Origin of the sequence: Blautia sp. 1033sp1_1033st1_G9_1033SCRN_220408, from assembly GCF_040929965.1 — a bacterium.
GTDB lineage: Bacteria > Bacillota > Clostridia > Lachnospirales > Lachnospiraceae > Blautia_A > Blautia_A ammoniilytica.
Genome location: NZ_JBFKZO010000011.1, coordinates 1 through 110,201 on the forward strand (window position 1 = coordinate 1; position 110,201 = coordinate 110,201).

General features: G+C 44.4%; 91 protein-coding genes, 2 tRNA genes and 1 riboswitch. Of the genes, 11 read left to right on the top strand and 82 right to left on the bottom strand.

All coding sequences use genetic code 11. The features are described from left to right. The 10 genes from truA to AB5916_RS09645 form a co-directional block, all read right to left on the bottom strand. Nucleotides 1–488, bottom strand: a 488-nt coding sequence (gene truA, locus AB5916_RS09600) for a tRNA pseudouridine(38-40) synthase TruA (RefSeq protein ID WP_368190538.1), incomplete at its 3' end; no start/stop codon positions are given. Between the two features lie 3 nt (nt 489–491). Further along, the gene (locus AB5916_RS09605) at nt 492–1,295 is read right to left on the bottom strand and encodes an energy-coupling factor transporter transmembrane protein EcfT (protein WP_158420895.1); all 804 of its coding nucleotides are present in this window, start codon (nt 1,293–1,295) and stop codon (nt 492–494) included. Next, nucleotides 1,288–2,154: an energy-coupling factor transporter ATPase gene (locus tag AB5916_RS09610; RefSeq protein ID WP_368190540.1), complete on the bottom strand. Its 867-nt coding sequence runs from the start codon at nt 2,152–2,154 to the stop codon at nt 1,288–1,290. Before AB5916_RS09610 ends, AB5916_RS09605 begins: the two co-directional genes overlap by 8 nt. After that, nucleotides 2,145–2,990, bottom strand: a complete 846-nt coding sequence (locus tag AB5916_RS09615) for an energy-coupling factor transporter ATPase (RefSeq protein ID WP_158420897.1) — start codon at nt 2,988–2,990, stop codon at nt 2,145–2,147. Before AB5916_RS09615 ends, AB5916_RS09610 begins: the two co-directional genes overlap by 10 nt. Before the next feature lies 1 nt (nt 2,991). Further along, nucleotides 2,992–3,618 carry a ribosome biogenesis GTP-binding protein YihA/YsxC gene (gene yihA, locus AB5916_RS09620; protein WP_158420898.1) on the bottom strand — a complete coding sequence of 209 codons (627 nt, stop codon included), beginning with the start codon at nt 3,616–3,618 and terminating at the stop codon, nt 2,992–2,994. 48 nt (nt 3,619–3,666) lie between these two features. Further along, on the bottom strand, nt 3,667–5,991 hold the full coding sequence (lon, locus tag AB5916_RS09625) for an endopeptidase La (RefSeq protein WP_368190542.1): 2,325 nt from the start codon (nt 5,989–5,991) through the stop codon (nt 3,667–3,669). Between the two features lie 18 nt (nt 5,992–6,009). After that, nucleotides 6,010–7,311, bottom strand: a complete 1,302-nt coding sequence (gene clpX / locus AB5916_RS09630) for an ATP-dependent Clp protease ATP-binding subunit ClpX (protein ID WP_173728673.1) — start codon at nt 7,309–7,311, stop codon at nt 6,010–6,012. A gap of 168 nt (nt 7,312–7,479) precedes the next feature. Then, complete coding sequence (gene clpP, locus AB5916_RS09635; protein ID WP_158420901.1) at nt 7,480–8,061, bottom strand: ATP-dependent Clp endopeptidase proteolytic subunit ClpP; 582 nt, start codon at nt 8,059–8,061, stop codon at nt 7,480–7,482. 113 nt (nt 8,062–8,174) lie between these two features. Continuing rightward, nucleotides 8,175–9,461, bottom strand: a complete 1,287-nt coding sequence (tig, locus tag AB5916_RS09640; protein WP_368190544.1) for a trigger factor — start codon at nt 9,459–9,461, stop codon at nt 8,175–8,177. A 241-nt stretch (nt 9,462–9,702) separates the two neighbouring features. Next, nucleotides 9,703–10,257, bottom strand: coding sequence for a DJ-1 family glyoxalase III (locus AB5916_RS09645; RefSeq protein ID WP_368190545.1), 555 nt, complete (start codon nt 10,255–10,257; stop codon nt 9,703–9,705). 118 nt (nt 10,258–10,375) lie between these two features. On the opposite strand from AB5916_RS09645, the gene AB5916_RS09650 reads away from it, so the two are divergent. Beyond that, nucleotides 10,376–10,837, top strand: a complete 462-nt coding sequence (locus AB5916_RS09650) for a CYTH domain-containing protein (RefSeq protein ID WP_368190546.1) — start codon at nt 10,376–10,378, stop codon at nt 10,835–10,837. A gap of 80 nt (nt 10,838–10,917) precedes the next feature. Here AB5916_RS09650 and proC read toward each other — a convergent pair whose 3' ends face one another. Together proC and AB5916_RS09660 are read right to left on the bottom strand one after the other, a co-directional pair. Beyond that, nucleotides 10,918–11,712: a pyrroline-5-carboxylate reductase gene (gene proC / locus AB5916_RS09655; protein WP_368190547.1), complete on the bottom strand. Its 795-nt coding sequence runs from the start codon at nt 11,710–11,712 to the stop codon at nt 10,918–10,920. 83 nt (nt 11,713–11,795) lie between these two features. Next, a tRNA-Gly gene (locus AB5916_RS09660) sits at nt 11,796–11,866 on the bottom strand. 169 nt (nt 11,867–12,035) lie between these two features. On the opposite strand from AB5916_RS09660, the gene AB5916_RS09665 reads away from it, so the two are divergent. Then, nucleotides 12,036–13,115, top strand: a complete 1,080-nt coding sequence (locus AB5916_RS09665; protein ID WP_368190548.1) for an acyltransferase family protein — start codon at nt 12,036–12,038, stop codon at nt 13,113–13,115. 59 nt (nt 13,116–13,174) lie between these two features. Here AB5916_RS09665 and malQ read toward each other — a convergent pair whose 3' ends face one another. From malQ to AB5916_RS09685, 4 genes are all read right to left on the bottom strand, one after another. Beyond that, complete coding sequence (malQ, locus tag AB5916_RS09670; protein WP_368190629.1) at nt 13,175–14,776, bottom strand: 4-alpha-glucanotransferase; 1,602 nt, start codon at nt 14,774–14,776, stop codon at nt 13,175–13,177. Between the two features lie 191 nt (nt 14,777–14,967). Next, nucleotides 14,968–16,011 carry a DnaJ C-terminal domain-containing protein gene (locus tag AB5916_RS09675; RefSeq protein WP_368190550.1) on the bottom strand — a complete coding sequence of 348 codons (1,044 nt, stop codon included), beginning with the start codon at nt 16,009–16,011 and terminating at the stop codon, nt 14,968–14,970. A gap of 142 nt (nt 16,012–16,153) precedes the next feature. Next, entirely contained in the window at nt 16,154–17,758 is a 1,605-nt protein-coding gene (locus AB5916_RS09680) for an alpha-amylase family glycosyl hydrolase (protein WP_368190552.1), read from the bottom strand. After that, a complete protein-coding gene (locus AB5916_RS09685; protein WP_368190553.1) occupies nt 17,652–18,650 on the bottom strand; it encodes an AraC family transcriptional regulator in 999 nt (332 codons plus the stop codon). The genes AB5916_RS09680 and AB5916_RS09685 overlap by 107 nt, the downstream gene beginning before the upstream one ends. A 212-nt stretch (nt 18,651–18,862) precedes the next feature. Here AB5916_RS09685 and AB5916_RS09690 point away from each other — a divergent pair, with 212 nt between their 5' ends. Then, the gene (locus AB5916_RS09690; RefSeq protein ID WP_158421449.1) at nt 18,863–20,017 is read left to right on the top strand and encodes a sugar MFS transporter; all 1,155 of its coding nucleotides are present in this window, start codon (nt 18,863–18,865) and stop codon (nt 20,015–20,017) included. On the opposite strand, the gene AB5916_RS09695 is transcribed toward AB5916_RS09690, so the two are convergent. The 5 genes from AB5916_RS09695 to AB5916_RS09715 all read right to left on the bottom strand — a co-directional run bounded on the left by AB5916_RS09695 (nt 20,018) and on the right by AB5916_RS09715 (nt 24,575). Further along, on the bottom strand, nt 20,018–20,827 hold the full coding sequence (locus tag AB5916_RS09695) for a Cof-type HAD-IIB family hydrolase (RefSeq protein ID WP_368190555.1): 810 nt from the start codon (nt 20,825–20,827) through the stop codon (nt 20,018–20,020). It abuts the gene before it with no gap. Nucleotides 20,828–20,932: 105 nt separating this feature from the next. Continuing rightward, complete coding sequence (locus AB5916_RS09700; RefSeq protein WP_368190556.1) at nt 20,933–21,403, bottom strand: cupin domain-containing protein; 471 nt, start codon at nt 21,401–21,403, stop codon at nt 20,933–20,935. Between the two features lie 73 nt (nt 21,404–21,476). Continuing rightward, nucleotides 21,477–22,595, bottom strand: a complete 1,119-nt coding sequence (locus tag AB5916_RS09705) for a Gfo/Idh/MocA family protein (protein WP_368190557.1) — start codon at nt 22,593–22,595, stop codon at nt 21,477–21,479. 119 nt (nt 22,596–22,714) lie between these two features. Beyond that, nucleotides 22,715–23,569: a YitT family protein gene (locus AB5916_RS09710; protein ID WP_158421445.1), complete on the bottom strand. Its 855-nt coding sequence runs from the start codon at nt 23,567–23,569 to the stop codon at nt 22,715–22,717. A 106-nt stretch (nt 23,570–23,675) separates the two neighbouring features. Next, nucleotides 23,676–24,575, bottom strand: coding sequence for a hypothetical protein (locus AB5916_RS09715; RefSeq protein WP_368190559.1), 900 nt, complete (start codon nt 24,573–24,575; stop codon nt 23,676–23,678). A 199-nt stretch (nt 24,576–24,774) separates the two neighbouring features. Here AB5916_RS09715 and AB5916_RS09720 point away from each other — a divergent pair, with 199 nt between their 5' ends. The 3 genes from AB5916_RS09720 to AB5916_RS09730 all read left to right on the top strand — a co-directional run bounded on the left by AB5916_RS09720 (nt 24,775) and on the right by AB5916_RS09730 (nt 28,666). After that, the gene (locus AB5916_RS09720; protein WP_368190561.1) at nt 24,775–25,797 is read left to right on the top strand and encodes an ABC transporter substrate-binding protein; all 1,023 of its coding nucleotides are present in this window, start codon (nt 24,775–24,777) and stop codon (nt 25,795–25,797) included. Between the two features lie 228 nt (nt 25,798–26,025). Continuing rightward, a complete protein-coding gene (locus AB5916_RS09725; protein ID WP_368190562.1) occupies nt 26,026–27,138 on the top strand; it encodes an ABC transporter ATP-binding protein in 1,113 nt (370 codons plus the stop codon). A gap of 442 nt (nt 27,139–27,580) precedes the next feature. Continuing rightward, nucleotides 27,581–28,666: a PucR family transcriptional regulator gene (locus tag AB5916_RS09730; RefSeq protein WP_368190563.1), complete on the top strand. Its 1,086-nt coding sequence runs from the start codon at nt 27,581–27,583 to the stop codon at nt 28,664–28,666. Between the two features lie 36 nt (nt 28,667–28,702). Here the strand turns inward: AB5916_RS09730 and AB5916_RS09735 are convergent, their stop codons facing one another. The 3 genes from AB5916_RS09735 to modA are packed head-to-tail and all read right to left on the bottom strand — an operon-like array spanning nt 28,703 to nt 31,241. After that, nucleotides 28,703–29,758 carry a sulfate/molybdate ABC transporter ATP-binding protein gene (locus AB5916_RS09735; protein WP_173727278.1) on the bottom strand — a complete coding sequence of 352 codons (1,056 nt, stop codon included), beginning with the start codon at nt 29,756–29,758 and terminating at the stop codon, nt 28,703–28,705. Continuing rightward, the gene (gene modB / locus AB5916_RS09740; RefSeq protein ID WP_158421439.1) at nt 29,759–30,460 is read right to left on the bottom strand and encodes a molybdate ABC transporter permease subunit; all 702 of its coding nucleotides are present in this window, start codon (nt 30,458–30,460) and stop codon (nt 29,759–29,761) included. It abuts the gene before it with no gap. Next, nucleotides 30,429–31,241 (bottom strand): molybdate ABC transporter substrate-binding protein, encoded by an 813-nt coding sequence (gene modA, locus AB5916_RS09745; protein ID WP_368190565.1) that lies wholly within the window; start codon nt 31,239–31,241, stop codon nt 30,429–30,431. Before modA ends, modB begins: the two co-directional genes overlap by 32 nt. A gap of 127 nt (nt 31,242–31,368) precedes the next feature. Between modA and AB5916_RS09750 the strand changes: the two genes are divergently transcribed. Continuing rightward, the gene (locus tag AB5916_RS09750; RefSeq protein WP_158421437.1) at nt 31,369–31,581 is read left to right on the top strand and encodes a molybdopterin-binding protein; all 213 of its coding nucleotides are present in this window, start codon (nt 31,369–31,371) and stop codon (nt 31,579–31,581) included. Then, nucleotides 31,574–32,491, top strand: a complete 918-nt coding sequence (locus AB5916_RS09755) for a helix-turn-helix transcriptional regulator (protein WP_158421436.1) — start codon at nt 31,574–31,576, stop codon at nt 32,489–32,491. Before AB5916_RS09750 ends, AB5916_RS09755 begins: the two co-directional genes overlap by 8 nt. Before the next feature lie 127 nt (nt 32,492–32,618). Here the strand turns inward: AB5916_RS09755 and AB5916_RS09760 are convergent, their stop codons facing one another. From AB5916_RS09760 to AB5916_RS09830, 15 genes are all read right to left on the bottom strand, one after another. Further along, nucleotides 32,619–33,545, bottom strand: coding sequence for a hypothetical protein (locus tag AB5916_RS09760; RefSeq protein ID WP_368190566.1), 927 nt, complete (start codon nt 33,543–33,545; stop codon nt 32,619–32,621). A 45-nt stretch (nt 33,546–33,590) separates the two neighbouring features. Continuing rightward, on the bottom strand, nt 33,591–35,084 hold the full coding sequence (gene glpK, locus AB5916_RS09765) for a glycerol kinase GlpK (RefSeq protein WP_368190567.1): 1,494 nt from the start codon (nt 35,082–35,084) through the stop codon (nt 33,591–33,593). A 15-nt stretch (nt 35,085–35,099) separates the two neighbouring features. After that, nucleotides 35,100–36,002 (bottom strand): undecaprenyl-diphosphate phosphatase, encoded by a 903-nt coding sequence (locus tag AB5916_RS09770; RefSeq protein WP_368190569.1) that lies wholly within the window; start codon nt 36,000–36,002, stop codon nt 35,100–35,102. Nucleotides 36,003–36,216: 214 nt separating this feature from the next. Further along, complete coding sequence (gene carB / locus AB5916_RS09775) at nt 36,217–39,432, bottom strand: carbamoyl-phosphate synthase large subunit (RefSeq protein WP_158421432.1); 3,216 nt, start codon at nt 39,430–39,432, stop codon at nt 36,217–36,219. Continuing rightward, entirely contained in the window at nt 39,432–40,508 is a 1,077-nt protein-coding gene (locus AB5916_RS09780) for a carbamoyl phosphate synthase small subunit (RefSeq protein ID WP_158421431.1), read from the bottom strand. The genes carB and AB5916_RS09780 overlap by 1 nt, the downstream gene beginning before the upstream one ends. 349 nt (nt 40,509–40,857) lie before the next feature. Next, nucleotides 40,858–40,941, bottom strand: a tRNA-Leu gene (locus AB5916_RS09785). Between the two features lie 64 nt (nt 40,942–41,005). Continuing rightward, nucleotides 41,006–41,506, bottom strand: a complete 501-nt coding sequence (locus AB5916_RS09790; protein WP_368190572.1) for a signal peptidase II — start codon at nt 41,504–41,506, stop codon at nt 41,006–41,008. A 57-nt stretch (nt 41,507–41,563) separates the two neighbouring features. After that, nucleotides 41,564–42,097, bottom strand: coding sequence for a zinc ribbon domain-containing protein (locus AB5916_RS09795; protein ID WP_368190574.1), 534 nt, complete (start codon nt 42,095–42,097; stop codon nt 41,564–41,566). A gap of 81 nt (nt 42,098–42,178) precedes the next feature. Then, on the bottom strand, nt 42,179–43,672 hold the full coding sequence (gene clpX, locus AB5916_RS09800; RefSeq protein ID WP_158421428.1) for an ATP-dependent Clp protease ATP-binding subunit ClpX: 1,494 nt from the start codon (nt 43,670–43,672) through the stop codon (nt 42,179–42,181). A 210-nt stretch (nt 43,673–43,882) separates the two neighbouring features. Further along, complete coding sequence (locus tag AB5916_RS09805; protein WP_368190576.1) at nt 43,883–45,388, bottom strand: S1C family serine protease; 1,506 nt, start codon at nt 45,386–45,388, stop codon at nt 43,883–43,885. 183 nt (nt 45,389–45,571) lie between these two features. Then, entirely contained in the window at nt 45,572–46,495 is a 924-nt protein-coding gene (locus AB5916_RS09810) for a glycosyltransferase family 2 protein (RefSeq protein WP_368190577.1), read from the bottom strand. Nucleotides 46,496–46,628: 133 nt separating this feature from the next. Next, nucleotides 46,629–48,152, bottom strand: a complete 1,524-nt coding sequence (locus AB5916_RS09815; protein WP_368190579.1) for an LCP family protein — start codon at nt 48,150–48,152, stop codon at nt 46,629–46,631. Between the two features lie 45 nt (nt 48,153–48,197). Continuing rightward, nucleotides 48,198–49,601, bottom strand: a complete 1,404-nt coding sequence (locus AB5916_RS09820) for an undecaprenyl-phosphate glucose phosphotransferase (RefSeq protein ID WP_158421424.1) — start codon at nt 49,599–49,601, stop codon at nt 48,198–48,200. Nucleotides 49,602–49,770: 169 nt separating this feature from the next. Next, entirely contained in the window at nt 49,771–50,733 is a 963-nt protein-coding gene (locus AB5916_RS09825) for a glycosyltransferase family 2 protein (protein WP_368190581.1), read from the bottom strand. 10 nt (nt 50,734–50,743) lie between these two features. Next, complete coding sequence (locus tag AB5916_RS09830; protein WP_368190583.1) at nt 50,744–52,609, bottom strand: glycosyltransferase; 1,866 nt, start codon at nt 52,607–52,609, stop codon at nt 50,744–50,746. 186 nt (nt 52,610–52,795) lie between these two features. Between AB5916_RS09830 and AB5916_RS09835 the strand changes: the two genes are divergently transcribed. Continuing rightward, nucleotides 52,796–54,067 carry a D-alanyl-D-alanine carboxypeptidase family protein gene (locus AB5916_RS09835; RefSeq protein ID WP_368190585.1) on the top strand — a complete coding sequence of 424 codons (1,272 nt, stop codon included), beginning with the start codon at nt 52,796–52,798 and terminating at the stop codon, nt 54,065–54,067. A 142-nt stretch (nt 54,068–54,209) separates the two neighbouring features. On the opposite strand, the gene AB5916_RS09840 is transcribed toward AB5916_RS09835, so the two are convergent. The 31 genes from AB5916_RS09840 to gpr all read right to left on the bottom strand — a co-directional run bounded on the left by AB5916_RS09840 (nt 54,210) and on the right by gpr (nt 95,058). Continuing rightward, nucleotides 54,210–54,785 carry a hypothetical protein gene (locus tag AB5916_RS09840; protein ID WP_368190586.1) on the bottom strand — a complete coding sequence of 192 codons (576 nt, stop codon included), beginning with the start codon at nt 54,783–54,785 and terminating at the stop codon, nt 54,210–54,212. Between the two features lie 50 nt (nt 54,786–54,835). Continuing rightward, entirely contained in the window at nt 54,836–56,122 is a 1,287-nt protein-coding gene (locus AB5916_RS09845; RefSeq protein WP_368190587.1) for a sirohydrochlorin cobaltochelatase, read from the bottom strand. 195 nt (nt 56,123–56,317) lie between these two features. Next, nucleotides 56,318–56,493, bottom strand: a riboswitch (cobalamin riboswitch). A gap of 29 nt (nt 56,494–56,522) precedes the next feature. Further along, complete coding sequence (locus AB5916_RS09850) at nt 56,523–58,985, bottom strand: YfhO family protein (protein ID WP_368190588.1); 2,463 nt, start codon at nt 58,983–58,985, stop codon at nt 56,523–56,525. A gap of 5 nt (nt 58,986–58,990) precedes the next feature. Beyond that, complete coding sequence (locus tag AB5916_RS09855; protein ID WP_368190589.1) at nt 58,991–61,435, bottom strand: glycosyltransferase; 2,445 nt, start codon at nt 61,433–61,435, stop codon at nt 58,991–58,993. Nucleotide 61,436: 1 nt separating this feature from the next. Further along, a complete protein-coding gene (locus AB5916_RS09860) occupies nt 61,437–63,959 on the bottom strand; it encodes a glycosyltransferase (RefSeq protein WP_368190590.1) in 2,523 nt (840 codons plus the stop codon). A gap of 4 nt (nt 63,960–63,963) precedes the next feature. Beyond that, nucleotides 63,964–66,198: a class I SAM-dependent methyltransferase gene (locus tag AB5916_RS09865; protein WP_368190591.1), complete on the bottom strand. Its 2,235-nt coding sequence runs from the start codon at nt 66,196–66,198 to the stop codon at nt 63,964–63,966. Then, on the bottom strand, nt 66,195–67,475 hold the full coding sequence (locus AB5916_RS09870) for an ABC transporter ATP-binding protein (protein WP_368190592.1): 1,281 nt from the start codon (nt 67,473–67,475) through the stop codon (nt 66,195–66,197). Before AB5916_RS09870 ends, AB5916_RS09865 begins: the two co-directional genes overlap by 4 nt. A gap of 17 nt (nt 67,476–67,492) precedes the next feature. After that, complete coding sequence (locus AB5916_RS09875; RefSeq protein ID WP_368190593.1) at nt 67,493–68,308, bottom strand: ABC transporter permease; 816 nt, start codon at nt 68,306–68,308, stop codon at nt 67,493–67,495. 10 nt (nt 68,309–68,318) lie between these two features. Then, nucleotides 68,319–68,873 (bottom strand): dTDP-4-dehydrorhamnose 3,5-epimerase, encoded by a 555-nt coding sequence (rfbC, locus tag AB5916_RS09880; protein WP_368190594.1) that lies wholly within the window; start codon nt 68,871–68,873, stop codon nt 68,319–68,321. Between the two features lie 65 nt (nt 68,874–68,938). Then, complete coding sequence (gene rffA, locus AB5916_RS09885; RefSeq protein ID WP_368190631.1) at nt 68,939–70,069, bottom strand: dTDP-4-amino-4,6-dideoxygalactose transaminase; 1,131 nt, start codon at nt 70,067–70,069, stop codon at nt 68,939–68,941. Further along, complete coding sequence (locus AB5916_RS09890) at nt 70,062–71,078, bottom strand: glycosyltransferase family 2 protein (protein ID WP_368190596.1); 1,017 nt, start codon at nt 71,076–71,078, stop codon at nt 70,062–70,064. The genes rffA and AB5916_RS09890 overlap by 8 nt, the downstream gene beginning before the upstream one ends. 11 nt (nt 71,079–71,089) lie before the next feature. Further along, nucleotides 71,090–71,434 (bottom strand): EamA family transporter, encoded by a 345-nt coding sequence (locus tag AB5916_RS09895; RefSeq protein WP_173727261.1) that lies wholly within the window; start codon nt 71,432–71,434, stop codon nt 71,090–71,092. Continuing rightward, entirely contained in the window at nt 71,427–71,783 is a 357-nt protein-coding gene (locus AB5916_RS09900) for an EamA family transporter (RefSeq protein ID WP_368190597.1), read from the bottom strand. The genes AB5916_RS09895 and AB5916_RS09900 overlap by 8 nt, the downstream gene beginning before the upstream one ends. Before the next feature lie 15 nt (nt 71,784–71,798). Beyond that, nucleotides 71,799–72,986 (bottom strand): ATP-grasp domain-containing protein, encoded by a 1,188-nt coding sequence (locus AB5916_RS09905; RefSeq protein ID WP_368190599.1) that lies wholly within the window; start codon nt 72,984–72,986, stop codon nt 71,799–71,801. 84 nt (nt 72,987–73,070) lie between these two features. Continuing rightward, nucleotides 73,071–74,210 carry an ATP-grasp domain-containing protein gene (locus AB5916_RS09910; protein ID WP_368190600.1) on the bottom strand — a complete coding sequence of 380 codons (1,140 nt, stop codon included), beginning with the start codon at nt 74,208–74,210 and terminating at the stop codon, nt 73,071–73,073. Nucleotides 74,211–74,283: 73 nt separating this feature from the next. Beyond that, complete coding sequence (locus AB5916_RS09915; RefSeq protein WP_368190601.1) at nt 74,284–75,843, bottom strand: GH25 family lysozyme; 1,560 nt, start codon at nt 75,841–75,843, stop codon at nt 74,284–74,286. 294 nt (nt 75,844–76,137) lie between these two features. Further along, the gene (locus tag AB5916_RS09920; protein WP_368190603.1) at nt 76,138–78,246 is read right to left on the bottom strand and encodes a L,D-transpeptidase family protein; all 2,109 of its coding nucleotides are present in this window, start codon (nt 78,244–78,246) and stop codon (nt 76,138–76,140) included. Nucleotides 78,247–78,257: 11 nt separating this feature from the next. After that, on the bottom strand, nt 78,258–78,521 hold the full coding sequence (locus tag AB5916_RS09925; protein ID WP_158421405.1) for an HPr family phosphocarrier protein: 264 nt from the start codon (nt 78,519–78,521) through the stop codon (nt 78,258–78,260). Nucleotides 78,522–78,532: 11 nt separating this feature from the next. Beyond that, the gene (locus tag AB5916_RS09930; RefSeq protein WP_173727256.1) at nt 78,533–79,834 is read right to left on the bottom strand and encodes a YbbR-like domain-containing protein; all 1,302 of its coding nucleotides are present in this window, start codon (nt 79,832–79,834) and stop codon (nt 78,533–78,535) included. Next, a complete protein-coding gene (gene cdaA / locus AB5916_RS09935) occupies nt 79,824–80,699 on the bottom strand; it encodes a diadenylate cyclase CdaA (RefSeq protein ID WP_158421403.1) in 876 nt (291 codons plus the stop codon). Before cdaA ends, AB5916_RS09930 begins: the two co-directional genes overlap by 11 nt. 111 nt (nt 80,700–80,810) lie before the next feature. Next, on the bottom strand, nt 80,811–81,932 hold the full coding sequence (locus tag AB5916_RS09940; protein ID WP_368190604.1) for a hypothetical protein: 1,122 nt from the start codon (nt 81,930–81,932) through the stop codon (nt 80,811–80,813). Beyond that, nucleotides 81,929–82,363: a hypothetical protein gene (locus AB5916_RS09945; protein ID WP_158421401.1), complete on the bottom strand. Its 435-nt coding sequence runs from the start codon at nt 82,361–82,363 to the stop codon at nt 81,929–81,931. The genes AB5916_RS09940 and AB5916_RS09945 overlap by 4 nt, the downstream gene beginning before the upstream one ends. Before the next feature lie 97 nt (nt 82,364–82,460). Continuing rightward, complete coding sequence (locus AB5916_RS09950; RefSeq protein WP_368190605.1) at nt 82,461–83,099, bottom strand: ComF family protein; 639 nt, start codon at nt 83,097–83,099, stop codon at nt 82,461–82,463. After that, on the bottom strand, nt 83,062–85,365 hold the full coding sequence (locus AB5916_RS09955; RefSeq protein WP_368190607.1) for an ATP-dependent RecD-like DNA helicase: 2,304 nt from the start codon (nt 85,363–85,365) through the stop codon (nt 83,062–83,064). The genes AB5916_RS09950 and AB5916_RS09955 overlap by 38 nt, the downstream gene beginning before the upstream one ends. A gap of 5 nt (nt 85,366–85,370) precedes the next feature. Further along, nucleotides 85,371–86,360 carry a rod shape-determining protein gene (locus AB5916_RS09960; protein ID WP_158421398.1) on the bottom strand — a complete coding sequence of 330 codons (990 nt, stop codon included), beginning with the start codon at nt 86,358–86,360 and terminating at the stop codon, nt 85,371–85,373. A 108-nt stretch (nt 86,361–86,468) separates the two neighbouring features. After that, nucleotides 86,469–89,312, bottom strand: a complete 2,844-nt coding sequence (uvrA, locus tag AB5916_RS09965; RefSeq protein ID WP_173727253.1) for an excinuclease ABC subunit UvrA — start codon at nt 89,310–89,312, stop codon at nt 86,469–86,471. 112 nt (nt 89,313–89,424) lie between these two features. Beyond that, on the bottom strand, nt 89,425–90,564 hold the full coding sequence (hemW, locus tag AB5916_RS09970) for a radical SAM family heme chaperone HemW (protein WP_368190609.1): 1,140 nt from the start codon (nt 90,562–90,564) through the stop codon (nt 89,425–89,427). Then, on the bottom strand, nt 90,551–90,976 hold the full coding sequence (locus AB5916_RS09975; RefSeq protein ID WP_368190611.1) for a hypothetical protein: 426 nt from the start codon (nt 90,974–90,976) through the stop codon (nt 90,551–90,553). The genes hemW and AB5916_RS09975 overlap by 14 nt, the downstream gene beginning before the upstream one ends. Nucleotides 90,977–90,994: 18 nt before the next feature. Continuing rightward, nucleotides 90,995–92,803, bottom strand: a complete 1,809-nt coding sequence (lepA, locus tag AB5916_RS09980) for a translation elongation factor 4 (protein ID WP_158421395.1) — start codon at nt 92,801–92,803, stop codon at nt 90,995–90,997. A 55-nt stretch (nt 92,804–92,858) separates the two neighbouring features. Continuing rightward, nucleotides 92,859–94,088, bottom strand: a complete 1,230-nt coding sequence (locus tag AB5916_RS09985; protein WP_368190614.1) for a stage II sporulation protein P — start codon at nt 94,086–94,088, stop codon at nt 92,859–92,861. Between the two features lie 58 nt (nt 94,089–94,146). After that, nucleotides 94,147–95,058 carry a GPR endopeptidase gene (gene gpr, locus AB5916_RS09990; RefSeq protein ID WP_158421394.1) on the bottom strand — a complete coding sequence of 304 codons (912 nt, stop codon included), beginning with the start codon at nt 95,056–95,058 and terminating at the stop codon, nt 94,147–94,149. Between the two features lie 251 nt (nt 95,059–95,309). On the opposite strand from gpr, the gene rpsT reads away from it, so the two are divergent. Together rpsT and holA are read left to right on the top strand one after the other, a co-directional pair. After that, entirely contained in the window at nt 95,310–95,573 is a 264-nt protein-coding gene (gene rpsT, locus AB5916_RS09995) for a 30S ribosomal protein S20 (RefSeq protein ID WP_368190615.1), read from the top strand. A 90-nt stretch (nt 95,574–95,663) separates the two neighbouring features. Then, on the top strand, nt 95,664–96,650 hold the full coding sequence (gene holA / locus AB5916_RS10000; RefSeq protein ID WP_368190617.1) for a DNA polymerase III subunit delta: 987 nt from the start codon (nt 95,664–95,666) through the stop codon (nt 96,648–96,650). 102 nt (nt 96,651–96,752) lie between these two features. On the opposite strand, the gene AB5916_RS10005 is transcribed toward holA, so the two are convergent. The 12 genes from AB5916_RS10005 to AB5916_RS10060 all read right to left on the bottom strand — a co-directional run bounded on the left by AB5916_RS10005 (nt 96,753) and on the right by AB5916_RS10060 (nt 110,108). Next, nucleotides 96,753–98,417 (bottom strand): carboxylesterase/lipase family protein, encoded by a 1,665-nt coding sequence (locus AB5916_RS10005; RefSeq protein ID WP_368190618.1) that lies wholly within the window; start codon nt 98,415–98,417, stop codon nt 96,753–96,755. Nucleotides 98,418–98,615: 198 nt separating this feature from the next. Then, complete coding sequence (locus AB5916_RS10010; RefSeq protein ID WP_158421390.1) at nt 98,616–98,891, bottom strand: hypothetical protein; 276 nt, start codon at nt 98,889–98,891, stop codon at nt 98,616–98,618. Beyond that, the gene (locus tag AB5916_RS10015) at nt 98,878–99,669 is read right to left on the bottom strand and encodes a ParA family protein (protein ID WP_158421389.1); all 792 of its coding nucleotides are present in this window, start codon (nt 99,667–99,669) and stop codon (nt 98,878–98,880) included. Before AB5916_RS10015 ends, AB5916_RS10010 begins: the two co-directional genes overlap by 14 nt. 91 nt (nt 99,670–99,760) lie before the next feature. Further along, entirely contained in the window at nt 99,761–102,226 is a 2,466-nt protein-coding gene (locus tag AB5916_RS10020; protein ID WP_368190620.1) for a DNA internalization-related competence protein ComEC/Rec2, read from the bottom strand. An 11-nt stretch (nt 102,227–102,237) separates the two neighbouring features. Beyond that, on the bottom strand, nt 102,238–103,176 hold the full coding sequence (locus tag AB5916_RS10025) for a GerMN domain-containing protein (RefSeq protein WP_158421387.1): 939 nt from the start codon (nt 103,174–103,176) through the stop codon (nt 102,238–102,240). 10 nt (nt 103,177–103,186) lie between these two features. Further along, entirely contained in the window at nt 103,187–104,614 is a 1,428-nt protein-coding gene (locus AB5916_RS10030; RefSeq protein WP_158421386.1) for a cell wall metabolism sensor histidine kinase WalK, read from the bottom strand. A gap of 3 nt (nt 104,615–104,617) precedes the next feature. Next, entirely contained in the window at nt 104,618–105,307 is a 690-nt protein-coding gene (locus AB5916_RS10035) for a response regulator transcription factor (RefSeq protein ID WP_173727245.1), read from the bottom strand. 54 nt (nt 105,308–105,361) lie between these two features. Next, nucleotides 105,362–106,114, bottom strand: coding sequence for a helix-hairpin-helix domain-containing protein (locus tag AB5916_RS10040; protein WP_368190622.1), 753 nt, complete (start codon nt 106,112–106,114; stop codon nt 105,362–105,364). A gap of 92 nt (nt 106,115–106,206) precedes the next feature. Beyond that, nucleotides 106,207–106,641: a DMT family transporter gene (locus AB5916_RS10045; protein WP_158421383.1), complete on the bottom strand. Its 435-nt coding sequence runs from the start codon at nt 106,639–106,641 to the stop codon at nt 106,207–106,209. A gap of 137 nt (nt 106,642–106,778) precedes the next feature. Next, nucleotides 106,779–108,008, bottom strand: a complete 1,230-nt coding sequence (locus AB5916_RS10050; RefSeq protein WP_368190623.1) for an ABC transporter permease — start codon at nt 108,006–108,008, stop codon at nt 106,779–106,781. Continuing rightward, nucleotides 108,005–108,922 carry an ABC transporter ATP-binding protein gene (locus AB5916_RS10055; RefSeq protein WP_368190625.1) on the bottom strand — a complete coding sequence of 306 codons (918 nt, stop codon included), beginning with the start codon at nt 108,920–108,922 and terminating at the stop codon, nt 108,005–108,007. The genes AB5916_RS10050 and AB5916_RS10055 overlap by 4 nt, the downstream gene beginning before the upstream one ends. 37 nt (nt 108,923–108,959) lie before the next feature. Beyond that, the gene (locus AB5916_RS10060) at nt 108,960–110,108 is read right to left on the bottom strand and encodes a site-2 protease family protein (protein WP_368190627.1); all 1,149 of its coding nucleotides are present in this window, start codon (nt 110,106–110,108) and stop codon (nt 108,960–108,962) included. Nucleotides 110,109–110,201: the final 93 nt, after the last annotated feature.

The window sequence follows — 110,201 nt, forward strand, 5'->3', positions numbered from 1 at the left end:
ACCTGGGCCTTCGCCCCGCAAAAGCTGGCAAAATCATGACGTCCGATGAGAAAAGAAGTGGCTTCTCTCATCTTATCCACATCCAGCTTATAATGGTAAAAATATGAATACAGCCGTTCTGTAGGTACAGGAAATTTGCGATTAAGGATCCGGTACTGATAAGTCTTTTCGCTGTCACAATACCTGGGATGAAAATCCGGATCCACTTCTTCAGAAAGCTGGATGCGGATATCCTCCGGAAGCCTCTGATTCAGAGCATAAGAAATCTTTTCGCCCGGAATCCGTGTCTCAGTATCAAACACAGCCACATTTCCCATTGCATGCACCCCTGCATCTGTACGGCTGGCTCCAATGGTCTCAATCTGTTCTCCCAGCAACTGGGATAAGGTTTCATTCAAAACGCTTTGTACTGTAATTCCATTTGGCTGCACCTGCCATCCACTATAATTGGTTCCATCGTACGCTACTACAAGTCCGATTCTTTTCATATTTTATATCCCCACTACCCGAAACAGGATTGCAATTGCCAAATATCCGGTCAGAATCCCATAGGCTGCATAATCCCTGCCTGCATATTTCAAAGGTTTCATCTGTGTCCTGTCATCTCCGCCATGATAGCACCTTGCTTCCATGGCCATTGCCAGATCATTGGCACGACGAAAAGCTGAAATAAACAACGGAACAAGCAGCGGAACCATATTCTTTGCTTTCTGTATTAGATTTCCATTTTCAAAGTCTGCTCCTCTTGCAATCTGCGCTTTCATGATCTTATCTGTCTCTTCCAGCAAAATAGGAATAAATCGAAGTGCAATGGACATCATCATTGCAATCTCGTGAACCGGAACATGGATCTTATTCAAAGGACGAAGCTGACGTTCTAATCCATCGGTAAGCTGATTGGGTGTTGTGGTAAGAGTCATAATGGAAGATCCGATCACCAGATAGATCAGACGTATCGCCATTCTCCCTGCCAGCACCAAACCTTCTTTTGTCACCTTAATAAATCCCCAACGCCATAACACTTCGCCTGGTGTAAGGATAATATTAAAAACAATAGTAAATAACAAAAGTACAAAAATCGCTTTCAGGCCTTTAAAAATAAATTTAACAGGTACCTTGGAAATCAGGATCACGCTGCCCAGAAATACTGTAGCAACCAAATATCCCCAAAATGTATGAAAAGCAAACACTGAAACAATAAACATCAATGTACCCAAAAGCTTAGTTCTTGGATCCAGCTTATGAATCAGAGAATCGGCAGGATAATACTGGCCAATGGTAATATCTCTAATCATCTGCCTTTCCTCCCTTCTTCAGTGCTTTCAGAATGCTGTCTTTTGCTTCTTCCACAGTGATGGCATTTACATCCACATCCAGCCCTTTTTCCTTCAGGGCATGCATAATATAAGTGATCTGCGGAGCTGCCAGCCCCATTTTTTCCAGTTCCTGATAATGGGAAAATACCTTTCTTGGTGTGTCATCAAATACAGCTTCACCATGATTCATAACCACCAGCCGTTCCACATACTTGGCAATATCTTCCATACTGTGAGATACAAGGATAATGGTGATGCCGCGCATTTTATGAAGGAGCTGGATCTGATCCAGGATATCATCACGGCCTTTAGGATCCAATCCTGCAGTAGGCTCATCAAGAATCAGGATCTTTGGATTCATTGCCAGCACACCTGCAATGGCAACTCTTTTTTTCTGTCCTCCGGAAAGTTCAAAGGGTGATTTACTGAAATTCTCTTCTTTAAATCCAACATGGGCAAGAGCCTTTCTGGCTTCTTTCTCAGCCTCCTCCCGGCTCAGTCCCTGATTCATAGGTCCAAAGCATACATCGGATAAAACATCACTTTCAAAAAGCTGATGCTCTGGATACTGGAATACCAGCCCAACCTCACTTCGCAGCTTTCTGCGGTCATATTTTTCTTCCCATATATCCTCTCCATTATAAAGGATCGTGCCTGAGGTAGGACGGATCAGCGCATTGAAATGCTGGATCAATGTGGATTTTCCACTGCCTGTATGGCCAATGATCCCCATAAACTGTCCATCTGGGATCACAAGGTTAATATTTTTTAATGCATGTATCTCATAAGCCGTTTCCGGGCTGTACGTATAGGTAACATTCTTAAGTTCTATTGACATAATGCACTCACCAATTCCTCTGTTGTCAGTATTCCCTCCGGGATATCCACACCAGCCTCATGAAGTTCATGAGCCAGCAAAGTTACCTGGGGAACATCCAGTCTGTATTCCTTCAGTCTTTCCACCTGTGAAAAGATCTCCCTTGGAGTTCCCTGCATAACAATCTTACCGCTGTCCATTACATAAACCTTGTCCGCATGGATGACTTCTTCCATATAGTGAGTGATCAGAATCACTGTCACATTTTCTTTCTTATTCAGTTCGGAAACTGCTTCCAGAACCTCATGCCTGCCATTCGGGTCCAACATAGCTGTGGGCTCATCCAGAACAATGCACTGAGGTCGCATGGCCATTACACCTGCAATGGCAACTCTCTGCTTCTGTCCTCCGGAAAGCTTGTTAGGTGAATGGTGGCGGTATGCTGTCATCCCTGTTTTTCTCAGACTGTCACCCACACGTTTCCAGATATCCTCTGTAGGCACACCCATATTTTCAGGGCCAAAGCCTACGTCCTCCTCAACAACAGTTCCAATGATCTGATTGTCCGGATTCTGAAAAACCATTCCTGCTTTCTGGCGGATCTTCCACAATTCCTGCTCCTTGGATGTATCCATATCATCCACCCAGATCGTCCCCTCGGAAGGAAGGAGCAGTGCATTTAATTGCTTTGCCAGTGTGGACTTCCCAGAACCGTTATGTCCCAGGATAGCCACAAAGCTCCCGGCTTCAATGTCCAGGTTTATATCATCGACGGCTCTCTGCATTTCCTGCACATTGCCGTCTTCGTCATACTTGAAATAGTCAAATCCCAGCTTGAACGCCTTAATTATTCCCATATTATTTCTCCTGTAAGTTGGTCTGCTCAGTAACTGCCGGAATCTGTCCGGTCAATTCATCGATCAATGCCCAGATTTCATCTCTTCCTTGCTTTGTCTCAGCAGAAAATGGGATCATAATGCTTCCAGGCCGGAGATTCAACCCGGTTTTGATCGCTTTAAGATTTTTCTGTATCTGGCTGCGCTTTAATTTGTCCATTTTGGTTGCAATGATAATAGGATTGTAGCCGTTATGTACCACCCAATCATACATCATCTTATCATTTGCAGAAGGATCATGTCGGATATCCACCAGCAGAAATACTGCTTTCAATACTTTTGAAGTATGAAGATACCTTTCGATCATCTTTCCCCATTTTTCTTTTTCAGATTGGGGAACCTTCGCATATCCGTATCCTGGAAGATCTACAAGATAAATACTTTCGTTTATATTGTAGAAATTAATGGTCTGAGTCTTGCCTGGCTGCGCACTTGTCCTTGCAAGAGCCTTTCGGTTCACCAGACTGTTGATCAGTGATGACTTTCCTACATTGGACTTTCCTGCAAATGCCACTTCCGGTCTTCCAGTATCCGGAAGTTTACTGGTGATCCCGCACACAATATCTAATGAAACATTTTTAATTACCATGTAATAATCTCCTTTGCTGCCATGGAACCGCCTTTTTATGCAAAGCCTTTATTTTTTTCCGGAGGAAAGGGCATGCTCCAGAACCTGTCCCATTGTTTCCACATAACAGATTTTCAGATCTTTCGTGATCTCTTTATCCATTTCCTGGACATCCCTTTTATTTTCCTTTGGAACCAGGACTTCTTTGATCCCTGCGTATTTTGCTGCCAGAAGCTTTTCTTTCAGACCTCCGATAGGAAGGACTCTTCCTCTCAGAGTGATCTCTCCTGTCATAGCTACCTCAGCCCGTACAGGAACCTGGATCACAGCTGACAAAATAGCAGTGGCCATGGTAATGCCGGCTGAAGGTCCATCCTTTGGTACAGCGCCCTCCGGGATATGTACATGAATGTCGTTTTCCCTGAAAAATTCAGGAAGGATCCCATATTTCCCGGCTACAGAACGAATATAGCTGATACCAGCCTGTGCAGATTCTTTCATTACATCTCCCAGCTGACCGGTAAGAAGAAATTCCCCTTTTCCCGGCATTACATTTACTTCGATCTGAAGTGTGTCGCCACCCACCTGAGTCCATGCCAGTCCACGTGCAATACCAATTTCATCTTTTTTATTTGCCATCAGGTAATCATATCTTTCTTTTCCAAGGTACTCTGAAAGATTCTTCCCGGTTACACGTATCTTATCCTTGCCCTGTTCCATAATGGCTCTTGCAGTTTTTCTGCAGATCCTGCCAATACACCGCTCCAGGGAACGTACACCTGCTTCTTTTGTATAATTATTAATCATCTTACGGACAGCGCTGCCCTGTATGGTAAGCATATCCTTACTGATGCCATTGATTTCCATCTGCTTTGGAATAAGATGCTCTTTGGCAATATGCTCTTTTTCATTTTCTGTATAACCGGAAATATCCAAAATCTCCATACGGTCAAGAAGCGGTCTTGGAATGCCTTGCAGATCATTCGCAGTTGCAATAAAAAGAACCTCTGAAAGATCCTGAGGGATCTCTACATAATGGTCATTAAATCTGCTGTTCTGTTCAGGATCAAGAACCTCGAGAAGTGCTGATGATGTATCTCCCTTGTAATCACTGCTGGTCTTGTCAATCTCATCAAGCAGGATCAGCGGATTGCTTACACCAGCCTGTGCAAGAGCTGCAGTCACCCTTCCAGGCATTGCTCCCACGTAGGTTTTCCTGTGTCCCCGGATCTCTGCCTCATCACGTACACCGCCCAAACAGATCCTCACATATTTTTTATCCAATGCCTCTGCTACAGACCTGGCAATAGAGGTTTTTCCGGTACCCGGAGGTCCTACCAGACACAGGATCGGGCTTTTACCCTTATGGGTCAGGCTTCTTACAGAAAGAAATTCCATGATCCTCTCTTTTATTTCCTTCAGTCCGTAATGTCCTTTTTGCAGGATCTTCCATGCCTTTTCAAGGTCTTCTGAATCCTGTGACCGCTTATCCCATGGAAGGGAAAGCAGTGTTTCTATATAGCTGCGCTCTACTGTGCTTTCTGCACTGTTGCCATTAATACTTTTGAAACGGTCAATTTCTTTGTTGATCTTCTCTTTTATTTCTTTTGATGCCTGCAGTTCTTTTAGTCTTTTCCTGTATTCTTCAGCATCATCCAGAATATTATTCTCACCCAGTTCCTCCCGGATCACCTTTAACTGCTCCCGGAGAATGTACTCCCGCTGATTCTTATCTACCCTGGCTTTCAGCTTCTGCTGAAGTTCTTTGGTAATGTCCAAAAGATTGATCTCATTGGTGAGAAGTGCGCCGAGTACTTCGTACTGCTCCTCAAGGCCTGACGCTTCAAGAAATCTCTGCCTGTTCTGATAGGTAAGAGGCAGATTCACAGCAACCTGCTGGATCAGTTCTTCCACATCTGCAATATCCAGAATACGTACTGCCATCTCCTTACTCATCTTACCATTGTCCTGGCAATACTGCTGGAAAAGGTCATGAATGCTGCGATGCATGGCAGCCTTTACCGGTGCCTGCAGCTCTTCTTCCTCCTGCCGGATCATGGAAACCTCAGCCTTAAGATAAGGCTCTTCCTGATCCAGGGCCAATAAGTCCGCTTTTTCTGTTCCTTCTACCAGAACCCTTAAAAGATTCTGGGGAAGCTTTACTACTTGTTTTACATAGGCGATCGTTCCGGTCTGATATAAATCCCGGAGTTCTGGTGTTTCCTGCCTGGAATTTCTCTGTGTCACCAGAAAAATCTTCTGGTCCTGGACCATTGCTGCCTCAATCGCCTTCATGGAACGCTTGCGGCTTATATCAAAATGAACAACCATTCCCGGAAGAATAGTAGTTCCCCTAAGTGCTATGGCAGGCATTATAATGACTGGTTCACTCATCTATTGTCTATCCCTTCATCAGGCTGTTTCCGGGGTTCCGCTTTTCTTGATCCTTGGACTTTTACGGCCTGCCGGTTGTGCCGGAGCTTCTCCCCGGACAATCTCCGGTTTGCCGGTTCCCTCTACAACCTCTTTAGTAATAATACATTTGCGGATAGTATCATCTGAAGGAGCCTGATACATCAGATCCATCAGCGTACTCTCCATAATGGCACGCAGACCTCTGGCACCTGTCCGGCGCTCCATGGATCTTCTTGCCATCATTTCCAGTGCTTCTTCCTTAAAATCAAGTTCCACACCATCTAATTCAAACAATTTGTGATACTGCTTTGTCAATGAATTCTTAGGCTCGCGAAGAATACGGATTAAAGCCTTCTCATCCAAACTGTCCAGAGTAACAACTACCGGCAAACGCCCTACAAACTCCGGAATCAGGCCATATTTGATCAGATCTTCCGGCATAACATCCTTAAGCACGTCACCTACGTTCCTCTCTTCTTTAGAGGTAACTTCTGCGCCAAAACCAATGGCTTTGGTATCCTGTCTGGATTCAATGATCTTTTCAAGACCATCAAAAGCACCACCGCAGATGAACAGGATATTGGTAGTATCGATCTGCAAAAATTCCTGATGAGGATGCTTTCTTCCTCCCTGCGGTGGAACGCTTGCCACTGTGCCCTCCAGGATTTTCAAAAGAGCCTGCTGTACGCCTTCTCCGGAAACATCTCTGGTGATGGAAACATTCTCTGATTTTCTTGTAATCTTATCGATCTCATCAATATAAATAATGCCATACTGAGCTCTCTCAATATCATAATCTGCTGCCTGGATAATCTTTAAAAGGATATTTTCCACATCCTCGCCTACATATCCGGCTTCTGTAAGAGTGGTGGCATCTGCAATGGCAAAAGGTACATTTAAAAGCCGTGCCAATGTCTGTGCCAGAAGTGTCTTACCGGATCCGGTGGGTCCAAGCATAAGAATATTGCTCTTCTGCAGTTCCACATCCAGGTTCCTGGATGCGGTCACTCTTTTATAATGATTATATACTGCTACGGAAAGAACCTTTTTTGCTTCATCCTGTCCGATCACATAATCGTCCAGAATGGCATGGATCTCTTCCGGCTTAAGCAAATTGATCTCAGATCCCAGTTCTTGATCGTATCCTCCAAATTCCTCTTCCATGATCTCTGCACAGATACCTACGCATTCATCACAGATATATGCGCCGTCTGGTCCTGCGATCAGCTTCTTTACCTGATCCTCCGTTTTACGGCAAAAGGAACATCTTATTTTTCCCTCTCTTATCTTCTCTGCCATGGGTCAATACATTTCCTTTCTATTTCTTTGCAGAAGCATTCCCATAAAAAATACAGCTTCTGCGTCTTTCCTTTTTAAGCAAGATAAGACTCCTGATGTTCAGGAGTCTTTTCTTAATCATTACATACAAAAGAAAGCTCCTGTTTGAGTCCTCTTTTGTTTATGTTGTTACTTATGCATGACAACACCATCGATCAGGCCATAAGCTTTAGCTTCTTCTGCTGACATATAATTATCCCTGTCAGTGTCCTTCTCTACAACCTCCAGTGGCTGTCCGGTATTGGCAGCAAGAATCTCATTTAAGGTTCTTTTCGTTTTTGCAATATGATCAGCTACGATCTGGATCTCTGTAGCCTGTCCCTGGGCACCGCCTGAGGGCTGATGAATCATGATCGTTGAGTTTGGAAGGGCAAATCTCTTACCTTTCGTACCTCCGGCCAGAAGAAATGCTCCCATGCTGGCAGCCATTCCAAGACATATTGTAGATACATCACATTTGATATACTGCATTGTATCATAAATAGCCATGCCGGCTGTCACAGAACCTCCCGGGCTGTTAATATAAAGCTGAATATCCTTTCCAGGGTCTTCTGCTTCCAGGAAAAGCAGCTCAGCCACTACAAGGCTTGCGCTTACATCATTCACTTCTTCTCCCAGGAAAATGATCCTGTCCTTTAAAAGTCTTGAATAAATATCGTAACTTCTTTCCCCTCTGCTTGTCTGTTCAATGACATATGGCACTAAACTCATAATTTCCTCTTTTCTACTCTCTGATTAAACGTAACTGTTCAGTACCCTTACAGTTGCGAGGCAGAATATGTTTCAAAACACCTCACAGGATACTTCCTATTGAATAGTTACAATTAAGCTTCTTTTGCAGCATCAGCTAACATAGTAACTGCTTTCTGTACTGCCAGGTCTTCTTTCATCTGTCCAAGCCCCTGCTCGCCAAGAAGCTCTCTGACTTTGTCAGCTTCCATCTTATACATCTCAGCCATCTTGCTGATCTCTTCATTGATCTCATCCTCAGATGCTTCGATATTCTCTGTCTCAACCACTTTCTCAAGAACCAATCTAGTCTGGATTCTCTTAAGAGCCTGTGGCTTCATATCTTCCATCATCTTGTCCATGCTCTGACCTGTGAACTGGAAGTACTGCTCCATGGAAAGGCCCTGGGACTGCATTCTTCTTCCGAAGTCATCCATCATCTGACGGCACTGTGTATCGATCATTGCCTCTGGAATATCCATCTGTGCATTCTCGATCACTTTATCGATCACTGCGTTCTCTTTTGCAGTTTTTGCTTCTGCTTCTTTTTTCTCTGTCAGTTCCTTCTTAACATTCTCTTTGTACTCAGCAAGAGTATCGAACTCAGAAACATCCTTTGCAAAATCATCATCCAGCTCCGGAAGTTCTTTTGCTTCGATCTTCTTAACATCACACTGGAATACAGCTTCTTTGCCTGCAAGCTCTTTTGCCTGATATTCCTCTGGGAATGTAACCTTAACTTCTACATGGTCACCTGTATTTGCACCGATCAGCTGATCCTCAAATCCAGGAATAAATGTGTTGGAGCCAATAGTCAGCGGATAATCGCTGCCCTTGCCGCCTTCAAATGCAACACCGTCTGTGGATCCTTCAAAGTCGATAGTAACAATATCATCCTTCTGTGCTGCACGATCCTCTACAGTGATTGTTCTGGAGTTCTTCTCCTGCTCTTTCTTAACTTCAGCATCAACTTCTTCATCTGTTACACTGATCTCTGTCTTTGGAACTTCCAGTCCCTTATACTCACCAAGAGTAACTTCCGGCTTAACAGCTACTTCTGCTGTAAAGATAAAGTCTTTTCCAGGCTCCATCTGTACAACGTCGATCTTAGGCTGGGAAACGATCTCAAGTTCGCTCTCTGCAGCAGCTTTGCTATAATGCTCCGGTAACAGTGCATTCACAGCATCCTCCAGGAATACTCCCTTTCCGTACATCTTCTCGATCATCTTTCTTGGAGCTTTTCCTTTACGGAATCCAGGAATGGAAATTCTGTTTTTTGCTTTTTTGTAAGCACCTTCCATTGCCTTGTCTAAATCCTCAGCAGAAACTTCAATCGTAAGCTTCGCCATGTTTTTTTCCATTTTCTCAACCTGTAAACTCATTTTCGTGTTCCTCCTTAAAATTCAGGTAAAATAATACATTGCCATCCGGTCTGTCAAATATCCATGCAGGCAGTCACTGTCTCAGACTTCTGGCCTTTAATTTTTATAACGCTCATGAATAACGCTACAATTCTTTATAATTACAGTCATTGTAGTAGTATAGCACAGGAGTTTCAAAAACGCTAGTGTTTTTTCAAAGGAAAGCCCCCATTTTACATGGTTTTTCCGGCAAAAGACCATTTTACCGGGTATATACTACTGATTCTGCAATTTCATCTGCTTTTTCTTTTCCAAGAAGCTGTTCAATCAGGGATAGTGCAAAATCAACGGCTGTACCCAGTCCCCTGCTGGTGGTAATATTGCCATCTGTTACCACTTTTTCCAAGGATTTTTCTGCCCCTTTTAATCCGTCCATGCAGGAAGGATAAGCAGTTGCTTTCTTTCCCTCCAGAAGTCCCAGGGAAGCCAGCACAGTAGGTGCTGCGCAGATAGCTCCGATTTTTCCGCCTTTCTGATCAAATTGTGTCAACAATCTTGCAAGTGGCTCATACTCTCCCAGGTACTTTGTCCCCGGCATCCCGCCAGGAAGCACCAGCATATCCGCATCTGAAAAATCAGTTTCATCAAATAAAGAATCTGCCAGAAGGGCAATATGGTGAGAAGTAACTACTTCTTTTTTGTCCATAATTGAAACGGTAGTGATCCGGATCCCTGCCCTGCGCATCAGATCTACTACAGCAAGTCCTTCAATATCTTCAAATCCCTCTGCCAGAAAAATATAAACATTTTTTGCCATTATTATTTCCTCTTTCTTCCTATTTTATTTCTCCCTTGTTCCATGTATAATGAGATTGGGTTTTCCCACATTATAAATGGTATTGGTTTTCCCCATATTATATAAGGAGGCTTTTATTATGGAAATCGAACGAAAATTCCTGATTTCTCAGGAAAATCTGCCCCAAAACCTGGTATCTTATCCTTCAAAAAAGATCCAACAGGGATATCTGTGTACAGATCCTGTTGTCCGTATCCGCAGATCCAATGATTCTTATTATCTTACCTATAAATCCAAAGGACTGATGTGCCGTGAAGAATACAATCTGCCTCTTACTCAGGAAGCTTATGAGCATCTGAAGCCTAAAACAGATGGTGTTATCATATCAAAAACCCGATATGTGATTCCGGAAAAGGACGGTCTGACCATTGAATTGGACATATTTGACGCTCCATATCAGGGGCTTTTCCTTGCAGAGGTAGAATTCTCTTCTAAAGAAGAAGCTATATCTTATATACCTCCAGAATGGTTCGGTGAAGAAGTAACCAACTCTTCCAAATATCACAACAGCACTTTAAGTAAGGGAAATTGCCAGTTGTAGCAGTTTTAAGTATTTCCGATTATCTGTATCTTGATTACAGTTTGCTCTGTATCCAGATGCATTTTTATCTGATTTTTTATTTACATCTTTTTGCCTTTATCTGCGCAGGCCTGAAGTGCTTCAAAAACAGCGCTTCTAAAGCCTGCCTTTTCCAAAGTACGCACACCCTCAATGGTGGTTCCTGCTGGTGAGCATACCATATCTTTTAATTCTCCAGGATGCATTCCTGTCTCAAGTACCATCCTGGCACTTCCCAGAACAGACTGTGCAGCAAACTGGTATGCCTGTTTTCTTGGCATCCCCTGTGCCACTGCTGCATCTGCCATTGCTTCAATGAATATAAATACGTATGCCGGAGAACACCCACTGACTGCTCCCACTGCATCCATCAATCGCTCCGGCACAACCTGCGTTTTGCCAAAACTGTCAGTGATCTTCAATACCTGTTCCAGATCATCATCTGTTACCAGTTCATTTCTGCAAACACCTGTCATACCTTCACCTACCTGAGCCGGGGTATTTGGCATAAGGCGTACTACTTTCAGGGATGTCTGACATATTTCCTGTATCCAGTCCAGACTTTTCCCTGGTGCAATACCGATCACCATATGCTCTGGAGTAAGATCCGCCCGCACTTCTTCGATCACTTCCTGATAGAACTGTGGCTTAACGGCCAGAATGATCATCTTTGCATTTTTAACTACCTGGCGATTGTCCAGGGTGGTTACAACTCCCAGCTTTTCCCTGCTTCTTTTGCTGCCTTCTTCTGTAAGATTTGATACAATGATCTCATCCTTCTGAAAAATCCCTTTTTTCAGGATCCCGCTGATCATCGCAGATCCCATGTTCCCACATCCGATAAATCCAATTTTCATCTTCTTTGTCTCCTTGTATACATATACAGCTTTAACAAAACACCCCTGAAAGCCTGCTATTACAAGCGTTCAGGGGTTCAGCAAGCAGATAACGGGAATCGAACCCGCCTCCTCAGCTTGGGAAGCTGATGTTCTACCAATGAACTATATCTGCGAACGGATATATTATAGCACCATCTGCATTTTTTGGCAAGTAGTGACCTTTATTTCTTTCTATGCTATAATCCATTTGGCTGTGGCTGCAGCAACATAACTTAGTACACTTATTCGCAGAATAATGTGCTGGTTTCAAATTTATAAACGCTTATTTATTGGAGGTTTTTATGTCTTCTTCAAAAAGTCAATCCAATCCGGAATACCCTGTCTTTTTCAGTAAAAATGTAACATTTGTACTGAAAGGAGCAGGAATCATCCTGATGCTGTTCCATCATCTTTTCAGCTGTTCCGCAGATCTTGTTGAAAAGTATCATGTTTCTTCCAGATTGATCCCTATCGATAAAATAATGACCTTAAGTGCACTAAGCAAAATATGCGTAGCCATCTTTGTCTTTCTGTCAGCATGCGGAATCACCATTTCTCTTCGCCAGAAGCCAAAAGACCAGCAGACTGGTTACGTATGGCATCGCTATAAGAAGCTTGCTTTCGGTTTTCTGATCGTTTACCTTATCAGTATCCTTACCTTTTTCTTAAGAGCGGACCGACTTGGGATTTACTTTAAAGAAGGCGGCTTAAAAGGTATCTTTTATATGATCATCGATGCCTCGGGACTTGCCAGCTTCTTTGGAACACCATCCTATAACGAAACCTGGTGGTACATGTCCGTAGCCATCCTGATGGTCTTTGCCATGCCTTTGCTGCTCTCCCTGTATGACCATTTTGGCATATCTGCTGTAGTTGTGGCTGCCATGTTAACATATTTAGGGATCCCTCTCACTGCATTCACCACTTACCTTTTCACCATGCTCCTTGGGATCATGGCCGCCAGTGAAAATATTTATGGATATCTGTTTTCTCTAAGGAAAAAATTAAAGTCCATTAAATCGGATACTGTGTTTTATAGCCTGGCACTGATTTTTTTTGCATTTTTGTTCCTTGTCATCCTAACTTTCCGTTTTAAATGCGGTCACGAAGATCTTACAGACGGATTGCTGGCGTTGATCCTTTCCGGTATTTTCTTTATTCTTACAGATCTGAAGGGATTCCGTTTTCCGTTTTTATCTTTACTTGGAAAGCATTCCATGAATATGTTTCTTCTGCATACGCTGATTTTTGAATACTATTTCACGGACTTTATTTATTCTTTCCATAACTGGCTGCTGATCACCCTTGTTCTACTCTGTGCATCTCTTGCCATATCTGCAGTCATTGATTTCTTTAAATCAAAATATTCGGTTTATCATTAAAAAACAGCTGTTTTTTTAAAAAAGGGCTGATGCAAAAATACAGCATCAGCCCTTGACCTTTATTTCTTATTCTTTTCTGCTTCCAGTTTTTCTGCTTCCAGTTCTTCTTCTGTCTTTGTCCAGTTTCTTCTTCCGTATCTGGTAGCCAAATCCAGCATTTCCTTCTGCAGCTTTTTCGTAAACTGTCCCTTTTTCAGACGCCATCTCCAGTTTTTGCCCAAAGTAGATGGCTGATTGATCCTGGCACTGTTATCCAGTCCCAGATAATCCTGCATCGGAATAATGCAAAGATTCGCCACACTTCTCATAACCAGTGTGATCAGATCCTCGCAGATACCTTCGTCTGAATCATGGAAGTTTCTCAAATACTGACGAACCAGTCTTCGCTCTTCCGGAGAAATATCGCGGAACCAGCCTCTCAATGTCTCATTATCATGGGTACCTGTATAAACCACACAGTTTCTAGGATAATTATGCGGAAGATAATCGCTGGCATTTCCTGTATCTCTTGCATCAAATGCAAACTCGATCACTTTCATATTGGGTAATCCGCTGTTCTCTACCAGCTGTTTTACAGTATCTGTCATAAAGCCCAGATCCTCTGCAATAATATCTCTGTCACCAAGTCTGTAAGAAATAGTACGGAAAAGATCCATTCCAGGTCCCTTTTCCCACCAGCCATTTTGTGCGGTCGTATCGCCAAATGGAATTGCATAATACTCATCAAAGCCACGGAAATGGTCGATTCGTACAATGTCATACATATTAAAGCAATGAGCAAGACGTTTCACCCACCAGTCGAACCCTGACTGTCTGTGAACATCCCAGTTATACAGCGGATTGCCCCATAACTGTCCGGTAGCAGAAAAGCCATCGGGAGGACATCCGGCCACCTGTGTAGGCTGATTTTCTTCATCCAGTTTAAACAGCCACGGACTTGCCCATGTATCAGCACTATCCAGTGCAACATAAATCGGGATATCTCCAATAATACGAATCCCTCTACTATTTGCATATGCCTTTAATTTGCCCCACTGCTCATAGAACTTAAACTGCATATACTCCTGAAATTCAATCTCATAATAAAGCTCTTGTCTGTAATAATCCAACGCATTCTGCCAGCGCAGGCGGATATCCTGTGCCCACTCACTCCACGGTGCACCCTCAAACCTGTCCTTGACAGCCATAAACAGTGCATAGTCCTTTAACCAATATCCCTGTTCTCTCTGGAATTTCAGAAAATCTTGATTCTTGGTAATATCACTGCGGCCATATGCCTTACGGAGGAGCTTATACCGTCCCTTATACAGCTTTTCATAATCAATATCATCTGCTTTATTTCCAAAGTCTACACTATTGCATTCTTTTTCTGTAAGCACACCCTCCTGGATCAGATCTTCCAAACTGATAAAATAAGGATTACCTGCAAAAGTGGAAAAAGACTGATAGGGAGAATCCCCATAGCTGGTCGGACCAAGGGGCAAAATCTGCCAGCAGCACTGTCCTGCTGCTTTCAGTTCATCTACAAAATCATATGCACTCTTTGAAAAACACCCGATTCCGTACTTTGACGGCAGGCTGCTGATTGGAAGCAGTACACCGCACTCTCGTTTATTTATCATGATTACCTCCCTCGAAAATTCTGTAGGACTGTTTCTTATTTCCAGATAAGATATTCCAAATACCTAATACAGCAAATATTAAGTAACCGCCATATTGACTTGCCTTAATTGTCACTGTACTGGTGTCTCCAAACAAAATAAGTGCAGTCCTTATACACCAATGTTAATATTGGCATAAAAAGCACTGCACCGTCAATAATAAACTTTTTAGAAATATGTTATTTTTTCACTCATGCAGAATATCTGGCATTTTCAAATTGGTTCATGCTGTCTTCATATGCTTGCAATCTTGCTTTTGACTCCCTGCTCAGATTCCTTGGAACCTGGATCCTGACCTCTGCATACTGGTCTCCCCGTACAGAGGGATCTTGCATTGATACAATGCCTTTCCCCTTAAGACGGATTTTCGTTCCGGACTGTGTGCCTTCCTTGATCCGGCACATCACATCACCATACAAAGTATGCACAACTGCTTCTCCACCTAACACAGCGGTAGTGAATGGGATATTCAATATTGTATATACATCCTGTCCTTTTCTCTCAAAACCGGTCTTAGGCATAACATGGATCTTCAAAATCAGATCTCCAGGCTGGCCGCCACCTGCACCTGGCTGCCCCTTTCCACGAAGCCGGATGCTTTTTCCGGTATCAATACCTGCCGGGATCTTCACCTGCAATGTATGTGTTTTCCCTATACCATTGGCATCCGATAATGAAATCCGTTTCTCACAGCCAAAAGCTGCCTCGTCAAAGCTTACTGTCACATCGGCATTCAGATCAGCACCATCACGGCTGCCTCCAAAACCTCCGAAGCCACCTCTGCCTGTGCCAAATCCCTGATGGAAGCCATCTGATGAGCCGCCGAAACTGCTTCCAAAGCCGCCAAATCCATGGGAGCTTCTGTTCCCAAAGCCGCCGAACATATTTTTCAGAATATCATCCATGTCACCACCTTCAAAATGATATTCCTGGTAGCCATCGCCACTCCTGCCGTAATTGCCATGAAATCCGCCAAAACCTTCGGTACCTGCACCGCCTGCACCTTCATCAAAGGCAGCATGGCCATACTGATCATACATTTTTCTTTTTTCAGGATCGCTAAGCACAGAATAAGCCTCTGTGATCTCTTTAAACTTCTGTTCAGCCTGCGGATCCCCTGCATTTGAATCCGGATGATACTTCTTTGCCAGTTTTCTGTATGCTTTCTTAATGGTACTTTCCTGTGCATCTCTGTTGATGCCAAGCACCTGATAATAATCTCTCTTTGTTTCCATAGTCTCACTCCCTGTTCTACTTGTAATATAACACCCGTTTTTTAGTACGTCAAGCATCTTTTATTTATTTCACATAATCTTCACAGTATTTAAGTCGAACGTGCATGAGACCTGGATTGTCCTCCCACTGATAAAAACTTTTTCACCTAAGGACAGCAATAGAATATGCCGGCATCTGAAGAATACCTTCCTTTAGTGTGGGAGCAACCTCTTTCCCAACCAGTATATCCTCCAGCGAAATATTCCCCCGTGTTTTCTGATTCAGGCTTACTCCTGTAAGATCCACAGCTTCCTGTTCTCCTGAGATATTATATACCAGCAGAATTTCCGAATCATCCAGGCTTTTACGGATAGTACAGATATTGTCTCTGGAAAGATCCTCTTCAAAAGTCACTTTTCCCATTTGGATCTCCGGATATTTTTCTCTCAAATGAAGCGCAGCTTTTACATACTGATACACCGAAGCTTCATCCTTTTCCTGATCTTCAAGGCTTCCATATTTCATCTTTACTGTATCCATAGCTTCCGGTCCATTGCACATGCCTTCTGCATTTTTGTCTGTACTCCAGTACATTGGGGCACGGAAATTCTCGTCTTTTCCCGCTCCCTTCATCCCAAGTTCTTCCCCATAGTACAAAAATGCCTGTCCGGACATGGTAAGATTCATGGCCTGAGCGATCTTAGTCTGGCTTTCGCTATCTTCTCCGGAATAATATCCTGCACCTCTTGCCATATCGTGATTGGTATAAAATGGTGCATCCACCGGATCCTCCCCGTGCTTTTCAAGGGTATTCTGCAAGGTAATCAGCGCCTTTCCATAAGAAGAAGCATTATAGGAGCTCATCTTCTTTACAGTATCTGCAATGATCCCCTCATTACCGGCAAAAGCAAAATCAAAGCAACTGTCAATCCCGCTGGCATAATATTTCCCGTAGGTATCCATATCTGACCACACTTCTGCTACAATATATGCGTCCGGTTTATTAGTCTTTACCATCTGATTAAACCAGGTTAAAACTTCCACATTTTTATCCGTCATATCGCTGTAATATTCTTTTGCCGCATCCAGACGGAAGCCATCCACCCCCAGTTCCTGCCAGAACCGGACAATCTTTTCAAATTCCTGCCGCACCAATGGATTTCCCAGATTCAGATCCGGCATCTCACTCCAGAATCTAGACTCATAGAACCAGGATGTTCCCTCCAGCTGATTGTATCCTGCCTGATTTTCCCTGGAAAAATTATAATAATCCACATATGGACATGTTTCACTATCCGGCTCCTGTCCTTCCGGAAGTGACTGTAGATATTCAGAGGCCTTCAAAAACCAGGGATGCTTAGAGGAAGAGTGGTTCATCGGCAGATCTATGATCACCTGGATTCCTCTTTCATGACACTTGGAAACCAGGCTTTTAAAATCATCCAGTGTTCCATATTCCGGATCAATGTCCATATAATCCATTACATCATATTTATGATAGGTAGTGGAAGGCATCACCGGCATAAGCCAGATCATATCACAGCCCAGATCCTCTTGTGTACTTTCGTCTCCATCGTTTATATAGTCCAATTTATGGGACACACCATTCAGATCACCGATACCATCCCCATTGCTGTCATTGAAGCTATACACAAAAATCTCATAGCAGGTATTGCTTGTTCCTTCTGCTGCCTGCACAGAATTTCCCATAAACATGGTCTGCATGCAAAGTACTGCCACCAGTCCCTTGATCCATTTCTTTTTCATTCTTCTTCTCCTTCTTCCTGTATTCTGAGGGTGTTATCCCCATCATCTCACGGAAACTTTTAGCAAAATAACTCATCTCCTGAAATCCACACAGCTCGCCAATATCTGCAATCTTTTTCTCTGTAGTTATCAGCATTTCTGCAGCTCTTTGTACCCGGAACTGCTTCAGATAACGGATAGGTGTTGTCCCAATCGTCTCACGGAAGCACCTGAGGCATTCACTTTCACTGATCATTGCCGCCTGTGCGATCATCCCAATAGTCAGCGGCTCTTCATAATACTGCTGTATATACTGAAGCATAGACTTGATCCGTTCGCCGTTTCTTAATATTTTAGGCGATGGCTCATGACCAGATAGTGGACAATGGTTATACAACAGCAATATCAGCTTTGATAACGCAGCCCTTACCTGAAATTCATATCCCGGATATTCCTGCACCATTGCCTGCCATGCCTCTTCAATGGCAGCGCAGGCATCCTTATGCCATGTCTCTTCACTGTCAAAAACAACCATCTGAAGAGATGTATCTGTAAGTATTGGGCGCAGATATTTCTGCCAGAAAACACTGTCTCTCCCGCCGATCAGCCTTGGATGAAACACAAGGGAATGGAACCTGCAGTTTCCCTTTTCAGCATTCCAGGCACCATGCAGTACACCTGTATTAATGAAAAATCCACAGCTTTCCTTTACCTGAATTTTCCGGGAACCGGCTGCCGAAATTACATTTCCCTCTGACACTACCACAGCCTCCAGTTCTTCATGCCAGTGCCAGACAACATTTGCCTGTTTCAGATCATCATGATAACAGGCAACAGGAAATACATAAGATCCATGCTGTAAAAGTTCCTGACCTGTACTGTCGATATTCTGGATACATTCCTGGATTGCCATAGATTTTAGTTCCTTTCTGATTCTCTGTGATCATACAATCGTTAGGTATTCGTAACAATTCGGTACCCGCACAGTTACAAAGCAAGCTGCATTCCAAGTCATCTCTGGTGATGGATTTTTGGCGATTTTATCATATATTTATGAGGATTATCTTCTACTGTTTCCGATTTTATGATGATATAATCGTATCACAATGATAGGAGGTTGACAATATGATTCATTTATTACTGGCTGTTATTTACTTATCCTTTATCAGCCTTGGCCTTCCGGATTCCCTTCTTGGAGCTGCATGGCCTAAAATGTATCTTGAATTTGGAGTTCCGGTTTCTTCTGCCGGTATTATTTCCATGATCATTTCCATGGGCACCATTATTTCCAGTCTTCAAAGTGACCGGCTTACCAAGAAACTGGGAACCGGCAGGGTTACTGCGATCAGCGTAGGTATCACTGCTGCCGCACTGTTTGGTTTTTCTATCAGCGGTTCCTTCTGGATGCTCTGCCTCTGGGCCATCCCCTATGGACTGGGTGCAGGAAGCGTAGACGCATCCTTAAATAACTATGTTGCGCTTCATTACGCAAGCCGTCATATGAGCTGGCTGCATTGTATGTGGGGACTGGGCACATCCCTTGGTCCTTATATTATGGGATATGTACTTACCGGTGGACAGCGTTGGAACATGGGATACCGTTATATTTCCTGCCTGCAGTTTATGCTGACAGCAATTCTGGTATGCAGTCTTCCTTTATGGAAAAAAGTGGGTGGAAATGCTCAGGTGCAGGAAGAAGCTTCTTCAGAACCACTCCCGCTGAAAAAAATACTGTCTATTTCCGGTGCAAAAGAAGTGATGCTCGCATTCTTCTGTTATTGCGGCATTGAACAGACTGCCATTTTATGGGCAAGCAGCTACCTTGTTTTCCACAGCGGTTTTTCTGCTGAAAAAGCAGCAGGACTTGCAGCGTTGTTCTTTATCGGCATTACCGTAGGGCGTGCTCTTAGCGGTTTTATCACCATGAAGCTGTCCGACCCGCAGATGATCCGTATGGGACAGGCTATTATTCTGGCTGGTATCCTTATCATGCTTCTGCCAGTCGGCTTTGGCTCACAAGCAGGACTGTTGATGATAGGTCTGGGCTGTGCTCCTATTTACCCATGCATCATCCATTCCACACCTGATCATTTTGGAGCAGATAAATCCCAGGCAGTGATCGGTGTACAGATGGCAAGTGCTTATATGGGAAGCCTTCTTATGCCCCCTGTATTCGGACTGATTGCCCAGAACCTGAGTACCTCCCTGCTTCCTATGTTCTTTCTGCTTTTACTGATTCTGATGGTTTTCATGCATGAAAAACTCCTGCGACTGACTTAGTCAGTCCAGGAGCCATTTTTTGATTGCATAAGCGATCCCATCTTCATTATTGGAAAGAGTAACTTTATCTGCTTTATCTTTTACTGCCTCTTCAGCATTCTCCATTGCAATTCCCCATCCTGCAGCTTCTAGCATGGGCATATCATTTTCCGAATCTCCAAATGCAGCAGCATCCTTAATGGAAATTCCAAGGACCTTACAAATATCCTTCAGTCCTTTTCCTTTGTCAATCTGTCTTGGAATGATTTCCAGATAAAAAGCAGCTGTTCTTACAACCGTCAGATCCTCATCCAGATGTGCTGCGATCTGCTGCTGTATCTGAAGAATCTGTTCCGGGTCAACTGCCAGAAGAAGTTTCACAGGAGCAAAGTCCAGAAAATCGGACAGGTTATCAACTTCTGTACAGCTCATCCGGTTGTTTCTGCATTCAAATTCCACTTTATACCCTTTTTCATCGGTAACATAAAACTGCTTCCCATCATCCAGAATCACTGTTACAGGCAAGGTTTCCAGATAACGAAGAACTGCTTTTGTTTTCTCTTTGTCCATGCTAGTCTCTGACAGAACACTTCCATCCGATGCCAGAATGATCCTGCCTCCATTGTAAGCCATCAGGATTCCCTGATGCGTGTACAGTTCCAGTTCTTCTGCCATTTCATAAAGTCCAGGAACCGGTCTGGCAGATGCGAGCATAAGCCTTACCCCTTTTTCCTGTACCTGCAGAAGTGTATTTTTCGTATCTGATGTGATCTTCTTTTCATCGTTTGTCAATGTGCCATCAATATCAAGTGCCAGTAGCTTTACTTTCATGTTCCTTACCTTTCTGTAATACCTTTACCTGTTTTTATAAGCTGGTGATATTTTTATAACTCCTTGTAACTGTACAGTAATTGCAGGATACTGCCTGCAGTATAGTTACCAATCCTTGACTTCTCCGGTGAGCTTCTGAATATATGCTGCTGCATCCGGATACTTTTTCAAAAGTTCTTCCCGGTTACCATGTTCATACTCTTTCTCAGAATATGCAGGACACATGGTAGTTCCAAGCAGCGCCCATTTTCCCCCTTCTTTCAGGCGGGATCCCTGCCATACGCCCCCTTCGACCACATGCTGGGGTACCTGCCCCTTAAAAAGATCTGTTCCAAGAACTGTAAGCTTTGTACTTCCATCCGGCATAAGTTCACACAATTCCACTGGATCTCCCATATAGAAATGATACACTTCTTCTCCTGTGAGACGATGTAAATGTGAAAAAGAATCCTCTGTCAGAAGATAGTAGATCGCACTTCCCTCTGAAATCTCATGATCTTTTTTCTTACTTTTCCAGGTTTCTTTCACCATGCCGCCTTCCTGTCCCAAAGGCACCATATCTAATAATCTAATCACATCCTGCGCTGTCATATACGCTCCTATTATCCTTGCTTCGTTCTGAATGTTATTACTTTTCACGCTTTTCTATTTATTCTACATTGATCCAGGCGCCGCCAGTTCTAACACTTTCCAACACGCCCTGGCAGATCCTGGCGATTCTTGCTCCCCTGGCAAAATCCGGATAAGTTTCCCCTGGCCTGCCTTCCTGGACGGCCTGGTAAAAAGCCTCAAACATCTGTATAAAGGTTTCTGAAAATCCATTTCCAAAGGCAAAAACCTCCTTCCGGATCCCTTTGCCCTTTCTGGCTGTAAACAACTGATTGTTTTCCTCCTCATTCCACCAGATATTCCCGTCAGTTCCTGTGATCTCCAGGGAAAGATGATTGCCTCTTCCAGGAGATACTTCCGAAAGTACCACACTTCCCAGTGCCTGATTTTCAAATTTCATCTGAATAATGGCTGCATCTTCTGATGTTACTTCTATCTTGTCTCCATCCAAGGAAGCAGATGCCTGCACTTTTCTTCCGAATTCATCCGCCTTTTCAGAAGCTTTATCTGGATACATCATACCGTCTTTTAAAATCCGGTGAGGCGTATAGCATGCGAATAAGGCAGATACTTCCTTAATCCTCTGTCCTGATATATATTCTGCTATGTCAAACCAGTGGGTTCCGATCTCGGAAACTGCCCGCATTTCTCCTCCGGTTTCCGGATGATATCTCCAGTCATAGGGTGCCGGAAGTGCTCCAAATTCCTGCAAATATGTTCCATGGATCAGGATCGGGCGTCCGATCATACCATTCTCCACCAGTTCTTTTGCCCGCTGGCATGCCATATGATACCGGACATTTAGTACCATTCCACAGATTTTTCCACTCATTGCGGCCTGTTCTGCAAGATCTTTTGCCTCTGTCTGTGACAGACTCAGTGGTTTTTCACACAATACATGTTTTCCTGCATCTAAAGCGGATTTTACCAGAGTCCCATGTGTAGCCGGCGGGGTGCAGATATGGATCACATCTGCCTCTGATTCCATGATCGCCTCCACTGAAGTTACCCATTTAGGAATCCCCCACTTTTTTGCAAATGCTTTTGCATGCTCTTCTTTCTGACTCATTACCACATCAACAGACACATTACAGGCACGAAGTGCTTTCATATGTACCTCTGCTGCAAATCCTGTTCCAATGATCCCTGCTTTCATCATCTGCCTCTTTCTTTTACTATCTTATCTACAACTATCAAGTTGTTACTGTTCACTTTGTTCGCAGTAATCTATCGTTTTATAAATCCTCTGTCTTGACTTCCCCTGTTCTCTTATCCCTTTTATTTTTTCGGCTGATAGCGCATGTCCGAAACATTGTACACCGTAACAAAAGCTTTTGGATCCTGATTGTTAATGAAATTCATCAGTTTCTGATATTCTGTCTTATCTACAATAGTAATGATCTCATTCCTTTTCTGCATATTGTAGGCACCTATGGATTCGTAAATAGTAGCTCCACTATGCAGTTCTTCAATAATGAACCTGCGAAGTTCTTCTTCTTTTTTTGTGATAATACATACCCTTCGCTTAATATTGTGGTCAAAAATAAAATGATCCAGCACAAGGCCGTTAAAATAGGTTCCAAGAATACTCAGCACAACCGTTTTCTTATCATATACCAATGCTGCGGAAAGAGCCACGCACATCCCGGACAGGGACATTGCCTTTCCCAGTTCCATATGAAGGTACTTATTCATAATCTTTGCCACAATATCCAACCCGCCGGAGGATGCATTTCTATTAAAAAGAATACTAAGTCCCACACTGACCACCAGGATATAGGAAAGCACATCCAGTTCCTGGCTGCCGGTCATAGAACCCATATCCGGAAATATCCTCTCAAACAGACCAATAAATACAGGCAGCATAATGCTTGTATAAACCGTTTTTATTCCAAACTCTCTTCCACAAGTGATAAAACCTATGATCAAAAGCACCACATTCAGAACCATAGTAATTGCAGACAAGGGAATTGGTACAAAATTGGACAGCACAATTCCAAGACCTGAAATACTGCTGACGGAAGTATGGCTTGGCACCAGAAAGAAATAAACCGCAGCTGCTATGATAGCTACCGCCCAGGTGAGAACCACCGTTTCTTTTATTATATCTACGTAATTTAATTGCTTTTTCATAATCAGATTCCCGGCTTTCCTCTATTATTCATCCATGAATTGTATCATATCCACACACAAAAGGAAACGTGTAGTGTAATTTTCGTTACTGTTAGTACATTGTTTCTCAAAACAAGTCCAGCATACTGTCCAGATATATTTTTTCCCTGACATGTATCTGATATTCCGGTTTGGTCATGTAATAGAGCAAAAATTCCAATATCAGGGCACTTCCAAGCCCTCTGCCTTCTATCTTAAAATTTGAAAATCCCATTGGAAGATAAATATTTCTGATATCATCGATTCCAATAAATCCCGGATTTTTCATAGCCTTGGAAAATAAATAACCCTTTTCTCCCTCCGGTGCCTTGCAGCGATACTCCGGGCAGTTTTCGCCCAGATTTTTACGGCTGACTGTTTCATAACAGGCTTTTCTGTTCCTGCAGGCGAACCAACAACATTCATTACAGAGAAATTCCACTTTATTCTTCTCAGCCTGGGTCAGTGTGTTTAACTGATCGAAAGTCTTATTTAACCGGAAGTCCGGCACTACATAACAAAAATCTTTTCTCCTGATTTCTTTCTCAAACTGTGTAAAATCCGTCAGAACCTTGGTGGTGGAAGAAACGAAATAGAATCCCGGATAATGCTTCTTAATATATTTCAGAAGCAATTCTGAATAAATGATTACACCATTTTGCGGTTCCGTGTTTTTCTCAAACAATCGGCACAGTGTATTGCATTTCCTATCCAAAAGATGTTCCTGGCGCAGAAGGGAATTGCTAAAGGTCAGCCGGGCAGAAATTCCATATTCCTGCATCAGATCAAGTACCTCCTTAGGATCATTCTCTCCGAATCCTGTCCTGCCTCCTCCCCAGATACAGTCTGATGGAGCACCATATATGGAACCTATTTCACACCAGTCATAAAAGTACTCCCTGTGTTCCCGGAATAATGGCAAAAACATCCGGTACAGTTCATAAAACTCAAACAACCCAGGCAGATGAAAATATGCTTTCTCTTTCATTAATTTTGTTCCTGTTCCTTTACAGATAAAAGCCTTACAACCGTAAACATTCTGATACATTATATATTACATTTTTTAGAAAAAATTATAACACTGCCCTCTTTTTATGTCCACATTATTTAATCTTGAATAGTCTGCGCATACACCATTTAAGATTTACGGCATATCTTAACAGCAGAAGTCAAAAAGGAGTATCTGTATGAGAAAATTAAAATGGATCGCACTGGCAGCTGCTGTTATGATGACTATTACTGCACTGCCAGTAACAGCATTAGCAAAGAAAAAAGACAGTACAGAAGATAAAACGCTTAGCAAGGTTACTTTAAATGAAGTAGCACATTCAATCTTTTATGCACCGCAATACGTGGCAATTGAAGAGGGCTATTTTGAAGAAGAAGGGCTGGATCTCACACTTGTCACAGGATTTGGTGCGGATAAGACTATGACTGCTGTCATTTCCGGTGAAGCAGATATCGGATTTATGGGAGCAGAAGCATCCATCTATGCATACCAGGAAGGTGCGACCAATCCGGCAGTGAACTTTGCACAGCTAACCCAGCGGGCTGGAAATTTCCTTGTGGCAAGGGAAGAAATGCCGGATTTTACATGGAATGATCTGAAAGGAAAGAAAGTTCTGGGTGGCCGAAAAGGTGGCATGCCGGAAATGGTATTTGAATATATTCTGAAAAATAACGGTCTTGATCCGGAAACAGATCTTACCATAGACCAAAGTATTGATTTTGGCTCAACAGCAGCTGCCTTCACAGGGGATACCTCTGCGGATTTCACCGTGGAATTTGAACCCTCTGCTACTTTGCTGGAGCAGGAAGGGACCGGATATGTGGTAGCATCCCTTGGTACAGATTCCGGATACGTACCATATACCTCTTATAGTGCTAAAGCCAGCTTTTTAGAAGATCATCCGAAAACCATACAAAAATTCACAAATGCCCTGCAAAAAGGTATGGATTATGTAAGCACCCATTCACCAGAAGAAATTGCCACTGTGATTGCCCCTCAGTTCCCGGAAACTGACCTTGCAACCGTAACTGCTATCGTAACCCGATACTATCAGCAGGATACCTGGAAAGATAACCTTATTTTTAATGAGGAAAGCTTTCAGCTGCTCCAGGATATCCTTCAGGATGCAGGGGAGCTTTCCAGGCGTACAGAATATACAGATCTTGTAACTACCAGCTTTGCCCAAAAGGCTGCTTCATAAATTACACTGACTTTATTTTCCATTTTGCCGAAACCTTATTAGTTTCTTTTCGTCAGATTGACAAGAAACCGCCAAAAACTTTGTACGATTCTTCCCTAGCCCTTCCAAAAGGTTTTCGCTATACTATCACTATAAAAGAACGCAAATTCATGTAACTAAATAATAAAAACAAAAATAACTGTGAGGATACCAAACAGTTATAAACCAAAGGATGTTGGAGGAAGAATCATGGCAAGTTTATCATTACAGCACATTAACAAAACTTATCCAAACGGCTTTCAGGCTGTTAAGGATTTTAACCTTGAAATCGAAGACAAAGAGTTCATCATCTTTGTAGGACCTTCCGGATGTGGTAAATCTACTACTCTTCGTATGATTGCAGGCCTTGAGGAGATCACCAGTGGTACATTAAAAATTGGTGATAAGGTTATGAACGACGTTGAGCCTAAAGATCGTGATATCGCAATGGTATTCCAGAACTACGCTCTGTATCCTCACATGACCGTATATGATAACATGGCTTTTGGACTGAAGCTTCGTAAAGTTCCGAAGGATCAGATTGACAAAGCAGTTAAAGAAGCAGCAAGGATCCTTGACCTTGAGAAACTTCTTGACCGTAAACCAAAGGCTCTTTCCGGTGGACAGAGACAGCGTGTTGCTATGGGTCGTGCAATTGTTCGTAATCCTAAGGTATTCCTTATGGATGAGCCTCTTTCCAACCTGGATGCAAAACTTCGTGTACAGATGCGTATCGAGATCTCCAAGATCCATCAGAGACTGGGTGCTACAATCATCTATGTAACACATGACCAGACAGAGGCTATGACTCTTGGTACCAGAATCGTAGTTATGAAAGATGGTGTTGTTCAGCAGGTTGATACACCACAGAACCTGTATGAGAAACCAGGCAACCTGTTCGTAGCAGGATTCATGGGATCCCCGCAGATGAACTTCCTGGACGCACAGATCGTAGAAAAAGGTAATAACCTGATCGCCAAGATCGGTGACAATGATGTTGTTATTCCAGCAGCTAAGGCTAAAGTTCTTAAAGAGAGTGGCTATGTAGGAAAGACTGTTGTACTTGGTATCCGTCCAGAGGATATTCATGATTCCCAGATGTTCATCGAGGCTTCTCCAAGCGCTCCAATGACATCCACAGTTAAAGTATATGAGCTTCTTGGTGCTGAAGTATTCCTGTACTTCGATGTAAACGGCACACAGGTAACAGCACGAGTTGACCCACGTACTACTTCCAAGACAGGCGACGCTATCAAATTTGCATTTGATATGGAGAAATCTCATTTCTTCGATAAAGAGACAGAGCTTGTGATCTGCAACTAATACAATTGATTTAGCTATCAATATAAACCTATGATAAAGGCGGTTGTACCTGTTCGTGACATTCACGAAAAGACAGGTACAGCCGTTTTTTACTATAAAAGTCCCGGACAGTAGCCATGAATGAGCCATGCTTGCATGCGCGAATTCATGGATATTGGACGGGCTAAACTGTATGAGTAAGTAGGGTGACAGCCCGGATTACGAATACAGTGGGCAGCTGTGAGAGCGCCAAAGGCGCGAAGCAGCTGACTTTTAAAAGTCCCGGACAGCAGCCATGAATGAGCCATGCTTGCATGCGCGAATTCATGGATATTGGACGGGCTAAACTGTATGAGCCATAATTCCTGTGTTTTTTCTTTTTTGATCCATTATTTTATGATATACTATACTCACAAGGTTCAAAACCCTGTATTCAATCCGCTAAAAAGTGAGGACACACCTGATGAAAGTATTTCAAGTTTTACAGAAATGCCTGAATGACTGGAAGAATATCAGCCACCTTGATTTCTGTCTGGTGGATTCAGATGATAAAATATGTGTGACTACCTGCAGCCGTCAGCTTCCTTCATCCAAAAAATTAGAAGATTTCCGAGAAAGCGATGCGCTTTGTCTTTCCAATACCAGCTGTTCCCTGTACAAAATCATGGATAATCAGCAGTTGGCCTACATCCTGATCCTATGGGGAACAGATCCTTCTGCCTCCACCATTGGAGAACTGGCTGTCTGCCAGATTGAAAGCCTGCTCACCGCATATGCCGAAAAAAGCGACAAAAATGTATTTATGCAGAATCTCCTTCTTGGTAATTACGGCGAGATCGATGCATTTAATAAAGCCAAAAAGCTGCATATCTCCACCTCTGTCAGAAGATGCATTTTCCTTGCAGAAACAAAGCAGAACAAAGACGAGAATGTACTTGCTACCATCCGCAACATTTTCTCTGCACGTACCAGAGATTTTATCACTGCCTTAGATGATTCAGGGATCATTATCATCCATGAGCTGCAGTCCACTGAAGAATTCCAGGATATGCGGCGTGTGGCACATATGCTGGTAGATATGCTGAATACAGAGGCCATGACATCTGCCTGGGTATCCTACAGCAATCTGACAGACAACATCCATCACCTGCCCTCAGCTTACAAAGAAGCCAAAACAGCTTTGGAAGTAGGTAAGATCTTTTATGCCCAGAAAAATGTTTTTGGCTATAACCGTCTTGGGATCGGCCGTCTGATCTATCAGCTTCCTGTAGAAATCTGCGAAATGTTTATAGATGAATTTTTCAAGGAAGAAACCCTGGATTCCATTGATGACGAAACACTTGCTACCATCCGCACTTTTTTTGAAAACAATCTGAATCTTTCTGAAACCTCAAGACAGCTTTACGTCCACAGAAATACTCTGGTCTACCGTTTTGAGAAGCTCCAGAAAAAGTTTGGCCTGGATATCCGCACCTTTGAGGATGCGCTTACCTTTAAGCTGGCCATGATGGTGGTAGATTATATTAAATATTCCCAAAACCTCAAATGATCTTTAAGCAAAAAGGACTGGCAATATACCAGTCCCTTATTTTTTCAGAAGCATCAGATGTTCCGGTGGCAAATATAAATATGTGGGAAGATTCTTTCCTGGGTCCTCTTCAAAAGAATTCTTTGGACGCATCCACCACAGGCTTCCTCCATCTTTCAGCCTAGGATTCTGCACCAGGCACTGATGCTCAAAGGTAGTTTCTATGTATTCTGTTACTTTCACAGGCATGCAGTTCTCGCCGTCTTCTTCTCTTGGCTTGAGCCAGTGCCCACGGATCCCTACCCAGGAAATATCAGTGGGTACCTGCTGCACGGTCCGAAGGCTGATCCCCCAGTCTGCTGCAAAAATATGGTGGCTGTCGATCCTTTCTGCAGCAGAATAATTCTTACATCCTGTAAGCCTGGCTGCTTCTATCAGTCCTGGATCCTCAAAGATCTGACGGGTATTTCCTATTGTGAGAGTCTTCCCATCCTTTAACAGGATCAACTGGTCACAAAATCTAAAAGCCTCATCCCTGCTATGGGTAACAAGAAGCATATCTCCGGGATAATCCTTTAAAAATGTCTGCATATCTCTCTGAAGCACATCCTTTAAATAACCATCCAATGCAGAAAAAGGTTCATCCAGAAGAATCATCTCAGGCTCCCCTGTCATCATCCTGGCAAGCGCCACTCTCTGCTGCTGTCCGCCTGAAAGCTGAGAAGGCAGATGATCCTCCAGTCCTTCCAAGTGATATCTTGTAATATAATCCTGAACCTTTTTATCCCGTTCCTGTTTATCTTTTCCTCTATATCCACAGGCAATATTCTCTTTGACTGTCATAGTTGGAAAAAGGGCATAATTCTGAAATAAATATCCGATTCTGCGCTGCTGGGGCTTCAGATTGATCTTCTGGTCTGAATCGAAGATCGTCCTTCCATTTACAACTATCCTTCCCCTGTCCGGTGTCTCGATCCCGGCAATACAACGCAGCGTTATACTTTTCCCACTTCCGGACGCTCCCAGGATCCCCATGGTGGCACAGGTGCTGTCAAACTTCACACGCAGTGAAAAGCCTTTAAAGTCTTTTTCGATGTCAATACTTACCGCCATTTAGATCCACCTTCTTGTCTGCATTCCCTTACCGGAAATAATATTGATCACTGCAACGATCACAAAGGAAAGCACCAGAATGATCGCTACCCAGAAACCTGCTTTATCGTAATTGCCAGCTGCTGTCTCTGCAGCAATAGCCACTGAAACCGTCCTGGTCTTTCCCAGAATATTCCCTGCCAGCATGGATGTGGCACCATATTCTCCGATAGCTCTCGCAAAAGCCAATACCGTACCGGAAGCGATTCCGGGCCTTGCAGCAGGCATGATCACCTTCCAGAATATCCTACTTTCGCTCATCCCAAGGGTACGGCCTGCATAGATCAGATTTACATCTACCTGTTCAAATGCGGCTCTTGCATTACGGTACATCAAAGGAAAGGCGATCACAGACGCAGCGATCACACATCCGGCCCAGCTCTGAACGATCCGTATATCAAAGCTGTCCATCAGAAACTTTCCAAAAGGACGGCGCAAACTAAAAAGCATCAGCAAAAAGAATCCGGCAACTGTAGGGGGAAGCACCAGTGGCATTGTAAGGATCCCATCCCAGATCCCTTTGGCCGCCGGACGCAGTTTCATGATCTTCCTGGCACAGAATACACCTGCAAAAAAGGCAATCACTGTAGCTGCAAATCCGGTTTTTAAAGAGATCCACAATGGACTCCAGTTAATGTTCTGCAACATATGGGGTAAATCCATACTCTTCAAAAACTTTCAGTGCATCCTCAGTCTGAAGGTATGCATAGAATGCTTCTGCAGCTGCCTTCTCATCATCATCTGCACTTTCGTTCTTGATCAGACCAATAGGATAAAGAACAGGTGTATCCAGACTGTCTTCCGGAGCTTCTGCAATAATCTCTACAGAATCTCCCATAGAAGCAGCATCTGTAGCGTAAACAATGCCTACTTCATTACTTCCCTCGCTAACAGCAGTAAGCACTTCTGTTACGTTTCTGCCTTCATTAATCTCCATCTTCTCCACATCATCCATAATACCCAGATTAGTAAAAATCTCTCTTGCGTACTGGCCTACCGGTACATTCTCTCCTGCAAGTGCAATATTCTCTGCCTGGGTAATATTCTCAAAACCTGTCACCTTAGTCTCGCTGTCCTTAGGTTTGATCAGAACAACTTTATTCTCAAGAAGATCTACAACAGAGTCCTTGTCAGCAAGCTCTTCATCCACAAGTGCATTCATCTGCTTGTCTGCTGCTGAAAAGAAAAGATCACAGGGGGCTCCGCTCTCAATCTGGGTCTGAAGTGTGCCTGAACTGTCTGCATTGTACTTAATGGACACCTCTGGATGAAGCTTTTCAAAATCCTTCTGGATCTCTTCCATGGAATTACTCAGGCTGGCTGCTATAAATGCATATACATCTCCCTTCAGTTCATCAGAGTCAGATGCTGCCATTACGCTTCCCGGCATAAGACCTATACACATCACACCTGTCAACATAGCCGCTATCATCTTTTTTCTCATGTCATTCTCCCTTTGTTGTGTTTTATTTAGTTTAGTTCTGTTTCATTCATTTTAAACAATTATCAAATCCTTGTCAATTCATTTTGACCGTGTTATCATAAAACAAAACAGAAAACGAGGGATCATTATGAAACTTAGTGCACGAAATCAGTTAAAAGGAAAAGTAATCAATATCAACAAGGGAGCTGTAAATTCCATTGTTTCCATCGACATCGGAGGAGGGAATATTATCACAGCTACCATCTCCTGTGCTGCAGTAGAAGAATTAAATCTGAAAGTAGGCTCAGACGCTTATGCGGTGATCAAGGCAACAAATGTAATGGTGGGAATTGATGAGTAAATTCTATACAGCCTTAGAAATTGCAGAAAAGTTAAAAATAAAAAAGACAACCGTATATGAACTGATCAAGAGAGGAGATCTGCAGTCTTCCAAAGTAGGAAAGCAGCTCCGTATCAGTGAAGAACAGCTGGATGAATATTTAAACAGGACAGAAACCAGGGAACCTTTGCATGTTCCCACTTTTCAGCCTGAAAGTTCCGTGCTGAAAAGAGATTACCTTCTCCATTCCAGCGGTCTGATCCTCAGTGGGCAGACAACCCCTGCCTTGGAACTGCTTCTTTCCCGTATGGCAGCCCATCCTCAGGGAATGCCGGTTCTTCAGTCTCACCTGAATTCCTACAATGGACTATATTCCCTGTATTTTGGAAAGGTTCATGCAGCTGCTGTAAGTATGAAGCCAGAAGAAGCTTCCTGCCTTGTTCCCGGAGTCCCGCTGGCCTTTGTATGCCTGTACCATTTTCCGATAGGTTTTTATGTTCTTCAGGATAATCCCAAGGGAATCTTTACCTTTCAGGATCTTGACCGTGAAGATGTGATCCTTGCCAACCGTGAAAAAGGCAGTACCCGCAGGATTTTTCTGGACCATTCCCTTATGGAGGCAGGTGTGGACACTGACAATATTTCAGGATATCTGAATGAACTGGTATCTGATCTTTCCACTGCCTCTGCTGTTCTTTCCAGACGGGCGGATGTAGCACTTGGGGAAGAAGCGGTAGCCAGAACCACTCCCGGCCTTTCCTTCCTGCCCATGGGAATACTGCCTATGTACCTTGTCCTGGAAGCTTCTTCTCTGGATAAACCAGGCTTTGCAGCGCTTCTGGAGATCATCCGGTCTGAAAGTTTCCTGTCTGATCTTTTTGGTCAGACAGGCTACGATGTAACTCATACCGGCGAAATTTTATATCTGTAAATCCTATGTGTGAATCATCGATCTGCTATTCCTGTATTACAGGATATACAGACCATCATTTTGCATATATAGTATTACAGCCCCACACTTCCTGTGTGGGGCTGATTTATACGATCACATCTGTTATTTACTGCCAGTTTCCATCTTCGTCCCAGATAATATTGTCGGTCCAGTTCTCAGATCCGTCACTGCCGTCACCAGGGTCATAATCAATATCACCACCGCCCTGATTAGCGTCACCACCTGTACTGCCACTGTTGTCTGTACCGGTATTACCGCCCTGGCTGTCTCCTCCTGTGGTGCCACTGCTGTCCGGTGTATTCTGTCCGCTATTGCCGCTATTATCTGTGGTTCCCTGACTGCCATTACCACTGTTGTCGCCAGACTGGCTGCCACCGCTATTGCTGGAATCCCCACCATTAGAAGAACCATTGCTCTGATTGTAATAATAAATACCTTGTTCCGAAGAACTCACATCCATACCGGAGGTATCTTCAGTACCTGTGCTGGATGAACTGTCCTTTGTATTCTTCTCACTGTTGGAGCTTTTACTTACATAAGTCAAATATACGATCCCCTGATCAGTATCCAGACGCAGTGATGCAGTCTCCATATCAGACAGATCTGCTCCATCAATCTCATATGTATTACCATTCTCATCTGTAAGGCGCATATCATAAGTAACCCCTTCTCCTGTCTGAGGGGTATAATACATCCTTACTTTCTCTGAAGCATGCACAGAAGATTCACTTGGGATCAGACTGTTTCCCCAATCCTCATTGCCGGATACCCGAAGATACAGCTTACGGAACTGTTTATCTGTATTGTTGGCAAGGTAAATAAACTTGGCCTCTGCAGTCTTCTTTCCAATCATTTTAGGTGCCGGTGTAACCGTAGGCGTAGGTGCCGGTGTTGGAGTCGAGGTAGGTGCAGGGGTAGCCGTAGGTGCCGGGGTTGGTGTTGGATCTGCCACAGGCTTACTTTTTCCACAACCTGAAGCCGCCGCCAGCATAGTCCCTACGGTAAGCAGAACAACGATTTTTTTGCGTTTCATTATGATCACTCCTCTTTATATATCCAGGGCTGTCGCATTCAGTCCTTATTCTTTTGCCCATCCTAAAACACAGGAAACCGCCTTTTTCCAGGTCTTAAGAAGCTGTTCTCTTTTTTCTTCGGTAATAGATGGTGAAAAAATCTTCTCCATATTCCAGTTCTTCTGTATCTCGCTGCTGCCCTTCCAGAATCCGGTGGCAAGGCCTGCCAGATAAGCAGCCCCCAGGGCAGTTGTCTCTATACATCCTGGACGTACTACCTGTGCATCCAGAAGATCTGCCTGAAACTGCATCAGGAAATTGTTGGCGCTGGCCCCACCATCTACCTTCAATGTATTCAGATGGATCCCGGAATCCTTCTCCATAGCAAGAATCACGTCGTGCACCTGATAGGCCAGGGATTCTACTGTAGCACGGATCAGATGTGCTTTCCCGGCTCCTCTGGTCAGTCCCAGGATCGCACCTCTTGCATACTGGTCCCAGTAAGGAGCTCCAAGTCCTGTAAAAGCAGGAACTACGTACACTCCATTGGTATCTGACACAGACAGACAGTATTTCTCTGAAGCAGCAGCATTCTCCAAAAGCCCTGCTTCATCTCTGAGCCACTGGATAGCAGCCCCTGCTACAAATACACTGCCCTCAAGGGCATATCCAGGCGTACCATCTGCATTCACTGCCATAGTAGTCAGAAGTCCGTGACTAGACTCTACCATCTGATCTCCTGTGTGCATCAGAAGAAAGCATCCTGTGCCATATGTATTCTTAACATCTCCCGGTTTGAAACAGCACTGGCCGAACAAAGCTGCCTGCTGATCTCCTGCGGCTCCTGCAATAGGGATCCTGCCGCCGATCAGCTTCTCATTAGTATAACCATAGATACAGCTGCTTGGCCGTACCTGTGGAAGCATGGAAAATGGTATCCTAAAATAATCCAGAATTTCCTGATCCCAGTGCTTCTCATGGATGTTAAACAACATTGTTCTGGAAGCATTGGTGTAATCCGTTACATGTACTTCCCCTTTGGTCAGCTTCCATATCAGCCAGGTATCTACTGTGCCAAACAAAAGATTACCCTTCTGTGCTTCTTCTCTTGCCCCTTCCGTATGATCCAGGATACAGCAGATCTTGGTAGCAGAAAAATAAGCATCCGGAATCAGTCCTGTCTTATGCCGGATCACATCTGAGAAGCCTTCCTTTTCCAGCTTCTCGATCATATCTGCAGTACGTCTGCATTGCCATACGATTGCCGGATAAACCGGCTTCCCTGTACGTTTGTCCCAAACGATGGTCGTTTCACGCTGATTGGTAATACCAATGGAATGAATATCCTCTGCATCTGCGCCGATCTGCCCCATTGCCTCTATGGCAACCGACAGCTGAGATGACCAGATCTCCATAGGATCATGCTCCACCCAGCCTGGTTGAGGATAATGCTGTGTATATTCTTTCTGGGCAACACTGCACATCCTGCCCTCTCTGTCAAACAGGATACACCGTGAACTGGTCGTTCCCTGATCCAGTGCCATAATATATTTCCCCATTGCAGGATAACCTCCTTATGCCAGAAGTGTTTTACCGATAAAGTAGCCAAGCACCAATACGCCAAGAACGATCCTGTACCAACCAAAGGCTTTGAAATCGTGGCGTTTGATATATCCCATCAGAAATTTGATAGCCAGGATAGACACCACAAATGCCACTACCATTCCTGTAAGCAGGATGATTACCTCTGTGGAGGTAAATTCAAAACCAAATTTCACAATCTTCAGAAGGCTGGCTCCAAACATAACTGGTATCCCCAGGAAAAATGTAAACTCAGCAGCTACAGTCCTGGAAGTCCCCAAAAGAATCCCACCAATAATGGTAGATCCTGATCTGGAAGTACCAGGAATCAGGGACAGCACCTGGAAGCAGCCAATGAGAAAGGCTGTCTTAAAAGACATCTCCTCAAGACTGGTACAGGATGCTTTTCTGTTCTTATTGTAGTTCTCAATTACAATAAAAAGTATACCATACACAATAAGCGCAATGGCTACCACCACATAATTCATAAATTTCTCTTCGATCAGATCATCAAAGGGAAGACCAATGATAATAGCAGGAAGGCAGGCAACAATGATCTTGAACCACAGAACCCATTTTTCCTTGTCACAGAATCTTTCCCTGAAAATAAGAATAGGTTGTGCCCATCCCGGCTTGTGGCTGATAGCTACCCTGGTTCGCTTTGACAGTGTCTTATTATAAAAAGGCCACAGCTTATGCCAGTACAAAACCACAACAGCAAGAATGGCACCCAGCTGAATCACAACCAGGAAAAGATCCTTAAAATCCTTGGTTACGTTCAGATTAACAAATTCATCTACAAGGATCATGTGCCCGGTACTGCTGATGGGCAGCCACTCTGTGATCCCTTCAACAATCCCAAGGATCACTACTTTGAAAAATTCAATGATATCCATATGCTCCCCTTTCCGTTGTCTTCCTGAAAATAACGATCTGTCAGTTCATGGAAAAACGCCTGTCAAACAGTTATCTTAAAGTACAATAAGGACGGAGATAATTGGTTCCCCGTCCTTTTTGTTTATATTACATCATATTTCTTCTGTAAACCTGTAATTTGGATTTTTCGTAATCGTTTAGTGCCTTTACTGTTGCAATTATCTTTCATCTACTTTATCTTTTTGCGATAGTAGCGATATCTACCAGGGAAAGATTATGCACATCTGTATTTTCAAGACTGGTTACCAGCGCTTCTGCAGTATCAAGGCTGGTAAGCACATTCACACCTGTTTCAATGGCATTTCGACGGATCACAAATCCGTCTTTCTGATGATCGATACCCTGTGGCGGAATATCAATTACCACATCGATCTTATGGCCCAGGATCAAATCCATCAGGTTGGGTGCCGGCTGCTCCAGCTTGTTGGTACGGATCACACGGATACCATTTTCCTTTAAGGTCCTTGCAGTTCCTCTGGTAGCGTAAATCCTGTAGCCTAAAGCTTCAAATCTTCTTGCGATAGGCACTACATCCTGCTGTTCCTCATCCCTGACGGTAATGATCATATTCTTATGCTTCGGAAGGCGGATGCCAGCACCAAGGAATGCTTTGTAAAGTGCCTCATTAAATGTTTCTGCAATTCCCAGACACTCTCCTGTGGATTTCATCTCAGGTCCAAGGCTGATATCTGCACCACGGATCTTTTCAAAGGAGAATACCGGCATCTTGATGGCAATGTGTTTTGCCTCAGGCTGCAGACCTGGTGTATATCCCATCTCTTTCAGCTTGTATCCAAGGATCACCTTGGTAGCCAACGGTACAATCGGAATCCCTGTTACCTTGCTGATATAAGGAACTGTACGGCTGGATCTTGGATTTACCTCGATCACATATACCTCATCCCCCAGTACAATAAACTGGATATTGATCATACCGATCACATGAAGGGCTCTTGCCAGCCGCCTTGTATACTCTGCAATGGTTTCTTTTGCTTTTTCACTGATGGTTCTTGCCGGATACACGGAAATACTGTCACCGGAGTGGATACCTGCACGCTCGATATGCTCCATGATTCCAGGGATCAGAATGTCCTCGCCATCACAAACCGCATCTACCTCGATCTCTTTTCCCATCAGATACTTATCTACCAGGATCGGATGCTCCTGTGCGATCTGGTTGATGATGCCGATGTATTCTTCCACATCCTCATCACTGACTGCAATACGCATCCCCTGGCCGCCCAGAACATAGGAAGGACGAACCAGTACCGGATACCCAAGCTGGTTTGCCGCCTTTTTCGCTTCCTCTGCAGTAAATACCGTATGACCCTTTGGTCTTGGGATCTGGCATTTTTCAAGGATCTCATCGAACAGCTCCCTATCCTCTGCAGCATCTACATTCTCCGCAGAAGTTCCCAGGATCTTCACACCCATTTTGGTAAGGGCTTCTGTCAGCTTAATGGCTGTCTGACCGCCAAACTGTACCACAGCTCCATCCGGTTTTTCAATGTTTACCACATTCTCCACATCTTCAGGAGTCAGCGGTTCAAAATACAGCTTATCTGCAATATCAAAGTCTGTACTTACTGTTTCCGGATTGTTATTTATAATGATGGTCTCATAGCCTTCTTTTGCAAATGCCCAGGTACAATGTACAGAGCAGAAGTCAAACTCAATACCCTGGCCAATACGGATAGGTCCTGAACCAAGAACAAGGATTTTCTTTTTGTCAGGTGTGGCAACAGCCTCATTCTCTGTGCCTTCATCTCCATACACAGAATAATAATATGGTGTTTCTGCTGCAAACTCCGCTGCACAGGTATCAACCATCTTATAAGCTGCACGGATGCCATATTCTGCACGGAGCTCTTTGATCTGTGCCTCTGTCTTTCCTGTAAGACGGGCAACGATATAGTCCGGAAATTCCAGTCGTTTTGCCTCAAGCAGAAGCTCTTTTGTAAGCTTTCTGGTCTTCAGGGCTGTCTCCATACCTACAAGGATTGCCAGCTTATCAATAAACCAGATATCAATCTGGGTAATATCATGAAGCATGGACTGTGGCATACCACGACGGATTGCTTCTGCCAGCTTCCAGATCCTGCGGTCATCTACGATCTCCAGCTCCTCCAGAAGCTCTTCATCTGTCAGCTGTGTAAAATCGTAAGACATCAGACTATCCACATGCTGCTCCAGGGAGCGGATTGCTTTCATCAGGGCACCTTCAAAATTATGGCAAATACTCATAACCTCTCCGGTGGCTTTCATCTGGGTAGTCAGCGTTCTCTTTGCAGTAATAAATTTATCAAATGGAAGCCTTGGGATCTTAACTACACAGTAATCAAGCATTGGCTCAAAGCTTGCATAGGTTTTGCCAGTAATGGCATTTGGGATCTCATCCAGTGTATATCCAAGGGCGATCTTAGCAGCAACCTTTGCAATGGGATATCCAGTAGCCTTACTTGCAAGTGCTGAAGAACGGCTAACACGTGGATTTACCTCAATAACACAGTATTCAAAGCTGTCTGGCTTTAGAGCATACTGCACATTACATCCGCCGGTAATGCCCAGCTCTGTAATAATATTCAGTGCAGAAGTACGAAGCATCTGATATTCTTTATCTCCCAATGTCTGTGACGGAGCAACTACAATAGAGTCACCTGTATGCACACCAACCGGGTCAATATTCTCCATGTTGCAGACAGTAATGCAGTTCCCTGCACTATCTCTCATTACCTCATACTCGATCTCTTTCCATCCGGCAATGCACCGCTCTACCAGTACCTCACCTACACGGGAAAGACGAAGACCATTCTCAAGAATCTCTCTCAGTTCATACTCATTGTGAGCAATACCGCCGCCACTTCCGCCAAGTGTATATGCTGGACGAAGTACTACCGGATAACCGATGGTATTTGTAAATGCCAGACCATCTTCTACAGTAGTTACCACCTTAGATGCTGCAACCGGCTCCCCGATCTTTTCCATGGTATCTTTAAATTCCTGTCTGTCCTCTGCTTTACGGATCGTCTGGGCAGTAGTTCCGATCAGACGCACATTATGCTCTTTTAAAAAACCTTTTTCGTCCAGTTCCATTGCAAGGTTCAAGCCTGCCTGGCCTCCCAGTGTAGGCAGCACGCTGTCCGGCTTCTCTTTCAGGATCAGCTGCTCTACCACCTCTACAGTAAGCGGCTCTATATATACACGATCTGCAATGTCCTTATCTGTCATAATAGTAGCTGGATTGGAGTTCAGAAGAACAACCTCCATCCCTTCTTCTTTCAGGGAACGGCATGCCTGGGTTCCGGCGTAGTCAAACTCTGCAGCCTGCCCAATGATGATCGGTCCGGAACCGATTACAAGTACCTTTTTTATGTCTTTGTTTCTTGGCATCAGTCATTTCCTCCCATCATTTTCATAAAACGGTCAAACAGATAACCTGAATCCTGTGGTCCGGGGCAGGCCTCCGGATGGAACTGTACAGTGAAAATATTCTTCCCAACGTATGCCATGCCTTCATTGGTACCGTCATTAACATTGATAAATGCCGGCTGGGCAATATTTTTCTCTTCAAGTCCTTTTGCATCTACCACATATCCATGGTTCTGGGATGAAATATACACTCTGCCAGTTGTCAGATCCTTAACCGGGTGATTACCGCCTCTGTGTCCGTATTTCATCTTGTAGGTATCTCCGCCGGTAGCCAGTGCCATCAGCTGATGTCCCAGGCAGATTGCAAAAATCGGCACATCTGAATCATACAGTTTTTTTACTTCTTTTATAATAGAAGTACATTCCTTTGGATCTCCAGGGCCATTACTGAGCATGATCCCATCTGGCTTAGCAGCCAGAATTTCCTCTGCGCTTGTAAGTGCCGGATAGATCGTCACCTCACAGCCACGCTGGTTCAGTGAACGGGCAATATTTCTTTTTGCACCAAAATCAAGAAGTGCCACCTTTGGACCGTTTCCTGGCAGGATCTGCTTCTCACGGCATGTTACTTTCTCTACAACCTTACCTGTAGTATATTTTTTTAATCTGGGGAGAATTGTGTCTAGGTCATAATTTTCATTGACTGTGATCATACCGTTCATTGTACCTTTCTCGCGAAGGATCCTGGTCAATGCCCTGGTATCAATTCCGGCTATACCGGGAATATCATGTTTGCTTAAGAAATGCTGTATTGTATCCACGCTTCGGAAATTACTTGGGATACGGGATAATTCACGTACAATAAAACCATCGATCCATGGCTGTCCTGATTCCTGGTCCTCATAGCAGATACCATAATTACCAATCAGGGGATAAGTCATACATACGGCCTGTCCGGCATAGGAAGGATCCGTCATTACTTCCAGATAACCCGTCATGGAAGTGTTGAAGACGATTTCACTGATAACTTCCCGGGTAGAACCAATACTCGTCCCTGTAAAAACATGGCCGTCTTCTAATATCAGAAATGCTTTCATACAATCTCCCTTTCTGTCGTCATACATATTCAAGAATACCTGCGCATTCTTGCTGCTCACCACCTGTAAAGGCGGGCGTCATTTCACATCTGATTTATCCTAAATCTTCAAGATTGTATCATAAGCCTTATCTTTTTTCAACAAAATTCAGGGCTAAAAATAATTCAGCTATGCCCAAAATAATATTGGAAATCCCCTGAAAACTGTACCTGTAGTTTTCAGGGGACACTGGTATCATCTTATTATATTCAAGTCGAGCAACCGGAGATTGGACTCCCACTGAGACGAACTTGCTGTTACTCACCGCCTGAAAGAGGTGGGAGTTTTCTCGACTGAGATAAAAAAAGAATGCAGGAGATGGGACTTGAACCCACACGATCTTGCGACCACAGGCACCTGAAGCCTGCGCGTCTGCCAATTCCGCCACTCCTGCATTTCATATCTTTCAGCCGCTCTTTGCGACTGCCTGATTATAATACCTCATTCCATTTGGAATGTCAACATCTTTTTTTATTTTTTTTAAATTTTATTGTTTTATTTTTATGGGATGGCAATAAACCAGACAAAAGCCACAGGCCGGTCCCAGCAATAATACAGACATCAGACAGATTAAAGACTATTTTTTGCAATTTCTTATGACTGGTACGAAAGCTGATATAATCTGTCACATACCCTTTTTCGCACCGATCCATATAATTAGACAGACCTCCGCCCATAACCATACCAAGACCAATTCTGCCAATCATAGGCTTCTGCTGAATATTCTGCCGCAGATACTCTCCTGCAGCAGCCCCTAAGGCTGCTGCGGAAATACCCTGACAGTTCTTTTGATCTTTCGGTCCTATACCAAGAGCCATACCTTCATTGTGACAGTTACACAGATATATCCTTCCACCAGGAATTTCCTTTCTGGTGCCCTGAAGGATATTGCTGTCCACCTGTTCCTTTATTTTTTTATCCAGCAGGTAGATCCATGCTGTAAGTCCAAGTCCTGTCATATCTGTCCTCTTCCCCATAACTGTCCATACATCTTATGAAACGAAGGAGTGTATCTCTTACTCCTGGGTATCCTCTGAAGAAGTCTCTGCTTTCGGTGCGCTTTCATCAGTTACATCCTCAGAAGTTACTGCTGCTGGCTCTTCTCCAGGTGTATCATCTTCTGCAACTGTTTCTGTTGCTTCTTCTGCTGTAGCCTCAGCAGCAACTTCCTCTTTCGGCTCCGGATTAGGGCATGCAGTTCCACAGAATGGGCAGAAAGACACATCCTTCTCCACTGCCCGCTTACAGGATGGGCAAATCTTGCGTCCTTTCAGATCTGCTGCAGCATCCTTGTACTCTGCGATAGCATCCATATGCTGACGAATCTCCTGACAAAGATTCTGAAGCTCCTCGTCCATCTGGACACCTCCGCTATAACGGCTGAAAACAAGATTACCAATATCACATTTCAGCTTCTCCACCATATGTTCCTCACTGGACACCTTACTCTGAATTTTCTGTGTCTCATAAATCTGTCCAGCCTTCTTGCTAAGATCCTTAGTCGTTCTTGTCAATGTTTCACTTAAACCATCAAAAAAGCCTTTTCTCATAACGCATTTCTCCTTTTCTTTTATTTGCTGCATGAATATATGTTAGATATTGGGGCAAAAAAGCCCCAACCAGTTGCCGTCTCAGGCCAGTAACGGCACTTCCTGCCCTCTTAAGAGGATTCTTGGTCCTCCGTTACCGTCTATATATTCTTTTGTAATGATCACCTGACCAATACTGTCATCCTTAGGGATCTCATACATGATATCCAGCATATATTCTTCAAGAATGGCACGAAGCCCTCTGGCTCCTGTATTACGTTCCATGGCTCTAGCTGCAATAGAATGCAGTGCTCCATCCTCAAACTCCAGACGAACCTCATCCATGGCAAGAAGCTTCTTATACTGCTTCAGTATGGCATTCTTAGGCTCCTGCAGGATCTCTACCAGCATGTCCTCATTCAGTCCATCCAATGTAAAGATTACCGGAAGTCGGCCGATAAATTCAGGGATCATCCCGAAATTGCGAATGTCCTCTACTGTTACTTTTGAAAGTATATGCGGATCTCTATCGTATTTATCCTTCAAATCTGCATAAAATCCAATGGATGCCTGCTTATTCAGCCTTTCCTTGATGATCTCGTCCAGATCTGGAAATGCACCGCCGCATATAAACAGAATATTCCTGGTATCTACAGTCACCATAGGTACCATGGCATTCTTGCTGTTGGCTCCTACCGGCACCTCTACCTGGCTGCCTTCCAGCAGCTTCAGAAGTCCCTGCTGGACAGCCTCTCCGCTTACATCCCTTTGGTTTGCGTTCTTTTTCTTTGCGATCTTGTCTATCTCATCTATAAAAATAATACCATGCTCTGCCCGTTCTACGTCATTGTCTGCTGCTGCCAGAAGCTTGGATACAACGCTCTCAATATCGTCTCCAATATATCCTGCCTCTGTCAAAGATGTAGCGTCTGCAATAGCAAGGGGTACGTCCAGAAGTCTGGCCAGTGTCTTTACAAGATACGTCTTACCACAGCCGGTAGGCCCGATCATCAGCATGTTGGACTTCTCGATCTCCACATCATCTTTCATGTCTGATGCCACTCTTTTATAATGGTTATACACAGCCACTGACATAACTTTCTTTGCTTTTTCCTGGCCGATCACATATTCATCCAGAGTGGCTTTGATCTTATGTGGTGCAGGGATCTTCTTCAGATCCAGCACAGGTTTTGCTTCCTGGGCTGCCTTTTTCTTACGGATCTTTTTGGGCTGTGGTCCCATGTTCAGGTTCCCCAGGTCGATCATACTGACGCCTGGCATATTCAACAGGTCGCCGTAATTCATGTTGCTGTTGTTGATCTGGCTGTTCATAGTGTTAAAGCTTTTCTGCATACAGTCTGTGCAGATATGTATATCATTCGGAAGTTCGATCATCTTCCCTGCCTGACTTTCCGGACGGCGGCACAGGAAGCAGAAGTGCTCGTATCCGTCTTCCTGGTGGTCTGCATCATCCCCTGCACCAGCTGCAGATGAATCAGCTGTTGTGGATGGATCCGTTGTGTCTGCTGCTGTGTCTTTCTCTCCGGCAGTATCTACTTCTCTGAAATCTTCGTAATCGTCAATATGCTGTGACATATTATTTCCTTTCTGTTGTTGTATTCCATTTGGATTATAGCACATATTTTCACACTATTGAAATAAAGTTTTTATAAAGTCTTTTTCATACATTCTACTGCAGGATGCAGGAAGAGCTGCCGTAACGTATCTGAAACTCAGATCCGCCAACGCAGCTCTCATGAAATGTCCTATAGGTAAGATTTTGGTGTCAAAACACCAGAGGTTATATCAGGCATTATTATGTCCCTGGTTGTCTCTGGATGCAAGGGTAACGCTGATGGTCTGTTCTTTATATTCGCCATCATCCGGCCGTGCAACCACCACATCTATCGTTTCTCCGGCAGTATAATAAGACAGCTTCTCTACCAAATCTGATCGTCCGCTCACTGTTTGTCCGTCAAATTTTACAATAATGTCATTTTTCTGGATACCTGCCTGCTCCGCTGCGCCGCCTGGTGTAACTCTCATAACAAAAGCACCGGATGGCATATTGTACATCTGGATGGCACCTGCAGTAAGATCTGTCACCTCCACATCCAGATATCCGGCTTTGGAGGAACCGGACACCTTATCCCTTGTCTTCCGGTTCATAAGATCTTCTAAGATGGGCTGAGCCTCGGAAATAGGAATAGCGTACCCTGTACCTTCCACATCACTGGATGCATATTTTGCACAGTTGATCCCGATCAGTTCGCCCTTCATATTCAAGAGGGCACCACCGCTGTTACCAGGATTGATAGCTGCATCTGTCTGGATCAGATTGGAAGCGGTGCTTCCTCCTTCCAAGGTAATGGTACGATTCAGGGCACTTACCCATCCGGAAGTGACTGTCTGACCATAACCAAGGGCATTTCCTATGGCAACTACCTGCTCTCCTACCACAAGATCATCAGAACTGCCTAACTGTGCAATCTTGATCTCACTCATGGTATCTTCTGGGATATCCTTTTTCTCTACAGCAATCACTGCCAAGTCATTAGTTTCATCGGTTCCTTTGATCTTCGCAGAAACTGCATCATCAATATTAATATCTCCGTCACCGCTGGCTACATTTCTTGTCTCTTTTTCTGCATTCACCACATCATCTCCGATAAAGCACACACTCAAGGTAGTAGCACCCTCGATCACATGGTTGTTGGTAGCGATCAGAAGCTCATCATCATTCTCTCCTACAATGATCCCAGATCCACTGCCTGTGCTTGGATATTCCATGCCATATCCGAAAAAGCTGGTGATCTCCTGAATGCTTACAGACGTAATAGCAACCACTGAAGGCATGGTAGCTTTTGCCACGGCTGCCACTGTGCCTTTTTCATTAGCTGTATCCTGCACTGATGAAGTATCTGTGATATTGTCTGAAGCAGCCACTGTCTCCGGAACTGATTCTGTAGTGGATACTTTTGTATCTGTGGCAGATGCTGTGCCAAAATATTTCTGAGACAGGATATTGGTTGCCTGAAAAACAGTTCCTGCTACCATTCCAAATATCACTGCCAGTACTATCGTAGCTGCCAGCTTTTTCTTAAAAGGTACTGGCTTCCTGTCTTTGCCTTCTAACGTAACTTTCACCTTGCTGGTGTCTTCTTCATCCTGATCTTCTCTGGTCGTTTGCTGTTCTTCATGAAACCGATACTGTCCATATTGTGGTCTTGTATAGTGATAGGTTATATCCCCGGAGCTGTCATTTACTGTATTTTCCTGGGAATCTGTCCCCCGGCTTTTCTCCTCGTCCATATCCATCTGCTCCCTTCTGTCTTTCTCGCTATGGTAAAATAATCCCCAAGTCGCTTCCCCGTCCTTGCGTAATCACAAGTGGGTTCAGACCTTTTGACACTGTAATCATTACATAAAAAAAGTGTAACAATGAAATGTGTTTAATTTGTGATGGATATTTAAAAAAACAGTGACAGAAACCAACTATTCTTTTCTTTTCCAATATTCCCGATTCATTGTGCACTTAAGAACCGTTTTGGGCGACAGTTTCATATATCCCTTTCCCATTTTGTACCCCAGGTACTTGCTTCCACTTTGGAGCACCAGTTGCGGAACCAGCCATATATGTCCGCTTTTCAGAAGATAACCCAAAGTCTGCTTTACCAGCTTCATCCCCTCCCCTTCGGAAGGAACAGAGTCGAAGATCTCCGGATGCTCTGCCTGGGACACGCCCAGATCAAAATTTCTATGGAACTGCTGGCTGCAGGAATAATTATGAGAATGGTACACACAGGCATCTGCCTGATATGCGATTCCATATCCTTTTTTAGCCATATTGCCTGCATAGATCATATCTTCATTAAAAATGGCTCGATCCACGAATCCACCTACTTCTTTGTAAATCTCCTTGTTGTAGGCTGCACATACATTGGAGCAAAAATATGTCTTGATCCCGTATATGCCTGTATCCTTCTCCCATTTTACAGAAGAAACCGATGGATAATTAAAAGATCTTGTATAGCATTCTATAAAGCGGCAGTCCTGTTTGGGCAGCTGTCTTGCGTATGCTGCCCCCACCTTTTCATCTGCTTCAAGAGGCTTTAAAAGATGCTCCACCAGGTATTCATCTGCCGGAAGGGCGTCCTGGGTCATAAAGATCATAAAATCAGCCAAAGACAGCTCTGCCGCCTTTTTCCTGGTGCCGCCATGATCAAAGTCAGACTTTTGAAGATGGTAAACCTGCAGCTGGCTGAACTCCTTTTCCCATTCCGGCTTCCAGCCGCTTTCTTCTGTATTCATCACAAGTATTCTGTGAATCGGTCTGGTCTGCTGATCCAGCCTTTTCAGAAGCTGATAAAAATCCTTTCCCGGATGGTATGTGGGAATGATCACATCTACATTTTTCATTTTTTTTCCTTTCCCATTGAATTGAAATAAAAAGGGCTGCTGCATAAATACACTTGTCAGGAATAATATACTGCCTTTTAGGAATATATATTCATTCACTGCAGATGCTTTATGCAACAGCCTGCTTTATCTGTTAAGCGCCTTCCACGCTTTCATAATCAACGATCACATCATCCTGGATCACATCACCGCCGCCGGCATCTCCACCGCTGATATCTCCTCCACCGCTGGTATCTCCGCCGCCACTGACATCTCCTCCACCGGTAGTATCTCCGCCGGTGCCCGGATCTACATAGTCACCGCCTGTATTGCCTCCACCGCTGGTATCTCCTCCACCGGTAGTATCTCCTCCGGTGCCTGGATCCACATAATCACCACCGGTGCTGCCATTATCATCACCGCTGGAACTGTCTCCTCCACCGGTAGTTCCTCCATTATTTGGATCCGAATAGCCACCGTTTCCGTTATCCCAGGCATTGCCGCCGCTTCCGTCATCCTGCCAGAAGAATTCATTATTTCCGTTTCCGTCATCCTCGCTGACTGCAGGAGCCTCATCCTGAAGCTTGTCAGCGCCTCCTACGATGGCAATGATCTTGGCACTTGCATCAAGAATATTCTGTGAAGGTGTATAATTCTCAGAAGAACCATACAGGAACTCATGAAGCTGCTTTACATTGGACTCCAGGGAATCCGCTACAATAATACTTCCTCTTACATTGGAGAACTTATAATTAAGTGGGAAACCTGTAGTCTGATCCACATGATATCCAAGAAGTGTTGGAATCATATTCAGGATCTCGGTCTTGGTAAGGGATGTTTCCACCATTGGGAACACCTCATCCATAATATTGAAAATAGTAGTCAGACCGGCTTTCTTCAGCTTCTGGGTCAGCATCTGGATTACCTTACGCTGACGCTCTGTACGTCCCATATCCAGGCTGGCTGTATAGCGGATACGGCAGTAAGAAGTAACCTGCACACCATTCAAATGGTAAATATTATAAATAGCTTCCTCATCTTCAGGCTTAGGATCCGGAAGTTCTACCGGTGTATATTCCTTATCTGTTTCCTCTGATGTTTCTTTACAGTAACTGTTCATATGAACCATCTCTGCATAGGAAAGAGGGATCTCCAGGCCGCCAACTGCGTCCACTGCTGCAGTCAGTGCATTAAAATCTACAGTAGCATAATCCGTAATATTCAGATCCAGGTTGGTATTCAGCATGGAAATAGCCTGCTCCGGACCACCGTATGCATAAGCTGCATTTGCCTTGGCATAAGTACCATTGCCAATATTCAGAAGTGTATCACGGTAAATAGATACCAGACGTACCTCCTGTGTATCATTGTTAATGCTGGCAATGATCATGGTATCGCTGTTCTCAGAACCCAAAGAAGCATTCTTAGATCTGTGGTCAATACCGAACAGTGCATATGTTCTGTAGCCTGTCATCTTGGGAGCTGTATCATTAGTAACTATCTTAGAATCATCGAAAGCTGCCCGTTCGCCGGAAGATTCTGTTACTTTGTTCTTTACAAGCTTGTCCATCCTGGCTGAAATCTGTCCATACACATACAGTCCGCCAATAAACAGCAGAAGAACAATGATCTCAATTGCGAAGAGGATTCTCTTCTTCTTTTTTCCTTTTCCTGCCATACTCTTTTCCCTTCTTGGTTATTCTGCATCCCTTAGTATTCTCTGTTAGTATGCATTTTTATTAATAAATCCCTTAAAAAATGTAAGGAACAATATTTTGATATCAAAGCTAACGGTCCAGTTCTCAATGTAATATAAGTCACACTCAATCCTTTTACGGATGGATGTATCTCCCCTGTAGCCGTTTACCTGTGCCCATCCGGTCAGTCCCGGACGTACCTGGTGCTTCACCATATATCTGGGAATTTCTTCCCTGAACTTCTCCACAAAGAAAGGCCTCTCGGGCCTTGGGCCTACCAGGCTCATATCCCCTTTCAGGATATTGAACAGCTGGGGCAGCTCATCTATGCTTGTTCGTCTCATGAATTTACCAATGCCGGTAACTCTGGGATCATTCTTCACTGTCCAGGCTTTCTTCTCTTCTGACTCCGGCTGTACCTCCATGGATCTGAACTTATACATCCAGAATGTCTTATTGTGAAGCCCTACCCGCTCCTGCTTATAGATCAGCGGTCCCCTGGATGTGGCCTTGATCAGTATGCACATCAGCAACATCACAGGAGAAGCAACAATAATAGCTGCAATAGAGCCCAGAACATCCATGATCCTCTTTACCATTGCATTAAAAGTGTTGCTTAGCGGCACATAACGTATATTGATCACCGGAAGTCCCAGTATATCTTCTGTATATGGCTTGGTGGGTATAATGGTACTGTAGTCCGGAATAAATTTGGTATGAACTCCTGACTTCTCACACATGGCAACGATCTGCTCCAGCCGGTAATACTCAGAAAGGCCAAGAGTAATGGCAATCTCGTCCAGTCTGTTTGCAGGCAGTATCACCATCAGGTTTGCGATCCTTCCAATGACTTTGATCCCTTTGTAAACAGTACCTGCTTCTACGTTGTCATCCAGAATCCCCCGCACAATATAACCCCACTGAGGATTTTGCTGGATACGGTCAATGTATTCTTCTGCTGCGCGGCTGTATCCCACAAGCAGCACCTGTTTCTGATTCAAGCCCTTCTTACGCATGTTGCGCAGGATATAATATACTGCCATCCTGGCACTAAAATCCAGGAAAATATTGATGCAGTAAAACATGATCAGCATGGAACGGGAAATATCCCCTTCCTCAATATAATACAGTACAAATGTGGTCAGAAGAATACCAAGAGTATTGGCCTTGATCACACTGGCAAGCACAAGACGCCTGCCCTGCATACGCATTGGCTCATAAAGAGAAAATGCATGATACATCATCAGGTATGCCGGAACAATAAAAAGCAGTGCGAACATGTACTGTTCAAAGGATCGGGTACGCACTGCTGTCGCTGCAAAGGGGCCTATAAATCGTAATGCCCAGGCAAAAATATACGCCAGGATAATCATACAGGCATCTATTGCCACATGGAGAAGACTGAAATTTTTCTGGTTGTCCTTAATCAATTCCTGTCACCTCATTTTTTCGCTCTACTTATCTTATAATAGATGCAACATAATTGCAATAAAATCTTGAAATACAATTTATAAAAATTTCATGAAAAAGGATAACTATTCAGCAGATAGTAACGGTGAGGATACCGAACAGTTACGAAGCAGTTAAGTTTTCCCTTATTTATCCACGGAACCTGCGTATGATGTTTACCCATAATTCCAGTTGTATCTTCAGATAATTTGGCAGATTCTTTATGGAAAAACGTACTTTACGGTCTTTCTTGCTGATCTGGAAACCATTCTTGATCCCTGCCAGATATTCCCGTCCCATACCTTTTAAGGTAAAAAACAGGATCTTTACCACAAAGCCCGGGATCATAAAAGGAAGATTCAGAATGATCTGCAGAATCGGCATATTTTTATAGATCAGATAAATATTATTTCTTGATGAATATCTTGTTTTGAACTGATTATACCTGGAACCGCTGGTGCCGCTGCCTACATGGTAGACCACTGCCTTTGGTGCATACCAGTTCTCATAGCCCATGATCCTTGCACGGTAGCACACATCCAGATCCTCCAGATATGCAAAATGCTCTTCATCAAAATATCCGGTCTTATCCAGGAATTCCCTTCTGTAAATGGCAGCTCCGGCACAGGTAGCAAACACCTGCTCCTCCTGATCATAAGTATGGATACTCTTGCCCTTTCCTCTTGCAAAAGCCCAGCCAAGCGCACAATAATAATTGCCTGCGTCATCCAGCTTGTCCCGGTCATTAAACTGAACCATTTTGCCTGCACAGGAAAAAGCATTGCTATGCCTTTTGATTGCAGACAGCATCTCATTTACAAAATCCTTTTCAACTTCTGTATCATTATTCAAAAGCAGCACATATTCTGCTGCAGACGCTTTTATCCCTTCATTGACAGCACGGCTGAACCCATAATTATCTGGAAGCTCGATCACCCGTACCCAGGGATAACTGGCTGCTGCAAAGGATGTACTTCCGTCAGCAGAACCATTATCCACCAGGATCACCTCAAAATCCCGGAATGTCTGGCATTCCAGGCTTGACAATACACCATCCAGATATGCCATCCCATTATAATTGGGTATTACCACTGAAACTTCAACTTCCTGCATGTATTCCTCCTTATTGCCCTTTCCTGTTCTTCATCCCCGGAAGTGGTTTCAGGGAATAGTTCCACTTTGTAAGAGACAGATTCTTATTGTAATAAGGATCCCCCTTTTTCAGGATCTGGATCCAGTGGCTTCTCATATATTCGATCTCTGTCTGAAAGCGCCTTACTTTGTCTTTACTGTCCTCCAGACCTCTTGTTTTGGACTCCATATGATAAAGCTTTGCATAAGGATCATACACCACCAGGTATCCTTCCCTGCGTATTTTCAAACAAAGATCCACATCATTAAAAGCTACCGCAAGTTCCTTTGTAAAACCGCCAGCCTTTTCAAAAGCATCTCTTTTTACCATCATGCAGGCTGCCGTCACTGCGCTCATGTCCTGAAGAAGAGATGCTTTATGCAGATATCCTGTCCTCTCGGCTGGCATATCTACAAACATATGGCCTGCAATGCCTCCCATACCTACCACACAGCCTGCATGCTGGATGGTGTTATCCGGATAAAGAAGCTTCACGCCTACAGCTCCCACTTCCCGTCTCTGGCAGACACCCAGCATTTCCTCCATCCAATCCGGTGTGATCACTGTAATGTCATTATTCAGGAAAAGGAAATAATCCCCTCTGGCATTTTTTGCTCCAAAATCATTAATAGCTGAATAATTGAAAACTCCATTCCAGTGCAGGATCCTTACATCCGGCTCCTTTGACAGCTGCTTATAGTATTCAAATATCTCATCAGTGGTACTGTTATTCTCAACGATCAGGATCTCATAATGCTTATAAGAGGTATTCTCACGGATAGACCGGATACAGGCCTGAAGCGTATCCTTTTCATCCTTATTGGGAATGATCACAGACACAAGGGGAGAACCCTGTACCGGGTACTTCACTCTGTAGAAGCCCAGATCCTTGGTATGGCTTACCACACCCGGCGTGCCGGTTCTTTCAAGGTGAGCCTCAATCGCCCGTTTGCCTGCATCAAAGGCATACATCTTACTTGCAGGATTGTCAGCAGTAGATGCTTTATGTGTCCTCCAGTGATATAAAATCTCCGGTACATGCGCCACACAGCCTGCAGCCTCCACACATCGGAAAATAAAATCATAATCCTGGGCACCATCGTATTCCCTGCGAAATCCGCCAACCTTCTCCATAATAGCCCGGGATACAGTAAAAAAATGGCAGATATAATTATTGGAGCGTAAAAGATCCAGGTTAAAATCCGGCTTCAGATGAGGCTGAAAATGTTCCTTCAGATCCATGGTCACCTTATCTTCGTCTGTATATACAACCTCTGGTCTGGGATCTGTATTGAGAGCCTGTACCACTTCAAACAAAGCATTGGGAGCCAGCAGATCATCATGATCCATCAGTCCGATATAGTCGCCCTGTGCCATTTCAAAAGCGGCATTTGTATTTTCTGCGATCCCCAGGTTGGCCTTCAATGGCTGCCAGCGTATCCTCGGATCCTGTGTCTGGTATCCATCCAGGATCTGACACATCTCTTTGTCCTCAGGGCTGCCATTTGCAATGCAAAGCTCCCAGTTAGCATAAGTCTGTGCAAGGACCGACTCCAGCATCTGTTTTAAAAAGACAGACGGTGTACGGTAAGCAGGTACTACTACACTGATCTTAGGCGCATAGGCAAAAGGATGCTTTCTCTGCTTCTCCAGCGCTGTCTCATCTGGAATATATGCTTCATACCAGGGATCGTAAGGAACCTCCTCAGGCTCAAACCGTTCGTGAAGACGGATCCAGAACTCCCTGGGGCCATAATGCTTCAGATAGCGAAACCCTTTCTGGATGGTATAGGGAGACAGCTTCTTCAGAAGACGCCCCCATTGGATCTTCATCCCTGATGATTTTTGTTTACTCATATTTTCTTTTACCTCTGTTTTATTATTACTGTTCATTTTAACATTCTACTATATTTTTTGCAAGAAATGGAGTAAATGTGATATACTATTTCTGATTGCAGATATGTTATGATAAAAATATTAAGCTGTAAATGTCTGAAACAGCTGACAAATGAAATAAAAATATAACAGGAGATAATCTATACAATGAAAAAGCAAAAGAAATCCCCCTGCAGAAAACGGACTGTTTTTTCCCTTCTGCTCTCTGCCGGGCTGTCTGCTTCCCTGATCCTGGGAAGCCCTGCATTTGCAGAAGAGGCTGCTACAGATACTGCCGCCTCAAGTATCACCACCAACCAGATTTCAGGATGGCCCCAAGGGCCTGAGATCACTTCCGAAGCCGCTGTGATCCTTGAAGACAGTACCGGTACTACCCTGTACGCCAAGAATATGGATGAGGTTCTTTATCCCGGGAGCACTGTCAAGATCATGACCTGTCTTCTTGCTTTAGAGAACAGTAATCTTACAGATGAAGTAACCATGACAGCTACCGGCGTTTCCGGTGTTACTGATGGAGGAGCCAACATTTCCGCACAGCTGGACGAAGTTTTTACCATGGAACAATGCCTGTACGCCATCATGGTTGCCTCTGCCAATGATATCGCTCTTCAGGTTGCAGAGCATGTCGGCGGATCCGTTGAAAACTTTGTTGCCATGATGAATACCAGGGCTGCCCAGCTTGGCTGTACCAACACAGTGTTCACCAACCCTACCGGGCTTCCTGATGAGAATCAGCATACCACAGCCCATGATATGGCATTGATCATGAAAGCAGCTACAGAGAATCCTTCCTTTTCTCCTATTGCCAGCGCAAATACCTACACCATTCCGGCAACCAATGTATCCGGCGGAGCCAGATCACTTACCAGTAAATTCACCATGACCAACAACAGTTCAGATGCTTACTACCAGGGCTGTCTTGGCGGCAAGGAAGGATTTACAGAAGCTTCCCAAAGCACGCTTGTATGCAGTGCACAGCGTAATGATGTCACATTGATCTGCGTTATTTTAAAAGGAGCCTCCGGCCAGACAGATGATGAAGCCATCACTCTTCTGGATTATGGATTTTCCAATTTCCAGCTTCTTACCTTAGGTCAGGATGATTTTTCCCTGATGTCCGGAGGTCAGGTGATCGTACCTGCCGGTGCCTCAGCGGACAGCCTGACGATCCAGGACACACCTGCAGGCGACCAGGTGAACCGCACTTACTTCTACAGCGGTGTACAGGTTGGTACTGCTGTGATGGAGCCGGAACAGGAACAGGACACCTCTCTTTATACCAATGGACAGGCGAATATGGAAGCCGCAAAGGCCTATTCCCAGTCCACCTCCTATGCGCCTTATGCAGTGATCGGAGGCGTGGCATTCCTGATCCTTCTTCTGTTATTTATTAAAATGATCAAGATCATCAAGTCCTGATATCAGGATCCAAACTTATAAGCCCCTGTGCCTGTTCAATCAGTAAAGGATGCATCATAAAGCGAATATATCCACCATAATAAAAGCCAGCCGAAACGCGATCGGCTGGCTTTCATATATGGTGGATACATCTGCTTAATGATTATTCTGCATCTTCTGTATCTTCTGCTGTATTCTCGGTATCTTCTGCCTCATCTTCAGCAACCTCTACAGGAAGCTTGTTGTCATCATTCATCTCCTCCGGATTGCTTACGCTTACTGTATGATCATACCATTTGCCCTTAGTACCGATAATAGCAAGGTCAAAATCCTGATCAAGAGCCTCTACAGGAACATCAAAGCCATACACTTCATCTGATAAACCATCCTTATAGGTAACCGTATCTGTGGTAGGCTGAAGCAGCTCTGCGTCATCCTTCTGTGCATCCTCAGCAAGCCCTGGGAAAAGATTCACAATGTTCTTGGATACAAGAGAGATATGAAGGGTCATTTTGCCGTCTTCTACAGTAAGCTGGCCTTTGCCCTCGCATGCCTCATTTGTGTGGAACATGCTGCTGTCTGTATTAAAGTCAACAATGTAAACTCCATCCTCCAGATCCTGTGTATCGGATGCTTCTTCTTTGGTGTCTGCTGCCTCTGCCCATACCGGCAATGTCATAGGAACTGTCATAGCAGAAATACTTAATGCTGATACTAAAATGGCTAATGAACGCTTCATAACTTTCTTTTCTCCTTTATGGTGATGTGGTCAAATGGCCACATGTCCGTTTATTTTGCTAAGCTGTCGATAGCTGCTTTTGTATGCTCTACATACAGCTGTTCTACTGCATCGATTCTTCCAAGTCCTTCGATCTGGCAGTCTACGCTGTCAAATTCTCCGGATGCCTCAAACATGCTCTTCCAGGAATCGTCGTCATCTCCAGCCATATCATTGTTTGCATGATCACCTGCAACAACCATCAGCGGACGAAGAATCACTTTCTTGAAACCAGCATCTTTTACTTTAGCGATTACAGCATCGCATGCTGTGTCTTCCGGCTCACCCTCTACAGTACCGATGAATGCGTTTGTAAATCCAAGGTTCTCCATCTGTGTCTGCATCTGGTCGTAAGTAACATTTGCTGTATGGGATGTTCCATGACCCATAAATACGAAAGCTGTACCATCTTCAGCAGCAGCTTCCATGCTGTCATAATCTGCAGTCTTTACAGCCTCATCTGTGATAGCTTTTGCTACAGCTTCTTTATCCTCATTGATCACTGTAGCATCTTCTCCAACCTCACCCAGCATTGGCTCTGCAATAGCTACAGACTCGAATTTGTCTTTATATTCCTCAATAGCAGCTGTCATCTCATCATACTCTGCGCCATGCATCAGGTGTGTAGGCTGTACAACCAGATTCTTAACTCCGTTTGCAACTGCACGGTCAAGTGCCTGCTGCATATTATCGATATGCTCATCATCTCTTGCCTGTACATGGTTGATGATGATCTGAGCTGTAAATGCCCTTCTTACAGACCAGTCCGGATATGCTTCCTGAAGTGCATCCTCGATACCCTTGATATCCTGTGCACGGCTATCATTAAAAGAAGTACCAAAGCTTACAACCAGAATCTCATTCTCACCGATCTCATCCTGGTTTCTCGGATCATCCTTGGAAGCGTCTCCTGTATCTCTTCCGAAATACTCAGGGCTTGCCTCTTCTCCCTCTACCAGTTCCTTCTGTGCATCTGTCAGTGCATCCCATGCTTCTTTTGCTTCTGTGCACTGTGCATCTGTATCGTCTGTTCTCTCCTGTACGTAGATCGCATCAATAAGAGCTGCCACTTTATCTGCTGCCTCCTGGTCTGCGTCCTCAGCAGATGCATCATCTGTTTCCTCTGCATCGTCTGCTGCTTCTGCGTCGTCTGTTGCTTCTGCGTCATCTGCTGCTTCTGTGTCGTCTGTTGTCTCTGCTGCGTCCTCTGTCTCTGCAAATGCTGCTGTTGCTGCACATGTCATGCTTGCTGCCATGGATACAGACAGGAGCAGTGCCATAATTGTTTTGCGCTTCATTATTTTTTCCTCTTTTTTTCGTATTTCCGGACGAACTATGCATAAAAACAGCGGTCACATTTCTGCGACCGCAATGCTTCTCATCAACATATTCGTTCCTTTTGTCAGATGCTTCTCCCTCTTCGCAGAAGTATACCGACAGTAAACTATATGATCATATAATGTTATGAGAATACTGGTTCTGTGTCCCGCAGATCCACAATCCCACGCAAAGGCAGTTCTCCTGACTTCGTTCTACACTGCTTCCCCTTCCCGGTCTCCCAGTGGGCTCTGAAGCAGCTCCCTTACACAGTGACGGCATCGTTCCGGATTCACACCGGATTCTCTTTTACGCATCATGAAATGATGCTACCTGTACGCTACAACTTTATACATATTCAATTCGGATATCTAATAGTTATCATATAATTGTGTCTTTTCTATGAACAAAAAATGTATATACAGTAAACATAAGATAGATAATCCAGAATGCCAGACTTAGCAGGATTCCTTCTTTCAGCAATGGTGCATGATAAGTAAGGGTAAGGGCATGATTTCCTTCTTTTACTTTACATGCAAGGAAGCCTAAGTCCCCTTTCTGCAGCTTTGTGTCTTCTCCATCGATCTTAAGACTCCATCCATCCTCATAAGGAATCATAAAAAGTACATATCCATCTGAAGCCGCTTGGATACTGCCTGTTACCAGTGTGTCCTTCTGAGGGGCATCCAGCACAACCTTTGATCCCTTCTTTGCCTGGGATTTCCCAAGGCCTGCCGCACTTTCCCTGTCTTCTCCATCCTCCAGCACAATGGCATTACTTAAAAACTTCTTCCGGATCTTTTTATCCGCTTCCCGCAGGCTGCTTTCTGATACCGTTTCATCATAAAACCTTGCCACATCGCTTTCCCGTACATTTTGATACAGATACATACTGCCAAACTGACGGATCAGCGTATATTTGCTGCTATCCAGGCTGCTATTCTTGGAGATCAGGTATCTTACCCCTGTAAAGGCTGCAAACCAGTTGTTCATAGCATTATCCCAAAAGGTATACCTGTTCCGGTCTGCATAATAAAAGCTTGGGATACATGTGTTTACAAAATCCTTTACATTGCTGTTCATTACAGAATTATAGGTGCTGACCCCTCTGTACCCCTGAGCCAGGGAATCCATGGAAATCGTCGCAGACGAAAAGTCCTTTTCCACCCGGTAAAAGCTTTTGTCTGTTTCCCTTAAAAATCCCAGAATGTCCTGGATGTCCTGACTGTAAAGCTCCCGGAAATATGCCTGGGGCTTGTCAATAAAATCTCTTGCCTGCTGCTCGGACGGATCCTCAACGATCTTCTCAAGATAATCATCCGTTACCTGCACCACTGTTTCTGCCGGTGTATCCTCTTTTTTCAGGGACATTCTGTCTTCATAGCCAACAGTTCCCTCACAGATCACATTCGCAGCCATAGCCAGTGCCAAAAGGCTAAAAAGCACCTGCTCCCCTTTTACTTTCAACCGGTTCACCAGCAAAAGTACAACTGCCATTACTGTTCCGGTTACAGCCGTGATCACTGCGTTCTGTCTGTATTCAGCAAAAAGACTGTCCTCATAGCCCATCCTGCAGGCTTTATACATAAAGATACAAACCAGAACCACACCTATAATGCTGGCTCTGCCGCCCTTTTTCAGATAATCCCAGGTCCAGGCTGCTGCCAGAAGAATCATAGGGAGCAGCAGGAAAGTATATCTGTATGTAACCGTAGCAAAAGCATTAAAGGCATAACCGCCTACAGGGAAGATCATCAGAAGCAACATAAACAAGGCTCCACCATAAGCAGTCCTTCTGGTACGCTTTGTCTCATTGCTTTTCCAGAACAAAAGCAGGAACTGCACTGCCAGGAAAACTGCCAGAACAGAAACAAACAGCACCGGATCCTCATAATAATTCCAGAAGCCATAGTATTTCTTGTCTCCCAGTTCCTGCAGATTCTGGAAATTCGTGGAAAAAGGACGAAGCAGAAGGGTTTCATAATATTCCTGCTTATTCAGGGTAAAACACCTTTTTAAAAGATCTGCCAGGGTCCTCTTCTGTTCCACTCTGGATGTTACATTTAAAAGAATGGATGCCATAGGAAGAAAAACTGCAAAGCTCATCCCAAGTCCCAACAGCATAAGCAGACAGCCGCCTGCAAATTTCCCCATCCTCTGCCGGATGGTAAGCCCATTCAGGGAGATTACCCGGAACAGAAGATACAGGCCGGTTCCCGCCAGGCACATATATGTGAAATACACACTGTAGATCCCACAAAAAAATACCATTACCGGAAACAGCTTCCATTTTTTCTCTTTTCTTAAAAATTTCTCGCAGAATAAAAGTAATAGCGGAAAATACACCGTTACCATTCCAAACTGATAATGCTGTCCCCAAACAAGAAGATAACCGCTAAGTCCATAGGCAAAGCTGAATATAAATTTGCTCTGCCTGCTAAAGGAAAATTCTGACAGGAACCAGTAAAAAACCCAGCCTGCTGCCAGGATCCTTCCGATCTGTATCCATACCAGGAAAAACAGCATGTGTGCAGGTCCAAGGATCACTCCCAGGGCATACAGCACCATCAGGGACGGGTCAAACAGATTCAGGTTAAACATACTGGTTCCAAAGCCATTGTTAAAATCCCACAGAGAAAAATTTCCTTCACGAAGATGATTGACTATGGTTGCATAATGCATGGTGTACTGCTCCAGGGTATCTCCCCCTACATCGCTGAACACCAGCAACTCATTTCCGAAAATGTAATTTCTGTAAACGATCAAGCCGCTGACAAACAATACCAGCAGGAGCAGAAGTCTTGTCTTCTGCTCCCGGCTTATTTTATTTATAAGTTTTTTCATATCATTTAAATCCTCTTCAGGGAAAAATCCTGGCTCTTTAAAGTAAGATTTGGATTGTAGTAGGGATCTCCGTCACGAAGAATCTCCGGCCATTTTTTCTCAAACACAGCCATTTCCCTGTTAAATCTGGCCACCTTTTCAGGTGTGTCCTCAAGGCCTCTTGATTTTGACTCATAATGATACAGCTCTGCATAAGGATTGTATACGATCAGATAACCGGCCTTCCGCAGTTTCAGGCAGAAATCAATATCATTAAATGCAACTGCCAGATCTTCGCTTAAACCGCCCACCTTTTCAAAGGCTTCTTTCTTTACCATCATACAGGCTGCTGTAACAGCACTGTAATCCTGGGCACAGATGATCCTATGGCAATAGCCTGTAGTCCCTCTTGGCTGCATCACAAAGCAGTGTCCTGCAATCCCGCCAAAGCCGATCACCACTCCTGCATGCTGGATGGTATCGTCCTCATAGTAAAGTCTTGCGCCTACACCACCTACATCCGAACGCATACAATAGCCAAGCAATTCTTCCAGACAATCCGGGTTAATGATCTCCGTATCATTATTCAGAAGCAGGAAATATTCTCCTCTTGCATACTTTGCCCCAAAATTATTAATCGCTGAGAAATTAAATGGACCATCCCAGTACACCACACGAGCCTTTGGATTTTCCTTTTCCAGATCTTTATAGTACTGGAAGGTAGCCGGATCTGTACTGTTGTTTTCAACAATCACATACTCATAGTTCTTATAAGTAGATTTACTGTCAATGGCATTCATACACCGTTTCAGATCATCAATATGATCTTTATTAGGAATGATGATAGAGATCAACGGATCCCTGTCCCGAAGGAATCTGGTACGGTAAAGTCCAGGAAATTCTCCAGGAAATACCTGTGCCGAAATGCCGATACGTTCATAATGAGCTTCAATGGCCCGCTTCCCGGCTTCAAAAGCATAGCCTTTGCTTTCCGGATTCTCTGCTGTAGAGTCCTCATGGCATCTCCAGTGATACAGAATCTTAGGGATATGATAAATCTCCTGGTCCTTCACTGCCTCCACACACCGGAATACAAAATCGTAGTCCTGTGCCCCGTCATAAGCACTGCGAAGCATACCAACCTGATCCAGCAGCTCACGCTTCACCACAAATAAATGGCAGATGTAGTTGACTGTACAAAGAAGATCCGGGTTATAATCCGGCTTAAAATGAGGCTGAAAAAATTTGTGCCCATCCATGGACATTTTATCTTCGTCAGAATAAAGCACCCGTATTCCCGGATGTTCATTTAACGCCTTTACACAGGAAAACAACGCATGAGGAGTCAATTCGTCATCATGGTCTGCAAAAGCAATGAAATCTCCTTGTGCAACTGCCAGCGCCTGATTGGTATTTTCAGAAATCTGCAAGGGCTTTTCACTGAAAACGACCTTGATCCTTTCATCCTGGGCTGCCAGCTCCTGCAGCAGCTTCCTGATAGGAGAATCTGCCCCGCTTCCATCAGAGATGCAAAGCTGCCAGTTAGGATATGTCTGCTCTTTTACACATTCTGCCAGTCTGCGCAGATATTTTTCCGGTGTTTTGTAAGCAGGAACCACAATAGAGATCATTGGCTGGAAATCAAATTTTGTACGCCGCTCCTTTTCCAGTTCTCCCTTTGTGGGAAGATGCCTCTCGATCCATTTAGAATAAGGGATTTCCCTGGTGGAAACAGTTTTCACCTTAGATACTGTCTTATTCCATAACGCAGCAGGGCCTTGATATTTCAAATACTTCATGCCCTTTTTCGCATATTTTTCCACCTTATTTGCCAGGATCACCGGTTTTTGCAGGTGCACTACATAAACTGATTTTTTGCCTTTACATTCAAAAACCAGATACATTACTTTACCGGAAAACCCGGTTACTTCTGCAAAAAATCCTGTTTTTCCAGGATCCTTTGCTTCCTCATAAAGCTGTTCCACATCCACCCGTGCAGTCCTTTGGATATCTGCCTGGACAGGCTTTTTGTTTTCATCAAAAATATGGACCAAAACCGGTCCGTCAGCAATGGTCCAGCCCCTTAAACGGACACAGCCTGCCTGCACCTTTTCCTCTTCCATATAATACTGTGGCTTTCCTCTTTTTTTCTCCAGATCCTTCACCGGAATGGAAAACCACAATTCCTTTTTATCTGGTGTGTCTGCATAGATCTTCAGCTTATGGTAGCCCTTCAGATCCTGTGGAAGCTGTATCGTTGCTGTGATCCGTTCTCCCCGGATCCTGTCTGGATCCTTGAAGCGCTCCATGGCGCTAACGATCTCCAGCTTCTGGATATCTGCCTTTAACTGGCTGTTATCCAGAAAAGCCAGCATTTTTCCTTCTTTGGGCCAGGTTCCCTGCAGAACATACCGTGTAGGATCCTGTAAATGGAACCGTTCTTTCGTTACCTCAAATATTTCCTTATACATTTTAAACCTCTCTTAAGGAACAGTCTCCTTCTGTCACTGATAAATTCGGGCTATAATAAGGATCTCCTTTGGCCAGCTCTTTTTCCCATTTTTTCTCAAAAAGCAGGGTTTCTTTCTTAAAGCGAAGCTGCTTCTCCGGTGTATCCTCCATGCCTCTGGACTTAGACTCGTAATGATACAGCTGTGCGTAAGGCGTAAATACTACCTTTTTCTTATGCTGTCCAAGCTTCATGCAGAAATCAATATCATTAAATGCAACTACAAACTCCGGATCAAAACCATCTACCAGCAGAAAATCCTCTTTCTTAACCAGCATACAGGCAGCTGTCACTGCGCTGTATTCCTGTACGCTTACCAATCGTCCCATATAGCCATCTGCACTGCCGGACGCCCTGCAGAAAATATGTCCTGCAATGCCTCCCAGGCCGATCACCACACCTGCATGCTGGATGGTATCATCTGGGTAAAACAGCTTTGCCCCTGCCGCGCCTACGTCCTTCTGCTGACAAAGCATCAGCATTTCCTGGATCCAGTTGGGAGTAAGCACCTCCACGTCGTTGTTCAGAAATAGGAAATATTCCCCATTCGCCAGGGCTGCTGCAAAATTATTGATAGCAGAAAAATTAAAACCTTCTTTCCATGTGAGAAGCCTTACAAAAGAATACTTTCGGGTCATTTTCTCATAATATTCAAAGGTTTCCGGATGGTTGCTGTTATTTTCCACAACCAGTACTTCAAAATTTCGGTAGGTACTTTTCTTATCAATAGAAGAAAGACACAGTTCCAGATCCTTTACATGATCTTTATTTGGTATGATAATGGAGATCAAGGGCTGTCCCTTTATCTTCACCTGGCTTCTGTACCAGCCTGGCCTCTTTGTCATCTCCACTTCTGCCTGGATCCCCATTCTTTTGTAATGTGCTTCCAGTGCTCTTTTCCCTGCTTCATAGGCATAAGCCTTGCTTGCAGGATCTGCTGCTGTAGACTCCATATGACACCTCCAATGATACAGTACCCTTGGAATGTGCACTATGTTTTCCGCCTTTTCGCAGCACCGCAAGATCAGGTCATAATCCTGTGCTCCATCATAATCTGATGAAAAAAGTCCAACCTGCTTTAACAATTCTTTCTTTACCACAAAAATGTGACAAATATAATTATTCTCCCTTAAACGGAAAAGATTGTAATCCGGCTTAAAATTTGGTTCAAAATAATGGGCACCATCCATACTGATCTTATCTTCATCAGTGTACAGTGCATCTGCCGGACGATCACCTTTTTGAATACTTTCATTGATGGCCTTTACAATATGAAAAAGTGCATCCGGTGCTACCACATCGTCATGGTCTGCAAGAAGGATATAATCTCCTTTAGCCATTTTTACTGCCGCATTAGTATTCTCTGAAATACCGCCGTTCTTTTCCAGTTTTTTATAGCAGATCCTTGGATCCCTGCCATAATGCTTATGAATATAACTGGTAAGCTCATCTCCTGTACTTCCGTCCGCCAGGCAAAGCTGCCAGTTCTTGTAGGTTTGCTTTACGATAGAATCCACCGCCTCCTTCAGATAAGGTAATGGTGTATTATAAAGAGGGATCACAATACTGATCTTAGGTTCATAAGGAAAATGGGTTTTCCGCTGGGCCATCAGCTCTTTTCTCCCGGCTTTGTGACGCATCAGCCACTGCTCATAGTCTCCGGTCACGATTCCGGCTTTTGCATCCACATATTTCAAAAATCCACGGATTCCCTTCTTTCGCAGGCATTCCAGATTCTCTTTCCGATTTTCCCAGGCCAACACCTTTTTACGCCTGCCGGCAGGTGAATTTTCCGCCTGAAGCTTTTTCAGGTCGATTTCCACTTGTTTTCGGATCTCTTCCCTGCCTGTATTCCCAATGAAAACCAACACCAGCCTGTCTCCGGCCACATCTGCCAGTTTGCCGCTGATCTGAAATCCCAGTTCTTTTTCTTTATATTCTGTGCCAAGCGCCAGACTTTCCACCACATCCGGCCTGCGTCCACGGCTCAGCTTCAAGGGTACCGGATTCCCCTTACCGTCCTGAAGCAGGATCCGGTCAGTACCTTTCTGGCAAAGTACCCAGCCCTCTGCAGCGATCATGGTACGGTACAGCACCTCCTGTCGGTCTATGTGTACCTCCATCATCTGATCCTTACAAAAATCATAAAGCTGCTGTGGATCTGTTTCCCACAAAATGGCTTTTTCTTTTCCATCTGTGACCACAAGCCTCAGCTTTTCATGCTTCTTTACAAGCGCTTCTGCATTGGGGATCCTTATTGTAAAACCGCATTGCTTTGTCCCTGATATCTCCGGATATCCGGCTTCCACATCCGGTCTGGCAAAGCGCACCGGCTCCTCCATCGGGAGCTGCTCCCCTGCCGGATCTGTAAGAAGGAAACGTAAGGGCTGGCTGTCCCTTTGAAAGGCCCACCCTTCCAGAATCAGGGATTTTTCATTCTTCTCCTGGTATTTACGGTCATCTACACTCCACACTAACTGTTCCATCCGGTTACTCCTGCTTCTTTGATGAAGCCCCTTTTCCTTCCGGCTTCAGCTTTCTGTATAACTTCCATGCCTTTGTATTTTCCATTTCATGGATCTGGGCTTCTTTTTGCTTCAGCTGAGCCTTCAGATCCTGGATCTGAGCATTTTTTTCATTTTCTTCCCGTGCAAATCTGCTCCAGAATTCCTTTACTGCTTCCTGTTCCTTTAAGGCCTCTAGCTCCAAGGTGAGGATCTCTGCTTCCCTTGGCACATTTTCCAAAATGATCTGCGGATCTCCGCCGCCAAAATAGTAGCAGTGATCACCAAGTGCAAACCCATTGGTATGGAAGGCTGCCCTTCCCAGATCTCTCCACCGGATCCTGCTGATTTTAAAACCTCCCGGCACTTCACCAGGATCAAGACGCATCCGTCTTGTGCCTGCAGGTACAGGGATATCAATACATAGCCCTCTCCTGGTCATAGGATACTTAAAAGAGTCTCTTTCCTGAAAATCCTGTCCCCTGTCGAAAAATACCTGAAGCTTTCTCTCATCTCCACAGCCCCGGATCCTGTCATAATATTCCATCACATCCAGCTTGCCTGGAGAAATCTCATCATACAGAGACAGCATAGGAATATGCTTTCCGACCATGTATTTCTGGAAATGCTGCTCCATCTTCGCATATATTTCCTGTTCTTCCCGGCTGATCCCAGCCTTTTCATAAAGGTCTCTGTTTTTCAGCACATGACGCTTTCCGTCACTTTCCAGATAATAATGAAGCATACGATACATGATAAAGTGTGCAGGCACGCAAAAATCAAAGGTCCACTCGTAATCCAGCACCCAGTCCTTGCCTTTTCCAAGAAGGATATTGGCGGGAACCAGATCAATATCTGCAAGCCTGCCGCCCTTTAAGCCTTCTGGAAGCCCAGCCTGGCCAAATACCTGTATAAACTCCGGTGATTCCTTAAAATCCTGGCTGCCGTAAAGCCGTTCTGCCTTATGAAGATAAGTAAATAAAAGGCTTTCTGCCTCATCTAACTGTCCTTCTTTTAGAAGTGTATCCAGTTTCTCTTCCAGGGAAATCCCTTCCAGATATTCTAGTTTTACCCCATATGATACTTTTTCGCAGGAGTTGACATAAAGCTTTTCTTTTTCAAAAAGTGGGGCTAAAGCCTGTCCTTTATCATAAATATTACTTACATGAGCTTCTGCTTTTGACCCAGTCGGAAGCTTTTGTACATAATGGCTACCATCTGGTTTCTGGCAGATCTGGGTAAGGATATTAAATCTTGGATCTCTTTCATTGGAATACTTGATATAGGCTGTCTCTGTTTCAAATTTATCCTGCCCGATCACTACCAGGAAGGAATTAGCAAACTGAGGATACAGATCATTATCCAAAATGGAATCATACACTGCTGATTCCTGAAAAAGTTCCATACGCAGCCTGTCAAAATTATATTCTGTACGATTCAGTTCCCCACGCCTTGGCAGTCTTCTGTCTGAATAAATGGTCATAGGGAATTTATAATCCGGGAATGGATAATACCAGGTACTTTCAAAGCCGCCTGCTTCCCGGAAGATCTTTTTCAGTTCTTTTACAGTAAAGGTCTTTACGCCCTTTGTGGATGGATACCCCTGGATTCCTTCAAATAAAGTACCAAAATGGTCTTCTGTACATCCAGCCCAGTACTTCAAACCAAAACGGTTCTCAATGGCGATCACGATCTTCCCGTCTGGCTTCAGATGCTTTCGGATAATCTTCAGGAAATCCACATAAGGATCCTGGCTCTGGATATAGGCCTCTCCATATTCAAATACACCGATCAAAGTAATATAATCGTATTTCTCTGTCAGTTTCTTCTCCACATCCTGAAAATTTCCCACAAGAATCTTCAGCTTCTCACTGTCTCTGTGTCTCCACGCATTGATCTCACTGCGCTTCATGGACAGATCGATACAAGTCACTTCACCTGCTCCGCCAAGAAGGGCACCTGTAACAGCACCGCATCCGGAACCGATCTCCAGCACCTTTTCCTTGCCTGTAAAAGGCATCCAGCTAAGGATATTCTCTCTGATATGTGAAAAATGATAGAGAATGGGCCAGCTTTTCTTTTCCCCGATCACCTTATTAAATCTGTCTGGGCTTACATTTCTGGCGATCTCCAGCATTTCATCCTCAATAGCACCATCTGTATATAAATCCCTGCCCTGATAGCAGGTATCATCCAGGATCACATTACCGATCTTCCTCATATATCATCCTCCTGAACCGTTACAGTCGAATTCATATCAAAAAAGCCTACCGTATTCTTGGCAGAAATAACGGTAATATTGCACGCATCATACAATCTGTGGAACACCTTAAATTCCCCGTCCTTATAGCCGGTACAGCCAAAGGACAGAAGATATTCCCCACCCTGCAGATCCATTTTCTGTGTAAAGGTAACTGTGTAGCATCCTCCAGGAGCAGGTTCCGGCACTTCTGCTTTCTCAAAAAGGGTGTTGGTGCCTGTCAGCTCTGTTCCCCTAATATTCTTAAAGGTATAAGCCATGATCGGCTCCTGGATCTGCTCATTAAATCGAACCTTCATAAGGATCTGGAAGGTGCTACCCTTTTCTATGGTATTGGTGAACATCCCCTTGTCATCCTTAATTGCAAAATCCACGATCTCCGCCTGCTTGTCCCCATACTCCAAAGTATTAGGATTTGGCAGAAAATGTTCATGGCTGATGGACGCTACGGCTGCTTTTGCAAGGCCCTCGCCCCCATCTGTTTTTTGTTTCACAGGCTCCTGTCCTACCAGCAGCTGCTTGTACAGATCCACCATTTCCTTTGGTGAGCCTTCATCCAGCTTAACACCTTTGTTAAGAAGGATCACACGGTCACAATATTTGGACACGCTGCTTAAGTCATGGGTAACAAAAAGAATGGTTTTTCCCTGTTTCTTAAACTCTTCAAATTTATGATAGCATTTTGCCTGGAAAAATACATCACCAACAGACAGTGCCTCATCTACAATCAGGATCTCAGGATCGATATTGATGGCAACTGCAAAGGCAAGACGTACAAACATACCGCTGGAATAGGTTTTCACCGGCTGATGGATATAATCTCCGATATCTGCAAAAGCAAGGATATCATCCAGCTTTGCGTCGATCTCTTCCTCAGAAAAGCCGATCATGGTACCGTTCAGATACACATTCTCAAGCCCGGAATATTCCATATTAAAACCGGCTCCCAGCTCCAGAAGGGCAGAAATACGTCCATTGACCTTCACTTCCCCTGTGGTAGGTGCCAGCACTCCTGTGATGATCTTAAGGATCGTGGACTTCCCGGAACCGTTCACTCCGATGATCCCTACACATTCTCCTTCGTGAATATTAAAGTTCACATCATGAAGGGCATAATGCTCCCTGTATTTTTTCTTTCTGGACAGGCCAAGAGACTCTTTCAGACGGTCAGAGGGCTTGTCATACAGCTTATACATTTTTGATAAATGCTGGACTGAAATCACATTTTTATCACTCAAAACAGGTTGATTCCTTTCTATAGTACGTCTGCGAAATGGATCCGCAGTCTTTTAAATACCCAGTTTCCGAAGCAGAAACAAACCAGGGTAAAGAGCCAGAAATATAAGGTCCATAATGGTCTTTCAAAAAACCACCGTTTTACAACAAATGCATCCCTGTAACCGGAAACAATATAGTACATAGGGTTCAGCTGAAGGATCTTCTGGATCAGCGGATGGTCCTTCAAAGCTGTATCTGCCACCCACATAATGGGTGTAAGCCATACGCCTACCTGCAGGCCGATGTTGATGATCTGGGTCAGGTCACGGAAAAATACCACCACTGCACAGCTAATGTAAACCAGGCTTAAGGACAATATAAATACACAAATACTGTAATACAGGATCTGCAGATAATACCAGTCCGGCAATCTTCCATAGAAGGCATACAAAATAATTGTAAAGACCACGAAAAAGCCGTGTACAAACAGTGCGGAAATGATCTTCACAACAGGAAGCACACTGATGTTAAAAACGACTTTTTTTACAAGGTAATTATATTCAAGAAGAGCGTTGGTCCCGCCTACTAGGGCATCCTGGAAAAAGAACCAGGGAACGATCCCAGCTACCAGATACAGTACAAAAGGAATCCCGATCCCATCTGTATTCTGACGGAAGCCAACAGAAAATACAAACCAGTACACCATAATGGTAACAATGGGCTGCACAAATGCCCAGAAGGTTCCAAAATAGGAACCTGCGTATCTGGTTTTAAAATCATTTTTAGCCAGTTTCATAACCAGCCGGCGGTTTTTGTATACATCCGCCGGCAGGGAAAATATCGTCTTAAGCATTCATTCTCTCCTATCTATGGAACTCCTTAAAGCTCCCCCATTTCTGGTCTTTGTCAGAGAAAGTAAGCTCCATCCCTTCAGGGATCGGCCATTCTACTCCAATATCCGGATCATTCCAGATCAGGCCGCCTTCGTCTCCCGGATGATAGAAGTCAGAACATTTGTAGGTGAACTCTGCACTTTCGGAAAGTACCAGAAATCCATGAGCAAATCCCTTTGGAATAAAGAACTGTTTTTTATTTTCTGCTGAAAGCACAACACCAAACCATTTGCCGTAGGTTTTGGAGCCTTCTCGTAAATCTACTGCCACATCAAACACTTCACCGTTTACCACACGAACCAGCTTATCCTGAGGATAATTGATCTGGAAATGAAGACCTCTTAATACTCCGTAGTGGGAACTGGACTGATTGTCCTGCACAAACTCCACAGCAATCCCTGCTTCCTTGAAATCATTGTAATTGTAGGTTTCCATAAAATAACCACGGGCATCTCCAAAAACAGTTGGCTCGATTACCTTCAATCCTTCAATATCTCCACATGGTGTCACTTTGATCTTTCCCATTTTGATTTCCTTTCTGCCTTTTTTGGCTTTCCATTTTCTATATTTTGGTCACAAATCCAACTTGCTTAATACTCCTTAAAGGACTTCAACTGCTCTGTAACATACTCCACATCCTTCATGTCCAAGTTGTAGAACATAGGCAGCCTTAACAGTTTCTCGCTTTCCTTTGTAGTATATCGGTCCTCTCCTGCAAAACGGCCAAACTTCTTTCCTGCCGGTGCTGTATGCAGAGGAATATAATGAAATACACTGCAGATACCTTTTTCCCGAAGATAATGGATCAGCTTAGTACGAACTTCCATATCCCGCACTTTCAAATAATACATATGAGCATTATGGATACATCCTTCCGGTATCACAGGCCGTGTGATCTTGCCTTCTTTCTCAAGAGCTTCCAGCTCTCGATGATAATAATTCCAAATTTCCATCCTTTTATCCTGGATCTGGTCACAAACCTCCAGCTGTGCGTAAAGATAGGCTGCATTCAGTTCACTTGGAAGATAGGAGGAACCATAATCCATCCACCGGTATTTGTCCACCTGGCCTCTGAAAAACTTACTTCTGTCAGTTCCCTTTTCCCTGAGGATCTCTGCTTTTTCCTGATACTCGTCTTTATCAAATAAAATAGCGCCGCCCTCTCCCATGGTATAATTCTTTGTTTCATGGAAGCTATAGCAGCCAAAATCACCAATAGTTCCCAGTGCCTTGCCCTTATAATAGGCATTTACGCCCTGGGCAGCATCCTCTACTACCTTCAGTCCATATTTGTGTGCGATCTGAAGAATCTTATCCATCTCACAGGACACTCCTGCATAATGAACCACTACGATTGCCTTGGTCTTCTCTGTGATGGCCGGCTCGATCAAATCCTCATCAATGTTCATGGTATCCGGACGGATATCCACAAATACGATCCTGGCGCCACGAAGTACAAAAGCATCTGCTGTAGACACAAAGGTATATGCAGGCATGATCACCTCATCCCCGGGCTGTATATCGGACAGATAAGCAGCCATCTCCAGTGCATGGGTACAGGAAGTGGTAAGCATTACATGTGCTGTATGAAACCTTTCCTCCATCCATCTGGAGCACCGTTTGGTATATTCCCCGTCACCGCACAGCATGCCTCTTTGTACAGCATCCTGAATATATTCCATTTCTTTGCCTGTATAGGCAGGCCTGTTAAAATCAATCATCAGCTTTTCCATGTCCTTTTTTCTGTATAATTTCTGCCGGTTCCTGAGCATCTGACTTCTGAACACTTATCTTCTGAGCATCTACCTTCTGAACATTTACTGTTTCCCGTATTACATACTGAGGAGTTTTATTCTGGTTCAGAATCATCTTGCCGATATATTCTCCCATAACTCCAAGCATCAGAAATGTAATACCGAAGAAGATCAGCATGGCACACATCAGGGAAGACCAGCCCATAGCCACATCAGGATTGGACAGCTTCTGGATCAGCACAGCCACTGCCAGTATAAATCCGGTAAGGGAAAACAGAACTCCCATCACCTCTGCAGCCCGAAGAGGGATCACTGTATAATTCAGAAAAGACATAAACAAGCGGAACGCCTTTTTAAAATTATAATTGGAGCTTCCTTCTTCTCTTGAAAAATGCTGGATCTCAATATTGGCAATATTGGAAGTAGTTCGATAAAACAGGATCTGCAGGTAAAGATTGTAACCTTCATACTTCACGATCTCATCCCGCACATACCTGCGGCAGCACCAGTAATTGCTAGCCTCCAGTCCCTTAGGCCGTTCTACCATATGCCATACAATAAATGAAGCAATCTTGCTGGTCAGATTCTTCATGAAACTGAATTTTCTTTTCTTATATATTCCAAAGACTACATCATAGCCCTCTTCCATCGCCTTAATAAAGGCAGGGATCTGCGACGGGTGGGTCTGCATATCATCATCCATTCCCATGATATAATCCCCTTTTGCCTCATGAAGTCCTGCCATGATGGCATTATGCTGACCAAAATTCTTGGCCAGATTAATTCCCTTTACATTCGGATATTTGATGCCCAGCCTGCGGATAGCTTCAAAGGTATCATCCGGGGAACAATCATTCACCAGGATAAATTCACAGTCCAGTCCGGGGATCGTCCGAATCACCTCCATGCTCATCTCCACCACCTTCTCAATGGTATGGGCAGATCTGTAGCAGGGGATCACAATTGATAAAAGCATTTTTTCTCCTTTTATAATGAGAATACCAGGATCCCCACAAGGATCACCAGCAGTCCCAGAAGTTTTCTCTTGGTAAACCGTTCCTTCAACACCAGATATCCCATCAGGGACACAAATATATAGCTGCTGGACTCAATCACAGGCGACAGAGAAAGGGGTACTTTCTTTAATGCCACCATTGTAAGAAGTGTTGACAGGAACAAAAGTCCGTATCCTGTGATCACATAAGGATTCAGATATTCGTGAAGTCTGTCCCTGTATGTCTTATTGGCAGATATCTTCAGCAATATCTGGGAAAGGGATGCCACAAATACGGATACGATCAGAATACATATATAAATCTGCAGTTCATTCATCAGCAGTCACCACCAGGTAAATTCCTCCAAAAATGATCAGTGCCCCAAGGATCATATTCCAGGTGATCTTCTCACCAAAAATAAAGGTACCCCAGATCATCCCCCAGATCAAGCTTACCGGCTTATTAGCATAAGCCACCGTCAATGGCAGATGCTTCAGGATCTGCTGCCAGATCAGGGCATACAAAACCATGATCAGAAGAACGCCTCCATACCATAAAGCAAAGCCGATCAAACTTTTCTGATTGGCTGCCATTTTGGAACATACACCGCTTAAAGAACTCATCAGAAGGCTTACATGCAGAACCAGAAAAAGTCCTGCTGTCTTTTGCTTTCCATTCTCTTTCATGCTATTTTCCCATAATTATTCCATAAATTCAATGTGTATTTTTGATAAAACTTCCTGAAGTCTCTTTCTGCATTCTGTAAGTGTGCTGCCCTTCAGGATCACCTGCCCCAGCCTGTCCCTGCCATTACGATATCTGTGTATCTCTTCTCCAGGGCAAATGTTGAAAGAAAGATCCAGGATATCCCCAGATGGTGCATTGTCATTCCTGATCTCTTTTACGATCCCATCACGTAAAGATAACAGAGTATGTGACAAAACAGCAGGATGTTCTCCATCCAGATGGAACATCTCTTCAACCCCAAGATCCAGAGCCAGCCTTACAATGGCTTCATAATAGTTGATACCAAAAAACTCTCCTACAATCTCCGGCAGACAAGTAGCTCCTGCCCTGGCAGTGATCTCAACCACATAAACCCTGCCATCCTTCCAGATCAGGTCACAGTTCACAGGACAATTATCAAGTCCCAGGGCTTTTACTGCTTTGCCCACCTGCTCCCTGGCCTGCGCGCCAAGAGCTTCCTCTTCATCAAAAGGCACAGAATGTCCTACCGGTGTAGGCACTGCGCTGATGAAAGCTTCTGTATTATCCAGAAGGCAATACAAAAACTTTCCGTCCTTCAGCATAGCTTCTGCCCCAAATAAAGTGCCTTCTATAAATTCTTCTACAAGGCAGTAATCCTTCCCTGTAGCTTCCATAGTAAGCCTGTAATTGGCTCTTGCTTCTTCTTTTGTATTGCTGCGGAAAATCCCTCTGCTCCCCATCAGGTCTACTGCCTTCAGGATCACAGGAAAGGTAAGCTGGGAAAGGGCGGCTTCCAGTTCTTCCTCAGATCTTACACGGATATGCCGTGCTGTCTGTACCCCTGCCTTTACAAAGGCTTCTTTCATTTTCCATTTATCAGAGGCTGTCTGTGCAGGAATGGCTTTTGGCCCGGTAAGCCCCATAGCTTCACACACAGTCCCTATAGCCGGTACTCCTGTATCAAGACAACAGGTGGTGATCCCCTGGATCTGTGTGCGTCTTGCCTCTGCCAGCACTGCCTGTGGATCTGATATGTCTGTATAGGAACATTCGTCTGCTTCTGCAAAACCTGGCCAGCTGCCTGGTGTGCTGCAGACAATGGTATAAATCCCCAGCCTTTTCGCCGCCTGGATCAGTGGCATCTGAGAGTAACTGGCTCCCAGGATCATCAGTTTCTTCATGGAATCCCTACCTCTTCTTAAAAATCAGGGCATGAACCGCCCGGTTATCGCTGTATCATATCATAGCGTTTTTGTCCGATACTGTCAACTGACGGAGCCCAGGATTTTGCGCGCCTGCTCCAGAGAATCGGTCTGCACAATATAATACCCATATCTGGAGCCACTGTCTGTAATAGGATGGGAGCCAGGCTGACTGTCCAGCACAAACTCCCGGATGATCTCAGGGCACGTTTCTTTTAATTGGTAATAAGCCTGAAGATCTTTTTCATCCATGATAAAACGAATGGCTGCATACATTCCTTCCTGCTTCCGGGCAAATTTGGGCGCATTCCCTAATGCTATGTCCACCACCATTCCTACAAAATCCTGTCCTGTGGACAAAGGCACCAGATGTGAGCCGATACAGTCCCCGCCCATTCTGGATCCGATCTCAATAATGTGGATATCACCCTTTTCATCAATACGGAATTCGCTGTGACCGGCGCCATTTTTCACCTGCAGGGCATCCAAAGCTGCAAAAATCATTTTCTTTGCTTTTTCTTCTGTTTCAGTATGAAGAGGTGCAGGCTGTAAATGACCTGTTTCAATAAAATGAGGAGTTCCTGTGGTATATTTCTTTGTAATAGCCAGACAATGATGCTGTCCTGCAAAGCTTATGGTTTCCATGCTATATTCATCCCCGGAAAGATAGCCTTCCACAATGGCTTTCTTTTCAAAGGACTGACTGACTGCGGCAGTGATAGCTGCCTTCAGCTCCCTTGGGTTATTTACCTTTGTGATGGCCCTGCTCCCGGAACGGTCTGTAGGCTTTACGATCACCGGATATTCCGGTATCTGTACCTTGTCCTCTTCTTCCACGATGGTAAAAAAAGGTACAGGGATCCCAGCCAGAAGAAAGGCCTTCCGCATGGCATACTTATTGGTAGAGTTTTTGATACACTCTTCCGAATTGCCTGGAAGTCCCAGCCTTTCAGCCAGATACTGTACCGTTATATTTGCCAGGTCAGAGCCAATAGTCGCTACTCCATCCGGCTGGATCTGTTTACAGATCTCCAGTATTTTTTCTTTTTCAGTAATACTGATCTCATAAAAGTAATCTGCATCTGCCGCACCTGTAGCGCCTTCTCTCCATGCAAAGACATGGGTCTGATAACCCATGTCCTTGGCTTTTCTTATGAGCGGGCGCTGAAAATCATTTGCTCCGATGATCACAATTTTCTTCATAGTCCCTGTTTATCCTTATTTGCGTATGTTTTCCTTAGCTTTTTGTTTACAGGCTGTATTGACCTGTTTCTCTTTATTTCCGCTTATATCGTCTCACATAGACACCGTTTTTATCAAACACGTAGATCATTCCGCTGGCTGTCCGGATTCTTGTATGCTTTGCACATAAACCTGCTTTGTCACCAGAAGGATAGAAATAATATTTCTTACCGTTTAATCTCAGCCATCCCTTCTTTGCCTGTCCGTTCTTCTGGAAATAATAGGTATTATATACTCCATTTTCCCGGATGGTCTTAAATCCTCCGTTAAATCTTACACCATTATTTCCGAAATAGAAGATCCTTCCATTTCTTACCAGCTTTTTATTCCTGTACATGATCCTGGTGTCCAGATCAAAGAAATAATATTTTCCTTTGATCCTCTGGCTGCCCTTTAATGCAATGCCCCTGCTGCCAATATAATATTTGTTGCCGCTTTTTGTTACCCAGCGGTTGGCAGTACGTACACCATTTTTGTCCACATAATACACTACACCATTTACTTTTACAAGGCTGTTCACGTACATATTACCGGATACTGGATGGAAGTAATAGTATTTACCATTAATCTGCTTCCAGCCCTTTACACGCTCATCATTGATGTAATAACACTGTCTGCCATTTTCTGTATACCAGCCATTTTTTACAGATATATCAGCTGTAGATGCTTCTGTTGCAGGGGTATATCCTTCCCTTGCTGACCATCTGGGCGTCACACGTGTAGTATAATCTACAAAGCCATAATTCAGGTCCACATTATTTTCTTTAGGAATACCTGCTACCAGCCCTTTGGTAGTACGCATGTAAGAGCCTTCTCCAAGATTCCCGGCTGTACACTGCCAGATCCCATAATTGTATACACTTCTGTCCGGTGCAGGATTCTTATCACTGTAGCTTGCGATCCATACGTCAAGTCCGGACAGCATACTCATATTTACCTTTTCTTTATACCAGTGGGTATTCATATAAACCATTGGTGTATATCCGGCAGCCTTCACTTCATTGCAGAAGGCAAGTGTCATTCTTGCGATCTGGTTCTTAGATAAAGATTCCATTTTGGAATATTCAATATCATATACAACCGGATAGGAAACCTTGTAACCGTTCATCTTACTGATGGCCAACTGTGCTTCCTTTAAAGCTGCAGTGGTAGTGGTGGCTTTGCTGTATACGTAAGTTCCAACCGGAAGATCTGCTTCATTCGCAGAACTCATATTATAATCATAATACTTATCCATATAATCTGTACCAGAGGAAATGCGGATAAAAGCAAAATCAATGTCTGAATTTTTCACTTTCTGCCAGTTGATCTTCCCCTGCCATTCTGATACATCGATACCTCTTGTTACCACTCCGGGAATCTCTGCGCCGCTGCCATTGTAACACACACCGTTGATCCGTCTCCATGCACGTTTGTCCACAGCAGAAGAGCTGGAAGCTCCTACCTGTGGAACCTCTTCTCCTTCTGCTACGTTCTGCCGCAGTAATGCCGGATTCACACTTTCTGCTTTTACATCCTTCGTTCCAGAAATCCCTGCTGTTCCTAATGCCATTGCAAGCATCCCGCAGGTCAGCCATTTTTTCCAGTTTTTCATTTATACCTTCCAAATCCTTTCTTAACAAAACTCCTCACAGTTCGGCACCTTCCCAGTTACGTTCCAAAATATTCTCTACATGTGTGCCAAACCTTATCAAAATTATTACATTTTTGTTACCTGTTTATTATACATAGGAATCCCCTTAATTTCAACAAGATTTTCCGCACCGTTCTAAACTATCACACCCAATTACCACAAGAAACAGTACAGAAAACAAACATAGGCAAAATAGTATCACTGGTTGCATTGTAAAAAAGGAGATGCTGCCGCAGCAACATCTCCCATTGTAATTTATTTTGTAATAGAAGGATCTGTAGGATCAAAAGTGTATGGAGCACGCAGAGCTACCAGCGGATTGCGTCCCAACGGTCCCTTGAATACTTCTTCGCTCCTGGCTGTGCCATCAAAAATAGTAATCGCAGATCCATTGCAGTTCTCATAAACCCACTTGGCATCTGCTACACATACACGGATACATCCATGGGAAGCAGGCTCTCCAAGCATATTGTAAAATCCTGCCGGAAGTGCATATACATCCGGGCTGCCTCCTGGTACGGAATGCACAAGAACATTGCCAGTTACATGTGTCCCATACTGTCCCCAGGAATTACCCATCAACGGCTGCCATCTGGCGCTGCGGCTAAGCCTGAATGTACCTACCGGGGTAGGTGTGGATGGTAGTCCAACAGAAACGCGGATACTCTTTACTGGAATGGTGCGATTGGAATTATATACAGTCATAACCCCATTCACACGGTCTACTGTAACAGAATATGGTCCAGCCACCCGATCAGTCACATCATTGATCCTGTAACCGTCTGCATCAAAGTAATAACGCAGACCATCGATCACACAGGATGTATTCTTCACAAAGCCTTTCTTAGATGGGTCAATATACCGAACCAGATTCTTTGAATCATTTTCAATCACCCATCCTGTTGTAAATCTTCCTGTATTGTCCAGATATCCGTATGTACTTCCTTTTTTGATAAATGTATTGCGAACTGCTTTGTAATTCTTGAAGTAATAGGAATTGCCCTTCACCTTCTGCCAGCCGCTCTTACGAAGTACACCAGTCTTATATGCATAATACCAGTTGGTACCGTCTGTTGCCAGACGCCCCTTAGCCATCTTGCCATTCCTTTTGGATGAGGTACTTGGTGTAAAGAAGTATGTCTTCTTCCCAACCTTATACATGCCGCCGGCAAGCTTTCCGTTTTCTCTGAAATAGTAACCGGACTTCAGCAGCTTGTTCTTATAATGGTTTCCATTCTTTGTAAAATAGAACCATCCATAAAATTTACCATTTACAGTTACCTTCTGCCAGCCAGTCTTTTTGACGATCTTGCCAGGTGTTTTACCGAAATAATACATCCGGTTCCCTGCACCTGTACAGCGATGCCAGCACTTCTTCCATGTTGCACGGCTGCCATACTTGCCCACATAATACTTGCTGCCTTTATAGGTGACGATCTTATTGATATAGATCTGCCCCTGGGCATCCGTCAGATAATACTTGCCATTCTCAGCCTTCTTCATGGCATTTTTAAGGATATAGCCATTCTTATCCAGAAGATAAGATCTGTCTCCTTTTACAGCAGGATCCAGTTTGGTAACAATAGTTCCATGCTCATATAGCTTACCCAGATCGGCCACATTGTCTCTGCCCGTATTAAAAAACTGCCACTTCTCACCTTGATCTGTCTGCCGGCAAAGCCATCCGCCATAGAACATCCTGCCTGCAATACCATAAGCATCTTTTTCTTCCTGGAAATAATAGGTGGAAGTCACACCGTTCACAGTAAGCTGGATCATACCTGTACGTGGAACTCCATGCTCATCCAGGCAGTAATAATTTCCATCGATCAGATAATATCCTGTGTATTTTCCCTGCGCCTGGTATTCCTGATCCAATTGAGACAGAGCCACCTGATTCCCTGATGGGTCGTAGTAGGAAAAAGCACCTGATGCCTGATCCCAACGCCAGCTTCCGGCAGTATTACCTGCTTCCTGTGCTGAAAGATCCTCACCAGCAAAAACATTCCCATCATTAAACAGACTTTCCTGGCTGTCTGCATCCAGTCCGGACGCATCAGCGGACGGCTCCTCCTGTACAGTGCCCTCCTGCACATCTGCTCCCGTCAGTTCATCCTGGCCAATATCAGTAATCTCTGTAGTAGTCTCCGTTTCAGTCTCTGTTTCAGTCCCTGTCACAATTTCTGACTCAGTTCCTGTTTCACCTGCCTCCTTTGATGGTACAGCAGTTAAATCCTCAACCCCCTCATCTGACCCTTCTGCAGCAGTCTCTGTAAAAGAATCCACTTCCATAGCATAAGCAGACGGCGCAGCTGTCATACACATAGCTGCACACAAAAGCATAGATACAATTCTTTTTTTCACTTAAGATCTCCTTATTCCCCTAATCCGCCTTCAATTGCCTTTACCAATGCTTCCAGTGCTTCCTTTTCATCTGCACCTTCGCACACCAGTTCAATCTCATCTCCGCACTTCACACATGCCCCAAGCACGCTCAGTACGCTTTTGGCGTTTGCAGTTCCCCCACTGAATGTAAATGTAATCAATGATTTGAATTTGATTGCCTCCTTACACAGGATTCCTGCCGGACGCAGATGCAGTCCTGATGGATTGTTCACAATTACTTTCTGACTTACCATTTTATCACCCCTTATCCATTATTATCTTCCACATTGGAGATCTCGGAGATCGTCACATCTGTGGTCACATCCTCAAGAAGCTCATAGCCCTTTGGCAGCTTCACTGTCACAGGCACTTCATAGCTACCTTCCGTCTTTCCATCCAGATCAATGGATGCCTTAATATCCGAAACATCAAACTCATCAATATCCCCGTCTACAGCCTTTACCTTCACACTGATACTATCTGTGTCAAAAGCGAACTGCAGATCAGAAGGTTTGTTATCCACTTCGATCTCATTAGCAGGAAGACTGAATGTACGACTGCCAACAGGCAGGATAGATACCCGCACCAGCACATCCTCGCTGGCTCCACTTGTAAGCTTGGTATCCTCAGGAAGCACATCCTTCAGGCTTACCTTCTTTTCCATATCACCCTTCTCACCGGAGATATCTACACCATCTCCTGAGATCCACAATGTATTATCTTCCAGTCTCAGCTTCTCTAATGCCTCATCCGTACCTGCAATGCTGATGGTGTCAGGCACTGTAGTCACACTGTCTACCTGATAACCATCTGCCGCTTCTCCTGTATAACCGGCACGCAGCTTCACACCTGTACGGATCTTCCAAAACTTGGTGGTAACTGTTACCTTAGGATTGTCAATGGTCAGATATGCCATCTTGCCGTCAGTAAGACTGTCCTGGTTCTTATCAATAATCTGAAGATTAACATCTTCTGTCACATCTTTTGTTTTGCCGTCCACATTCACGGTAGCATTTACTTTATCAATTTTATTGATCAGCGACTTTGGTCCTGTGATCCTTACTTTTTCCGGGCTTGCAGTCTGAGCACCTACCTCATAGCCTTTCCCCGGTGTACTGGTGCCATAATTAGCATTCACCAAGAAATCCTGGGAGGCTTTTTCTTCCAGACGCACCTCCAGATACTGAGGTGTCACTTTTATGTTATCAGCAGAAACACTACTGCAGCTTGCTGTAATAGGAACCATCACCGGCTTTGTATCAAGATTCCCTGCCTGCTGCAGGTCAGCTACTACAGATATATCAGAAGCCGTCAGACGTGCAAGGGTCTTGCGCTCTGCAGTCACAGAAACCCTTACAGGATCCGGATTGTCATCCTGCATAACCATCTTATTGTCACTGTCCACGTATGCCTTATTGATCACTTCCACGTTCTCCCCTGGAATAATGATCGTCCTGGTCTTAATAGGATTATCCACATTGACAACCAAAAGCCATACCAGGATCCCCACCAGGATGGACATGATTTTCAATGGAATATTTGCTGTAAGCTTCCTATTATTGTTCATGTTTCGCCCTCCCCTTCAGCAGATGGCGTAATTTACCGTTATCAACAACCTTTTTATTCTGTGCTTTAACAAGTGCTTCCCGAAGCTGGGCACTGGTCAGCCCTCTGGAAAGCTTCCCCCCCTTCGCAACAGATACCTGTCCTGTCTCCTCTGACACGATAATCGTCAGAGAATCACTGACTTCACTGATCCCTACACCTGCTCTGTGGCGGGTTCCCAACTGTTTGCTCAGTTCCATATTATCAGAAAGAGGCAGATAGCATGTCGCAGCTACGATACGATTGCCTCTTACAAGAACCGCTCCGTCATGAAGAGGCGTATTATGCTCAAAAATATTGATCAGAAGCTGGCTGGTAAGCACTGCATCTACATTAATACCAGTCCGCTCATATTCTGTAAGACGGATATTCTGCTCGATCACGATCAAAGCACCGGTCTTGACTTCTCCCATATCAAAGCAGGCCTTGACCAGTTCATTTACAGTCTTGTCTGTAAAACGCTCCTGTACTTCCTTGCTTGTATCAAACAATGGGATCGCAGACATGATCTTTTTCTGTCCAAGCTGTTCCAGCACTTTACGAAGCTCTGGCTGAAAAATAATGATCACTGCAGTAATCAGCACAGTAGACAAATTCTTTACGATCCAGAGAATGGTGCTCATCTGGAAAACATATGCAATAAAAATAAACCCAAGAACTATCAGGATACCCTTCAGCAGTGTATATGCACGGGTGAATTTGATCCAAACCATGAACTGATATACAAAGAATGATATCAGGGCAATTTCGATCACATCAGTGATTCCAACCTGCGGTAATGCCAGCTTAGGAAGATACCTGGCAAGCATAACTGCAATATCCTGCATAACGGTCTCCTCTCATTTATTGTAATCAGCGCTGCTTTGGCGCCGGTTTGGTTTACAGTTACAGGTAATAACAATTCAGCATCCTTGTAATCACCGACTGCTGAATTGTTATTACAGATCTTTCAAAGACTCTTCCAGTTTCTTCTCAAAGTCAATTTCATCCATATCGTCTTCCTTTGAAACCGGCTTTGCCTTTCTTGGCGTAGGTGCAGGCGCTGTCCTTCGTTTCTTTGGTTTGTCACTTACAGCCTGCGTAGGCTCTGTGAAAGATACCGCTTTCTTTTCTTCGGAACGTCTCTCTTCCCTTATAGGCTCTCCGTTGATCTTCTTGATGCTTCTTTCGGAAGTAGATACAGACGCCTTGGGAACAGCCTTTACATAGTAAAAATATTCATCATCCTCATATTCCAGTCTCTCTGTACGGCTGTAATCCCCTCCAAATACAAAGAATTCCAGAATAATGGCAAATACCACTGACAAAACTGCACAGGTGATCAGTGCCGGCATGGAAACAGTTGCGTTCAGGAAAAGACTTCCTCCCAGCATCACAAGCACATAAGTCACACCGCCTGCAACAATAGCGATCCTCCATGCATAATCAAAAGCACGGGTACGAATCAGATAAACAACAAGGACCACAAGAACAAAAGCAACTACTGTGATCCACATACCCCAATTCTGTGCAAGCCCGTCTGCAAGAAGCTGCAGCTTGTCTGCCACTTCCAGGTCTGTGTTCATCAGTGATGCAGACTGTCTTTTGATAAATCGGATAAAATAAAACAATACCACACTGCATCCTGCCGGAATAGCGGATACTGCATTGCCCATAAGGCCGCTGCCAATAGGCAGGATCGCCGGAACATTAAACATAAAGGTGATCGGTGTAAAAGCCATCACAGTATTCTGTCCGCCGCTGAATCTAAGGAAAAAGATCACCATTACCAGAATCAGTACCAGCATAAACCCTGCAGTCTCCAGGCTCAAGGCATAGCCGTGAAGGATCATCAGGATAAATCCTGCATATACTGTCACAACAGATGGCAGTATAGAACAGATCAGAGCCAGGATCAGCACAACAAACATACTGTTCAGCTGACTCATATATCCCATATTTTCATTGATCCAGGTAAAATACAGCATGGCAAGAACAAATTTGAATACAGGAAGAAGATAAAGTTCATATTGCCCATACAGGTTTTTAATTTTCTGTTTTAATTCAAGTAGTGCTGTCATCTTTTACGTCCTCCTGTGATTTCCCGTCCGGAATTCTTTTTCTCTTCACGACCGTAGATCCTCTCCAGTTTGGTCAGTTCTTCATAATACTTCTTAACACTTTTCTTGGCACAGTGATATTTCACAGTATATGCAATATAAGTAAGAACCGAATAACTGATCAGCACCACAGCATAACCGCCAACCACTTTCATGCCCAGACTGACCAGATCCATCTGATTAATATTATTCATAAGATATTCTGAATAATATACAGCTACTGCTGCAAGAACCAAGGCATATCCGATAGTAACCAGAAAAAAATTTTTAATTAATGCAAGCCCGATATAATCGCTGCGGTAATATCTGCTGACAGGCAGATACTTCTTCCCGCCCCGCTTTTCATACATTGCAAGCCTGTTCATTATCTTGACTTTCTCTTCGTTGATCATAAATGACTCCTTGCTTTTGATACTATAAACGCATTTTAACCATATAGATTAATTGTATCATATATCCTATGCTGTGAAAAGCATTTTTTGCCATGAATCAATGGATTCCACTGCACAGAGTGAGAAAAAACACTGCCTCTGCCCCGCTTTTTTTCAGGCATCCGGCGATCTCATCCATGGTACTGCCTGTAGTATACACATCATCAATGATCAAAATACGCATTCCGTCAATTCTTCTGGTAATTTCAAAAGCACCTTTCAGATTACGGCGACGTCCTGCTGCATCCTGCTCCTTCTGAGCATCTGTATGTCTGATCTTTTGTACAAGCCCGGTATCCAAAGGAAGCTTCATCCACGCAGCAACGATCCCTGCCAGATCCACTGCCTGATTAAATCCCCTCTGCCGCAGCTTTGCGGCAGTCATAGGGACAGGTACGATCAGATCCGGTGACCATCTGCGAATGGAATCCTCACCATAGACACACATGGCTCTTCCGAAAAATCGTCCATACTCTCTGCATCCGCTGTACTTATACTTCATCATGGAAGCCTTCATCCTGTCATCGTAAAGAAAAATCCCTTTTCCCGCTGTAAATGCGCCCGGATGAGATCTACAGTCTGCACAGTATTCTTCTCCCTCTTTGATCGGTTTCCCACAGTGATAACATCTTGGGCCGGTAATAGGATGAAGATCCTTTTCACATTCCGGACAAATCAGCTGCCTTTGTTCCTTCATTACCTGATGGCACAAAGGACATCGTCTGGGATAAAGAAGATTCAGCAAGTTCCCGGATACGCATGTCCAGAGAGCTGTAACGCTTCTGCTGCTTTTCATTGCGGATCATCTCCCCAAAAGTTTCTTCACTTCCCACTACAGTTACACATTTCCTTGCCCTGGTAACAGCTGTATACAAAAGATTACGGTTCAGAAGCATCCTTGGTCCTGACAGGATCGGAAGGATCACTGCCGGATATTCTGACCCCTGGGACTTATGGATGGTAATGGCATAAGCCAGTTCCAGTTCCTCCAGCTGCTTAAAAGAATACTCTGCCCATCTTCCATCTTCAAATTCCACAGATGCAATCTCTGAAAATTCATTGATTTCCTTCAGTATCCCGGTGTCTCCGTTAAATACGCCTACTCCCTTTTCTACAGGAATGCCATATTTGCCCCGCACTTCCCATTCCATCTGATAATTATTTTTAACCTGCATCACCTTGTCCCCTTCACGGAACATCTGCTGCCCGGCTTCATACTCCCGTTTACCCGAATCCGGCGGATTCAGATATCTCTGCAGGATCTGATTTAGCCGCTCCACACCCAGAAGTCCTTTACGCATAGGGGTAAGCACCTGTATCTCAAAGGGTCTGGCTTCCACATATCTGGGCATCTTCTCCTGGATCAATGCGATCACCACGCGGATGATAATATCTGCATCATATCGCTTCAGAAAAAAGAAATCCCTGCTTTTGTTATCTAAGGATACCTGTTCTCCACGGTTGATCTTATGGGCATTCACCACAATATCGCTCTCAGACGCCTGCCGGAAGATCTTGGTAAGTTCCACCACAGGAAATACCTGGCTGCGGATAATGTCTCGCAGTACATTCCCGGGTCCTACGCTTGGCAGCTGATTTTCATCTCCTACAAGAATCAGCCTTGTGCCGGCAGTGATGGCCTGAAGCAGAGAATGCATCAGAAAAATATCCACCATGGACATTTCATCAATAATGATCACATCCGCATCCAGCGGATTCTGAGCATTTCTGTCAAAATGAATAGCCTGATTGTCATGCTCTTCATCCGGAACACCGTTCAGTTCCAAAAGCCTGTGGATCGTCTGTGCTTCATATCCGGTGGTCTCCGTCATTCTTTTGGCCGCTCTGCCTGTAGGCGCAGCAAGTCGAAGTTCTGCTCCCTCCCCTTCAAAAAAGCGGATAATAGCATTAATGGTGGTGGTCTTTCCTGTGCCAGGACCTCCTGTAAGAATGAACAGGCCATTTTCTGCTGCTTCTTTTACTGCTTTTTTCTGCATTTCATCCAAGACAGTACCTGTTTCCTTCTGTATCTGGGCCAATCTGCGCTCTACCAGTTTTTCATTCTCAGGACATTTAATATTCAGTTCATTCAGCATTCTGGCTGTATTCAGCTCAATCTGATAATATTTGCTGGGATAAACCAGAGTAGCCTCTTTTGTTTCTTTTAATACAAGTTTCCGGTCAATAGCCATATCCATCAGATGCTTTTCCATATAGGAGGGATCCACATCCAGCAGTCTGGAAGCTCTTTCAAAAAGCTCTTTTTGGGGCAGATAAATATGGCCTTCACCTGAAGCCTGCATAAGAGTATACAACATACCGCTGCGAATCCTGTAATCCGAATCTGTATGTATACCGATCCTGGATGCAATCTCATCTGCGATCTTAAATCCCACGCCAGAAATGTCTTCGGCCAGGCGGTACGGATTCTCCTGAAGCACACCGTAAACAGCCTGGCCATATTTCTGGTATATTTTTGCGCCAAGATTCAGGGATATCCCGTATTTCTGCAGAAAGATCATGGCTCTCCTCATATCTGCCTTTTCTGTAACCTGGGCAGCAATCTCCCGCGCTTTTTTCTCACTGATCCCTTTAACTTCTGAAAGACGTTCTGGCTCCTCCTCTACGATCCGAAGTGTATCTTCTCCAAAATGCCGAACGATCCTGGCAGCCAGCGCCGCCCCGATTCCCTTGATGGCTCCTGATCCAAGATATCTTTCCATTGCAAGGCTGTCTTCCGGCATCTTTTCTGTATAACTGTGTATCTGAAACTGCTTTCCGTAAACAGGATGAGTAGTGTAAGTGCCTTCCGCCTCTATAGTCACGCCTTGGCTAATAGAAGGAAAACTGCCTACACAAGTCAGTTCTTCCTCCTTTGTGCCTTTCACCACCATAACTGTATATCCATTGTCATTATTACGGAAAACCACATGGTCAATATAACCGGTAATCTTCTCACTCATTCTTTCTAATCATCCATCCTCGACATGATCTCTGCATATTTTCCTGTTCCTGCAGCAACTACCATGATGGCATCCTGTACAGTCAGCGTATTTACGCCTGTTTTCTGTTCGATCAGGTTATCTATGCCATGAAGCAATGCCCCTCCGCCGGTAAGCACGATACCCCGGTCTACAATATCAGCGGCAAGTTCCGGCGGTGTTTTCTCCAGAACTCCATGTACAGCCTCTACAATCTGTCCTGTAGCCTCCCTAAGAGCCATCCTTACTTCTTCAGAGGTAAGGGTCACTGTCTTGGGCAGTCCGGTGATCACATTGCGCCCTTTCACCTCCATAGTCCTGGGAGATGCTTCTTCGATGGCAGTACCGATCTTTATCTTGATTCTTTCTGCTGCATCCTCCCCTATAAACAGATTGTGGGCTTTCCGCACATAACCCATAATGGCCTGATTAAAATTATCTCCTGCCACCTTAATGGAACTGGATACCACAACTCCTGCCATAGAAATCACTGCAATATCTGTAGTACCTGCACCAATATCCACGATCAGATTGCCAAACGGTTTTGTAACATCCACACCTGCACCAATAGCAGCGGCAATCGGCTCATCTGCAAGAAAAACCTCTCTGGCTCCTGCCTGGTAGGTCGCTTCTTCGATAGCCTTTTTTTCGATTTCAGTGGTCCCGCTGGGAATACAGATGCTGATCCTTGGCTTGCGGAAAGCTCTGCGTCCCATTGCCCTTGAAATGAAGAACTTCAGCATTTTCTCCATAACTGTGTAATCTATAATCACACCTTGGCGAATGGGCCAGATAATCTCCATATTGGAAGAAACATGCCCTGCCATCTGCTTTGCTTCCTCTCCCATTGCCTTTATTTTTTCTGAATCTTTATCATATACTGCTACTGTAGGCTCCATCAGCACAAGGCCTTTCCCGGTAGAATATACCTGGCTGTTTCTGGTTCCAAGATCAATTCCTATATCGCTTGCCGGCATTGTGAACCTCCCTTTAATTCCTGTTTATTTTCCCAGAACTGTAACTGTTAAAAACATAGTTACGTTTTTCTTATTATACGCAATTCCCCTCCAAAAAGAAAGCTCTTGTCACCGTAAATATTTGGCTACGTACTGGCCGGTGTAGGAGGACGGGTTGGCTGCAACCTGCTCCGGCGTACCAAAGGCAACCACAGTGCCGCCCCTGTCGCCGCCCTCCGGGCCTATATCTATGATATAATCTGCAGTCTTGATCACATCCAGATTGTGCTCGATCACTACCACAGTATTTCCTCCTTCAGAAAGGCGCTTCAGGATCTCCACCAGCTTGTGCACATCTGCGAAGTGAAGACCTGTGGTCGGCTCATCCAAAATATAAATAGTCTTTCCGGTACTGCGTTTGCTCAGCTCTGCAGCCAGCTTAATCCGCTGGGCCTCTCCTCCGGAAAGAGTTGTAGAAGGCTGTCCAAGCCGGATATAAGAAAGTCCTACATCATATAAAGTCTCTATCTTTCTGCGGATGGACGGAATATTTTCAAAAAACGGAAGCGCTTCTTCTACAGTCATATTCAGTACATCATATATGCTTTTGCCCTTATATTTCACTTCCAATGTTTCACGATTATACCGCTTACCCTTGCAGACCTCGCAGGGCACATATACATCCGGAAGAAAATGCATCTCAATCTTAATAATACCATCTCCGCTGCAGGCCTCACAACGCCCACCCTTTACGTTGAAGCTGAATCTGCCCTTCTTATAGCCTTTGGCCTTGGCATCGGCAGTGGCAGCAAACAGGTCACGGATCTGATCAAAAACGCCGGTATAAGTAGCCGGATTGGAACGTGGAGTCCTTCCAATAGGAGACTGGTCAATATTAATCACCTTATCCAGCTGCTGGATCCCCAGGATATCACTGTGCTTTCCAGGAATCACCCTGGCTCTGTTCAGATCCCTGGCAAGACGCTTATACAGGATCTCATTCACCAGGGAGCTTTTCCCGGATCCGGACACACCGGTCACACAAGTCATCACCCCTAGCGGAATGTCCACATTGATCTTCTTCAGATTATTCTCAGCTGCGCCACGGATCTTCAGGAAACCGGTTGGTGTTCTCCGTTCCTTTGGTACCGGGATCTTAAGCTTGCCGCTAAGATATGCACCTGTAACAGATCTTTCATTCTTCATCAGATCTTCTGCAGTACCGATACCCACAAGCTCTCCGCCATGCTCCCCTGCTCCGGGTCCAATATCAACTACACAATCTGCAGCACGCATGGTATCCTCATCATGCTCTACTACGATCAATGTATTGCCCAGGTCACGAAGATGCATCAACGCTCGAAGCAGCCGGTCATTATCCCTCTGGTGAAGCCCGATACTTGGTTCATCCAGAATATAAGCAACTCCTACAAGACCTGACCCGATCTGAGTCGCCAGACGGATCCTCTGAGCCTCTCCTCCGGAAAGAGTGGCAGTTGCCCTTGCAAGAGATAGGTAATCCAGCCCAACATCTGAAAGAAAGCCTACTCTGGCAACAATCTCCTTCAGGATCTGCCGGCCGATCAGCATCTGCTGAGGTGTAAGCTGGATATCCGAAAGAAACTCTTTCAGTTTTTCGATTGATAAATTGGTGATCTCATAAATGTTCTTATCTGCCACAGTAACTGACAAGGATTCTTTCTTCAGTCTCTGACCTTTACAAGTGGTACATGGTGTAATCCTCATAAAGCTTTCATATTCCTGCTTCATGGTCTCCGAACCTGTCTCTCTGTACCGCTGCTCCACATTACGGATCAGTCCCGGGAAAGCCACATCATAAACCCCTTCTCCGCGCTGTCCCTTATAGTATACCTTTACGGAGCGTCCTTCCGTACCATTCACAAGAATATCCTGAATCTTCTGAGGATATTCCTGAAATGGCGTATCCAGGCTGAAATCATATTCCCTTGCCAGGGCAGAAAGGATCGCATAGGTAAAGCTGCCTTTATCTGTGCAGGACTGCCATCCGGTAACTGCAATAGCTCCATTTGCGATGCTTAAAGACTTGTCCGGGATCATCAGGTCTATATCAAACTCCATCTTATAGCCTAATCCCAGGCAGTCCGGGCAGGCACCAAAAGGATTATTAAAGGAAAAGCTTCTTGGTTCGATCTCGTCAATGCTGATCCCACAGTCCGGGCAGGAAAAGCTTTGGCTGAAATTAAGATATTTACCGTCCATAGTATCTACCACAAGCAGGCCATCAGAAAGCCCCAGCACTGTCTCAATAGAATCTGCAAGCCTCTTCTGGATCCCATCCTTCACAATCAGCCTGTCTACAATAATGGCAATGGTATGCTTAATATTCTTATCCAGCTTGATTTCCTCAGACAGCTCATAAACACTGCCATCAATCTCTGCCCGCACATATCCGCTTTTCTTTGCCTGCTCCAGAAGCTTGGCATGAGTGCCCTTTCTCCCACGAACGACTGGCGCTAGCAGCTGGATCTTTGTACGCTCCGGAAGCATCAGGATCTGATCCACCATCTGATCTACCGTCTGCTTCCTGATCTCCTTACCACATTTGGGACAATGAGGAATTCCTACCCTGGCATACAGCAGCCTGAAATAATCATAGATCTCTGTCACAGTGCCTACTGTAGAACGAGGGTTCCTGTTGGTAGACTTCTGGTCAATGGATATGGCCGGAGGCAGGCCTTCTATGCTTTCTACATCAGGCTTCTCCATCTGTCCCAGAAACTGCCGGGCATAGGATGACAAAGATTCCATATATCTTCTTTGTCCTTCTGCATAAATGGTATCAAAAGCAAGGGAGGATTTACCGGATCCGCTCAGTCCGGTCAACACTACAAATTCCCCTCTTGGAATATCTACATTCAGGTTCTTCAGGTTATTTTCATTAGCTCCTCGAATGCGGATAAACTGTTTTTTATTATTCTGATCTATGGCCATATCTGCCTCCTGTTTTCCAGTTCTTCAAGCAAAAACAAATGTTCGAGTTGTACTTCGTTTAGCATAGCACACGAACATCTGTTTTTCAAGGGGTCTGTTTAGTTTTCCATATCTACAGCAAAAAATCCGCCATCACAGTATTGCTTACATGAATGCCATGTCTGGAAAGGAAAATCCGCCCATTTTCTTCTTGCAGCAAAGCAAGTTCTTTATATCTGCGGATCACATCCCCATAAATCTCCTCTATAGGGATACCAAACCTCTTTGCGAACTCAGCCTTTGAAATACCCGATCTAAGCCTTAGCCCAAGAAACATAAATTCCTCCATCTGCTCCTGACGGGTCAGCTTGATCAAATCTTTCCTGATATTGTCAGGAAAATCCGGCTTTCTGCTGGCTGTTGTATACCTTTCCAGAGAGGTTGTATTGGTAAATCTACAGCCATCCATCAGAGAAGCTGCCCCCAATCCCAAGCCGAGATAAGAAACACCTGTCCAGTAACCAATATTATGGATACAGGCTTTGCCGCCTTTGGCATAATTGGAAATCTCATATTGTTCAAAGCCATATTCCCCAAGAATACGTGCCGTATCTTCATACATCTGATACTCGGTGTCTTCATCTGGAAGCGCCAGATTTCTTGCAGCAAAAGGTGTCCCTTCTTCGATGATCAGACTATAAGCCGAAATATGTTCCGGATTTAAGGCTGCTACAATGCGCAAGCTCTTTTCCCAGCCATCCCTTGTCTGGCCCGGAATCCCAAACATCAGATCCACATTTACATTGTGAAAGCCTGCCTCCCTGGCCATCTGATAGCTTTCCAGAAACTGTTGGTAATCATGGATCCTGCCCAAACTGGCAAGTTCTGTGTCATCCGGTGACTGAAGTCCCAGACTTAACCGGTTCACACCATTTTCCCTGCAGATCCTCAGTTTTTCCAAGGTAAGCGTACCAGGATTGGCTTCCATGGTTACTTCTGCTTCTTTTTCTATATAAAAACATCGATACAAGGCCTTTAATATCTTCTCCAGCAGATCTGCTTCTAATATAGAAGGCGTCCCTCCCCCAATAAAAACAGAGGCCACAGGTTCTTTACGCCTGCCGCCTTCTGTCTGGATTTCATGTAGAAGTGCCTGTACATACTGTTCCTGTGTATCCCTTCCTGCCGGGGCAGAAAGGAAATCGCAATAATCACATTTCTTCACACAGAAAGGAATATGAACATATAGTTCTATTTTTTTATTCTGTTCCATCTGTACTGCCGTCTCCATTTGTACCTGAAGTATCGCTGTCCTCTCCGCTGCCATTATTATCTGCGGCACTGCTGTTATCTGCCTTTGTGCTGCTGCCATTCCCTTTCTGTACCAGATATTCATTGACCATGGTAACATTGCCATTGGTAACAGCTGCATCACTGCTTACCTGCCTTGGAACCTCAGTCGGCGTGGGAGACGGAGCCACGGTAATGGTCATAACCCCCATGGAGCTTTCATCCTGGGTTCCGGCTGGCTTCTTGCTGCAGGCACATTTCCCGACAAAGATCACGATCACCAGCAGACCTACAGCCATGATCCCGCCGCGGATCCACAGCTGCCGGTTTCGCCTTATGCTCTTTTTCACCGAATATGAAATCCGTTTCAGGATTTGCAGGATTTTTTCTTTCATTAGTATTCCTCCAGAGCCTTAATTCTCATCCAGCTTTAAAACACTCATAAATGCTTTCTGCGGTATCTCTACATTTCCTACCTGACGCATTCTCTTCTTACCTTCCTTCTGCTTTTCAAGAAGCTTCTTCTTACGGGAAATATCACCGCCATAACACTTGGCAAGCACATCCTTACGCATGGCTTTTACTGTCTCTCTTGCAATGATCTTACTGCCGATAGCTGCCTGGATCGGGATTTCAAAAAGCTGTCTTGGAATCTCGTCCTTCAGCTTTTCACACATCTTCCTGCCTCTCTCATAAGCAGTATCTGCATGGACAATAAAGGATAATGCGTCCACTTCTTCTTTATTTACCAGGATATCAAGCTTCACAAGCTCACTTCGCTCATATCCGCAAAGCTCGTAATCCAGGGAAGCGTAGCCCCTGGAACGTGATTTCAATGCATCAAAGAAATCATAAATGATCTCATTCAGCGGCAGCTTGTACTTCAAAAGTGCCCTTGTCTCCTCCATATACTCCATGCCGCCGTACTGTCCGCGGCGTTCCTGGCACAGATCCATGATCGCACCAATAAACTCCGTAGTCACCATGATCTCAGCCTGAACCATTGGTTCTTCCATAAACTCGATCTCCGATGGATCTGGAAGATTAGTTGGGTTGGTCAGATCGATCACCTCTCCGTTGGTCTTATGGACTTTGTAAATAACACTGGGCGCAGTTGTAACCAGATCAAGATTATATTCTCTTTCCAGACGCTCCTGGATGATCTCCAGATGGAGCAGTCCCAGGAATCCGCAGCGGAATCCAAAGCCCAGGGCAACAGATGTCTCAGGCTCATAGAACAAAGATGCGTCATTCAGTTGCAGCTTTTCCAATGCATCCCTCAGATCTCCGTATTTGGCTCCGTCAGCCGGATACAATCCGCAGTAAACCATAGGATTTACTTTCTTATATCCGGGCAGTGCTTCCTTACAGGGACGGTTATGATCTGTCACTGTATCACCAACACGGGTATCCCTTACATTCTTAATGCTTGCAGTAATATATCCTACCATACCTGCACTCAGTTCTTCGCAGGGAATAAACTGCCCCGGTCCGAAATATCCAACTTCCACAACCTCTGCTGTAAAACCGGTAGCCATCATACGGATAGTAGTCCCCTTACGCACACGCCCGTCCATCAGACGGCAAAATACAATAACTCCTTTATAGGCATCATAAACAGAATCAAAGATCAACGCCTTCAGCGGTGCATCCGGATCTCCCTCAGGTGCAGGAATCTTCTCCACAATACTCTCCAGTACCTGGTCCACATTCAGTCCTGTTTTGGCTGAGATCTTAGGTGCATCCTGGGCTTCAAGCCCGATCACATCCTCGATCTCATTGATCACACGCTCTGGCTGGGCACTTGGCAGATCGATCTTATTGATCACAGGGATCACCTCCAGATCATGATCCAGCGCCATATATACATTGGCAAGTGTCTGTGCCTCGATCCCCTGTGCTGCATCTACCACAAGGATCGCACCATCACAGGCTGCCAGGCTTCTGGAAACCTCATAGTTAAAATCCACATGCCCTGGTGTATCGATCAGGTTAAAAATATACTCTTCTCCGTCTTTTGCTTTATATACAATACGCACTGCCTGGGATTTGATGGTAATGCCCCGCTCACGTTCAAGGTCCATGTTGTCAAGAACCTGCGCCTGCATCTCACGTTCTGTAAGAAGGCCGGTCATCTCAATGATCCGGTCTGCCAGTGTGGATTTCCCATGGTCTATATGTGCGATAATACAAAAATTCCGTATCTTACTCTGGTCTGTCATTCCAGACGATCCTCCTCTTTTTTACGCTCTTTTTTGATTATATCACAGCTTCTGCTTATTTGTCACTGCCTTTTAAAACCCGATTCAGAATATCCCCCAAAGGCTCCATGGCGTTTTTCACCTCCTGTACAGTGTTGGTCTGCGCCCCTGCTTCCACCAGCAGCGCCCTTGGTCTTAAATGCAGATTATACCGCAGCCCTGCCAGATAAATACATCTGTAAAATCCAGGATAATATTCTGCCGCTGTATACTCCAGTTGAAAAGAAAAAGCCAGATTCTCTTCGATATATGGATTTGGCAGATAGCTTATTTTCCCCTGATTTACAGTATAGCTTAAACCGTTATAAAACATGATCTGTGCTGTATCCCTGCCTCCGATTTTTGTTACCAGCCTTTTCCCCTCCGGCACCCCATCTCTGTGAAGATCGATCAGAACCTGAACTGTTGGATTCTCCTCCAGCACTTTTTCCACATATTCTCTGGCAAAATCGTATGCCCGGCTTCTGTCGATTTCTCCGCCTATCACATCAAAATGCTCCCTTACATGGATTACCTGATAGCCATACTTTTGCTCCAGGATTTCTGTCAGATAATCTCCTACTCCAACCACTGTATCTGCTTCTTCTCCTGTTCTTGAATCCGCAAAGGTTTCCTGGGAATGGCTGTGGTAAATCAATATCTGCGGCTGATCTTTTTCCGGCTTAAGTGTCATATCCTTTGCCAGATATTCGGCTGCATTCAGGGAAGCCGCCTCTGCTGTTGTAGCTGCATCTACCACAAAAAAATGTTCCAAAAGATAATTTTTATCTGCCAGCTTTTCCGGTGAAAGGTCGATCACAGGATGGGGCTGCACAGTTTCTGCCACCTGCGGGGAATCTGTCATCTGCGGAGGTTCTGTAACCTGTAATTTATCTGTGATTTGGGGTTTCTCCGTCATCTGTGGGAACTCTGTTACCTGTGGTTCCTTTGTTATCTGTGGAAACTCTGTTACCTGTGGTTCCTTTGTCATCTGTGGAAACTCTGTTACCTGTGGTTCCTTTGTCTGCTGTGCCTGAGTTGATTCCAGTAGTTGTCCCACGTATTCTGCATTTTCTTCTATCAATTTTTCTTCTGTCCGCCAGTCTGCTTCCAAATATGTATCTCTGGCTTTTTGTTCTGCAAAACGATAAATAGGAAACTGCCGGTATATATTTTCCAGACGGGAAAAAGGCTCTGGCATTACTGCCAGAACCAGAAAGAAACACAGACATAAAATAACGCAGAACCCCTTCTGGAATTTTGTCACCGAACCACCTCTTTATGCTATCCTATGAAGCAAAATCGGCAGTTATGATTTTCATCTTTTATTCCTGCTGTGCAAAAGCCATATTCAGTCCTTCAGAAATGGTAAATCCCAGATATCTTACAGTTTCATCCACATCCTTGGGCGTTACAAACATGGTATGGAGATGAGGCGAAATAATTTCTTCCAGAAATTCCTTCTGTTCTGTTTCTTCCAAAGTCTCCAGCAGATGAGACATAGCATCGTAAACAATCGTGGCTGCATCCACAACAGTGGGAACACCGATCCCGATCACTTTCACATGAAGATTTTCTTTTGAAAGCCCCACTCTGTGATTACCTACTCCGGATCCCGGACTGATTCCGGTATCTGTGATCTGAATCGTCCTGTTAAGTCTTTTCGTGCTTCTTGCTGCCAGTGCATCAATTGCGATCACCACATCCGGATTTGTGGCCGATACGATTCCCTGGATGATCTCCCAGGTTTCCATACCTGTCTGGGCCATCACTCCTGGAATGATCCCACTGATCCTATGCAGCTTTTCATTTTTCAGTCCCATCAGTCCGTATTCCCTGATAATATGCCTTGTCATATGAAGATTTCCCACCACCTGCGGACCAAGAGCATCTGCTGTAATGTTTTGATTTCCCAGGCCTACCACCAGAATGGACTGCTCTTTTTTCAGATTGATCAGCTGAGTCAGATGGGCTGCGATCTCTTCTGACACTTCCCTGTGATAACCTTCGTCCGGCGAAGACAGATTAGGTGCTTCTATAGTAATGTAGTTGCCCTGAGGACGTCCCATGGCCTTTGCTCCGTTTTCCGTAAAAATCTTTACAACCGTTGTCCGGATTTCCTTTTCCTGGTCATAGGTTTCCTTCACTTCCACTCCCCGCAATTCCACATTTTTTTCATCAAACCGTTCTCTTGCCTCTAATGCCAGGTCCGTGCGGATCTTATAATCGCCCAACATGCACTCCTCCTTTGAAATATCTTTGATTACGGTTCTACCGTCTTTCATTCACTTACGGTCAATCCACCATATGGATCCAGACCTTTTACAGTAGCCATCATACTATATTTTTTCTCCTTTTTCCTGAATTATGTATTGACATTCCATGGTAAATATACTAAACTATATAAGCATGTTTCATAGAGGCGCCCGTGTCTGTTTCTATGAAAGAAAATATTTTCACGATTATCTAGGAATTGGAGGTGTACGAATTGGCTAACATTAAATCCGCAAAGAAAAGAATTTTAGTTACAAGAACTAAAGCTGCGAGAAACAAATCCATCAAATCTGCTGTTAAGACTTCCATCAGAAAGGTAGATGCAGCAGTCGCACAGAAGGACAAAGCAGCAGCAGAGGCAGCACTTACAGAGGCTATTTCTACTATCAGCAAAGCAACATCTAAAGGTGTTTACCACAAGAACAACTGCGCTAGAAAAGTTTCCCGTTTAACAAAAGCCGTTAATAGCATCGGTTAATAGAGAATTTTATTTTTAGTTATAAGCTTATAAGTGAAAATATGGCAGTCGCACCGTCAGCGGCTGCCTTTTTCAGTAGGAGAAACTATTTTGAAAAATATTCAGGAAGATATTAAATCAGGCAATTTCAAACCTGCATATCTGCTTTACGGAGCCGAAGCCTACCTGAAGCAGCAGTACAAGCACAATCTGGTAAAAGCACTGAACCCTGATGGGGACACCATGAATTTTACCCGTTTTGAAGGAAAAGGGATTGAAATAAAAGAATTGATCGACTTATGCGAAACCATGCCTTTTTTTGCTGACCGGAGAGTGATCCTTCTGGAAGATACCGGATTTTTCAAAAACAAATGTGACGAGCTGGCAGATTATATGAAATCCCTGCCTGATTATCTCTGTCTCATATTCGCAGAGTCCGAAGTAGATAAACGAAGCCGGATGTACAAGGCGGTCAAAGCTGCTGGCCGGATCTGTGAATTTCTCCCACAGGATGAGAAAACCCTGATGCGCTGGGCTGCCGGCCTTCTTGGCAAAGAAGGAAAAAAGATCACCCAGCGTGACATGGAACTGCTTCTCACAAAAACAGGAGCTGATATGGGGAATCTCCGCATGGAACTGGAAAAGCTGATCAATTACACCAGTGGCAGGGATGTTGTTACAGCAGCTGATATTGAGACAGTGTGTGTGACGCATACCCAGAATAAGATCTTTGATATGGTACAGGCAGTAGCCGATAAGAACCAGAAAAAGGCTCTTGATCTTTATTATGACCTGCTCACCCTGAAGGAACCTCCTATGCGGATCCTGTTTCTTCTTGCGAAACAGTTCCGGCAGCTTTTTCTAGCAAAACAATTTGTACAGGAAGGGCTGGCACAGGCAGAAATGGCTTCCCGCCTTGGTGTCCCGGCCTTTGTTGTCCGGAAGATCCTTGCCTGCGCCCGGTCCTATTCCCTGGATGAGCTTCAACAGGCAGTAGCTGATTTTGTAGATGCAGAAGAAGCTGTTAAAACCGGACGTCTTCAGGATACCTTAAGCGTAGAACTGCTGATCGTAAAATACAGCTGCGGCATCAATTAACAAATTTAGGGAGGATGTGACTCAGTGCAAGTCACACCCTCCCTGTTTTAGAACTGCCTGCTTTCCGGCAGCCCTTACTTGTGAGTAATAGTCTGTTTATTATTATTCAGCTGCAGGAAAATTGAAATAGCTGGTTGTATAATCCATCATCAGTTTTTCCAGATCTGTCAGTTCATCTTCATGTGTACTGATTCCGTCTCCTAACTGAATATATCCCATATTTTCATCTGCCACTGGCCAGTATGCAAGTCCGTCTCCATTCGGATCTCCGGTTTTGATAAAGTTTGACCAATACTGATTCATTTTTTCTGCCAGCTCATAATCCCAGTCAGTCCACTGTCTTACCGCCGGAACACCCTCACGCAGAGAATTAAACGCATACCACATTTCACCTGTATGCCATGCCCACTGGTTAGCCCAGCCTCTGTCCGTTCCTAAATCTGTAATGCTCTCAGGTGTAGCGTGGCTGAATAAGTATGTATAGTTTGCAACTTTTCCATCTGTTCTTTCTGACATCATTTTTCCGTACAGTCGATTAACCATAAGGCTTCTGCTGACATTTGTGCCAAGACCATAAGTTCCTAACTGACGGCTGATCATAGCAGCTGTACTGTCATCAACTTTTACCAGATTTTCAAAATCGTACTGGTCATACAAATCACCAAGAGCTTCTTTATATTGAGCATAGAAATCATCTGCTGTGGATACCTTCGGATAGCTTCCCTCGCCAAGATTTGTTCCGGACAATATAGAAACCTCATCAAAAGCTCCGTCATTAATAGAATCCTGAATGCTTTCATAGGTGACATACAAACCATCCAAATTCATGCTTCCCGGATAATTGGAGCTAGTACTGTCGATCAGTTTTTCAGCATCCACGTTTCTCAGATCCTCAAGTGTGGCACTTTCATCAAGCCCCAGATCTCCCAGATATGCAGTTCCTGTTTCTTCAGCACTTTCCTGAGTCTGGAATTCCATATTGTACTTTAAGCCGCTTTCCAGGATCAATTTATCAACTTTCACATCCATTTTAGGAGAAGCAGTCATTGCCATTGCCTTCGTGGTACCGCCGGATTGTCCGCCAACAGTTATATTCTCAGGGTCTCCACCAAAGTTAGCTATATTCTCTTTGATCCATTCCATTGCTTTAATCTGGTCCATCAGACCATAATTTCCGCTCTGCCCCTGTTCCTCAGTAAGCTGTGGCAATGACAGATACCCAAAGACGCCAAGACGCTGTTCCACTGTTACCACAACAATTCCATTCTTTGCAAAAGCTTCTCCGTTTCCTTCCGGCTCAAAGGTATAGCAGCTGTTCAGTCCACCTCCATGGAACCAGACATATACCGGTTTCTTTTCTGTAGAAGAAAGTGAATCTTCTGTTGTCATTACATTCAGATACAGACAGTCTTCACTCATTTCAGGAACTCCATCGTAATAAATATCCGATTTATATGGTTCCACCTCTGCTCCACCCAATACCTGCATAGGAATATCTTTGTAAGTGTCGCACACAAGTACATCATCCCATTTTTCCGGATCTACAGGTGCTTTCCAGCGCAAATCACCCACCGGCGGTGCTGCATAGGGAATTCCACGAAACTCTACAACATTCTCATAAGTTTCATCCGTACTGTTGATACCTTGAACTTTTCCGTATGCTGTTTCAACAATATTCTTTTCATTTTCCTCTGCATACACATGAACACTTCCCAAAAGTGTGGAGCAGGCCAATAATGCAGCCACTGCGATTATTCTTTTCTTCATATAAACAGAACCTCCTTTTTGATAAAATCATTTTAGGATTTCAAAAAGACAAACGCTATAAATTATTTTCTTTTTGAATATCACTTTTTTGATTTTTCTCTTTCCAGAGCAGGATATTCTGAATACATCATGCCACAGGATTCTCAAAAAATCTGAGACTGTTTATATTGTAAAAAGCTATATTAACCCCAATTATTATCAGAGCAGATAAACCGGCAGGTCCTCTGCGATCTTTACAGGCTTTCCCTCTTCTGCCGGCCTGTTGCCTGAAAGAAATTTTAACTGTATTTCCTGGGAATCCATAGGCGTTACCACAGACTGTGTTACTTCCTTTGGTGCTGCCTTTGCAGCAGCTCGCCCTGTTGTTTTCCCGGCTGCTGTTTTATTTGCTGTTTTTGTTGCTGCTTTTGTTGTTTTTGCTTCAGCTGTGTTTTTAGCTGCTGCCCTTTGAATGCTTGCTTTACCTACTGACACGATCCATTACCTCCTCTGCAAGTTCTGTATATTCTTTTGCACTTCTGCTGCTTTTCTTAAACTCTACCACCGGGGCACTGGCATCCTGTGCCCACTCAATGGAGCTGTCCACCCGGATCACAGAATCCAACAGCCGGATCCCGTCCATATCCTTTAAGGTCTCCAGCGTCTGTTTAAAATATGCTTTTCTTGTGTCTGCCTTGGTGATCACGATCCCCAGCACCTGAAGCTCCGGTGCGATCTCCTTTACTTCATCCAGAAAATCAAACATATTGGCCAGCCCAAACATCCCCCACGGGCTTGCCTCTACCGGTACAAGCACCCGATCTGAAGCACACAAAATATTCATCACCCAGCCTCCCAGTGTAGGTGGTGCATCAATCAGGATATAATCATAAGTCCCTGCTGCTTTGATCTTCTGCAAACATTTTTTCAGGATAAATTCCCTCTGCCATTTTGTAAAAAGCTCATACTCAATGGAACTCATCTGGGTAGAAGAAGGGATCAGATCTAGCCCCTCATATGGGGTATGCACAATGTAATCCGTCAGATCCTTCTGCCCCCCAATAGCATGGTATAGATTCATCTCACCTGCTGCCATTTCCAGTACTTTTTCCTCTGAGAAAAAGGACAGGGACAGATTCAACTGCATGTCTCCGTCCACCAGCAGTACCTTTTTTCCTGCCCGTGCCATTGCTGCTCCCACATTGGAGCATGTGGTGGATTTGCCGCTTCCTCCTTTGTTGTTGGTAAAACATATGGTAACTGTTTTCTTCATGGCCGCCCCTCTTCCCTCTTTTGTATGCCGGACACCACCGGCCTTTGAAAGCATTATAATATATCCTGTTGGCAAAAACAAGGAGTGGCAGCTATAACTTGCTACTTAAAAAACCTTCCATTTTCACATGTTTCCCATCTGTGTATACAGTCACTGCACCGCTTATCATGGTATATGCCACCTCACATCCATGCTCTCTCAGACGCTGGATCGTTTCCGGCGAAGGGTGTCCATAGGTATTTGTTTCCGAGCAGGAAATCACTCCATTTTCAGGCTTTATCTTTTCCAGAAAAGCGCTGCAGGTAGAATATTTTGACCCATGATGTCCTACCTTCAGAAAATCCACATCCTTCAGATATGGAAGCAGATCTTTTTCTGTTTTTTCACCGATATCACCTGTAAAAAGGCCGGAAAATCTTGCATATTCAAGCTGTATCACCATGCCATCCTCATTTACGTTTTCTCCTTTTGCCCCATCTTTCGGTGCCAGGAAACAAAGCTTCATTTTCCCGGACTGGAGAATATCTCCTCTCTTTACAGTATGGATCTGGACGCCTGCCTGTCTGCCCAGTTTCTCCAGATTATTCCAGTTTTCCGGAGGATCCTGCCATTTAGGCAGATACAGACTGCTTACATATACCGAGGTCAGCCCCTGTGCCTGCAATTCCAGGATTTCCCGAACTCCGCTGATGTGATCCTCATCAACATGAGATATAAAAATCCCATCAATCCGGCTGATTCCCCTTGACTTCAAAAAGGGAAGCATCTGATATCTGCCAGTACTGGTTTTACTGTTGCTTCCTCCATCAATCAGGTAGTTTTTCCCTTCCGGCGTCTGGATCGCAATTCCATCTCCCTGCCCCACATCCAGACAAGTGATCTGCAGGTAGGCTGAGGGCCAGACTCGGATCACCAGGAGACTGACCACTACTCCTGCTGCCAGAATTGCCCGGTAAACTATTCCTGAAATTTTTATCATTCTCAGTGGCATTTCTTCATATTTTTCTTTATATCCGGTTCGCCATTTGCCTTTCTTTGAATATAAGAAAAGGAGTGTTCCCAAGATCAAATAGTACAGTACAATCTGCCACAGCTTTGGCTGGCCTGCCACCCAGGTAACAGGAATTCTTAGATTTCCTATAGACAGACTGCCTGCTGCACCACATAGCATTTCATAAAGCCATAACAGGAATTTTCCAGGGAAAATCAGTATTTTGGCGCCTGTCATCCAGAAACAGCCCACCAGCATTCCTGCAAGACCACTGACCAGAACCACCGCTACTGACGGAATCACTAACAGGTTCAACATCAATCCAGCCACAGAAACCTCCCCAAAGAAATAAAGGCTCACCGGAAGCATAGTCAACTGCACTCCCAGCGAGGCCAGAAACATGGCCGTTCCCTTTTTGCAAACTGCTTTTACCTTTCTGTTTACCGTCTTTCTATTTTCCGTTTTTCTGTTTTCTTTCTTTCCCCTTTTGTCTGCCTTCTTTTCCAGATAAGAAGAAATGATCCCTGCCCCGAACACTGCAGAAAAGGAAAGAAGAAAACCGCTGCTGTACAAATAAGCCGGCGATTCCAGAAGGATCAGTACTGCAGATGCAGCCAGTGCTGTAGGCAGATCATAGATCCTGCCAAGAATCCTCGCCCCTGCAGCCATGAGAAACATGCACACAGCCCGCATAACAGACACGCTGCCTCCTGTCATCATCCCATACTGGATCATAAAAACCAAGGCGATCATACCGGCAGTCCAGTTTCCCAGATAACATTTTTTCAAAAACCGGTAAAAGCCCATACCGATAATACTGATATGGAGTCCCGAAATCGCCAGTATATGCAGTATCCCGCCCATTTGGTAGCGCAGCTTTGTTTCATCCTCCAAACCGGTTTTATCCCCCAGCACAATGGCCTTTAATACTTCTCCTTCTTTTCCTGCGGCCTGGTACAAAATATCCCCCAGATACTGCTGCAGATCCACCAAAAATTGTCCATAAACAGAATAACTGGATGATTTTTCCTTGATCACAGCTTTCTTCATCACATAATAGATATGCTGGCATGCATAATACTGACGGCTGTCAAACTCTCCAGGATTTCGTTTGCCCTGGATTTCTTCCAGCCTTCCTTTTACACGAACCATCATCCCTTTATACAGGACATCCTTATCTGTATCCACAGATACTCCACACTTATCCCCCAAACCCTTATCTGCATTCACAGAACTTCGTCCCTTTACAGAGGACCTGACATTCGCCACAGACTTGGCTTTAGAAAATGTTTCCTGATTTTTCAAAAAGACTCTTACATTTTTTATTGGAATTTTCTTAGATTGATAGATAAAATAGACATCTTTAAGATAGACTGATTTTGAATTTTCACTTTCTGCGCACCGTTCCACCTCCCCGCAGATGGTGGTCCCCGGATGCTTTTTTAAATATTCTGAAACAGATTTCGGCAGAGGATTCCCCCTGATCAGGGGCATCCCCAGCAAATCTGCCATGGCCATCGCCAACATCAGGAGAAGGCACGCAAGACATAAGGGACGTCTTGCCATCCATTTCCTCCTTACTCTTTGTCCTGGATCAAATCAGTATTCCAGCCAAAGAAATTATAAAGAGAGGTATTCTCTCCAAAGCTTACATCATCCTGTCCGTTCAGGCTGATCTGAACTTTGTCTGCATCCACAGCAGCCAGTACGGAATTAACTACCGAATAAATAATTGTTTTCTCCGGAATATCAAGAGCTGCATCAGAAAACGCCTGGCTGAAGTTCACATAACATACACGATCAGAAGTTGTTACAGACATAACCTCTGTATTCTCCGGAAGAGTAGGATAATGTCCTTTTTCCATAGGCCCCTTGATCAGCTGCTCCAGGATCACCCGTTCCCTTGGAAGACTTCGCTTATAATAAACGCTTCTTTCTTCCTCAACCAGTTTTTCCCCTGTGCTGTCAGTAAAATACAAGGTAAAAGTATCATACCGGTAAGCATCCCGATCATCCCCCCACAGTTCCACAAAACTGGAATTATCCATGGTGCCTATTGGATTTCCTTTAGAATCTGTAAGCTCTGTATTTCCTACATAGAATTTCACACCGGAAATCCCCGGAACCTGAAGAAAGCTTCGTACAACTCCAGCCCGTACCAGAATCTCCCTGGTACTTCCCATACTGGTATATCCACTATTAAAATAAACAAGCAGGGATGTATCGTCCAGCACACAGGACTGTATCTGTACTTCTTTTGGGAAAAGCGCTTGATAATCTCCGCTGGTTTCTCTGTCATTCAGCTTCTGCTCCAGCTCATCGATCATATCCTGGGGACTTTCCTTCTCAGGCACATAACTTTCTCTCTGCAGCTTTGTTTCTTCCTGATTTGTATAGTAAAAATAATATTGATTGCCTCCGCTGTCCTTAAGGCCAGACTGTCCTGTATCAGCGCAACCGCCAAGAACTCCTGCAATCAGCGCCACACTCAGCAGCAATATAAGTAACTTTTTCATCTGGTGCCTCCTAAGGAATATATGACAACGGGATACGAACGGTAAAGGTAGTTCCTTCTCCCTCTTTGCTGAATACCTTAATGGTGCCATGATGCATGGCTATGGCACTTCTTGTAATGGCAAGTCCAAGACCTGTACCGCCAATCTCCCTGGAATGGGACTTGTCCACACGGTAGAACCTTTCAAAAATACGGTCAATGCTATCCTCAGGAATGCCCATGCCGGAATCTGCCACTGTCACATAAAAATATTTATGGTCTGCGTCCAGCGTTACCCTTACCCATCCGTCATCCACATTATATTTGATGCCATTTTCCACAAGATTGGTCACTGCCAAAGTGAATTTCACTTCATCCACATCAGCTTCTACTGGCCTGAAGCAATCAAGGATCAGGTCAATATTACGTCTGTCTGCAATGGGCCGAAGCCTCTTCAGGATATCCTCCAGTAACTGATTGATATCCATATGGGAAATATTTACATCTGCTGCCTTTTTGTCCATCTTTACAAGGGAAAGAAGATCTGTGATGATCTTATTCTCCCTATCAATCTCCGCAGTAATATCCCCCATAAACTCCTGGTAAAGTTCTTCTGGCACACCGCTTTGCCCTACAAGGGAATCAGCCAGCACCTTCATGGAAGTTAAAGGTGTCTTTAACTCATGGGACACATTGGATACAAATTCATTTCTGGACTCATCCAGGATCTTCATCCTTGCCAGCATCTTGTTAAATGCATCTGTGATCAGCTTTGTCTCTGTATAATCCGGAACGGAGATCTCATCATTCTGATATCCGTCTGTCAGATCTTCTATAGATTTGGTGATCCTCGCAAAAGGTTTTACAAGAATAGTGGAAAGTACATAACCAAGCAAAATGGCCAGTGCTACTATGAACCCGATGATCAGGATCTCCCTCTGCTCCAGCTCATCAATGGTAGAAGCGATCTCATTGGCTGAAACGCTTACCAGAAGTACCCCTTGCAGCTGCTTCACTTCAGGACTTTTTACCGGAACAACCATCTCTATCGACCGGTTCTTACGATTATACCAGCTGACTTCATCCCCTTTAAAGCAACGGATGACCATGGATGAAAGCAATGTCTTCCCTTCATCTATGCCATACGTATCCTTTACGATCCTGTAATCCCTGTCAACCAGCAAAAGTCTGCCGCTATATACATTAGACAACAACTCCAGCTTGCTGTTCACTACCTGAGAGCTGGAGTCATTAATATAATTCTCTTTGATTAACAGGTTGCACAAAATGTCACATTGATTCTTCACATTCTCAGTACGGAGAGCAATGGCCCGATCCGCATAGGTATTGATCACAATCTGTGTAACTATAACACTTGGCACGATTCCCAGAATGATCAGGATGATCAGGATACGAAAACGCAGGCTTTTAAAAAAGCTTGTCTTTGGCTTGTTGATCATAGCTTAAGCCTGGAAGTAATAACCCACACCCCATTTGGTGTGTACGTATTTCGGCTCACTGGGATTTGCCTCAATCTTCTCTCTAAGACGACGGATATGTACATCGACAGTACGCACATCTCCAGGATACTCGTATCCCCAAACAATATTCAGAAGGTTCTCACGGCTATAAACCTTGTTGGGATTAAATACCAGAAGCTCCAGAACATCGAATTCCTTTGCTGTAAGGTTGATCTCACGGCCGGCAATAAATACCCGGCGGCTTTCGCAGTCCATCTTAAGGTCTCCCACCTCAATGGTCTTTGCCTTTTCTTTTTCTTCATGATTGCTGCCTGCTCTTCGCATAATTGCTTTGATCCTGGCCTTTACCTCAAGAATGTTAAACGGCTTTGTAATGTAATCATCAGCACCATACTCCAGTCCCAGGATCTTATCCATGTCCTCTCCTTTTGCTGTAAGCATCACAATCGGAACATTTGAAAATTCCCGGATCTGCTGGCAAACCTCAAGTCCGTCCATCTTTGGAAGCATCAGGTCTAAAAGAATGATATCGTATTTCTTTTCCTTGGCCTTCTCTACAGCTTCCTCACCATCATAGGCGCAGTCCACTTCCATACCGTCCTGTTCCAGGCTGAAGCGGATACCCTTGACGATCAGCTTTTCATCATCTACTACCAATACTTTCCTGCTCATGTATATTCTCCTTATTCTCGCCTGCCATCCCTTCTCAACTACACACAGACGATATTAATCTACGGAAATCCTGTCTTTGATCCTGGCAAAAACACCTTCCTTGATCCCTTCCACATTCATGATCTCTTCAATGGAAGAAAATCCTCCTTGATCCTGACGATATGCAAGGATGGCATCTGCCTTGGAACTTCCCACACCAGGCAGTGTGGTCAGCAGCTCTTTATCTGCTGTATTAATATTAACCTTCCCTGTACCGGTGCCCTCTGATACCTGTCCTGTACCCTCTGACGTCTGTCCTGTTACAGATGACTGTGTACCCAGATCCCATAAATTTCCTGCATTGCCACCCGCGCCATTTCCAGCTGCCACATCTTCTGCTTCCTGCACAGTAGGAACGTACACCTTCTGTCCATCTGAAAGCTCTGCTGCCTGATTCAGACACACGGGGGCAGCTTCCGTTGTGCATCCTCCTGCTGCTTCTATAGCTTGAAATATCCGGCTGCCTGCATCCAGACAGTATACTCCCGGACTGACCACAGCACCAGAAACATCCACATAAATCTCTTCCGGTTCCTGAGAAACTTCTGCAAGTACAGCAGATTCTGTGATGGCTGCCTCCGAAACAGGAACCTGTGTATTTGCAGTCTCCTGGTCGGTGATCTGAGATTCTTCTTCATCGGCCATCTCCTGGGAACCCTCCTGGAAAAGATCATCTCTCCTGCTGCATCCTGTAAGTACACAGCTGATGAAAATCACACTGAAAAAAAAGCAGAAATATTTTCCCGGTTCTAAAGGTTTTCTTTTCATTTTCGGTTCTCCTCCCATAACAAAGCATGGCAGGCTCCCCGCTACTCATTCTTATTTTAACGAAAGATCTGTACTTTTACAATACCAATCTCTTAATTTTGCCACTTAAAAATAACGATTCCGGCTGCACAGATCAGCATTCCCATAATCTTTCTCCACTCAAAAGGCTGCTTTTCCACACCAAATATGCCCAACAATTCAATCATATATGCAACTGCCAGCTGAGATACAACAATCACCATAACTGCCTTAGCCGGACCAAGGGCTCCCATACTCTGGATCACGGTCACTGTAATAAATGCTCCGATCACGCCTCCAAGAAGCATATATTTAGGACTGACCTGCCACAAAACCGATACACTGTCTCTCCCCGAAAAAAACCATGCTGCCACACATACCAGAAATGCTGAAAGCTGCACCCATCCGGTAGATACCCAAAGGCTGGATTGTTTGGTGACTTCTGTATTAAATACCCCCTGTATACTCATAAGTGCTCCTGACAACAGTGCTGCAAGAAATCCCCACATATTCCTTCCTCCACAGATCTTTAATGAAAGGGATGTCTGTAAAATCTTTTAACAGATTAAAACATCTGCGTGATCTTTTACAGCATCCCCTTTCATGACTCTGTTATCAGGATATGCTTATTTCAGCAATATATACCTTACATTTTCATATTTTTTAATGCAGTTGTGATCTTCAGAGGATTGCCATAATGAAGGGTCCCATACCGGAACAGTTTAGCAGCCAGCACTCCGGCCAATACGCAGGAAGCAACCAAAAGTCCACCGGAAAGGATAATCTCCCAAGCTGCCACACTGCCCATAGCCACACGGATGAACATAGCATTTCCGGAGGTAAATGGTATAAATGAAGCTACTTTGATCATAAGCCCGTCACAGTCATTCATTCCGAAAATAGCTGCCAGGAAGGACATCACATAAAGCATTGTCACTGGTCCGGATACCTTGCTGATATCCTCTGTCTTGGAAACAAGTGCTCCAAGTGCCCCAAACAAAAATGCGTATAACAGATAACTTGCAATTGCAAAGAATGCATAAGCAACAAATACTCTGGCCGGAATATCAAACAAAGGATCCAGGATCCCGCCCCACTTTTCCTTAACAGCTGCGTATGCTCCAAATGAACCACCAAGGATCACCAATGCCTGGACCAGGCCAGCAAGCGCACCTGCCAAAACCTTGCCAAAGATCAAACTGTTAGAATCTACACTTGTTACCAGGATCTCAATAGCACGGTTGCTTTTTTCGGAGGTAACGGATGTTGCGATCATCTGTCCATAAAAAATGATCAGGAAATATACAAGGAACACCAGGATATAAGTATATCCGTAATTGGATGCACTGTCTTTTCCCAAAATATCTGTAGTAACATTTATATTTATGTTTTCAGCAGCTGCAATCTCTTCCTCTGAAAGTCCTTTTGCCATCAGATACTGCTGTGTCTCATAAGCCTCCAGTGTACTGACAAAGGCATCCTGATAGCTGTCATACAGTTCCTTATTATTTACCACATAGGAAACATCTGAAAGACTGTTCAGGATAAAACCAGCCTGAACCTCCTGGTCCTTTACAGCCTTTTTCAGACTGTTCTCATCCTGATATGTTTCCCAATTCGCCCACATACCTGAAAGCAGGCTGTCTACGTCTGTAATCTGATCTGTCTTCACACAAATACCCAGTGTATCTGCCTGTTCACCTGAATCGGTGCTGCTTTCAGAAACTTTATCGTCTCCCAAAAGCCCCGGAACCATAGTTGGAACAATGATCACACCCATAAGCACCAGGGTAAGAAGTATCGTAGCCGTCAGAAACCCTTTACTTTTAAAGTAATTGTTTAGCTCAAACCTTAATATAGTCCAAAATTTTTTCATGCCTCGTCACCTGCTTTCTCCACAAAAATGTCGTTCAAAGACGGCTCATACATGCCGAAAAATTCCAGATCCACATCTTGCTCTACAAGCCTTTCCAGGATCTTAAGCTTTGCATCTGAAGCTTTTTTCCTGATGATCAGACGATCCTTCTGTACCTTTTCTACTTCAAGAAGATCAGCAAAAGTATCACGTAACCTGTGTGCCAGTTCCTCTAGTGTTTCTTCAAGACTGGATACCACCAGGCGGTCCCGCCCAAACTCCCTTTTGATCTCCTTCAGTTCTCCGGACAAAACCACATCCCCATGATTCAGGATGGCGATCTGCTGGCAGAATTCCTCTACATAACTCATCTGATGGCTGGAAAAGATCACCAGCTTTCCCTGCTGGATCTGTTCACTGATCACATCTTTCAGGATCTGGGAATTTACCGGATCCAACCCTGAAAAAGGTTCATCCAGGATAATGATCTTTGGATCTGTGATCAGGGTCTGCGCCAGCTGTACCTTCTGCTGATTTCCTTTGGAAAGAGTTTCCAGCTTCCGGTTCTCATACTCTGATACTTCCATTTTCGCCAGCCATTTTTTCATATTTTCCTTGGCTTTCTTTGCGCTTAGGCCACGAAGCATTCCAAGATATATCAGCTGTTCACTAACGGTTTTCTTTGGGTATAATCCTCTCTCCTCTGGCATATATCCAATCTGGTGCTTTGCCGGGTCAAATGGCTTGCCATCCAGCAGAACTGCCCCTGCATTTCCCTTAAATACGTTCATAAGAATACGGATGGTGGTTGTTTTCCCGGCTCCGTTCCGTCCCAGCAGCCCCAGTGCATTTCCGCTTTCCACAGAAAAAGAAATTCCATGCAGCACTTCATTTCCGCCAAAGCTTTTTCTAAGATCTCTTACTTCCAGTTTCATACGTAATCTCCTTTTCCGGGCCGATCATCTGCCCTGTTTACTCTTTGAAGCTTATATCTATCTGATCCATCAGTTCTCTTTCAGACTGAATATCGGATTCATATGGATATACTTTTGCCTGTTTTTCAAACCTCTTTCGAAGCTCCTCTCCCTTTTCCGTGTCCTGGTCCTTTAAAAGCGCAAGTCCATACTGGGTGCGTGTCACAGACAGAAGACTTTTCCCAAAGGCTTTCATAAACTTCTGCTGTTCTTTATCCAGAAGTCCATCCAGAGCTTCTTCATTTCTCTCTCCCAACAGCTGGCACAGAATCCCATCACAAGCTAACAGCTTTCTGTGCAGGTCAATGATCCCGTTTTCAGTGTGCAGCAGCTTTTCTATCTGATGATCTGCTTCTTCAAATCTATGTTCATCCATCAGCCGGTTGCATACAAAAACCCCAATTGTAGCAGACAAAGGATTTTGCATATCTTCATCTGACGGCATCTGAAACCATTCCTCCGGCAGTTCTTTCAGCCTTCTGCCTCTGGAAACCTCCTGGTTGATCTGCATCTGGATTCTAAAAGCCTGTAAAGCCCCTGGAAACTTTCGGATCGTCCAGGCATTATAACCATCATTAGGCATTCCCCCCATAACTGCAGGAATCCCATTCAAAAGTATAAAAGCGCACCCCATTAAGGCAATGATCAAGAGGCATTCTGCTGCATATGGATGCGGCTTCCAAAGTGCCAGACCGATCACAAAACAGATCAGGGACACCAGAAAATTCATCAAAACACCACCCAGATTGTACAACACATACGGCATTTTCCCATTGATCAGTTCCGGTGGATCCAACAGACACTGCCCGGCCGTCCCCTGGATATGCAGCTTCTTCCATCGAAGTCCCTGCTCTGTTTTTAACAGGATCCTGCTCCCGATCCTGAAAGAATTAAACTTATATCCGGTGAGCATGCCGAATACCAGATGACCTCCTTCATGTACCAGAATATGTAAAAACATACCAGCATAAATTGCCCCCAGCACGATTAAAATATTCAGCACAAATGTCCACATACCCCCATTTCTAATACTGTCGGTTTTATCCGCTATCTTAACCATCAAAAGACCGCCTGCTGCACCCACAGCAAATCCAAGCAATCCACCTACAAACGTAGACAGCCATTTCTTTTTATTTTTCTTTTTCATTCCTTTTTCCTTCCTACAATATATTTATGGTTAATACCCATGATTGCCGCTTATCGAAGCTTCTCTCCCTTTTTCATCATACAACCTTTACAG

Coding starts and splice junctions, on each gene's coding strand:
- AB5916_RS09605 (WP_158420895.1), bottom strand. CDS start 1,295: ATGATTAGAGATATTACCATTGGCCAGTATTATCCTGCCGATTCTCTG.
- AB5916_RS09610 (WP_368190540.1), bottom strand. CDS start 2,154: ATGTCAATAGAACTTAAGAATGTTACCTATACGTACAGCCCGGAAACG.
- AB5916_RS09615 (WP_158420897.1), bottom strand. CDS start 2,990: ATGGGAATAATTAAGGCGTTCAAGCTGGGATTTGACTATTTCAAGTAT.
- yihA (WP_158420898.1), bottom strand. CDS start 3,618: ATGGTAATTAAAAATGTTTCATTAGATATTGTGTGCGGGATCACCAGT.
- lon (WP_368190542.1), bottom strand. CDS start 5,991: ATGAGTGAACCAGTCATTATAATGCCTGCCATAGCACTTAGGGGAACT.
- clpX (WP_173728673.1), bottom strand. CDS start 7,311: ATGGCAGAGAAGATAAGAGAGGGAAAAATAAGATGTTCCTTTTGCCGT.
- clpP (WP_158420901.1), bottom strand. CDS start 8,061: ATGAGTTTAGTGCCATATGTCATTGAACAGACAAGCAGAGGGGAAAGA.
- tig (WP_368190544.1), bottom strand. CDS start 9,461: ATGAGTTTACAGGTTGAGAAAATGGAAAAAAACATGGCGAAGCTTACG.
- AB5916_RS09645 (WP_368190545.1), bottom strand. CDS start 10,257: ATGGCAAAAAATGTTTATATTTTTCTGGCAGAGGGATTTGAAGATATT.
- AB5916_RS09650 (WP_368190546.1), top strand. CDS start 10,376: ATGGAAATCGAACGAAAATTCCTGATTTCTCAGGAAAATCTGCCCCAA.
- proC (WP_368190547.1), bottom strand. CDS start 11,712: ATGAAAATTGGATTTATCGGATGTGGGAACATGGGATCTGCGATGATC.
- AB5916_RS09665 (WP_368190548.1), top strand. CDS start 12,036: ATGTCTTCTTCAAAAAGTCAATCCAATCCGGAATACCCTGTCTTTTTC.
- AB5916_RS09675 (WP_368190550.1), bottom strand. CDS start 16,011: ATGGAAACAAAGAGAGATTATTATCAGGTGCTTGGCATCAACAGAGAT.
- AB5916_RS09680 (WP_368190552.1), bottom strand. CDS start 17,758: ATGAAAAAGAAATGGATCAAGGGACTGGTGGCAGTACTTTGCATGCAG.
- AB5916_RS09685 (WP_368190553.1), bottom strand. CDS start 18,650: ATGGCAATCCAGGAATGTATCCAGAATATCGACAGTACAGGTCAGGAA.
- AB5916_RS09690 (WP_158421449.1), top strand. CDS start 18,863: ATGATTCATTTATTACTGGCTGTTATTTACTTATCCTTTATCAGCCTT.
- AB5916_RS09695 (WP_368190555.1), bottom strand. CDS start 20,827: ATGAAAGTAAAGCTACTGGCACTTGATATTGATGGCACATTGACAAAC.
- AB5916_RS09705 (WP_368190557.1), bottom strand. CDS start 22,595: ATGATGAAAGCAGGGATCATTGGAACAGGATTTGCAGCAGAGGTACAT.
- AB5916_RS09710 (WP_158421445.1), bottom strand. CDS start 23,569: ATGAAAAAGCAATTAAATTACGTAGATATAATAAAAGAAACGGTGGTT.
- AB5916_RS09715 (WP_368190559.1), bottom strand. CDS start 24,575: ATGAAAGAGAAAGCATATTTTCATCTGCCTGGGTTGTTTGAGTTTTAT.
- AB5916_RS09720 (WP_368190561.1), top strand. CDS start 24,775: ATGAGAAAATTAAAATGGATCGCACTGGCAGCTGCTGTTATGATGACT.
- AB5916_RS09725 (WP_368190562.1), top strand. CDS start 26,026: ATGGCAAGTTTATCATTACAGCACATTAACAAAACTTATCCAAACGGC.
- AB5916_RS09730 (WP_368190563.1), top strand. CDS start 27,581: ATGAAAGTATTTCAAGTTTTACAGAAATGCCTGAATGACTGGAAGAAT.
- AB5916_RS09735 (WP_173727278.1), bottom strand. CDS start 29,758: ATGGCGGTAAGTATTGACATCGAAAAAGACTTTAAAGGCTTTTCACTG.
- modB (WP_158421439.1), bottom strand. CDS start 30,460: ATGGATTTACCCCATATGTTGCAGAACATTAACTGGAGTCCATTGTGG.
- modA (WP_368190565.1), bottom strand. CDS start 31,241: ATGAGAAAAAAGATGATAGCGGCTATGTTGACAGGTGTGATGTGTATA.
- AB5916_RS09750 (WP_158421437.1), top strand. CDS start 31,369: ATGAAACTTAGTGCACGAAATCAGTTAAAAGGAAAAGTAATCAATATC.
- AB5916_RS09755 (WP_158421436.1), top strand. CDS start 31,574: ATGAGTAAATTCTATACAGCCTTAGAAATTGCAGAAAAGTTAAAAATA.
- AB5916_RS09760 (WP_368190566.1), bottom strand. CDS start 33,545: ATGAAACGCAAAAAAATCGTTGTTCTGCTTACCGTAGGGACTATGCTG.
- glpK (WP_368190567.1), bottom strand. CDS start 35,084: ATGGGGAAATATATTATGGCACTGGATCAGGGAACGACCAGTTCACGG.
- AB5916_RS09770 (WP_368190569.1), bottom strand. CDS start 36,002: ATGGATATCATTGAATTTTTCAAAGTAGTGATCCTTGGGATTGTTGAA.
- carB (WP_158421432.1), bottom strand. CDS start 39,432: ATGCCAAGAAACAAAGACATAAAAAAGGTACTTGTAATCGGTTCCGGA.
- AB5916_RS09780 (WP_158421431.1), bottom strand. CDS start 40,508: ATGAAAGCATTTCTGATATTAGAAGACGGCCATGTTTTTACAGGGACG.
- AB5916_RS09790 (WP_368190572.1), bottom strand. CDS start 41,506: ATGACAGGACTTGGACTTACAGCATGGATCTACCTGCTGGATAAAAAA.
- AB5916_RS09795 (WP_368190574.1), bottom strand. CDS start 42,097: ATGAGAAAAGGCTTTTTTGATGGTTTAAGTGAAACATTGACAAGAACG.
- clpX (WP_158421428.1), bottom strand. CDS start 43,672: ATGTCACAGCATATTGACGATTACGAAGATTTCAGAGAAGTAGATACT.
- AB5916_RS09805 (WP_368190576.1), bottom strand. CDS start 45,388: ATGGACGAGGAGAAAAGCCGGGGGACAGATTCCCAGGAAAATACAGTA.
- AB5916_RS09810 (WP_368190577.1), bottom strand. CDS start 46,495: ATGAAAAATGTAGATGTGATCATTCCCACATACCATCCGGGAAAGGAT.
- AB5916_RS09815 (WP_368190579.1), bottom strand. CDS start 48,152: ATGGCAGGAAAAGGAAAAAAGAAGAAGAGAATCCTCTTCGCAATTGAG.
- AB5916_RS09825 (WP_368190581.1), bottom strand. CDS start 50,733: ATGCAGGAAGTTGAAGTTTCAGTGGTAATACCCAATTATAATGGGATG.
- AB5916_RS09830 (WP_368190583.1), bottom strand. CDS start 52,609: ATGAGTAAACAAAAATCATCAGGGATGAAGATCCAATGGGGGCGTCTT.
- AB5916_RS09835 (WP_368190585.1), top strand. CDS start 52,796: ATGAAAAAGCAAAAGAAATCCCCCTGCAGAAAACGGACTGTTTTTTCC.
- AB5916_RS09840 (WP_368190586.1), bottom strand. CDS start 54,785: ATGAAGCGTTCATTAGCCATTTTAGTATCAGCATTAAGTATTTCTGCT.
- AB5916_RS09845 (WP_368190587.1), bottom strand. CDS start 56,122: ATGAAGCGCAAAACAATTATGGCACTGCTCCTGTCTGTATCCATGGCA.
- AB5916_RS09850 (WP_368190588.1), bottom strand. CDS start 58,985: ATGAAAAAACTTATAAATAAAATAAGCCGGGAGCAGAAGACAAGACTT.
- AB5916_RS09855 (WP_368190589.1), bottom strand. CDS start 61,435: ATGTATAAGGAAATATTTGAGGTAACGAAAGAACGGTTCCATTTACAG.
- AB5916_RS09860 (WP_368190590.1), bottom strand. CDS start 63,959: ATGGAACAGTTAGTGTGGAGTGTAGATGACCGTAAATACCAGGAGAAG.
- AB5916_RS09865 (WP_368190591.1), bottom strand. CDS start 66,198: ATGAGGAAGATCGGTAATGTGATCCTGGATGATACCTGCTATCAGGGC.
- AB5916_RS09875 (WP_368190593.1), bottom strand. CDS start 68,308: ATGCTTAAGACGATATTTTCCCTGCCGGCGGATGTATACAAAAACCGC.
- rfbC (WP_368190594.1), bottom strand. CDS start 68,873: ATGGGAAAGATCAAAGTGACACCATGTGGAGATATTGAAGGATTGAAG.
- rffA (WP_368190631.1), bottom strand. CDS start 70,069: ATGATTGATTTTAACAGGCCTGCCTATACAGGCAAAGAAATGGAATAT.
- AB5916_RS09890 (WP_368190596.1), bottom strand. CDS start 71,078: ATGCTTTTATCAATTGTGATCCCCTGCTACAGATCTGCCCATACCATT.
- AB5916_RS09895 (WP_173727261.1), bottom strand. CDS start 71,434: ATGAATGAACTGCAGATTTATATATGTATTCTGATCGTATCCGTATTT.
- AB5916_RS09900 (WP_368190597.1), bottom strand. CDS start 71,783: ATGAAAGAGAATGGAAAGCAAAAGACAGCAGGACTTTTTCTGGTTCTG.
- AB5916_RS09905 (WP_368190599.1), bottom strand. CDS start 72,986: ATGAAGAAACTGATGATCCTGGGAGCCAGTTACTCTCAGATGCCACTG.
- AB5916_RS09910 (WP_368190600.1), bottom strand. CDS start 74,210: ATGAAGAAAATTGTGATCATCGGAGCAAATGATTTTCAGCGCCCGCTC.
- AB5916_RS09915 (WP_368190601.1), bottom strand. CDS start 75,843: ATGAAAAACTGGAAAAAATGGCTGACCTGCGGGATGCTTGCAATGGCA.
- AB5916_RS09925 (WP_158421405.1), bottom strand. CDS start 78,521: ATGGTAAGTCAGAAAGTAATTGTGAACAATCCATCAGGACTGCATCTG.
- AB5916_RS09930 (WP_173727256.1), bottom strand. CDS start 79,834: ATGAACAATAATAGGAAGCTTACAGCAAATATTCCATTGAAAATCATG.
- cdaA (WP_158421403.1), bottom strand. CDS start 80,699: ATGCAGGATATTGCAGTTATGCTTGCCAGGTATCTTCCTAAGCTGGCA.
- AB5916_RS09940 (WP_368190604.1), bottom strand. CDS start 81,932: ATGACAGCACTACTTGAATTAAAACAGAAAATTAAAAACCTGTATGGG.
- AB5916_RS09945 (WP_158421401.1), bottom strand. CDS start 82,363: ATGATCAACGAAGAGAAAGTCAAGATAATGAACAGGCTTGCAATGTAT.
- AB5916_RS09950 (WP_368190605.1), bottom strand. CDS start 83,099: ATGAAGGAACAAAGGCAGCTGATTTGTCCGGAATGTGAAAAGGATCTT.
- AB5916_RS09955 (WP_368190607.1), bottom strand. CDS start 85,365: ATGAGTGAGAAGATTACCGGTTATATTGACCATGTGGTTTTCCGTAAT.
- AB5916_RS09960 (WP_158421398.1), bottom strand. CDS start 86,360: ATGCCGGCAAGCGATATAGGAATTGATCTTGGAACCAGAAACAGCCAG.
- uvrA (WP_173727253.1), bottom strand. CDS start 89,312: ATGGCCATAGATCAGAATAATAAAAAACAGTTTATCCGCATTCGAGGA.
- hemW (WP_368190609.1), bottom strand. CDS start 90,564: ATGGAACAGAATAAAAAAATAGAACTATATGTTCATATTCCTTTCTGT.
- AB5916_RS09975 (WP_368190611.1), bottom strand. CDS start 90,976: ATGAAAGAAAAAATCCTGCAAATCCTGAAACGGATTTCATATTCGGTG.
- lepA (WP_158421395.1), bottom strand. CDS start 92,803: ATGACAGACCAGAGTAAGATACGGAATTTTTGTATTATCGCACATATA.
- gpr (WP_158421394.1), bottom strand. CDS start 95,058: ATGTTGGGCGATTATAAGATCCGCACGGACCTGGCATTAGAGGCAAGA.
- AB5916_RS10005 (WP_368190618.1), bottom strand. CDS start 98,417: ATGAAGAAAAGAATAATCGCAGTGGCTGCATTATTGGCCTGCTCCACA.
- AB5916_RS10015 (WP_158421389.1), bottom strand. CDS start 99,669: ATGAAGAAAACAGTTACCATATGTTTTACCAACAACAAAGGAGGAAGC.
- AB5916_RS10020 (WP_368190620.1), bottom strand. CDS start 102,226: ATGGCAAGACGTCCCTTATGTCTTGCGTGCCTTCTCCTGATGTTGGCG.
- AB5916_RS10025 (WP_158421387.1), bottom strand. CDS start 103,176: ATGAAAAAGTTACTTATATTGCTGCTGAGTGTGGCGCTGATTGCAGGA.
- AB5916_RS10030 (WP_158421386.1), bottom strand. CDS start 104,614: ATGATCAACAAGCCAAAGACAAGCTTTTTTAAAAGCCTGCGTTTTCGT.
- AB5916_RS10035 (WP_173727245.1), bottom strand. CDS start 105,307: ATGAGCAGGAAAGTATTGGTAGTAGATGATGAAAAGCTGATCGTCAAG.
- AB5916_RS10040 (WP_368190622.1), bottom strand. CDS start 106,114: ATGAAAAGAAAACCTTTAGAACCGGGAAAATATTTCTGCTTTTTTTTC.
- AB5916_RS10045 (WP_158421383.1), bottom strand. CDS start 106,641: ATGTGGGGATTTCTTGCAGCACTGTTGTCAGGAGCACTTATGAGTATA.
- AB5916_RS10050 (WP_368190623.1), bottom strand. CDS start 108,008: ATGAAAAAATTTTGGACTATATTAAGGTTTGAGCTAAACAATTACTTT.
- AB5916_RS10055 (WP_368190625.1), bottom strand. CDS start 108,922: ATGAAACTGGAAGTAAGAGATCTTAGAAAAAGCTTTGGCGGAAATGAA.
- AB5916_RS10060 (WP_368190627.1), bottom strand. CDS start 110,108: ATGAAAAAGAAAAATAAAAAGAAATGGCTGTCTACGTTTGTAGGTGGA.